Genomic DNA, 114,182 nt, shown 5'->3' on the forward strand with positions numbered 1-114,182 from the left:
TAAATAAACTTATGCACACTGGGTAACACCGTAGTTCTGGTCTATAGTCATTGGGCATCAAAATTTGCGCTCAGGACAGTCGGGCCGATTGTGGCACCGCAAGAGCGTATGATTCGCAGGAGATACAAGAATGAAAATTTTCCAACGCTACAACCCGCTTCAAGTGGCGAAGTACGTGAAGATCCTGTTCCGTGGACGGTTGTACATCAAGGATGTTGGCGCTTTTGAATTTGATAAGGGCAAGATCCTTATCCCAAAAGTGAAGGACAAACAGCACCTGTCTGTGATGTCCGAAGTCAACCGTCAGGTTATGCGTCTGCAAACTGAGATGGCTTAACCAACGTGCTATGCAGTAGTTAAAAAGACGGCTCCCAATGGGAGCCGTTGATGTATATGGGTCTTACGCCGACACTTTCTCTTCTGCGTCAGGCATCCGCGGCACCAGCACGGTCGGTTTGTTGTCGATGCGCGTCACCAGCAGCTGGTCGATGCGGTAGTTATCAATGTCCACCACCTCAAACTTGTAGCCGGAGAACTTCACCGAATCGGTACGTTTCGGGATTTTGCGCAGCATAAACATCATAAAGCCGCCGATGGTTTCGTAATTACCGGACTGCGGGAACTCGTCGATGTCCAGCACGCGCATGACGTCTTCAATCGGTGTACCGCCATCAATCAGCCACGAGTTATCGTCACGCTGAACAATCTGCTCCTCCAGCCCCTGGCCCACCAGGTCGCCCATCAGCGTGGTCATCACGTCGTTCAGCGTAATGATCCCCACCACCAGCGCGTATTCGTTCATGATGACGGCGAAGTCTTCCCCGGCGGTTTTGAAACTTTCCAGCGCTTCCGAGAGCGTCAGGGTGTCTGGCACGATCAGGGTGTTGCGGATCTGCACGCCGCTGTTGAGCGCCAGGCTCTGGTTTGCCAGCACGCGGTTGAGCAGGTCTTTGGAGTCGACGTAACCGATGATGTGGTCGATATCTTCATTACAGACCAGGAACTTAGAGTGCGGATGCTGTGCCACTTTGTTCTTCAGGCTCTGCTCATCCTCATGCAAATCGAACCAGATAATGCTTTCACGGCCCGTCATGGAAGAGGGCACGGTACGGGATTCCAGTTCGAATACGTTCTCAATGAGTTCGTGTTCCTGCTTACGCAGCACCCCGGCCAGCGCGCCAGCTTCCACCACCGCATAGATGTCGTCAGAGGTGATGTCGTCTTTACGCACCATGGGCAGCTTGAAGATGCGGAAAATCACGTTTGCCAGGCCGTTGAAGAACCATACCAGCGGACGGAACACGAACAGGCAGAAGCGCATCGGGTTGATGATACGCAAAGCCACAGCTTCTGGCGCAATCATACCGATGCGTTTCGGGGTCAGGTCAGCGAAGAGGATGAACATGCCGGTAACCAGCGTGAAGGAGAGAATAAAGCTCAACTGCTCGGCCAGTTCGGCGGACATGTACTGCACAAACAGGCTGTAAAACGCCGGCGAAAACGCTGCATCGCCCACGATACCGCCGAGAATGGCGACCGCGTTCAGGCCAATCTGCACCACGGTGAAGAAGGTGCCGGGGTTCTCCTGCATTTTGAGAATGCGGGAGGCGTTGATGTTGCCTTCATCAGCAAGCAGCTTCAGTTTGATTTTACGGGAGGCGGCCAGCGAAATCTCCGATATCGAGAAAAATGCACTGACGGCAATCAGAAAAAGTATTACTAAAATACTGTTTAACATAGTTTATCCGGCTTCTCGCCAGATCCTCAGAAGGGGAATTGATACCATTTGTGTGAAAACACGTAGAACGTCAGCCCGTAGCGTTGAGCTGATTATTTCAGCGGGTAGTATAGCGTAAAGAGATGTAAATCTGCCAGAGGTCACATTTTGGCATAAAAACAGACCGGACAGTGGAGTGCTGCCCGGTCTGCGCGGTTATTTCACGGGAGATAAATGGGCGCTTCCCACCGTCTGTCGTGTGGCGTCGCCTCCCCACACCTGGTCATACTCGTATCCGGTTAACTGCTTGATGATCACCCGAGTCCTGGCGTCGCAATCGCGGTAATCTCCGCCAAGTTTCCGCCGGGCAATCTCCTTGAGAAGCAACTTATGCGTCTCGCGGGTGAGCTTAAACTTATAGGTAGTGAAGAAACTCACCGCCAGAAGCACCGCGGTGGCGAAAATCATCAGGCCGATAATGGCCCCCAGCGCGCTTTCCGGTTGTGCGCCACTGCCTTTCACGAAACCGGACTCCTGCAGCACCAGACCAATAATCATGATGGCAATAGCCACGGTACTTTTGCGGGTCAGGACCATCACACCGGCAAAAATCCCTTCGCGGCGCTGCTGCGTCACCATCTCGTCGATATCCGGAATGAAGCTGTAGATATTCCACGGAATGTAGTAAAGGCCGGAGCGGGCGGCACCCAGCAAGATAAAGACCGCCGAGAACAGCAGCGTCGGCACCTGCGTTTCGGTAAGGTAGACCGTAAACAGGAATACCAGCACGCAGAAAATACAGCCGTAGGAGAGGCGGAGCGCGGCGGAAGGAGTCACATTCAGCCGGTTCAGCAACAGCATAAACCCGTACGTGCCCGGCACCGAGGCGAAGGCCGCAATGCTCAGCCAGCCAGATACCGCCGCCGCATCCTGGCTCAGGCAATACACGACATAATAGGTAAAGACCGAACCGAATACGTCCATCGCCGTAAACGAAAAGATATAAATAATGATATGCAGCCGGAACGCGCGAATGCGGAATGAAGAAAAGAGATCCAGAACCAGATATTTCAGGTGATTGAGTATCCCGCTGCTGCGCTGGTTATCCACTTTAAAATCGGACTCCTGCTGCACATCTTTGGCTTCCCAGGTGGTGTACCAGGTAATAAATACCGCAATGCAAAATACGCAGGAAAATATCAGCCCGGTAAGGGTATAGGTTAACGGATTATCTTTACCCGTGAACTGCATAATGACGCCAGGGACGGAAACCGCAAGAACCCCCCCGAGCTGAGAGCAGATCATGCGCACGCCGGAAAGGCGGCTACGCTCTTCATAGCGGTTTGTCATTTCCGCTGCCAGCGTTTCCCACGGGACCAGCACCATCGCCGACAGCAGTTCAATCGAGAGATAGGTGCCCAGATAGTACCAGTAGCCCATGTCCGTCATCCACAGCACGGCATACAAAAACATGAGCGGTGAGCTGAGTAATAAAAAGAAGCGGCGGCGGCCAAATTTACGTCCGAGCCAGGTATCACCGAAATTATCGGTGACGTATCCCATAATGGGGCTGAGGAGTGCGTCAATAACGCGGGCAATGGCGAATATTGAACCCGCTTCAATCACTGAAAGTCCGCAATAGGTGGTGTAAAAAAAGAGCAGCCAGGTGCCGATAATGGCAAAAGCGCCCCCGCCAAACAGATCGGTTACGCCGTAGCCAAGCGCTACGCCGTAACCAACTCTACGTTCAGTTGGTTTGACCATAATAATATCCAGTGTAGGGTAATGATTAACCTGTGTTTCAGGTCGTTTTTTTATTTACTGCTGGACGACACATTACGTTCTAATTATTGATATCTATCCATTTTCTTAATTGAGATGAGCGATAAAGGGCCTCCACAAGGGTGAGTGATTTCCCGGCAGCATGGATATCGGTGTAGTCCGTTTCCGGGTGATGAATGGCATGATAAAAACGGCGGATCGCCTGCTGGTGTCCCAGCCCCCAGTAGCTTTTGACCGAGCCGTCAGGAGAATCATCGGTTGCCAGCTTGCGACGTTCGCCCGGGGTAATGCGCCAGAGCACGTTGTCATTGAGCAGCAGCGAACCCCGTTCGCAATGGATCTCAAGCCAGAGGGGGGAATCCGTGGTATTGCAGTTGCTGGCATAAAACAGGCCACGCGCGCCGTTAGCAAAGTGCAGCGTCGCCATTGCGCTGTCCTCCCCTTCGGTTACGTCCGCCAGCTCACCGCTCTCCACCACGCCTTTCAGGCGCGTGACCCCGCCGGCGAACCACTGCATCAGGTCGAGGGTATGGATCGCCTGGTTGATCAGCAGACTGCCGCCTTCCGTTGCCAGCCGTCCACGCCACGGACTTTCGGTGTAATAGGCGCCCGACCGCGACCACGTCAGCACTGCTTTCATGCCGAGCATCTTCCCCAGCCCGCCCTCGCTTAACTCCTGTCGGATGCGCAGGCTGGTGGGATTGAGCCGGTTCTGATAGCAAACGCCGAGCAGGCCCGGCGCCTGCTCGACGGCCTGGACGATATCGCCGAATTCACTGCTGTTCATCCCCACCGGTTTTTCGCAGAACACATGCTTCCCGGCGGCGAGCGCCGCCAGAATCATACGTTTATGCTCGAAATGCGGCGTACAGATATGGACCACGTCGATGGCATCATCCAGCAGCATTTCCCGGTAATCCTGATAAAAACGGCACTGATAGGCCATCGCCAGCGTCAGTCCTTTAACGCTGTCGATGTCCACCAGCGCGCGCAGCGCGACGTTGGGGATCTGGCGTAATGCATTCACATGGCAGCGGTGAATCGCGCCGGCACCGATAACCGCTGTGTTCAGGATCGTCATCGTTGCCTCCCGTTATGCCGTCGCGTTGGCCAGCATCTGAGCCTTCACGCAAAGCTCCGCCGCCTTGAAGGCGTGCGCCTGCGTCATGGCGTTTTCGGTCCGGTGCAGGCAGTCGAGGATCAGTTCACCAAAGAACGGGAACCCGACCTGCCCGGCGACGGGATAACGGAATTCTCCCTCCTTGTTCACCAGGTAAACCACATCCTGCTCGCCGCGGGTTAAATCGACATATTTGCGGATTTCGATATAGCCTTCGGTGCCGAGCAGGGTCAGACGACCGTCGCCCCACGTTGAAAGCCCGTCCGGCGTAAACCAGTCGCAGCGGAAATAGCCGCTGGCACCGTTTTCCCCTTTCAGCATCGCGTCGCCGAAATCTTCGAAGGCGGGATACTGCGGGTGTTTAACGTTGCGAACCTGGCTTGCCACCACCGAGGCGTCGCTGTTGCCGGTATAAAAAAGGAACTGCTCAATCTGATGGCTCCCGATATCGCAGAGAATGCCGCCGAAGTCGCGACGATCGTAGAACCACTCCGGACGACCAGTCCCTTCCCGATGTGGACCGGTTCCCAGGGTTTGCACGACGCGGCCAATCGCGCCCTGCTGCACCAGTTGTCCGGCAAAGACCGCGCTCTCTACGTGCAGACGCTCGCTGTAATACACCGCGTATTTCTTCCCGGTTTGCGCCACCATTGCTTTGGCATCGGCCAGCTGTTCAAGGGTGGTGAGCGGCGCTTTATCCGTGAAATAGTCCTTACCCGCGGCCATCGCTTTCAGCCCCAGTGCACAGCGCCCGGACGGGATGGCGGCACCCGCCACCAGGCGCACCTCGTCGTCGTTGAGTATCACGTCCAGCGACGCCGCCACGTTGGCCTGCGGATATTGCTGGATGAATTTATCCACTTTCGCCGGGTCGGGGTCGTACACCCATTTCAGCGTGGCGCCGGCTTCAATCAGGCCGTTGCACATGCCGTAAATATGACCGTGGTCGAGTACGGCAGCGGCAAAAACAAATTCACCTTCCCGGACAACCGGCTGCGGTTTACCTACCGGGGCGTAGTTCATTCCGTCTTTCTTGTTCATGATGACATTCCTCAATCCAGATCTTTTCCCAGGGGGATGGCACCGACTTCGCTGAAGTTGGCCACGCTTGCGGACTTCTCATAAAAACGGGGGGCGAGGGCGTTCGTCCCGCCGGTACGGTAAAACGGGTCATCGCGCTGAATCGGCAGCGGGACGACGGTGCGGGTAATGGCTGATTTATAAATTGCGGTAATCAGTTCGAGGGAACGCTTGCCCTGCAGGCCATCCACTAACGGTGCCGTGCCGTGCTCAATGGCATAAAGCAGGTCGTTAATCTGCCCGTTGTGTAGCGTCCATTCGAGTTTGCGGGTGTCGTGAAAAACCGCGTTGAGTTGCGCTTCTCGCGGCAGATCGTGGCTTTCCTGTGGGAAGCCGTTATCGGCGCTGACGCTGGCAAAGGCCTGCCACGGCGCGGAGATACGCGCTTTATCGCCCTGAATGATGATTTTCTGATCTTCCCCATGGTGCACCACCGAGGCGGTCAGCTGCGTGAGCGCGCCGTTCGGGTATTTGAAGATCGCGGCGCTGAGGTCTTCCACCTCGGCATTGTCGTGCGCCACGTTGGTCATCATGGCCACGACCTCCGACGGGAAGCCGAGCATCCACTGGATGGCGTCGAGATGATGTACCGCGTGGTTAAGCGTGCAGCCACCTCCCTCTTTTTCCCAGGTGCCACGCCACCACAGGTCGTAATAGCAGTGTCCGCGCCACCAGAACGAATCCACCTGCGCATGGCAGATTTTCCCCGCGAGGCCGGAATCCAGCGCTGCTTTTAAGCGCCAGAAAGCATCGGTAAAGCGGTTCTGAGCGATGATTGAGAGCGTCTTACCGCTGGCCTGCTGTGCGGCGATCATCGCGTCGCACTCTTCCAGCGAGGCGGCCATCGGTTTTTCGCACAGCACATGGCACCCCGCGCGCAGGGCATCAATGCTGATCTCCGCGTGAACATAGGGCGGCGTACAGACATCGACGATGTCCACATCGGGCTCTGACGCCAGCATCTGCTGGTGGCTTGCGTACACGCGGGCATCCTTCAGGCCGTAGCGTGCTTTTTTCTCGTGGGCTTTTTCCGGGTAGATATCGACCAGCGCGACGATCCGGCAACGCTGACCAAACTGCAAATAACCCTGAATATGGTTATGCGAGATATTCCCTGTTCCCACGATAGCGACATTTAACATCGTGTTTCTCCGCTGTTACCAGGTGCCAGAGGCGTCCAGCGTGATGCTGGCGGTCTCTTTAGCCACTGAGGTGCTAATACGCTGCTGAAGCAGGCGCAGATACTGTTTCTCGTTGAGCGGCAGGTCGACCCAGTCGTCTGTCCAGGTGGAGAGGTGCATGGCGTTGGAAAGCGTAAGCCCGCGGATCCCTTCCAGACCCGGCGCAATCAGCGGCTCGCCGCGCAAAATGGCGGCAGAGAAATTGGCGGTAATAACGTGATGTTCGCTGCATTCCGGGGCGACGGGGATGGAGACCTCCCAGCATTCGGGTTCACCAAAACCGTTTTGCCAGCGGGCATTGAAGGCGGTTTCGGATTCACGTAACCGCCAGTAGCGCAGTTTCCCCTCTTCGACGACCACCTTGCCGCGGTCGCCAACGATTTCCAGGCGGTTGGTCCCCGGTGTTTCCGCGACGGTAGTGATAAACACGCCCGTCGCGCCATTGGCGTACTCCGCATAGGCGGTGACCTCGTCTTCCACTTCGATATCGCGATGTTTGCCGAACTGGCAAAACGCGCGCAGACGGACCGGCATTCCGACCAGCCACTGCCAGAGATCGAGCTGATGCGGATCCTGGTTGAGCAAGACGCCGCCGCCTTCCCCTTTCCAGGTGGCGCGCCAGCCGCCGGAGTTGTAGTAGCTCTGCGAGCGATACCAGTTGGTGATGATCCAGTTGGAGCGGCGGATCTCGCCCAGCTCGCCGCTGTCGATAAGGTCTTTTACCTTCTGATAAAGCGGGTTCGGGCGCTGGTTGTACATGATGCCAAACACCACGTCGCACTCCCGGGCGCAGGCGTTCATCTCCTGCACCTGCGCCGTGTATACCCCCGCCGGTTTTTCACACAGGGTGTGAATGCCGTTGCGCATCGCCAGCATCGACAGGCGCGGATGCTCGTAGTGCGGCGTCGCGACAATCACCGCGTCGATAAGCCCGCTCTGGATCATCTCCTGGGCGTCACTGAACACGGGGAGATTGCCGACCAGCTGGCGAATGGCCGGGTGCTTTTCCGGTGCATTATCGCAAACCGCCGTCAGGCACGCGTCGCTGACCGTACCCGCCAGTAAATAGCGCGCGTGGACCGTGCCGATATTACCTATTCCAATAATGCCAAAACGTACCTTATCCATGTCACACCTTAATTTCTGTTGAAAAGAAGTGATGACCGGAAAATAGGAAAGGCGAGCCGCAGCGACAATGTGTTTTTGTGAGAATACTCGCAAGGTGATTAAGTAATCTCCAGGCTTTCTGAAATTTGGTTTTAAAATCAAAAGGCTGTTTCTGCAAATATTTGCAAAAACTGAATGAGAGCGAGGTCACACTATGCCGGGCAGGTTAAAAATGGAGGAGATTGCGGCCCTGACGGGCTATTCCGTCAGTACGGTATCTCGGGTATTAAGCGGCAAATCGTATACCAGCGATAAAGCCCGGGAGGCGATCGTTCGTACTGCCAGAGAATTAGGCGTACTGGAGTCCATGGCGAGCGGCAGACTGTTAATTAACGGTATCGCTGTTTTTGCGCCAGAAAGAACCTTTCAGGGACGCGGCGATATTTTTTATCTGGAAGTCACAAAAGGGATTACTGAAGCCTGCGCGCGGCACAATGTGTGGGTGAGCTGCTGTGGATTAGAAGAACAGCACGCCGACGTGAAATTATTTATGGAAAAGGCCAGCCAGAAGAATATTAACGCGATAATTATTATTGGGACTGATGATTCCACCATATTTAAACTGGCGAGCACGTTAAATAAGCCCTGCGTGTTAATTAATTCCGTTGATCGGGATCGGGAGCTGGATGCCGTGTCACCCGATCACCGGGCGATTGGGTTTACCGCCATGCAGTATCTTTTTGAGCAGGGACATCGGCGTGTGCTCACGCTCACCTGCCTGCGGCGAGAAACGCTTTACGCGCGTCTGGACGGCATTAAAGAGGCGTACCGCCATTTTCACGTGGGCTTCGATCCCCAGCGTGATTTGCTCGTGACGGAGTGGTTTACCGCTGAAGAGGCTGAGCGGGCTCTGGATGCGTGGCTGATGAGCCATGATAGATCGCAGTGGCCGGAGGTGATTTTCCCGAACAGCACCAGCATGGTGGAAGGGGTGGTCAGGGCGTTAACCCGACACGGGCTGCGCGTTCCGGAAGATATTTCACTGATAACGACCGATTTTGCATGGAACCTGGCGCACCGTCTGGAAAAACCGGTCACGGGCGTGACGGTGCCCTGTCGGGAGCTGGGGATTGAAGCCGTTCACCTGCTGCAAACGCGGCTTAACCGACCGCAGGCGCCGGTCTTTAACCTGCTGTTGCAGGGAAAAGTGATGGATTACGGCTCGGTCTGTAATGCAACGCGCCACGCGGCTCGCGTGGCGCTGCAACGGTGATCAGGCCAGCTGAGGCGGCAGGCAGACGCCGATGCCTCCGATACCGCAGTAGCCGTACGGGTTTTTGTGCAGGTACTGCTGATGATCGTCCTCGGCATAGTAGAACGGTTTCGCGGTGGTGATTTCGGTTGTCACGTCACGCGTATCGCCCGCTTCCCGCATGGCCTGCTGGAAACGCTCAAGGCTGGCGCGGGCGGCAGCATCCTGCTCAGGCGTGAGCGGATAAATGGCCGAGCGGTACTGTGTGCCGTGGTCGTTGCCCTGACGCATACCCTGCGCCGGATCGTGGTTTTCCCAGAAAACCTGCAGAAGCTGCTCGTAGCGAATCACCGCAGGGTCGTACACCACGCGAACCGCTTCCGCATGGCCGGTCTCGCCGGAGCAGACTTCGCGGTAGGTTGGGTTAGGCGTGTAGCCGCCGGTGTAGCCAGCAGCGGTGCTGTATACGCCGGGCAGCTGCCAGAAGAGGCGCTCAACGCCCCAGAAGCAGCCCATGGCGAACAGGGCGATCTCCATTCCATCCGGCACGTTAGTCATCGAATGGCCATTCACGGCGTGTAAGGTCGCCACAGGCATAGGGGTATTGCGTCCCGGTAATGCATCAGCTTGTGAAACCAGATGCTTTTTGTCGAATAAACTCACGATGGGGCCTCCCGGGGTGCGATGTTTCGGTTAAGGTTGTCACGACGCGTTTAATTGAACACAATAAATACGCTGAATGAGTCTAGATTTAATCATAAGAAATATTTGGGTGTTACACCCATTTTCAACCCGTGATGTGGGTTTTTGGCTAACAGGCCGTATTTTGCCGCGGAGCGGCACTGCATTTGCTTCCAGGGTGGAAACAGGGATATTCAGGAGAAAACGTGACAAAAATCCGCCAGTTATGTTTGGTCAGTGTGTTGCTGACAAGCGGGGTTGCCAGCGCGGCGAATGTCCGTTTGCAGGTTGAGGGGCTTTCCGGGGCGCTGGAAAAAAACGTGCGTGCGCAGCTGTCGACCATCCAGAGTGATGAGGTGACGCCGGACCGGCGTTTTCGCGCGCGCGTGGATGACGCGATCCGTGAAGGGCTGAAAGCGCTGGGTTATTACGAACCCACCATTGATTTCGATCTCCGTCCGCCGCCAAAGAAGGGGCGTCAGGTGCTTATTGCCCGCGTCTCGGCGGGGGAGCCGGTACGGATTGGCGGCACGAACGTCGTCCTGCGCGGCGGGGCGCGTACCGACCGAGATTACCTGGATCTGCTCAGCACGCGGCCGAAAATCGGCACCGTGCTTAACCATGGCGATTACGACCATTTCAAAAAAGAGCTGACGAGCGTTTCCCTGCGTAAGGGCTACTTTGACAGCCAGTTCAACAAAAGCCAGCTGGGCATCGCGCTGGCGCGACGCCAGGCCTTCTGGGACATCGACTACGACAGCGGGGAGCGCTACCGCTTTGGCGACGTGACGTTTGAAGGTTCGCAAATTCGTGAAGAGTACCTGCAAAACCTCGTGCCGTTTAAAAAAGGCGATTACTACCAGTCGAGCGACCTGGCGGAGCTAAACCGTCGTCTCTCCGCCACCGGCTGGTTTAACTCGGTGGTTGTCGCGCCGGAATTTGATAAGTCTCGCAAAACCAAGGTGTTGCCGCTGCATGGCGTTGTCTCGCCGCGCACCGAGAACACCATTGAGACCGGTGTTGGCTATTCGACCGACGTCGGCCCGCGCGTGAAGGCCACCTGGAAAAAGCCGTGGATGAACTCATACGGCCACAGCCTGACGACCAGCGCCAGTATCTCTGCACCGGAGCAGCAGCTTGATTTCAGCTATAAAATGCCGCTGCTGAAAAATCCGCTTGAGCAGTACTATCTTGTCCAGGGGGGCTTTAAGCGCACCGACCTGAACGATACAGAGTCCGATTCCACCACGCTTGCGGTATCCCGCTACTGGGATCTCTCCAGCGGCTGGCAGCGCGCCATTAACCTGCGCTGGAGCCTGGACCACTTTACCCAGGCCAACGTCACCAACACCACTATGCTCCTCTATCCTGGGGTGATGATCAGCCGCACCCGCTCGCGCGGCGGCCTGATGCCAACCTGGGGGGATTCCCAGCGTTACTCCATCGATTACTCCAACACGATGTGGGGTTCTGACGTGGATTTCTCGGTGATTCAGGCGCAAAACGTCTGGATCCGCACGCTGTATGACAAACACCGCTTTGTCATGCGCGGGAACCTCGGCTGGATTGAAACCGGCGATTTCGACAAAGTCCCGCCGGACCTGCGTTTCTTCGCCGGGGGCGACCGCAGCATCCGCGGCTACAAATACAAATCTATCGCGCCTAAAGACGATGACGGCAAGCTGATCGGGGCCTCCAAGCTGGCCACTGGCTCGCTGGAGTACCAGTACAACGTCAGCGGAAAATGGTGGGGCGCCATGTTCGTTGATGGCGGCGAGGCGGTGAGCGATATCCGCCGCAGCGACTTTAAAACTGGCGCAGGTGTAGGCGTGCGCTGGCAGTCACCGGTCGGGCCCATCAAGCTTGATTTCGCCGTTCCGGTCGGCGACAAAGAAGAACATGGATTACAGTTTTACATCGGTCTGGGGCCTGAATTATGAGTTTATGGAAGAAAATAAGCCTCGGGGTGCTGATTTTTATCGTGCTGCTGCTCGGTACGGTGGCGTTTCTGGTGGGGACGACGACCGGGCTGCATCTGCTGTTTAACGCGGCGAACCGCTGGGTGCCGGGGCTGGAGATAGGTCAGGTGACCGGCGGCTGGCGCGACCTGCGTCTGAAGAATATCCGCTATGAGCAGCCGGGCGTGGCGGTAAATGCCGGGGAATTTCACCTCGCGGTGAAGCTGGGCTGTCTGCGTGACAGCAAGCTGTGCGTTAACGATCTGTCGCTAAAAGACGTTAACGTGGCGATAGATTCGAAGAAAATGCCGCCGTCTGCGCCGGTGGAAGAAGAGGATAGCGGCCCGCTGAATCTCTCCACGCCGTACCCGATTGCGCTCTATCGGGTGGCGCTCGATAACGTCAATATTAAAATCGACGACACCACCGTTTCCGTCATGGATTTCACCTCCGGCCTGCGCTGGCAGGAGAAAAACCTGACCCTGACGCCAACCTCACTGCAGGGCTTGCTGATCGCGCTGCCGAAAGTGGCCGAGGTGGCGCAGGAAGAGATCGTCGAGCCGAAGATCCAGAATCCGCAGCCGGAAGAAAAGCCGCTGGGTGAAACGCTGAAGGATCTCTTCTCGAAGCCTGTTCTGCCGGAAATGACTGACGTTCATCTGCCGCTGAACCTCAATATTGAGGAGTTCAAAGGTGAGCAGCTACGCCTGACCGGCGATACCGACCTGACCGTCTACAACATGCTGCTGAAAGTCAGCAGCATTGACGGCAACATGAAGCTCGACGCGCTGGATATCGACACCAACCAGGGGTCGGTGAATGCGTCTGGTAACGCCCTGCTGCGAGACAACTGGCCGGTGGATATCACGCTGAACAGCGCGCTCAACATCGACCCGCTGAAGGGCGAAAAAGTGAAGGTCAAAGTGGGTGGGGCGCTGCGCGATAAGCTGGACGTCGGGGTCAATCTCTCCGGCCCGGTGGACATGGTTCTGCGCGCGCAGACTCAGCTGGCTGAAGCCGGGCTGCCGCTCAATCTTGAGGTCGTCAGCAAGCAGCTTTACTGGCCGTTTACCGGCGAAAAACAGTTCCAGGCCGATGACCTGAAGCTGAAGCTGAGCGGCAAGATGACTGACTACACGCTCTCGTTCCACACGGCGGTGAAGGGGCAGGGCGTACCGCCCGCGAACATCACGCTGGATGCGAAGGGCAACGAACAACAGGTCAACCTCGACAAGCTGACCGTCGCGGCGCTGGAAGGGAAAACGGAGCTGACCGCGCTGCTCGACTGGCAGCAGGCGATCAGCTGGCGGGGCGAACTGAAGCTGACGGGTATCAACACCGCCAAAGAGGTGCCGGACTGGCCGTCGAAGCTGGACGGGCTGATCAAAACGCGCGGTAGCCTGTACGGCGGTACGTGGCAGATGGACGTGCCGGAGATCAAGCTCACCGGTAACGTGAAGCAGAACAAGGTGAATGTTGAAGGCTCGGTGAAAGGCAACAGCTACCTGCAGTGGGTGATCCCGGGCCTGCACGTCGCGCTGGGGCGCAACACGGCGGATATCAAAGGCGAGCTGGGGGTAAAAGATCTCAATCTTGACGCCACCATCGACGCGCCGAACCTGGATAACGCCCTGCCGGGCCTGGGCGGAACGGCGAAAGGGTTAGTGAAAGTGCGCGGTACGGTCGACGCGCCACAGCTCCTTGCGGATATCACCGCCAATAATCTGCGCTGGCAGGAACTGAGCGTTGCCCGCGTCCGCGTGGAAGGGGATGTGAAATCCACCGATCAGATCGGCGGTAACCTGAACCTGCGCGTGGAGCGCATTTCTCAGCCGGACGTGAACATTAACCTGGTCACCCTGGACGCCAAAGGGAACGAAAAACAGCATGACCTCCAGCTACGCGTGCAGGGTGAGCCGGTTTCCGGGCAGCTTCACCTGACCGGCAGCTTTGACCGCAAAGCGGAGCGCTGGAAAGGGACGCTGGACAATACCCGTTTCAACACGCCGGTGGGGCCGCTGGCGTTGTCACGCTCTCTCTCGCTGGACTACCGTAATGCGGAACAAAAGATCGCTATTGGGCCGCACTGCTGGATCAACCCGAATGCAGAACTGTGCGTGCCGCAGACCATCGATGCGGGCGCGGCAGGGCACGCGCAGGTAAACCTCAACCGCTTTGATCTGGCGATGCTGAAACCGTTTATGCCGGACACCACGCAGGCCAGCGGCGTCTTCAGCGGGAAAGCCGATGTCGCCTGGGATACGACCAAAGAGGGGCTGCCGCAGGGTAGCGTCACGCTTTCGGGCCGTAACGTGAAGGTGACGCAGGAGGTGAATGATGCGTCGCTCCCGGTGGCATTCGATACCCTCAACCTGAGCGCAGACCTGCATAACAACCGTGCTGAGCTGGGGTGGCTGATCCGTCTTACTAACAACGGTCAGCTTGACGGACAGGTACAAATTACCGATCCGCAAGGACGGCGTAATCTGGGCGGCAACGTCAATATCCGTAACTTCAACCTGGCGATGGTGAACCCGATATTCGCCCGCGGGGAGAAAGCCGAGGGCATGCTGAACGCCAACCTGCGTCTGGGCGGCAACGCGCAAAGCCCGCAGCTATTCGGTCAGATACGCCTCAGCGGCGTGGACATCGACGGCAACTTTATGCCGTTTGATATGCAGCCCAGCCAGATTGCGATGAACTTCAACGGCATGAGCTCGACCCTGAGCGGTTCGGTGTTAACGCAGCAGGGGCAAATCAACCTGAGCGGTGACGCGGACTGGAGCCAGCTCGATAACTGGCGTGCCCGCATCGCGGCCAAAGGCAGCAAGGTGCGCATTACCGTACCGCCAATGGTGCGCCTGGATGTCTCGCCGGATGTGGTCTTTGAGGCGACGCCAAGCCTCTTCACACTGGACGGGCGCGTCGACGTACCGTGGGCGCGTATTGTGGTTCACGAGGTTCCGGAAAGCGCCGTCGGTGTCTCAAGTGATGAAGTTATGCTCAATGAAAATCTGAAACCTGTCGAACAGAAGAGCGCTGGCATACCGATTAATAGTAACCTTATCGTACACGTGGGGAATAACGTGCGGTTGGATGCGTTTGGGCTGAAGGCGAGGCTCACGGGCGATCTGAAAGTGGCCCAGGATAAACAAGGGCTTGGCCTGAACGGGCAGATCAATATTCCTGAAGGGCGTTTCCATGCCTATGGTCAGGATCTGATTGTGCGTAAGGGCGAGCTGCTGTTCTCCGGTCCACCGGATCAGCCTCTGTTGAACATCGAAGCGATTCGTAACCCTGAAGCGACGGAAAACGACGTCATTGCAGGCGTACGCGTCACCGGCTCTGCCGACGAACCGAAGGCGGAGATCTTCTCTGACCCGGCGATGTCGCAGCAGGAAGCCCTCTCTTACCTGCTGCGTGGACAGGGTCTGGACAGCGGTCAGAGCGACAGTGCGGCGATGACCTCAATGTTAGTCGGCCTGGGGGTTGCACAAAGTGGGCAGGTTGTGGGTAAAATCGGCGAGACGTTCGGCGTAAGCAATCTGGCGCTGGACACCCAGGGCGTGGGTGACTCCTCGCAGGTGGTGGTCAGTGGCTATGTACTGCCGGGTCTGCAGGTAAAATACGGTGTGGGGATCTTTGACTCACTGGCAACACTCACGCTACGCTATCGCCTGATGCCTAAGCTATATCTGGAAGCAGTGTCCGGCGTAGACCAGGCACTTGATCTGCTCTATCAGTTTGAGTTTTAGCAATGCGAATATTTGTCTACGGCAGTTTACGAACCAAGCAAGGCAACAGTCACTGGATGACCAATGCCCTGCTGCTGGGGAATTACAATATCGAAAATTACCAGTTGTACAGCCTGGGCCACTATCCAGGCGCGGTTCCCGGCGAAGGAACAGTACAGGGTGAAGTTTATCGTATTGATAATGCTACACTTGCCGAACTTGATGCCTTGCGCACCAGGGGCGGTGAATACGCTCGCCAGTTGATCCAGACGCCGTACGGAAGTGCGTGGATGTATGTCTACCAGCGTCCGGTCGATGGGTTAACGCGGATTGTAAGCGGTAACTGGTTAGACAGAGACCAGTACTGAAAAACGACAACGCCACCGGAAGGTGGCGTTGTTTTTTTACTCTTTCAATTATCTTCTGTATTACGGCGTCTGGTTAAGAACAGAGGAACGAACAGCATGACGTACGGGGCAATAATCCATAAAAAACACAAGGCGCGTGAACGGCCATAGTAGTTTATGCACCGCGTATTGCTTGAAATGACGGGCAGGAAAAACAGTAAAAACAGCAGAATCGCATAATCGCTTCGATAAGGGATCCATAAGTAAAACAAAAACCAGGCAAGCTGGAATGTTATGATGCAGAGATACTGCCATTTGCTGTCTTTGCCGTAACAGTCAAACGCCTTTATGTAACCCATCTTTATGCTTTGAAGAAAGAAACTTAGCATGTATAACGCTCACGATCGCGACGGTCAGGAGTGTGCTCGTCAGCAACGCCCCTAAAAAATAGCTGTGGGTGATATCAGTAGCACCCGAGCCTAAAGTATGCAATTTACTATATCCTCTCTCTACTGCAACAAAAAGTGTATATAGCCCGATGTTGATACAGAACTGAAGTAGACAAGAAGCGACGATATTTTTGGGAATTCTTTTTAATAACATAAGTGATGCGTAGATAATACTTGCTGAAAGAGCAAAATAGAGTCCGTTAAATAAACTTGATAGTAAGGCGATATTAACTTCATTGAAGACTAAATTATCGCTTCCATAGTACCATGCCAGGTATTCAACATACGTGCTTCTGCCAAAGATAAAGGCAGCAATAATAAGGATGAATAGACTCAAGATATGGCTTTTCTTACTCATAATTTTGCTCCCTTAGAAAGCAGTTCCTTCATTGTTTTACCAGCTTCCAGCTGATCTTTGATTATGGCAAGGTCACGAGTATTGTGGTTATACTTTGCAATAGCGGTTGGCGTACCTTTACCACCATTGTCCATAAAGAAGACAATATCCTTACGACCATAAAGAAGTACCTGTGGGATGGGATCACGCCCATAACTCACTGCTTGCGGAAGGGAGTGAATAGACTCTGTCGTGAGGAAGCGAGGAATGCTTTCATGCTCAATATTGCCTAAAGGTGTAGTGGCAACAAGGGAGCCGATAAAATCGGTCGTATACACTAACGCATCGGTATCTTTAGTCGTGACTTTTGAACCCGTAAGATATTTTATCTGTTGCCAAAGGGTAATATCTTTTGGGATTACTTTTATACCATCCATAAACATATCTTGCTTACGTTTTAGCTGAATGACTGTACGATGCACCTGTGTCAAAGAGGGGCTTATTTCCCCAATAGAAGGCATAAGTCCATCGCGGGAATACAGTCTTTCAATGATAAAATAAATTCCAGTTGGGCGGGCAACATCAATGTTAATGGATGACATATGAATCCTGTTATGAATGGGGATTAATGATCATCATGACAGTATGTTATTAATTTCCATGCTATTCAACCACTCCCACCATAAATGATAGGGTGTCCTTTTTTTAAGAATATACAAGGTAAAAGAAATGGGATTTATCTTAAAAACTCATGTGGTGCTTTTAACTAATCCATAAAAAAGCCCCGACTCGCGGGGCCTTCATTATCAGCGTAAGAATTACTTCTTAGCCGCGCGCTCGAAAGAGGCAATGATTTCTGCTTTCGCCGCTTCTGCGTTGTCCCAGCCGTCAACTTTAACCCACTTGCCTTTTTCGAGGTCTTTGTAGTGCTCGAAGAAGTGAGTGATCTGCGCTTTCAGCAGTTCTGGCAGGTCGTTCACATCTTTAATGTGATCGTACTCTTTGCTCAGCTTGGTGTGCGGTACTGCAACCAGCTTCGCATCTTCACCGGATTCGTCGGTCATTTTCAGCACGCCAACTGGACGGCAGCGAATGACTGCGCCTGGCTGCAGCGGGTATGGCGTTGGGACCAGTACGTCAACCGGGTCACCGTCCAGAGACAGGGTGTGGTTGATGTAACCGTAGTTGCATGGATAGAACATCGCGGTAGACATGAAACGGTCTACGAACAGGGCGCCGCTCTCTTTGTCCACTTCGTATTTGATCGGATCTGCGTTTGCCGGGATTTCGATAACTACGTAGATGTCTTCTGGCAGTTCTTTACCCGCTGGGACGTTGAGTAAGCTCATGTCGGTGTCCTTTAAAATGGATGGTAAACAAGTGGCAGGTATTATAGCCAACTCACGCTGAATGTCTCCGCCTGTTTTCGCATTCTCTCCCCGTCAGCAACACTTTTCAGACCGATTCCATGACAGAAAAATCCATAAACTCAGCCGCATTTTTAATGGTGAAATGAAAGCGATTACAAACTTGTGATTAACGTTTTATTCACTTTTCCGAAGTGTGATGTAACGCAATTCGTTACATATTTCATTGGCTATAGTCATTTCGCAGAACATCTTTTAACCAACAATAAACACCCCTACGAGGACGCTCATATGTGGAAGCGCTTACTTCTTGTCACAGCAGTTTCGGCAGCCATGTCGTCTATGGCGATGGCCGCCCCTTTAACCGTAGGTTTTTCGCAAGTTGGCTCTGAATCCGGCTGGCGTGCGGCAGAAACCAACGTTGCGAAAAGCGAGGCTCAGAAACGCGGCATCACGCTGAAAATCGCCGATGGTCAGCAAAAGCAGGAAAACCAGATCAAAGCCGTGCGCTCATTTATTGCCCAGGGCGTGGATGCCATCTTTATCGCGCCAGTGGTGGCGACCGGTTGGGAACCGGTTCTGAAAGAAGCCAAAGATGCTGAGATTCCGGTCTTCCTGCTCGATCGTTCCATCGACGTTAAAGACAAATCTCTCTATATGACCACCGTGACGGCCAACAACGTGCTTGAAGGGCAATTAATTGGCGACTGGCTGGTAAAACAGGTCGACGGCAAGCCGTGTAACGTCGTTGAACTGCAGGGCACCGTGGGGGCGAGCGTGGCTATCGACCGTAAGAAGGGTTTTGCTGAGGCCATCGCGAAAGCGCCAAACATCAAGATTATCCGCTCTCAGTCCGGCGACTTTACCCGCAGTAAAGGTAAAGAGGTCATGGAGAGCTTCATTAAAGCGGAAAACAACGGCAAGAACATCTGCATGGTTTACGCCCATAACGATGACATGGTGATTGGTGCGATTCAGGCGATTAAAGAAGCGGGCCTGAAGCCGGGCAAAGATATCCTCACCGGCTCTATCGACGGTGTGCCGGATATCTACAAAGCGATGATCGACGGCGAAGCCAATGCCAGCGTAGAACTGACGCCAAATATGGCGGGTCCAGCATTTGATGCGCTGGAGAAATTCAAGAAAGACGGCACGATGCCTGAGAAGGTGACCGTCACCAAGTCCACGCTCTACCTGCCTGACACGGCGAAAGAAGAGTTAGAGAAGAAGAAAAACATGGGCTACTAAGCCAGTGAAATTGCCGGGTGGCACTGCGCTTGCCCGGCCTACGATACGCTCTTTTGTAGGCCGGATAAGCGTAGCGCCACCCGGCTTGATGTAGGGGGAACCATGACCACTGAACAGCACCAGGAAATCCTCCGCACAGAGGGCTTAAGCAAATTTTTCCCGGGTGTAAAAGCGCTGGATAACGTTGATTTCAGCCTGCGGCGCGGTGAAATTATGGCGCTGCTGGGCGAGAACGGCGCGGGAAAATCGACGCTGATTAAATCTCTGACCGGCGTTTATCACGCCGATCGCGGCACCATCTGGCTGGAAGGCAACGCCATTTCGCCAAAAAATACCGCCCATGCTCAACAGCTTGGGATTGGGACGGTCTACCAGGAAGTGAACCTGCTGCCAAATATGTCGGTGGCGGATAACCTGTTTATTGGTCGTGAACCAAGACGTTTTGGCCTGCTGCGGCGCAAAGAGATGGAAGCGCGGGCGACGAAACTGATGGAATCCTACGGCTTCTCCCTCGACGTTCGCGAGCCGCTGAACCGGTTTTCCGTCGCGATGCAGCAGATCGTCGCCATTTGCCGCGCGATCGATCTCTCCGCGAAGGTGCTGATCCTCGACGAACCTACCGCCAGCCTCGATACCCAGGAAGTCGAGATGCTCTTTACCCTGATGCGCCAGCTGCGCGATCAGGGCGTCAGCCTGATCTTCGTCACACACTTCCTCGATCAGGTGTATGAAGTGAGCGATCGCATTACCGTACTTCGTAACGGCAGCTTTGTTGGCTGCCGTGAAACCCGCGAGCTGCCGCAGATTGAGCTGGTCAAAATGATGCTGGGCCGTGAGCTGGAGACCAATGCGCTCCAGCGCGCAGGGCGCACGCTGCTGAGCGAAAAACCGGTGGCCGCGTTCAGCGATTACGGCAAAAAAGGGATCATCTCACCGTTTAACCTCGAAGTGCGCCCCGGCGAAATTGTCGGGCTGGCGGGGCTGCTAGGGTCAGGCCGGACCGAAACCGCCGAGGTGATCTTCGGCATCAAGCCTGCGGACAGCGGTACCGCGTTGATCAAAGGTAAACCGCAAACCCTGCGATCGCCGCATCAGGCCTCCTGTCTGGGGGTGGGGTTCTGCCCGGAAGACAGGAAAACGGACGGCATTATTGCCGCCGCCTCGGTGCGGGAAAATATCATTCTGGCGCTACAGGCGCAGCGCGGATGGCTGCGTCCAATTCCGCGTAAAGAGCAAAACGCCATTGCCGAGCGCTTTATTCGCCAGCTGGGTATTCGTACGCCGAGCGCGGAACAGCCGATCGAATTTCTCTCCGGCGGTAACCAGCAGAAAGTGCTGCTGTCGCGCTGGCTGCTGACCAAACCGCAGTTCCTGATCCTGGATGAACCCACGCGCGGCATTGACGTTGGCGCGCACGCCGAAATTATCCGGCTTATCGAAACGCTGTGTGCCGACGGGCTGGCGCTGCTGGTCATTTCGTCCGAGCTGGAAGAGCTGGTGGGGTATGCCGATCGCGTGATCATCATGCGCGATCGCAAACAGGTGGCTGAGATCCCGCTGGATAAGCTGTCCGTTCCGGCGATCATGAATGCCATCGCGGCATAAGGAGTGAATTGTGATGTCCCGTTCGCTTTCGCAAACCGGTGAGTCAAAGCGCCGCTTTAACTGGCCAACCGGCACGCCGCAAATCGCAGCGCTGCTGGTGGTGTTACTGGTGGATAGCCTTGTCGCACCGCATTTCTTCCAGATTATTGTTCAGGATGGTCGCCTGTTTGGCAGCCCGATCGATATTTTGAACCGTGCCGCGCCCGTCGCGCTGCTGGCGATTGGTATGACGCTGGTGATAGCCACCGGCGGGATTGACCTCTCCGTCGGCGCAGTGATGGCTATTGCCGGGGCCACCGCAGCCTCCATGACCGTGGCGGGCCATAGCCTGCCGGTGGTACTGCTGGCGGCATTGGGAACCGGCGTGCTGGCCGGACTGTGGAACGGCATTCTGGTGGCGGTGCTAAAAATTCAGCCTTTCGTCGCCACCCTTATTTTGATGGTGGCCGGGCGCGGGGTGGCGCAGCTGATCACCTCCGGACAGATAGTCACCTTTAACTCCCCGAGTCTGGCGTGGATCGGCAGCGGCAATTTCCTGTTCTTTCCAACACCGGTGATCGTGGCTCTGGTTACATTAGTGGTGTTCTGGCTTTTCACCCGCAAAACAGCGCTCGGCATGTTTATTGAAGCGGTGGGGATCAACATTCGTGCGGCACGAAATGCCGGGGTCAATACGCGGCTGATGGTGATGCTGACCTACGTGCTGAGCGGCGTTTGCGCCGCCATTGCCGGGGTGATTGTCGCGGCCGATATCCGCGGGGCCGATGCCAACAATGCCGGGCTCTGGCTGGAGCTGGATGCCATCCTCGCGGTGGTGATTGGCGGCGGATCGTTGATGGGCGGGCGCTTTAACCTGCTGCTCTCGGTCATTGGCGCGCTGATCATTCAGGGCATGAACACCGGGATCCTGCTCTCCGGTTTTCAGCCGGAACTCAACCAGGTGGTAAAAGCGGTGGTCGTACTCTGCGTGCTGATCGTCCAGTCACCGCGCTTTGTCAGCATCATTAAGGGGATCCGTGGCCATGATAAAACGTAATTTACCGTTAATGATCACGCTGGGCGTGTTTGTGCTGGGGTATCTCTACTGTCTGACCCAGTTCCCCGGTTTTGCCTCAACGCGCGTGATTTGCAACATCCTGACCGATAACGCCTTTTTAGGCATCATCGCCGTCGGGATGACCTTTGTGATCCTCTCCGGTGGGATCGATCTCTCCGTTGGCTCGGTGATCGCGTTTACCGGCGTGTTCCTCGCCAAGGCGATCGGTTTCTGGGGGCTCTCCCCTCTGGTAGCGTTTCCGCTGGTGCTGGCGATGGGCTGTGCGTTTGGCGCCTTTATGGGGCTACTGATCGACGCGCTAAAAATTCCCGCTTTTATTATTACCCTCGCCGGGATGTTCTTCCTGCGCGGCGTAAGTTACCTGGTATCGGAAGAGTCCATCCCGATTAACCACCCGGTGTACGACACGCTCTCCAGCCTGGCGTGGAAAATCCCCGGCGGTGGCCGTCTGAGCGCGATGGGGTTGTTGATGCTGGGCGTGGTAGTGGTAGGTATCTTCCTTGCCCACCGTACCCGGTTCGGTAATCAGGTTTACGCCATTGGCGGGAACGCCACGTCGGCAAACCTGATGGGGATCTCGACCCGCAGCACGACCATCCGCATCTATATGCTCTCAACCGGCCTGGCAACGCTGGCGGGTATTGTCTTCTCGGTGTATACCCAGGCGGGCTATGCCCTTGCAGGCGTAGGCGTGGAGCTGGACGCGATTGCCTCTGTGGTCATTGGCGGCACGCTGCTCAGCGGCGGAGTGGGGACGGTGCTGGGAACGCTGTTCGGCGTAGCGATCCAGGGGCTGATCCAGACCTATATCAACTTTGACGGCACGCTCAGTTCCTGGTGGACCAAGATCGCCATCGGCATTCTGCTGTTTATATTTATTGCCCTGCAGCGTGGTCTGACGGTGCTGTGGGAGAACCGTCAAAGCTCGCCTGTTACTCGCGTAAACACCTCGGTAACAGAGCGATAACACGCTGAATTTGCTTAAAGTCTAAACATTTTCCGGTAGCGGCCGATAACCTTTTTTTCTGTCCAGAAATATCTCGCTACCGGAAATAATATCATGCTTAAAACGCTATCGATTCGTACCGGCTTGCTCTCTTTACTGGCCGTTATGACCCTTCTGCTGCTGATTGTCAGCGGCATTGGCATTTATGCCCTCACACAGAGTTCTTCTTCACTGCAGCGCATTAATCACCTTCAGGGTGAGCAGATGGTGCAGCTAAATACCGGCTATACGCTGATTCTGCGCGCGCGCAATGAGGCGGGCCAGGCCGTCCGGATGATGGAAATCGGCATGCTCGATGATGCGGCCAAATCGGTCAAAAACATCAATCAGGAAATCGCCGTGGCTCAGAAAACGCTGAAAGGCGTGATCGACGGCGGCGTGGCTGACGAGCAGGGGCAAAAGTTGCTGGATAACGTGGCAACCAGTCTGGCGAAGTATAACCAGCAGGGCATCAACCCGATGCTAAAAACCCTGAATGACCAGAGCGCGGACAGTTATTACGACCTGCTGGAGAATACGCTGATCCCCGTGGCGAAGCAGTTTGATAACGATATGCAGGCGTTTCAGACATGGAGCGAAGCGCGAGGGAAGGCGGAAGTCACTGCCGTACAGGCGAGCAAAACCCGCGTGCTGATCCTGATTATTGTCGCCGCGCTGCTGACGGCTGGCATCATCGTGCTTGCCTGGCTGGTGCTGCGCCATATGCTGCTTAAGCCGCTCTCTGCTTCCATTGCTCAGCTGGAGAATGTGGCGGCGGGCGATTTAACCCACACGCTGAATGCCCCGGCGAGCCAGGAATTTAACCGCCTTAACGCGGCGATAGAGGTGATGCGTCAGTCGCTGATGCACTCGGTGATGCGGGTACGCGATGCCAGCTCGCAAATCGACACCGGCAGCCGTGAGCTGACGGCGGGCAACCGGGATCTTGCCGAGCGTACAGAATCCACCGCCACCTCGCTGGAGCAGACCGCTGCCAGTATGGAACAGATTACCGCCACGGTGAAACTCAACGCCGATAATGCCGAGCAGGCGCACCAGCTGGCGAAATCGGTTTCTGATACCGCCGATCACGGCAGCGAAATGGTCTGCTACGTGATTGAAAAAATGCGTGATATCTCCGGCAGTTCAGCGCGTATTGCTGACATCCTGAGCGTGATCGATGGCATTGCCTTCCAGACCAATATTCTGGCCCTTAACGCCTCCGTGGAAGCGGCGCGCGCGGGCGAGCAGGGGCGCGGGTTCGCCGTCGTGGCGGGTGAAGTGCGCAATCTTGCCAGCCGCAGCGCCGACGCGGCGAAAGAGATCCGATCCCTTATCAGCGATTCGCAGACCCACGTTAACGAGGGCAGCGAGCTGGCCCAGCAGGCGGGTGAAACGATGGATGAGATTGCCACCGAAGTGCTGCGCATGACCAAACTGATGCGCGAGATTGCGACCGCGTCTCAGGAGCAGAGCCGCGGCATTGAGCAGGTGAATATTGCTGTGAATCAGATGGACGAAACGGCGCAGCAGAATGCGGCGCTGGTGCAGCAATCCTCCGCCGCGACCCGCTCTCTGGAAGAGCAGTCGCGTCAGCTGATGGAGGCCATGTCATCATTTAAATTGACGGCTCAGACTGCGGCATAATATTTCCCAACCCCGGTACGTTCTGTGCCGGGGATTTATTTCGCCCTGAATTAATGGCCGCAATATTATCGTGAATATCGCCCATTAATATTTCCAGTGAGTGGGTTAACGCTAACGCTTTTTCAGTTGGCTCAAGGTATAAACCCTTGCGGAAAAATAATGGCTCATCAAACAGTTGATTAAAACGCTTCAGGGCCAGGCTCACCGCAGGACGTGACATCTCCAGGCGCACTGAGGCCTTTGCCATGCTGCCGCAGCGTACGACTTCAATAAATACAGGAATAAGGTTTAAATCAATGCCGGTATTCGCCCGGGAATAATTTTTCATTGCGATGCTGCTCCACGAAATATCTGTCAAACTGTTATGGAAATAATGCAGGAGCAATGGCGAATATAAAAGCGTGTTTTTTATAAACACTTATACGGTAAAAGATATAAATGTGTTGGGGAGCCAGACGGGCTCCCCGGGAGTGAGAGATTACGCGTCCGGATACTCGCGGATAAAGCGCTCAACGTCTTCAACCATGTGGTTGTTGCCGACGAAGAAGGAACGACGCTGGTGGAGGCTTTCCGGCACGATGTCCAGAATACGCTCTTTACCGTCGCTCGCCTTGCCGCCCGCCTGTTCGGCCAGGAACGCCATTGGGTTGCACTCGTACAGCAGGCGCAGCTTTCCGTCAGGGTGGCTGGCGGTACTTGGGTAGAGGTAGATACCGCCTTTCAGCAGGTTACGGTGGAAATCCGCGACCAGCGAGCCAATATAGCGGGAGGTGTACGGGCGCTGAGTCGCTTTATCTTCTTCCTGACAGAATTTGATGTACTTCTTCACGCCGTTCGGGAATCGGATGTAGTTGCCTTCGTTGATGGAGTAGGTGTTGCCCTTCTCCGGGAAGCGCATACGCTCCTGGCTCAGACAGAAGACGCCCAGCGATGGATCGTAGGTAAAGGCGTGAACGCCACACCCGGTGGTGTACACCAGCATGGTGGAGGAGCCATAGACGACGTAACCGGCAGCCACCTGATTACTGCCAGGCTGCAGGAAATCTTCCTCGGTCACCGGCGTGCCAACAGGCGTGACGCGGCGGTAGATGGAGAAAATGGTACCGACAGAAACGTTAACGTCGATGTTGGAGGAACCGTCGAGCGGATCCATCAGTACAACGTATTTCGCGTGTTCACACCCTTCGAAAACAACAATTTCATCTTCTTCTTCGGAGGCGATACCCGCAACGATGTCGCGCGCGCGCAGTGCAGCTTTCAGTTTTTCATTTGCGAACAGATCGAGTTTCTGTTGAACCTCGCCCTGAACGTTCTCGGCACCGCTGGCACCCAGGATATCGACCAGACCGGCCTTGTTGATATCACGATGGATGATCTTAGCGCCCAGCTTTATTGCCGACAGCAAAGCAGTGAGTTCACCCGTAGCATGAGAGAACTCGTGCTGCTTTTCGACAATAAATTCACCTAACGTTTTCATAACACTTTCCCTGCATCTTTGTGAGTAGAGCGATTGTATGTTCACTAAAACGACTAAAGCCCAACAATCTTAACAAATATTCAAATAGTAGCGCAGAGGTGAATCGCGCCAGCAACATACGGATTTACCTGAAATGCGTTTCACAGCCGCTAACATGTGAGTAAAATGTGCGCCACATTGAAGAAGGATAGTGACGTATGCGCATTCATATATTGGGGATTTGTGGCACTTTCATGGGTGGGCTGGCAATGCTGGCGCGCTCGCTGGGCCATGAAGTGACAGGTTCGGACGCCAATGTGTATCCGCCGATGAGCACGCTTCTGGAGAAGCAGGGTATCTCTCTGATTCAGGGCTACGATGCCAGCCAGCTGGATCCCGAGCCGGATCTGGTCATTATTGGCAACGCCATGACCCGCGGCAATCCGTGCGTTGAAGCGGTGCTGGAGCGCAATATTCCGTTCATGTCCGGCCCGCAGTGGCTGCATGATTTCGTCCTGCGTGACCGCTGGGTGGTTGCCGTTGCGGGTACCCACGGCAAAACCACCACCGCCGGCATGGCGACCTGGATCCTCGAAGCCTGTGGCTACAAGCCGGGCTTTGTGATCGGCGGCGTGCCGGGTAACTTCGACGTTTCTGCGCGTCTGGGCGATAGCCCATTCTTTGTCATTGAAGCGGATGAATACGACTGCGCGTTCTTCGACAAACGCTCCAAGTTTGTCCATTACTGCCCGCGAACGCTGATCCTCAACAACCTTGAGTTCGATCACGCGGATATTTTTGACGACCTGAAAGCGATTCAGAAGCAGTTCCACCACCTGGTGCGCATCGTGCCGGGGCAGGGCCGTATCATCCTTCCGGAGAATGACATTAACCTGAAGCAGACTCTGGCGATGGGCTGCTGGAGCGAGCAGGAGCTGGTGGGCGAGCAGGGTCACTGGCAGGCGAAGAAACTCAACGCGGATGCCTCCGAGTGGGAAGTGTTGCTCGACGGCGAAAAAGTGGGTGAGGTGAAGTGGGGCCTGGTGGGCGAACACAACATGCACAACGGCCTGATGGCGATTGCAGCAGCGCGTCATGTCGGCGTTCTGCCTGCGGATGCCGCCAATGCGCTGGGCACGTTTATCAATGCCCGCCGTCGTCTGGAACTGCGCGGTGAAGCGAATGGCGTGACGGTGTATGACGATTTTGCACACCACCCAACGGCTATTCTGGCGACGCTTGCCGCGTTGCGTGGCAAGGTCGGCGGCACCGCGCGCATTCTGGCCGTGCTGGAACCGCGCTCGAACACCATGAAAATGGGCATCTGCAAAGACGATCTGGCCCCGTCGTTAGGCCGTGCCGATGAAGTATTCCTGCTGCAGCCGCAGCATATTCCGTGGCAGGTGGCGGAAGTGGCCGATGCGTGCATTCAGCCTGCCCACTGGAGTGCGGATGTGGATGCGCTCGCGGATATGGTGGTCAAAGCCGCACAGCCTGGCGACCATATTCTGGTGATGAGCAACGGCGGGTTTGGTGGGATCCATCAGAAGCTGCTGGACGGTCTGGCGAAAAAGGCCGAGGCCGCAGAGTAAAAAAAAGCCCGGTGGCGCTAGCGCTTACCGGGCCTGGATTTTGCACGGCCTTGTAGGCCGGATAAGGCGTTTACGCCGCCATCCGGCGCAAAACCGCACAGACTACCCTTCGTTCTCAGACAGCTCGCGCAGATACTGGAAAATCAGACGCGCAGACTTCGGCGGTTTATTCCCTTCTTTCTCTTTCTTCGCGTTGCGGATCAAAGAGCGCAGCTGCTGACGGTCGGCATTCGGCCACAGGTTCAGCACTTCCGGTACCGCATCATCGCCCTGTTCAATCAGACGATCGCGGATCTGCTCCAGCTTATGGAACAGCGCAACCTGCTGGTTGTGGCGGTTTTTCAGTTTATCCAGCGCCTGGCGGATCGGATCTACGTCGCGCTGACGCAGCATTTTCCCGATAAGCTGAAGCTGGCGACGACGGCCTTCTTTTTTGATTTTCTGTGCCAGTTCAATGGCATCACGCAGATCCTGGTCGAGCGGGATTTTGTCCAGCGCGTTTTTACCCAGTTCTACCATTTCTGCGCCAAGCTGTTTTAACTCTTCGGCGTCGCGTTTAATTTCACTTTTACTGACCCAGATGATCTCATCATCTTCGTCTTCGATGTCATCACCGGGAACGTCGTCGAGCCAGTCTTCGGGCTGCTTAGTCATGTCAGGCTCCTTAAAAAAAGAGGCTAATGTTACCAGTTAAGACGCGCACTGAAAAACGGTTCTCTGTTAGACTTCATTTAACTCTCTCTTACAGTATGGCATTTGCGATGAAAGTAACCTCACAAGTTGAAGCGCAGCGTAAGATTCTGGAAGAAGCCGTCTCCACCGCGCTGATGCTTGCTTCAGAAAAATCAGATGGCGCCGAAGTGGCGGTCAGCAAAACCACCGGTATCAGCGTGAGCACCCGCTATGGCGAAGTGGAGAACGTAGAATTCAATAGCGATGGCGCGCTTGGGATCACGGTGTATCACCAGAATCGCAAAGGCAGCGCGTCGTCTACCGATCTCAGCCCGGATGCCATTGCCCGCACGGTGCAGGCGGCGCTGGATATCGCCCGATATACCTCGCCGGATCCTTACGCCGGCGTGGCCGATAAAGAGCTGCTGGCCTTTGACGCGCCGGATCTTGATCTCTTCCACCCGGCAGAAGTCACCCCGGATGAAGCCATCGAGCTGGCCGCGCGTGCCGAGCAGGCTTCCCTGCAGGCCGACAAGCGCATCACCAATACCGAAGGCGGCAGCTTCAACAGCCACTACGGCATCAAAGTTTTCGGCAACAGCCACGGCATGCTGCAGGGCTACTGCTCCACCCGTCACTCGCTCTCCAGCTGCGTCATCGCCGAAGAGAACGGTGACATGGAGCGTGACTACGCCTACACCATTGGCCGCGCGCTGGGGGATTTGCAATCGCCGGAGTGGGTGGGCAAAGAGTGTGCCGAACGCACGCTGTCTCGCCTGTCGCCGCGTAAACTCTCTACCATGAAAGCCCCGGTGATTTTTGCCAATGAAGTGGCAACCGGTCTGTTTGGTCATCTGGTGGGCGCTATCGCCGGTGGCTCCGTTTACCGTAAATCCACCTTCCTGCTCGACTCGCTGGGCAAGCAGATCCTGCCGGAATGGCTGACCATTGAAGAACACCCGCATCTGCTGAAAGGGCTGGCCTCTACGCCGTTCGACAGCGAAGGGGTGCGCACGGAACGCCGCGATATCGTTAAAGACGGCATTCTGACCCAGTGGCTGCTGACCAACTACTCCGCGCGCAAGCTGGGGCTGAAAAGTACTGGCCACGCGGGCGGTATCCATAACTGGCGTATTGCCGGGCAGGGCCTGAACTTTGAGCAGATGCTGAAAGAGATGGGCACCGGTCTGGTGGTAACCGAACTGATGGGCCAGGGCGTCAGCGGCATCACCGGAGACTATTCTCGCGGGGCGGCGGGCTTCTGGGTCGAAAACGGTGAAATTCAGTATCCGGTGAGCGAAATCACCATCGCCGGCAACCTGAAGGACATGTGGCGCAACATCGTTACGGTCGGTAACGATATTGAAACACGTAGCAATATACAGTGTGGTTCTGTACTGCTGCCCGAGATGAAAATTGCGGGTCAATAAAGATAGCGTTTTGTTAATAATAAAAAAGGAAGTGAGCAATGCGTAAACATCTGTTAGCGATCGTCGCGGCTTCAACGCTGGTTCTTGGCTCTTCTGCGTTTGCTGCCGATCTTGAAGAAGACATGGGCATCCTCGGGCAAAACCTGAAGGTGGTGCAAAAGACGGACAATGCGGCGGAAATGAAAGACGCCCTGACCAAAATGCGTGAAGCGGCGCTGGACGCCCAAAAAGCGACACCGCCGAAGCTGGAAAGCAAAGCGGCTGACAGCGCAGAGATGAAAGACTATCGCCACGGCTTTGACGTGCTGGTCGGCCAGATTGACGGCGCGCTGAAGCTGGCCAACGAAGGCAAAGTCAAAGAAGCCCAGGCGGCGGCCGAGCAGTTCGTGACGACCCGCAACACGTATCACAAGAAATACCGTTAACCGATCGCGCATTGGACCAACACCCAACGGGAGCTAGTGGCTCCCGTTTTTTTGCGTGGTGATAAGTAAACCCTATCGCCATCACATTTTTGCATTACCACGCCTGAACGTTTTCGTTGCCTCTGCCCGCCTTTGACCGCTGGAATCAGTGATATTCATCACGTAAATGCATTGATTTGACCACATTCACCGTATTTATGTGGCACAGATCACTGCCGCGGCTTGCCTTTCCACTTCGAAGTGGAAAACAACTCGCTACAAACCCTTCCTCCCCACCGTTAGTTTTATTCCAGAGCCATTAACGGGGTAAGACGAGTGATTAACGGAGCGGTAATGAACGACGTTGGGGAACAGGCGGTGCAAACAGAACAGCTCGCGAACACCATGCTACAGCAGGTCTATGCCCTGCTGGCCCGGCACAACATCATCCCCAACGCAGTACAGGAGCAGATGCTCACCTCCCACGTTCGCGCCATGGCGCACCGGTCCGTGACCGGCGAGCCGCTGCCGGAGGTTGAAGCAGAGCTGTTTGACGAAATTTCACCGGATTCAATGCGGCTTGCCCGTGAAGTGGTGGCGCAGTTTGGCAACCTTCCTGATGAAGAGGCCTGGCTGCTCTCCGTTCACTTTGAAGTCGCGAAAGACAACCTTTAAGGAGCAACACATGGAACAGATTACAGTCGTGATTGGCGATCGCCTGGGTAAAGGTCAGAAAGTGGCGGCCGGGGTGGAAAAAGCAGGTGGACGCGCGGTGGTTGTGCCGGGCATGGCAGCGGATATGAAGCTCGGCGACGTAATGAAAGCGGAAAACGCCACCTTCGGCATCTCCTTCTGCGGCAGCGGCGGCGCGGGCGCGATTACCGCGCAAACCAAGTATGGCTACAAAGCCAAATACGGCATGCGTTCGGTGGATGAAGGCGTCACCGCCATCAACGAAGGCTGCAACGTGCTGGGCTTTGGCTTTATGGACAAAGAAGAGCTGGGCGAGCGTCTGGTGCAGGCGTGGCAGAAGAAACACGGCGCATAAGCATGAAAGAACAGTTCACAACCACGGTGAGAGTGAAGGGGAAGGGCGACGCCAAAGCGCGCGCCTTTGCCGACGCGCTCAACCACGTTCAGGCCGCGGTGATGAAAGCCTCACCGCATATCTTACTGCGTATTGAGCCACAGGATGTGCAGGTCGTTCAGGCGCAAGAAGCGGTGCGTAAAGAAGCGTTTCTGTTCTTCTTTTTGCGCCGGGAAAGACGCACCTACAGCGTGGAGCTGGATGTGACCGTCAACGTGACCGCCATCAATCTCGATCGGGTGGACTTCGTCACGCAACGCTGATTATTCATAAAAGGGCAGACTGATGTTCTTAATTATATTAATAAAATCGCTCATCATCGGCGGCCTGGTAGGCGTCGGTGTTGGGGCCGGGGCTGCACGCATGTTTCATGCGCCTACCACTCAGGGTATGGGCGCGTTTCGTACGTTGGGGGAACTGAACTCCTGCGAAGGGGATCCCGCTTCTCACTTCTCCTTTGGGTTAGGTTTCTTCTTTAACGCCTGGGCCTCTTCCGTGGCCGCGGGTGCTTTCACACAGGACGTTGACCACCGCATCATCCCAAACTGGGGCGCGGCGGCACTGATGATCAAAAACCGTAACGTCGGCGAAACGCTGCACGATCCGCGCAAAATGGCGATTGCCTGTGGCGTGATCGGCATGATCGTCGTGACTTTCCTTAACCTGACGGCCTCCTCCGTACCGGCTGCGCTTCAGGTCACCGCCGTGAAGGTGCTGGTGCCCGCTGCGAACCTGCTGGTCAACACCGTGATGCCGGTGATCTTCTGGCTGGCGGCCATCGACGCCGGTAAAAAATCGGGCTTCTGGGCCACCATCTTTGGCGGCGCGGCACAGCTGATCATGGGTAACGCCGTACCGGGCCTGGTGCTGGGGATCCTGATCGGTAAAGGCGTTGAAGAGAGCGGCTGGAACCACGTCACTAAAGTGATGATGGCGGCGATCGTTCTGCTCTTCGTGCTGAGCGGCTTCTTCCGCGGCTTCGACATGAAGATGATCGAATCCTTCCATCTGACCGTGCCGAACTGGCTCGACATGATCCACAACTCGCTCAGCGGTAAATAACAGGAGCCTCGACATGGAACAGAATAAAGGTTTTTGGTATGCCGACTGGTCGTTCCCGATCTTCGTTGGCCTGCTCTCCTCCGGCGTGTTCGCCGGGACGCACATGTACTACCTCTACGGCATCGGCGCGTTTAACGAAGTGGCCTTCGTGGCGATGCTGAAAGCGGGGATTGATACCGGGGTCTACGGTGCGGTGGCGGCATTCGGCGCAAGCTTCCTGTTCGCCCGCATCATTGAAGGCTCACTGGTGGGTATTCTCGACATCGGCGGTGCGATTCAGACCGGCGTCGGGCTCGGCGTGCCGGCGCTGCTGTTGGGGGCGGGGATCATGTTCCCAGTGACCAACTTTATTGCCTCGCTGATTACCGGCCTGGTGATTGGCATGGCGATTGGCTACGTCATCATCCTGGCGCGTAAGTTCACCATCAACCAGAGCAACTCCACCTACGGGGCTGACGTGATGATGGGCGCGGGTAACGCCTCAGGCCGCTTCCTCGGGCCGTTGATTATCCTCAGCGCCATGACCGCCTCTATTCCTATCGGCGTCGGTTCGCTGGTGGGCGCGCTGCTGTTCTACATCTGGCAGAAGCCGATCACCGGTGGCGCCATCCTCGGTGCAATGATTTTGGGCTGGCTGTTCCCGGTCGCCCTTTAATACCCGCGGGCGCTCAGGCGCCCGCCTTATCAGGAGAACCCCATGTTTGATTTACTCCTGCGCCGCGCGCGCCTCGCCGACGATACCCTGACCGATATCGCCATTCAGGATGGGAAAATCGCCGCGCTGGGCGACATTGACGCTCCCGCCCGTAAAACGGTTGAGCTGAACGGTAATGTGTTCGTCAGCGCAGGCTGGATTGACTCTCACGTCCACTGCTACCCGAACTCGCCGATTTATCACGACGAGCCGGACAGCGTAGGTATTGCCACGGGCGTCACCACCGTGGTGGATGCCGGCAGTACCGGGGCAGATGACGTGGATGATTTCTATGAAATTACCCGCAAGGCCGCCACCGAGGTGTTTGCCCTGCTGAACATCTCCCGCGTCGGGCTGATTGCCCAGAACGAACTGGCCAATATGGCGAATATTGATGCCGATGCCGTGAAGCAGGCAGTAAAACGCCACCCTGATTTTATCGTCGGCCTGAAAGCGCGCATGAGCAGCAGCGTGGTCGGTGAAAACGGCATTACGCCGCTGGAGCGCGCGAAAGCCATCCAGAGCGAGAACGGCGATCTGCCGCTGATGGTGCACATCGGCAACAACCCGCCGAACCTCGACGAAATCGCCGAACTGCTCAGTTCCGGCGACATCATCACCCACTGCTACAACGGCAAACCCAACCGTATTTTGACGCCCTCCGGCGAGCTGCGCGCCTCCATCACCTCCGCACTGAAGCGCGGCGTGCTTCTGGACGTGGGGCACGGTACGGCGAGCTTCAGCTTTGAGGTGGCGAAACGCGCCATCGCGATGGGCATTTTGCCGCACACCATCAGCTCGGATATCTACTGCCGTAACCGGATTAACGGCCCGGTCGGGTCGCTTGCAAGCGTGATGTCGAAGTTTCTCGCCATCGGCATGTCTTTGCCGCAGGTCATTGACTGCGTCACCGCCAACGCCGCGGATGGCCTGCGCCTGACGCGTAAAGGCCGCATCCAGCCCGGCCTTGACGCCGACCTGACGCTGTTCACGATTAAACGCCAGCCAACGGTGCTGACGGATGCCGAAAACGACAGCCTGCAGGCTGAACATATTCTGGTGCCGCTTGCCGCGATCCGCGCGGGCAAGGGCTACATGACCGAACAAGGGAGCACGGAACATGCCTTCGATTTATGAGAAGTACCACTTAAAGCAAGTTATCAACACCTCGGGCCGCATGACGGCGCTGGGCGTTTCCACGCCGCGCCCGGAAGTGGTGCAGGCGGCAATGGACGGCATGAATCACTATTTTGAGATGAAGGACCTGGTCAACAAAACCGGGGAATACATCGCGAAGCTTCTTGATGTGGAGGGCGCGACGGTGGTCTCCTGCGCGTCGGCGGGCATTGCCCAGTCCGTAGCGGCAGTGCTGGTCAAAGACAGCGACTGGCTGCTGGAAAACCTGCACGTCACCCCGATTGCGAACAACGAGATTGTCCTGCCGAAAGGCCACAACGTTAACTTTGGCGCGCCGGTGGGCACCATGGTCGCGCTGGGCGGCGGAAAACTGGTCGAAGCGGGCTATGCCAATGAATGTTCCGCCGATCAGCTGGCGGCGGCGATCACCCCGCGCACGGCGGCGATCCTCTATATCAAATCTCACCACTGCGTGCAGAAAAGCATGCTCAGCGTCGAGCAGGCGGCAGTAGTCGCACGTAAACACGATCTGCCGCTGATCGTCGATGCCGCAGCGGAAGAAGATCTGCATGTTTACTACCGTTCCGGCGCGGATCTGGTGATCTACAGCGGTGCGAAGGCGATCGAAGGGCCAACCAGCGGGCTGGTGATCGGCAAAACCCAGTACGTTGAGTGGGTGAAACGCCAGACGGCAGGTATTGGCCGCGCGATGAAGGTGGGTAAAGAGGGCATTCTCGGCCTGACCTGCGCCATCGAACACTACCTCACGGCGACCAAAGAGAGCGGTGCCGAGATGGTGGCGAAGATGACGCCGTTTATCGACGCGCTTAACACCCTGAACGGCGTCACCGCGCGCGTAGTCTGGGACCGCGCCGGGCGCGATATCGCCCGCACTGAGATTAAGTTTGACGAAGCGACCACCGGCGTGGGCACCGGTGACCTGGTGAATAAGCTCAAGCAGGGTGAATACGCCATCTATTTCCGTGGCTACAAGGCCAACGAAGGGATTATCGAAGCGGACGTGCGCAGCGTAAATGCTGACCAGCTGAACATCGTGTACCGCCGCATTAGCGAAGTGTTAGGACAGGAGAAAAAGGCATGAAACTGACCCCCAATTTTTACCGTGACCGCGTCTGCCTGAACGTGCTGGCAGGTTCGAAGGCCAATGCCAGCGCCATTTACGAGGCGGCGGAAGGCCATGTGCTGGTGGGCGTGCTCTCCAAAAATTACCCGGACGTGGCAAGCGCGGTGGCGGATATGCGCGAGTACGCGGCGCTGATTGATAACGCGCTTTCCGTGGGACTGGGCGCGGGCGACCCGAACCAGTCGGCGATGGTCAGTGAAATCTCCCGTCAGGTACAGCCGCAGCACGTCAACCAGGTCTTTACCGGCGTGGCGACCAGCCGCGCGCTGCTGGGGCAGAACGACTCTGTGGTGAACGGTCTGGTCTCACCGACCGGCACCGTCGGTATGGTGAAAATTTCCACCGGTCCGCTGAGCAGCACGGCACCGGACGGTATCGTCCCGGTGGAAACCGCGATTGCCCTACTGAAAGATTTTGGCGGCAGCTCGATCAAATACTTCCCGATGGGCGGCCTTAAGTGCCGTGACGAATACCAGGCGGTAGCGGAAGCCTGCGCCCGTTACGACTTCTGGCTGGAACCGACCGGCGGGATCGATCTGGAAAACTTTGAGGCGATCCTGCAGATCGCCCTCGACGCGGGCGTGAGCAAGATCATCCCGCATATCTATAGCTCGATTATCGACAAGGCCAGCGGTGATACGCGTCCGGAAGATGTGCGTACGCTGCTTGAGATGACGAAGAAACTGGTTAAGTCATAACACCCAAAGGAGCCACCATGCACACCCGTAACCTGCTTGTTGCTTCACTCTCTTTGCTTGCTACCGCCGCCGTCGCGCAAACCCAGTATGCCTGGGTCGGCACCTACAACCCCAACGGCGAAGGGCTGTACCGTTTTATCGTTGACGCGCAAACCGGCGCGCTCGGCAACAAAACGCTGGTGAGCAAACTGCCGAACGCCGCGCAGTTGGCCGTCTCACACGACGGCAAAACGCTCTATCTGGCAAGCGAAGTGGAGCAGGGCGTGGTGCAGGCGCTGCGGGTGGAAGATAACGGCGAGCTGAGCGAGTTGAATCAGGTGGCCTCCGGCGGCGCGGGGCCGGTTTATCTTTCGCTGACGCCGAATGGCCAGCACCTGCTGGTGGCCAACTACGTCAGCGGATCGATTGCCGTTTTGCCGGTCAAAGCAGACGGCAGCCTGGGAGATGCCACGGATAAACATCAGGATCAGGGCGAACCTGGTGCAGCAAAACCAGAAGCCGCTGTAGAGGGCAGTTTTGCTATCAGCGATCACAACGGTCCTCATGCGCACATGATCGCCGCCGATCCGAGCGGGAAGTACGTGTTTTCGACCGATCTGGGGTTAGATCGCATCTATCAGTACCGTTTTGACGATCGAAGCGGAAAGCTGACCCCCAACGATCCGCCGTTTATCAGCGCCTCCTCGAAAGGGGCCGGACCTCGCCATTTCGTCTTTAGGCCGAAAGGGGATGCCCTGTGGCTGATTAACGAAGAGGCCTCAACGCTCACCCATTATGCCGTGAATGCCAACGGCACCTTGAAAGCGGGTAAAACACTCTCTGCCCTGCCAAAAGGGTACAAAGGCACCAGTTTTGCTGCCGGGCTGGCGTTAAGCGCCGACGGTAAACAGCTGTATGTGGCTAACCGTTTGCATAACAGCATCGGGCACTTTACCGTAACAGCAGAAGGCACGCTGAGGCATCAGGATGACGTGTGGACGCGTGGCGACTACCCGCGCACCCTGACGCTCGATAAACAAGGACGCTGGCTGTACGTTATGAACCAGCGCAGCGATAACATTACCCGTTTTCGCGTGGCGCAGGATGGGAAGTTGAGCTTCGAGCCAGACTATACGCCGGTTGGCAGCCCATCCCAGATGGTCATTTCACCCTAAGCCGTAAGAGGACAACGACGTGCGATTTCCGAACCAACGTTTAGCGCAACTTTTCGATCTGTTGCAAAACGAGACGCTGCCGCAGGACGAGCTGGCGCAGCGGCTGTCGGTCTCCACGCGAACCGTCCGTGCTGACATCACCGCCCTGAACGCGCTGCTGGCGAGCCACGGGGCGCAGTTTATTCTGAGCCGTGGAAATGGCTATCAGCTTAAAATTGACGACGCCGCGCGTTATCAGCAGCTCCAGGCCTCCCATCCGCGCGCACTGCGTATTCCCCGTACGGGCGCGGAGCGCGTGCATTATCTGGTGGTGCGTTTTCTGACGTCGGCGTTTTCGCTTAAGCTGGAGGACCTGGCGGACGAGTGGTTTGTCAGCCGCGCCACGCTACAAAGCGACATGGCGGAAGTGCGCGAGTGTTTTCATCGCTATAACCTGACGCTGGAAACCCGTCCACGCCATGGCATGAAGCTGTTTGGCAGCGAAATGTCGGTTCGCGCCTGCCTGACCGATCTGCTCTGGGAGCTGGCGCAGCAGGACAGCCTGAACCCGCTGGTGACGGATGTCGCGCTCAATGCGGGCGTGGCGGAAAAGATGGTGCCAGTGCTGCACGACGCGCTGACGCGTCACCACATTCGCCTGACGGACGAAGGGGAGTTGTTCCTGCGCCTGTACTGCGCGGTATCAGTGCGACGCATCAGCGAAGGCTATCCGCTACCGGAATTCCATGCGGAGGATGTGGAGGAGAACGTGCGGGAAGCGGCGAAAGATATTGCTGTGGCCATTCAGGAACTGGCGGGCAAAGCGCTTGCACCCTCGGAGGAGAACTGGCTCTGCGTGCACATCGCTGCGCGGCAGATCCAGGAGATCGCCCCAAGCGCCATTAACGCCGATGACGAAGAGGCGCTGGTGAACTACATCCTGCGCTACATCAACACCCACTACAACTACAACCTGCTCAGCGACGCGCAGCTGCACGCGGATCTGCTCACGCACATCAAGACGATGATCACCCGCGTGCGGTATCAAATCATGATCCCCAATCCGCTGCTGGATAACATCAAGCAGCACTACCCGATGGCCTGGGACATGACCCTGGCGGCGGTATCGAACTGGGGCAAATACACGCCGTATGCGATCAGCGAAAACGAAATTGGTTTCCTGGTGCTGCACATTGGCGTCGGGCTGGAGCGTCACTACAACATTGGCTACCAGCGCCAGCCGCGCGTGCTGCTGGTCTGTGACGCCGGTAATGCGATGGTGCGTATGATTGAGGCGGTACTCCAGCGTAAATACCCGCAGATTGAGGTCACGCGCACGCTCACGCTGCGCGAGTACGAGCAGGTGGAATCGCTTAGCGAGGACTTTGTTATCGCTACCGCGCGCGTCAGTGAAAAAGCAAAACCGGTAGTGATGATCGCACCGTTTCCGACTGATTATCAGCTGGAGCAGATTGGCAAGCTGGTGCTGGTAGACCGCACCCGCCCGTGGATGCTGGATAAATACTTCGACGCCGCCCATTTCCGCATCATCGACGCGCCGATTGACCAGCAAACGCTGTTCCGCGAGCTGTGCGAACAGCTTGAAGGGGAGGGGTTTGTGGGGACGGCGTTTCTGGAGTCGGTGGTTGAACGTGAAGCCATCGTCAGCACCATGCTCGGTGACGGCATTGCGCTTCCGCACTCCCTCGGTCTGCTTGCCCAGAAAACCGTGGTCTACACCGTACTCGCCCCGCAGGGGATTGCGTGGGGTGACGAAACCGCGCACGTGATTTTCCTGCTCGCCATCAGCAAAAGCGAGTATGAAGAGGCGATGGCGATCTACGATATCTTCGTCACCTTCCTGCGCGAGCGCGCCATGGCGCGGCTCTGTAGCTGCGGCGATTTTGCCGAGTTTAAAACGGTGGCGATGGAGAGTTTGAGTCGGTTTTGAGAAAAAGGCGGATAAATAATATCCGCTTTTAATTAACGCAAATGATGCACAACCTGGTTACTGCTGCCGCGCCAGATCAGCGCGGGATCTTTTAAATCCTGAACGAACTTGCCGTCGACCAGCACGTTAATCAACTCCACCACTTCCATCTGAGCCGCATTCAGTTCATCCAGCCTGTAACCCGTCCAGACCCAGATATCCTTTCCTGCGCACTCGCGGCGAATGCGTTTTACCAGATTCAGGATCTCCGGCACGTTTTGCGGGTGAAGAGGATCGCCGCCGGAGAGCGAAATTCCCTGTCGTTTGATGCGCGTATCGTTGAGATCGTTAATGATCCGGTCTGCCATTTCCGCGGTAAACGGCATACCGGAATTTAAGCGCCAGGTGCTTTTGTTATAGCAACCCGGGCACTCGTGGACGCAGCCTGACACGAACAGGGTGCAGCGGGTGCCGGGTCCGTTGACGATATCAACGGGGTAGTATTGATGGTAATTCATAGCGTTAACCTGATGCCCTCACCCCGGCCCTCTCCCACAGGGAGAGGGAGAAAACCGGAGCCGGGCTCAACAATATGCTCGATCGGTTCCCTCTCCCTTGAGGGAGAGGGGTAGGGTGAGGGGGAGAACCCAGCGCAGAACTTACCCGATCTGCCCATTCCCCAGATGCTTCACGCGGCGTTTTACCTCTTCCTGCTTACCGGCGTTAAACGGACGCGCATCCGGGCTACCGAGATAGCCGCACACGCGGCGGGTTACCGACACGCGTGCCGCGTCGTGGTTACCGCATTTCGGGCAGGTAAAGCCTTTGCTGGTACACTCGAACTCGCCGGTAAAGCCGCACTCGTAGCATTCGTCGATGGGCGTGTTGGTGCCGTAATACGGCACATGCTGATAGCTGTAATCCCACACGTCTTCCAGCGCCTTCAGGTTGTGCTGAATGTTCGGGTACTCGCCGTAGCAGATGAAGCCGCCGTTGGCGATCGGCGGATACGCCGCTTCAAAGTCGATCTTGTCGTACGGGTTTACCTTCTTCTCCACGTCGAGGTGGAAGCTGTTGGTGTAGTAACCTTTATCGGTCACGCCTTCCACGATGCCGAACTCGGCGGTGTCCAGACGGCAGAAGCGGTCGCACAGGTTCTCGCTTGGGGTACTGTACAGGCTGAAACCGTAGCCGGTTTCCTCTTTCCACTGGTCCACGGCATCGCGCAGGCGCTGAACAATCGCCACGCCTTTTTCACGCAGCGCGTCGCTGTCATACATATGCGTGCCGCCAGACAGGGCATTGATGGTTTCATGGATGCCGATATAGCCCAGCGAAATCGACGCGCGGCCGTTTTTGAAGATCTCAGACACGTCATCGTCCGCTTTCAGGCGCACGCCGCAGGCCCCTTCCATATAGAGGATAGGTGCCACGCGGGCTTTGACCCCTTCAAGGCGGGCGATACGGGTCATCAGCGCCTTGCGCGCCAGCTGCAGACGTTCATCCAGCAGCGTCCAGAATTCCGCTTCATTGCCTTTCGCCTCCAGCGCGATGCGCGGCAGGTTCAGGCTGATGACGCCGAGGTTGTTACGCCCGTCGTGGATCTGCTCGCCGTTTTCATCTTCGTATACGCCGAGGAAGCTGCGGCAACCCATTGGCGTTTTAAATGAACCGGTTACTTTTACGACCTGATCGTAGTTCAGAATATCCGGGTACATGCGCTTGCTCGCGCACTCCAGCGCCAGCTGTTTGATGTCGTAATTCGGATCGCCAACTTTGTGGTTCAGCCCGTCGCGGATGGCGAATACCAGTTTCGGGAACACCGCCGTTTTGCGGTTCTTACCGAGGCCGGAGATACGGTTGCGCAGGATGGACTGCTGGATCAAACGCGATTCCCAGCTGGTGCCCAGGCCAAAACCGAAGGTCACAAACGGCGTCTGGCCGTTGGCGGTATGCAGGGTATTCACCTCATACTCCAGCGACTGGAACGCGTCATAGCACTCTTTCTCGGTGCGCGAGTGTGCATAACCGTCGGCGTCCGGGATCTGCCACTCTTCGGCCGTTTTGCGGTGCTTGTTGAAGCTTGCGGTCACAAACGGGGCCAGCACTTCGTCAATGCGGTTAATGGTGGTGCCGCCGTAAATGTGGCTGGCGACCTGGGCGATAATCTGTGCCGTGACCGCAGTGGCGGTGGAGATGGATTTTGGCGGTTCAATCTCGGCGTTACCCATTTTAAACCCGTGGGTCAGCATGCCTTTCAGGTCGATCAGCATACAGTTGAACATCGGGAAGAACGGTGAATAGTCGAGATCGTGATAGTGGATCTCACCGCGCTCGTGCGCTGAGACCACATCGCGCGGCAGCAGGTGCTGACGGGCATAGTGTTTGGCGACGATACCGGCCAGCAGATCGCGCTGGGTGGGGATCACTTTACTGTCTTTGTTGGCGTTTTCATTGAGCAGGGCAGAGTTGGTCTGCTCTACCAGACCACGGATCTCCTGGTTCAGGCGACCGCGCTTTTCACGCTGCACGTCACGATCGTGGCGGTACTCAATGTAGGCGCGGGCCAGCTGCTTGTAGGGGCCCGCCATCAGCTGATTTTCAACCGCGGTCTGGATCTCGTTGATATCAACCTGGCTGCGTTCATTCATCTGGCTGCTAACGACTTCTGCGACGGTGGCGCAGTAATCTGCGTCATCGACTCCCGCTGCTTTAGCTGCACGCAGAATGGCTTCCTGGATGCGCTCTGATTTAAACGGCACTTTACAGCCATCACGTTTCATCACATGCGGTGTCATGATCACTCCATTTTTAAAAACAGTTTATCCACAGAGGTGGAGAAGTATTCACCGGGCGCATTCCTCGCCAGGCCAAAGACTTCCCGCGTTCCCGGCTCGTGTTATCCACAATTCCGGCCAGCGTAAGCGCCGTCTTGTTGTTGGAATAGTAGACGATTAATACAACATGTTGGGTTGGCGTGCATTTTAAGTGCTACATATAGTGATTTGCATCAAACTTGTTTGCGATTTATTTGATGCAGAACAAAGTAAAAAGACGAGAGTACAAACGGCGGGCGCTTCAGCGATTGTAAAGACCAGAAGGAAAAATCTGATTAATTATTCAACAAAAACAAGCGCTCAGCACGGTCTGTACTGAGCGCTACGTGATTAATGGATGCCGCGCACCCAGCTTAAACCTGCCTGTAAAAAGGCGGCGATAGCGACAGTGCCCAGCACCAGTGGGATGAGAAGGGAACGCGCGGGCACCGCATCCTCAATGTGCGGTTCTTCCGTACTCAGGGCAGACAGCGCCTCTTCCCGGGTGCGTGCCGCCAGAAGCTGCTCACGCACACGGTCTTCCGTCAACAGGCTGGTTAGCGTCGTCAGCAGCTGCATATGCGTGCTGCCTGCTTCAGCAGGGGGAATGGCGAGCAGGAAGACCATTCTGACCTCTTCATCCCCCTCCAGCCCCGGCCAGCGTATTGGGTCGTCAAAAAGCGCCAGACAAAACGCCGCCTGATGCACCGTCTCGGTTTTACCGTGTGGAACGGCAAGTGCTTCGCCCAGAGCCGTGGGACCTTCACTTTCACGCTGTAAAACGCTCTGGATAAATGTCTCTTGATCGCCGATGACGTTTCGCCTGACGAGCGGTTCGGCGAGCCAGCGGATCAGCGCTTCAGGGGTACGGTGCGGCGGGTTGATAAAAACCAAATCGGGGTGCGTCAATGCAAGCAAGTTCATATTAAGCCTCTAACAAAAAATCGCAGGTCGCGGAAGGTTGGATCGCCGTTACCGGCTGCACGGGCTCTTCCAGATAGTTGATCTGAGGAAGCCCCGCGAGATCTGCCGGAACGGGAACCGGCTGCGTGCCAGCGTTAAACACGCGGATGACCGTGCCATGTGACTGTTGGGCATGGGGCAGGGCAGACAGAATAAGCGGCTCCGGTAGGGTCAACAGCGAGAAGTGTGCCGGAAGCTGGCGTTCGGGCAGGCGCAACGAAAAGCGCTCAAGGCGATGATCGAGCGTGTGCAGCTTTTGCCGTTGATAGGTAAAGGGCTGTCCGGTCGCGAGATTTTCCAGCTGGCGTAGCGTCAGATGATCGGCACTGTCGGCCAGCGCGACGCTGAATGAAAAGTGCAACGGCTTCAGCAACTGGGCATCGGGGGTCTCAACCACCGTATTATTAATCCCGGATGCCCGACCCGGCCGCCAGTCCAGGTCGTTTCGTCCGAGCACACCCGTTGACTTAAACAGCGTCAGGGCAATCACTGCCGGTTCGTGCCCGAGGATCTGAAACTCCTTCATGCCGCGGCTATTCACCACCAGCGCTTTGCCTTCTTCTGCGACAGCGATAATGCCCTCGCTGGTTTCGATATCCACGGGCAGCTCGCGATAGCGTTCCTGCCAGTTTTCATCGTCATACCCCGTTTCGCGTTGGATGATCGCAAAGGGCTGTGAGGCGATAGCGTGATGCGTGTGAATATCGCTGTTGATCAGCAAGCGCAGCCGGTGATCGCAGTGGCTGTTTTCCAGCGCACCGTCGACATACAGGTTCGGATCGTCATGGCGCAATTCACACGCCAGACGCAGGCATAACGGTTTTCTGGCTGCATCCTGATGTCCGGCGAGATCCGGCGGCAGAAGCAGCGTCGCCTCAATAACCAGCTTTTCGACAAGCGGCGTTTTCAGGCAATCAATGAGTGCGAAATGGGAACAGCGCGTTGGCGTATCGCCCGCGAGCGGGGAGAAATCGTAGCTGTCGCCCGCATCCGCGCAGTCTTCGAGGGTAAAGAACGCGGGGATGCATCTGCCAGTGTGTTTGTCCTCAAGGGTAAGCGTTCCGGCGTCCAGCATCAGCCGATAATGCGCATTTTCTATTTCGCGGCCCTTTTCCTGTTCAGGCTGCCGTAGCGGCGCAGGGCTATTCTCAACGTTCACGGTGAGATAGCCAACCGACGGCAGAACCGGCGTCTGCACAGCAACGTGCCAGCGGAAATAGGGAGGAAGGGGCGTTTCACACTCGCCTTCGGCAGTGAGGGAGATCGCCGTTCCGCCGGGTAAAATGTCTCTTTTCAGGACGTCGAAGCGCACGGGCTGCCCCTGATACGTCAGCGCGATATGTTCAGCCCGGCTATACAGCGTGGTTTTAACCACGCGCCGCATTGGGGTGGTCAGCGGATTGAAGATCAGCAGGTCCCCTTCCTGAGCACAGGCGGCGGCCAGCGTTTTTACCACCAGATTCCACAGGCTGTGACACAGCTGCTCGGTTTGTTCCAGCCGATGCAGAATGTCGCGATTGGTCGCATCGCTATTACAGCCGCCGATAGAGTCGTGGGCGTGGCTTCGCAAAAGCGTCTTCCAGAGGGTATCGACTACAGAGAGATTGACCGGTAGCCCCTGATGCCGCGCCATGGCAATCGTCGGCTCCAGCTGTCGCAGGATAAACTGCTCGATCTCATCATTTTTCTTTTTAATGTCGTAGCGCACAGAGCCGATCGTTTTATGGATGCGGGTGTAGCGTGGCGATTTCAGCTCGCCTTCCCAGCTTTCAAACTGCTCACGCTGCGCGCGCAGGATGTCCACGTAACGCTCCAGCGAACTGATGGTGTACCAGTCCTGGTTGGGAGAGTGTTTGCTGGCGACCTGCAGGATAGTCGGCAGCGCCGGGTCGATGCTGACCTGATCGCCGCCGCAGGGTAGGAGCAGGTCATCGATACCGGCCCGTGAACGCAGCAAATCGACCATCGGGTAGATTTTCCCCTGCAGATGGCTGGCTTGCGAAGCGATATTTTTAGCCGCGCCATACCCGAGCGCCATCGCGCAGGCGATGACGCTCGCCCCTGACGGCGCGCGCCAGATAAACTGGCTGCGTTTGGCATGCCGGTCGTGATCGATACCGCGCCAGAAGACGATGTTATCGATATTGCAGCCCTGCAAAATCGTCGGCATCTGCGCATTGTGGCCGAAGGTATCCGGCAGATAACCGACCTGCATCGCATGTCCCAGCGTTCGGGCGGCGAAGATGCCGTACTTCAGGTTGCGGATAATGGATTCGCCATGCACGTTGTAGGTGTCCGTCTGGGTATACCACGGCCCGACGAAAATCCTTTTTTCTCTGACCAGCTTTTCCAGCCTGGCGCGATAATCGGGATTGATCGCAAGAAAGTCCTCCACGACCGCCATCTGCCCGTCAAGGTGATAGCAGGCATAAGCCGGGTTCTGCTCCAGCGTGTTGATAACATCCGCAAAGTTGTATGACGCCAGCACCATGCTGTCCTGACGGGTGAAATACCACTCCTGATCCCAGTGCGTGTGGGCAATAACGTGGATCTGACTCATGATGTTTCCCTCACCTGACGTTCTTTGGGCTGACATAAAGCACGCCCAGGGCGCAAATCAGTGCGCCAATAAAGACGCTCGCCAGATAGCCCGCCACATTGGTCGCCAGCGGCCAGCCCCAGATGGCGGGCAGAGGCAGCGTCTGCTTCACGCCGAGTGCAATCGCCACCAGTGCACCGGCGACGGCACCGGTCATGAACACCGGGATCAGGCGTGGGTTTTTCAGGATGAACGGGATAGCGCCTTCTGAGATCCCGATTACGCCCAGCAATAACGAGGTGCTGCCAACGGTTTTTTCTTCCCGGCTGAAGACATCCGGCAGACCAAAGCGGCCGTTGAGGAATGCGGCAAAACCGACGCCAATGGAGGGGATCACGATAGAGAGTTCGCGGGCGGTTAAATCAAACGTCTCGCTCATGCCATTCAGGCCGAGCGCGACCGAGCCTGCCGCCTTATTGACCGGACCACCAAGGTCGAAAGCGGTGCCCGCGGCGATCATTGCGGAATAGAACCCGCGACCGGTGTCGCCTGCCGAGGTAAAAAAGACCACCATCAGCTGATTAAGCGAGCCAAAAATCGGGTTAATCAGATATTCCATGACCATCACCAGCGTAATGCCGGTGATCAGCGGGACGATTAGCATGGTTTTAATGGTGGTGAGCTGCTGGCGGACATGAATCGAATCGTTGAGCCAGCGCACCAGATAGCCCACAAAGAAGCCAATCCCAATCGCGCCAAAAAAGCCGGAGGGCATAAAGCCCTCGATATCAAAGAAGCGCTTGTAGACTTCGTCTGACATGATGCCGCCGATAAGCCCGGGGATCAGCGCCGGTTTTCCGGCAATGGCAAACGCCAGATACATGGCGAAGACCGGATACATGAACTTGATTGTCATAAAGCCCACTTTATCCAGCACGCTGAACGGCGAATGTTCAATGTTAATAAACTGGCCGGTAATTTTGGCCGTCGCCATCATCAGCCCACCCATGACCACGACCGGTAACATATAGCTGATGGCCGCCATGATATGGCCAATAAATATCTGGTAAGCCGAACGCCGGAGATCGTCTTCGTCTTCATCTGCTACAGCGGTAGCATTTTTTTCCATTGCCAGCGCCTGACGCAGATAGCGATCGGTGTGCTTGATCAGCTCTTGTGTTCGTGTCTGAAGGTGAGGAATGTCATCAAAACGTTCGGCATCCTGAATGGGGACGTCGGTTGCCAGAATAATGGCGGTGGCAGAGGCAATTTCCTGTTTTGTTAAGCGATTTTTAACACCGTCGCTACCCTGCGTTTCGACCTTTACCTCAATGTTATGAGCTTTAGCCCATGCGATAATTTTATTCGCGGCCATAAACGTGTGTGCAATGCCTGTCGGGCAGGCCGTTACCGCGACAACTTTTTGTTTCGTCATTGTCATAATTCCCTGGATGTGAAAACAGGGAAAGTATAAAGAGAAGCCAAAACAGTTTTTAATGTTTGCTAATACTTATTACGTATCGTCATACGCGGGCTTGCAATATGTGAAGCGCCTTCCAGAGGATATTTTTCGGCTGTGGTAAAATCATGTCAGGATTAAACAGGGTGTAATATATGAATTCATTTCAGGGAAGTGAGCGTTTGATATTTGAATACATTCAGCATCACGCTACTCATATTTCTACTATATCGGCAAAAGAGATTGCCCGTGATACTTTTACCACGACAACCTCCGTTAATCGCGTGTGTAAGAAAATGGGCTATAAGAGCTATACAGAGCTTCGGTATCGTTTTTTACGCGATCATTTTACCCCTGCGCCTGTAAACCCTGACGTGGGGCCGCAGGCGGAGGAGATTGTGGTGGAGATGTCCAGGTTGCTGACCCATTCCAGCCATATTTTTCTCTATGCACGGGGCGCATCACTCACCAGCCTCAACTACCTGTCGCGTTTTTTATCTCTGGCGAGCCTGCCGCACCTTATTCTCAACGATATGCACCAGCTGACGCGGGTATCGAAGGGAACGCTGGTGTTGATCAGTAAATCCGGAGAGACGCAGTCGTTAATTGAAATGGCGCGTAACGCGCTGCGCAAAGGATTAAAGATTATTGCGATCACGCGCGAGGGGTCTACGCTGGCCGCGCTCTCTTCTCTATGCTGGCCGTTGTTGATTGATATCAACGCGGTATCGTTATATCAGCGGGAAGGGCAGCTGGAACTGTTAAGTGCGGTAGACCGTATCGGCTGCAGGCTGCTGCAGCACGATACGGTGTAGTCAGGTCGTCAGAGCTGCTTCACTATCCCCAGACGGACGGCATAATCATTTTCATGGTTGCCGTCATCGTTGATATAGGTTTTATCCAGTGAAACCAGTTCGACGTAAGGCGTCCAGCCATCGTCGAGCTTGTAGTTGAAGGCGACGGTATGTTCCCAGTAGGTATCATCCCCGGTTCCCTGATCGACACCATCCTGCCAGCGGAAGCGTGGGTTGTAGGACATCCCGAATTTGCCAATGTTATACGCGAACCAGATGTCGAACTGGTGTGACTGGCGGCGGGTATACCCGCTGCCGTCGAGTTCTTTGTCGCTGTGCGCGTCATTGACGGTGTTATAGCGATAACGGGCGGCGAGATTCAGACCGTTATCGAACGCTTTCCAGCCCTGAATGAAGGGGTGGTAATGGGTATTGCTGGCGGTGAAAACCGTCACCATACCCGGCGCTACGGCAAAGCCGTTTCCAAGATCGAAGCGCCAGCGTGTTTCAATCTCTTGTGCCGCCTCCGTTAAGCCTTTTTCGTCTGGGTTATATCGGTCGGTATCGCCAAAAAAGGTATCATTGTGGTTTTGTGCGGCTTCAACGGAGAAGTAAAAACCATTCTCCGCCTGATGCATGACCTTAATACGGGAATCATTGACGTCTGAGTTTGTGTTGTGACCAAAACGAAGGTCGACGGATGTATTTCCGCACCATCCCTGTGTGCTTAATAATAGTGCGCTAATACACGTTGCTTTAATAATTCTCTTTTTCATAATGTCCTGCCGAGATTATTTGATTGGCAGGGCTATTTTTATTTTCGGCACGCCACGATGTAAAAGTTATCGTCGTACATTTAGCGTATCGCTAAACATAAAAAAAAGAGATACAGCATGCTGTATCTCCTGATAGTTATTCCTGCACCCACCAGATAGCTTCAAACGGGCGCAAGAGCAGCGTGTCGGGACGGGTGGGGACATCATCATAGTTGCTGAGTGCGACCCGCCATGCGCCCTGTACCGGCTCCGGTTGCCACTGCTGACGCTCGCGGCTCAGGTTCGCCACCACCCTCAGCGTCTGCCCCTGCCACTGACGGCGATAACACCACAGGGAAGGATGGTCCGGGAGCAGATCCTCGTAGTCGCCCCACGTGAGCAGCGGCAGCGTTTTGCGCAGGCGAATCAGCGACTGGTAGGTGTAAAACACCGAGTCCTGGTCGTCCAGCGCCGCGCGGGCGTTCACGGTTTCGTAGTTATCGCAGACGCCAATCCACGGCTCGCCCTCGCTAAAGCCCGCATTGTGCGAGGCGTCCCACTGCATTGGCGTGCGGCCGTTATCGCGGGATTTGCTTGCCAGAATCGCCAGCAGTTCCTCAGGATCGCGACCGTTTGCCCGCATTTCGGCGAACATATTCAGGCTTTCCACATCGCGATAATCGGTGATGCGGCTGAAGTGCGGGTTGGTCATCCCCAGCTCCTCGCCCTGATAAATGTACGGCGTGCCCTGCATACCGTGCAGCACCATGCCCAGCATTTTCGCTGCGGCTACGCGGTGTTCCCCTTCGTCGCCAAAGCGTGAAACGATGCGCGGCTGATCGTGGTTACACCAGAACAGCGCGTTCCAGGCTTTGTTGTGCATCCCCTGCTGCCAGTGGCGGAAGAGGGTTTTCAGCGCGACAAAGTCCGGTTTCGCCTTCGTCCATTTTTCACCGCCCGGGTAATCCACCTTCAGGTGATGGAAGTTAAAGGTCATCGACAGCTCGCGCCCGTCGAGCGAGGCATACTGCTGGCAATTCTCCAGCGAGGTCGAGGACATTTCGCCCACCGTCATCAGGTTGCGCGGGGTAAAGACGTCGCGGCTCATCTCCTGAAGATATTCGTGGATGCGCGGCCCGTCCGTGTAGAAGCGGCGACCGTCGCCCGTTTCGTCATTCGGGAAATCCTGATCTTTTGAAATCAGGTTAATGACGTCCAGACGTAAGCCGTCCACGCCGCGATCGGCCCAGAACTCGCATACCTTTTTCAGCTCGGCGCGCACCTCCGGGTTTTCCCAGTTGAGATCCGCCTGCTCCGGCGCGAAGAGGTGAAGGTAATACTGCTCGCTCTCGGCGTGCCAGCGCCAGGCGTTGCCGCCAAACTTGGAGCGCCAGTTGTTAGGCAGTTGCTCCGGCGTACCGTCGCGCCAGATGTAGAACTGGCGGTACGGGCTTTCCTTATTCAGTGATTCCCGGAACCAGGCGTGCTGGGTTGACGTGTGGTTGAACACCATGTCCAGCACGATGCGAATACCGCGTTGATGCGCCCCGGCGACCAGTTCGTCAAAATCATCCAGCGTACCGTACGTCGGGTCGATGGCGATGTAATTCGCCACGTCATAGCCGTTATCCACCTGCGGCGAGATATAAAACGGCGTCAGCCAGATGGCGTCAATGCCGAGGGTTTTCAGGTAGTCCAGCCGCGCGGTCACGCCGCGTAAATCGCCGGTGCCACTGCCGGTCGTGTCCTGAAAACTCTTTGGATAGATCTGATAGATGACGCCGTTCTGCCACCAGTGAGGAAGGGTATTCATAATGCGTTCCTGCAAATGCGAAGGGGCGCAACTGCGCCCCGAAAGATGAAGTTAAACAATCTGCAGCGCGCCCTGACGGAACTTACGCTGATAAACCACGGTGGTGAGCGCCATTGGGACGATAATCGCAATCGCCATTGCCAGGGCAAACACCTGCCAGTAAGCGGGCTGGATGGAGAGAATGCCCGGCAGACCGCCCACGCCAATCCCGTTCGCCATCACGCCGTTCAGACCACACACCAGGCCTGCCAGACCGGAACCGATCATCGCGCAGAGCATCGGGAAGCGGTATTTCAGGTTGATACCGTACATCGCCGGTTCGGTGACGCCGAGGTAGGCGGAGATCGCGGCCGGAACGGAGATTTCGCGCTCGTTGTGCTTACGGCTGACGATGATGATGCCGGTCACCGCAGACGCCTGCGCAATGTTAGACAGGGCGATAATCGGCCAGACCGGCGTGCCGCCGAGGCTCTGGATCATCTGCATATCAATGGCCAGCGTGGTCTGGTGTACACCGGTGATCACCAGCGGGGCGTACAGGAAGCCAAACAGCGCGGCGCCAATCGGTGCGAAGCTGCCGGTCATCAGGTGGCGCACCGCGAAGGCCACGCCGTCGCCGATCATGCGGCCAAACGGACCGATAAACGCATGTGCCAGGAAGACGGCCAGAATCAGCGAGCAGACCGGAACGACCACCAGATAGAGATAATCCGGCACGATGCGCTTCAGGCGTGTCTCAATAAAGCCCAGCATCAGCCCCGCCAGCAGGGCCGGGATAACCTGCGCCTGATAGCCCACTTTGGCGATGGTGAACAGACCGAAGTTCCACACTTCAGGCACCTGCTGACCAAGTAAGTAAGCGTTCATTAACTGCGGAGAGACCAGCGTGACGCCCAGCACGATACCGAGAATCGGCGTACCGCCCATTTTGCGCACCGCGGACCAGCAAATCCCGACCGGCAGATAGAAGAAGATCGCTTCACCAATCAGCCACAGGAAGTCGTAAACGGTTTTCAGCGCCGGATACATCTGCGCCAGCGTTTTGCCGTCGCTCATCGGCACATCACCGATGACGTTACGGAAACCAAGAATTAAGCCGCCGCTGATCAGCGCCGGCAGCAGCGGGAAGAAGATCTCCGCGAAGTGGGAAATCAGCTGCTCGTGCCACTTCATATTCTGGCGTGCAGCCTTCTTGGCCTGCTCTTTATCCGCCGAGCTGTGCCCGGTGGTTGCCAGCAGAGCCTGATAGTAATCGCCCACTTCGGTACCAATGACCACCTGGAACTGCCCGGCGTTGGTGAAGCAGCCTTTAACCATTTTGAGTTCTTCAATGGCCTTCGGGTTCGCTTTTGCCGGATCGTTCAGCACGAAGCGCAGGCGGGTAATGCAATGGCTAACGGTTGCGATGTTTTCGCGGCCGCCGACCAGGACGATCAGCTGATCAATATCTGCTTGTTTGACTTTACTCATCATGAAACCTCATGACAGATGGTGAGGGGTGTAATGACCTGAGCGCAAGCCTACTCTTTCAGCGTGACGGCGAAAATGGGAACGTTCCCGAAATCGGGCGAAGATCACAATAAACGCTTCAGGGGGGCTATGAAAGATGAGCGGGAATCACGATCTGCCGCGGCTCACTCCGCCCGTTGATCTGCTCGATCAGCTGCGCGGCGGCCTGTCTGCCGGACTCGGCATAACCCGGATCGACGGTGATGATCTCCGGGTGCAGAAACTTCATCAGCGGCGTGCTGCCGACGCTCGCCACCTGCAGGCTGTCGATGCGCTGCTCCTGAAGGTATTTGCTGGCTCCCAGCGCCAGCGTATCCGTGGCGCACACCAGCGCGGTTGTCTGCGGGGTCAGGACACTGGCAACCTGCTCGTAGCCTTGCTTCATGCCCAGACCCGGCAGGGAGGCGACGGCCGGGAGGTTGTGCTTTTTGCAAAACGCCAGATAGGCCTCATGGCGACGCTTGCCGGTGGTGACGTCGGTGTGGGGTACGCCGAGGAAGCTGATATGGCGATGGCCTTTATCGTACAGACGCTGCATCAGGGTGATAATCGCCCCCTCGTCGTCATAACAGACAGAGGCAAAACCGTGGGCGTCGCGCGCCATCATGACCAGTGAGGGCTGCCAGGGTTTTAGCATCTCGTCTTTAATGCCGGTAAAGCCGAACAGCACCACGCCGTCAATGTTGCGTCGCTGGAGCATGCCCAGATGCTCTTCAACCAGCTGCGGCGAGAACTGGCTCTCCATCATGATGGGGTCATATCCCTGCTCGTAAAAGGCGGGCAACATGGTCTGCACGGCAAGGTTCTCCGAGAGCGAATCCAGACGAGAGACAATAATCGCGACCACTTTGTCACTCTGCCCGCGCATAGCGCGCGCGGAGCGGGAAGGGGAAAAGCCGTGCTGATTCATCACCGCCTCGACGCGCTCGCGGGTGCGTTCGCTGACACCGCTTTCGTTATTCAGCACCCGTGAGACGGTCGATTTCCCCACGCCGCTTAAACGCGCGATGTCTTTAATGGTAAGGCGGTTCTGCATGCTGTTTTCCCTGTAACAACGACAAAATGATCAATTGAGCCTAATGCTATAGCGCGATTTCGCTATGGGCAAAGTCTGGTTTACGTTCGGTTTATTTGCAGGGGGGTATAATACCGCCCGAATCGTCACAAAGGGTACGCTTAAATCCTTATACTGCGCGGCGACACCCTGTTTTTACTTACCGGAGGCTCCATGGATCCCGATCCCACACCTCTCCTGAACGGGAGAACACGTTCTTTCCGGTAAGCCAGCTTTTGCTGTCTCACCGGTGATGTGAGGCAGCAACGTCCCAAACGTTCCTGCTTGAAAAATTGAGTGCCTGACAGGTACGGCTTTGCCACGCCTGAAGGGAATGCTGCGTCCGCCGTTGCGGATGCGGAGGAATGACTATGTTTAAAAATATCACTCGGCAGCTGCAGGCCCTGCTGAGCCGCCACCTGCCACATCGTCTTATTCAGCGCGACCCGCTGCCCAATGCAAAAAACATCGCGGGTGCAGCGATTCCCTCTTCCCTGACCGAACGCTGCCTGAACGTGGCGGCAATGGATGAGAACGAAGTCTGGCGCGCCTTTGGCGGCCACCCGGAAGGGCTGAACGCGACGGAAGTGGACAAAATCCGCGCCGTGCACGGCGATAACCAAATTCCGGCGCAAAAACCGTCTCCGTGGTGGGTGCACCTGTGGCTCTGCTACCGCAACCCCTTCAACCTGCTGCTGACCGTGCTCGGCATCATCTCCTACGCGACGGAAGATCTCTTTGCCGCAGGGGTGATTGCCCTGATGGTGGAGATTTCCACGCTGCTGAACTTTATTCAGGAAGCCCGCTCCACCAAAGCGGCGGACGCCCTGAAAGCGATGGTCAGCAACACCGCGACCGTCTCGCGCGTGATTAACGACCTCGGCGAAAACGCCTGGGTGGAGCTGCCCATTGACCAGCTGGTGCCGGGTGACCTGGTGAAGCTGGCCGCGGGGGACATGATCCCGGCGGATTTACGCATCATTCAGGCGCGGGATCTGTTTGTCGCCCAGGCCTCCCTGACCGGGGAATCCCTGCCCGTTGAAAAGGTGGCGCGCAGCCGTGATCCGCAGCAGATGAACCCGCTTGAGTGCGACACCCTGTGCTTTATGGGAACCACGGTCGTCAGCGGTACGGCGCAGGCGATTGTCACCGCGACCGGGGGCAACACCTGGTTTGGTCAGCTTGCCGGACGCGTCAGCGAGCAGGAGAGCGAGCCGAATGCCTTCCAGAAAGGGATTGGCCGCGTCAGCATGCTGCTGATCCGCTTTATGATGGTGATGACGCCGATTGTGCTGTTGATCAACGGCTACACCAAGGGCGACTGGTGGGAGGCGGCGCTGTTTGCCCTCTCCGTGGCCGTTGGCTTAACGCCGGAAATGCTGCCGATGATTGTCACCTCCACGCTGGCGCGTGGGGCGGTGAAGCTCTCGAAACAGAAAGTGATCGTCAAGCACCTCGACGCTATCCAGAACTTTGGCGCGATGGACATTCTCTGCACCGACAAAACCGGCACCCTGACGCAGGATAAAATCGTGCTGGAGAACCACACCGATATCGCCGGTAAAACCAGCGAACGCGTGCTGCACAGCGCGTGGCTGAACAGCCATTACCAGACCGGGCTGAAGAACCTGCTCGACGTGGCGGTGCTGGAAGGGGTCGATGAGGAAGCCGCCCGCACGCTCTCCGGTCGCTGGCAGAAGGTGGATGAGATCCCGTTTGATTTCGAGCGCCGCCGCATGTCGGTGGTGGTGAGCGAGCAGCCGGACGTGCACCAGCTGATCTGCAAAGGCGCGCTGCAGGAGATCCTGAATGTGTCGACGCAGGTGCGCCATAACGGTGAGATCGTGCCGCTGGACGACACCATGCTGCGCCGCATCAAGCGCGTTACCGACAACCTGAACCGTCAGGGGCTGCGCGTGGTGGCGGTGGCGAGCAAGTTTCTGCCCGCGCGCGAGGGGGACTATCAGCGTATCGACGAATCCGATTTGATCCTCGAGGGTTACATCGCATTCCTCGATCCGCCGAAAGAGACCACCGCGCCTGCGCTGAAGGCGCTGAAGGCGAGCGGTATCACCGTTAAAATCCTCACCGGCGACAGCGAGCTGGTGACCGCGAAAGTGTGTCACGAAGTCGGGCTGGATGCGGGCGAGGTGGTCGTGGGCAGCGACATTGAGCCCCTGTCCGACGACGAGCTGGCGAAACTGGCGCAGCACACCACGCTGTTTGCCCGCCTGACACCGATGCATAAAGAGCGCATTGTTACCCTGCTGCGTCGTGAAGGGCACGTTGTGGGCTTTATGGGCGACGGCATCAACGATGCGCCCGCCCTGCGTGCCGCGGATATTGGCATCTCCGTGGACGGCGCGGTGGATATCGCCCGCGAAGCGGCGGATATTATCCTGCTGGAAAAAAGCCTGATGGTGCTGGAGGAGGGCGTTATCGAAGGGCGTCGCACCTTCGCCAACATGCTCAAGTACATCAAAATGACCGCCAGCTCCAACTTCGGTAACGTGTTCAGCGTCCTGGTGGCCAGCGCGTTTCTGCCGTTCCTGCCGATGCTGCCGTTGCACCTGCTGATCCAGAACCTGATGTACGACGTGTCCCAGGTGGCGATCCCGTTTGATAACGTCGACGACGAGCAGATCCAGAAGCCGCAGCGCTGGAACCCGTCCGATCTGGGGCGCTTTATGCTGTTCTTTGGGCCGATCAGCTCCATCTTCGACATCCTGACCTTCTGCCTGATGTGGTTTGTGTTCCATGCCAACACGCCGGAACATCAGACCTTGTTCCAGTCCGGCTGGTTCGTGGTGGGTCTGCTGTCGCAAACGCTGATTGTGCATATGATCCGCACGCGCCGCATTCCGTTCATCCAGAGCCGTGCCGCATGGCCGCTGATTGTGATGACGGGCATTGTGATGGCGCTCGGCATCGCGCTGCCGTTCTCGCCGCTGGCAAGTTACCTGCAGCTTCAGGCGCTGCCGCTGAGCTACTTCCCTTGGCTGGTGGCGATCCTCGCGGGCTACATGGTGCTGACGCAGATGGTGAAAGGGTTTTATGCGCGTCGGTATGGATGGCAGTGATTTTTTGCCGGGTGGCGGCTTCGCCTTACCCGGCCTACTCCCGTCACGTAGGCCCGGTAAGCGCAGCGCCACCGGGCAATAGCTTTCTTCCCAAATTCAACAACCTGTGATCGCCGTCGGCGCATTCGCTTGACGACAATTTGTACGCATGTTAACAGAATGTTTTGCCTTTATTTGGCCCGTCAGATAAGGAACATTCATGTTACGGTACAGTCTCTTAACCGCCGGGCTGCTGCTCGGCGCCTCTGCCTTTGCCGCCCCGGCAGGGGATCTCCCGTTAATGCCCTGGCCTGCGAAGGTGGAACGCCCGACCACGCAGGGCGCACTGGTGCTCACCAGCCAACTTTCCGTGACCGTCAGCGGCGACGATCTCGGCGACGCGGTCAACCGCCTGCGTCAGCGTATCGCCCTGCAAACCGGCTGGACGCTACAGCCGCAGGCTGAGCAACCGGACAAACCGACCATTCGCATCGCCATCGCCAAAAAGGTGAAGCAACAGCCGCTGCCGGACAGCGATGAAAGCTATAAGCTAACGGTGGATGCCAACGGTGTGAACATCTCCGCCAACACCCGCTTCGGCGCGCTGCGGGCGATGGAAACGCTGCTTCAGCTGGTGCAAAACGGCGCGGAAAACACGTCGCTGCCGTGGGTGACCATTGAAGACGCGCCGCGCTTCCCGTGGCGAGGGCTGCTGCTCGACTCGGCGCGCCATTTCATTCCCGTCGCGGATATCAAACGCCAGATTGACGGCATGGCGGCCGCAAAGCTTAACGTCCTGCACTGGCACTTAACCGACGATCAGGGCTGGCGCTTCAGCTCGAAGCGTTACCCGAAGCTGACGCAGCTTGCCAGCGACGGGCTGTTCTATACCCCTGAGCAGATGCGCGAGATTGTTCGCTATGCCACCGAGCGCGGCATCCGCGTGGTGCCGGAGATCGACATGCCGGGCCACGCCTCGGCGATTGCTGTAGCCTACCCGGAGCTGATGAGCGCGCCGGGGCCCTACAAAATGGAGCGCAACTGGGGCGTGCTGAAGCCGGTGCTTGATCCGACCAAAGAGGCCACATACGCCTTTGCTGACGCGATGGTCAGCGAACTGGCAGCGATCTTCCCGGATCCGTATCTGCACATCGGCGGGGATGAGGTGGACGACAGCCAGTGGAAAGCGAATCCTGCCATTCAGCAGTTTATGCGTGACCACACGCTGGCGGACAGCCACGCGCTGCAGGCCTATTTCAACCGCAAGCTGGAGACGCTCCTCGAGAAACATCATCGGCAGATGGTCGGCTGGGATGAGATCTATCACCCTGACTTACCGAAAAGCATTCTGATCCAGTCCTGGCAGGGGCAGGACGCGCTGGGTAAGGTGGCGCAAACCGGCTACAAGGGCATTCTTTCGACCGGTTTCTACCTCGATCAACCCCAGTCCACCGCCTATCACTACCGCAATGAAATCGTTCCCCAGGGGCTGAATGGCGTGGACGTGATAGCAGACACCGACAGCGCCCAGAGCTGGGCCTTCTCCATGCCGCGTCTGAAAGGCAAGCCGGTCGAGGGGAGTTTTACCCTGGTGAAAGGGGACGCCGGCTGGCGCGGTTTTATTGATTTTGCCGGGAAATCCCGCCGCGCGGTGCAGGATATTGCATGGCGCGACGACAATCAGGTGACGTTTACCGTTGACACCTGGATGGGTGAAACGCGCCCGGTCGTCTCGGTCGATAACGACAAGCTCACCGGTTACTTCCTGGTGGGCAATACCCGCTATCCGATTAGCGGTACCCGTCTGGACGAGGTGCCGAAAGGGATCCCACCGGTAGTGCCGGACGTGGCGAATCAGGCTAATTTGCTCGGCGGAGAAGCCGCGCTGTGGGCGGAAAACGTGGTCGCACCGGTGCTGGATATCCGCCTGTGGCCGCGGACGTTTGCGGTGGCGGAGCGGTTATGGTCCGCGCAGGACGTCAATGATGTCGACAACATGTATACCCGCCTGCAGGCGATGGACAGCTGGACGACGGTGTCGGTTGGCCTGCAGCAGCATACCCAGCAGCAGGTGCAATTCACGCGGCTCGCGAATAATGCCGACACGTTGCCGCTGCAAATCCTCGCGCAGGCGCTTGAACCGGCCCAGTATTACACCCGTCAGCACCTCAAGTTCCAGGCGGGAAACTATCACCAGTTTGAGCCGCTTAACCGCCTCGCGGATGCGCTGAATGCGGAAAGCATCACCGTGCGTCAGATGAACAAATGGGCGGACTGTCTGGTGAGCGATGCGGAAGACACGGAAAGCGCCGACGCGCTGCGCCACGTCTTTAATCGCTGGCAGAGCAACACCAGCGACGCGCTGGCGCTGAGCGAAAACAGCTATCAGCTGAAGGCGATTAAACCGGTGATCCTGGAGGTGGATAAGCTTGCCGCAATTGGCCTGAGGCTGACGGATCTGGTGGCGCGACAGGGCACGCTGGATGACAAAGAAATCGCCTCGATTCAACGCGAGCTGGATAACGCGGCGAAGGTGCAGGACGAAGTGGTGATTGCTGCGGTGTATCCGCTGGAGACGCTGCTCAGGGCGACGCGAAACCAGTAACATAAGCGCCCGGTGGCGCTACTGTATGACCGGATACATAGGTGACAGATCAGACCGGGAACATAGGTAACACTTTTAGTCTATCCGGAGCACACTCTGGGTTTTTCGGTCGTAGTACGCAAGCGTTATCCCATTAAAGATGATGGCCTCAAGGCCATCATCTTGTTCTTCCAGCATGATGTACTCCCCAGTCAGTGCTTCACTCAGGAACACCGTACCCTTTTTTCCCATATAGAGGGTCCCCCTCGATTTCACCCTGTAGACTGTACCTCCTTCCGGATAAGCATATTCAGGAACACGGCCATCCCAGTGTCGGTTTGAGGGTTGCCATACCGTTCCGGGCGTTGCTCCCGCCAGTGCTTCATGCGGCCTTTCGTAGTTAAATTCTTTCCGGTAGTCACTGAACCACCGCTGTTGTTCTTCCATCGTCATGAAGGTGTTGCCCTGTTTCACCGCACTTTTCAGGGAGCGGTGCATTCGCTCATGGCGGCCATTTTCTTCCGGATGCCCCTTTCTGATACGCTCCGGCCTGATGCCCAGCTTGATTAGCCAGACGGCAAGACGACTTAATCCGGCTATTCCTGTTCCCGCGAAGGGCTGGCCGTTATCGGTTCTAAGCACTTCCGGCAGACCATATTCCAGGAACGCATCCGTCAGGCACTCTCTGACAAAGGGTTCACTCTCACGGTGTGTTCCCCGGCAGCTGAGCAGATACCGGCTGTGATTATCGGTCAGGGTGAAAGGATGGCAGTACTCTCTGCTGAGCAGCCTGAACTTGCCTTTAAAATCAGCGCTCCAGACCTGATTGTTCTCACTGATGATGGTCAGGGGCTGGCGATTGCCTGGTGTTCTGCGTTTTCGTTTTTTATCCGGAACCAGGCCTTCGCGCTTGAGGATATCGCCGATAGTGCTGGCGGCAGGTACGGTAAAATCGACGTGATGATTGAGCAACCACATCCGCAGTTTTTTTGGCCCCCAGTCAGGGTGTTTTTGACGCAGGGCAGTCAGGTGTCCGGCGATATCATCAGGAACCGTCCGGGAGTGGGAGCGTGGCGCACGCGACCGGTCCGAGAGAGATGACAGGTCAGAAGGGTCAAAACGCTGAAGCCATTTATAGCCGGTTTTACGGCTGATGCCAAAAAGACGGCAAAGCGCGGAGAAGGAGTCCGTACCTGCATGGCAGGCACGGATAAAATCAAGGCGTTGCATAGGTCGGGTCTCAGTCCAGGGCATAGCGAGTCTCCTCTTCTATGCCAGTTATAACTGTTACCCATGTATCCGGTCTAAAGTGTTACCCATGTTTCCGGTTCATACCCTACGCTTACCGGGCCTACGTGACGTGTAGGCCCGGCAAACGAAGTGCCGCCGGGCGTAAAGGCAACTCAGTTCTTCAACATCCACGCCTCTTTCCAGTCTGAACCCACGCCGGGCTCGAACTGAGTCGAGGTCGAACTGTACTGCTTGCAGTACCCACTGTACGGGAATGGCTTGCACTCGTAGGTCTTACCGTCTTTGGGCTGCAACACCACGGTGCCCGCCTTATAAGAGGCAAGGTTATCCGGGAAGATAAAATCAGATTTACCGGTATCGCCGGAGGTTGCTTCACCTTCGAGCATCATATCCAGCACGTCCTGCGCGAACAGGGTGCCGGCTTTATTGGTGGCGTAGTATTTCAGCATGTGGTGCCCTGGCGTGACGTTTGTCAGGTTCATGGTCACATCCTGGTTGCTGTTATTCATATCCTGCTTCAGATAACCTTTTTCCGCTCCGGGATGGTTCAATACGTGTGCTTCAAGGTTCACGTCACCCTGCGTATTGACGTGGAATGTCACCGTCGCGGCACCGTGAGTCACTTTGCTGTAATGCAGGTCAGTCACGGCAATGGATTCATTAACCACCGCTTTTTGCTCTTCATAAGAGATAGCCACTGACTTTAGCGTACTGTCTTCTTTTACGAAGACGCTGTTTGCGCCGTGAACCGGGCTAACGTCTCCGCTTTCATCCTTCACGCCGACGCGCACGTCGTGATGAGCGCTGTTAATTTTTTGCGCCAGATCGTAGGCCCACTGGTTGGCATCTCCCTGTTGAGCCGAGGCGATAGTCAGCTCGGTCGCCATGGAGGCGATTTCGCCGTTGGCATCGAAGAAGCGAGCAATTACTTTATCGCCCACGTTGAGGTTGTTACCCGCAACCTGGCCGCTCAGCGTTTTGCTCCACACGGAGGCGGCGACCGGGGTTTCATCCGGCGTGACGTTGCCGCCGTTACCGAAGTCCACGTCGATGGCCTGATAGAAACTGTTGGGCGTATCGGCAATTTCCCACACGCCGTAAATCACCTGATAACCGGTACGTTCCGGCACGTTACAGTTCATCGACTGGGTCATTGCGGGCGCCTGGCCGTTGCCGTTTACCGTACAAAACGGCGTTAAGTCGAACTGGTCGCGGGTCAGCGGCTTATTCGGGTTCCAGTTTTGTTTGGTGATGTAATAGCGCCAGTTGGTGGTTTTGTGCGGCGCGGTGTGGTGCCAGACAAACTGATGTACCCCGGCGGTCATCGGCGTTTTGGTCCAGGCATTCTGGCTTTGCTTATCAAGCTGCGAGTAGTTGGCAATCCCGGCGCTGGCGAGTTCGCCATCCGGCGGCAGGCTCCCTGACGGGAAACCGGAGGCACGTTCTACGCTCTGGGGTTCATATTCCACCAGACCGCAGTCAATGTTTTGTCCCTGTTTACACATATAAGCGCGGCTGGCAGGGGATTCGATATAGCCATGTGCCAGCGCAGAAGAGGCTACCGTAAGAGTGGCCATAGCCAACGCAATTCTGGAGATTTTCATTTTTGTCCGAAGCGGGAATTTATAAAGGTGTGCGAGTGTATTTATTCCCGGACCGCGTCGTCATCGTATTACGAAGGTAAAAATAGCCAAATAAAAAAGGCAGCCGAAGCTGCCCTGGTTTGCCTGAAATTGATTAGCGGCGCACGGCGATCGCTTCGATTTCAATTTTCACGTCTTTTGGCAGACGCGCCACTTCAACGCAGGAGCGCGCCGGGAAGGTCGCGTTGTGTTCGGTAAAGAATGCTTCGTAAGTGGCGTTAACGGTCGCGAAATCGTTCAGATCTTTCACGAACACGGTCGTTTTCACGATGTCGCCCACTTTCAGACCGGCAGATTCAACGATAGCCTGCACGTTTTCCAGCGACTGACGCGCCTGTGCCGCTACGTCGGCTGGCACTTCACCGGTTTTTGGGTTCACCGGGATCTGGCCCGAGGTGATGATCATGCTGCCCAGATCAACGCCCTGAACGTACGGGCCGATAGCCGCGGGTGCATTTTCCGTCGCGAGTACTTTGGTCATGATTTCTCCAGAATAACAGCTGATTAAATGTTCCCGGCCATTATAGGGAGGCCGGGATCCTTTACCAACCTCAATTAGTTGGCCAGCACCACATAATGAGAAAACTCTTTTTCGCAGTATTTGCATTTGAGTGCGATGTCATCAGCGCGTTTTTTCACTGCAAAACTGGATGAAACCGGCTCAGCATGACTGATGCAGTTGCTGTTCGGACAGACCAGCACGCTCTCGATGCGATCCGGCAGGCCAGGATGGGATTTGCCGACCACTTCATACTCGTCGATGCGGTTGACGGTGGCATCCGGTGCGTACAGCGACAGCTGGTTGACCTGCTCGTCGGTCAGGAAGGTATTCTCGATTTTGATCAAGTCCTTGCGGCCCATCTCGCCCGACGGCAGGTTCAGGCCAATGGTGATGCGCTGATCGGTCTCGGTCAGTTTGAACAGCGTCAGCAGCTTAAAGCCCACCTGCGCAGGGATGTGGTCAATCACGGTGCCACGTTTGATGGCTTCAACCTGGAGTTTGTTATCGTGTGTCATGGTCGTCTCCCCTTACAGTGCTAAATCGCGATTCAGAACCAGTGCCAGTAACGCCTGGCGGGCGAAGATACCGTTCCCGGCCTGCTGGAAATACCAGGCGTGCGGCGTTTTATCCACGTCTGTGGTGATCTCATCGATGCGCGGCAGCGGGTGCAGCACCTTCATGTTGTCGCGCGCGCCGTCGAGGTCGCTGGCGCGCAGCACAAACTGCGCCTTCACGTTGGCGTACTCGGAAGGATCCAGACGCTCTTTCTGCACGCGGGTCATGTAGAGAATATCCACGTGGCTCATCACCTCTTCGATGCTGGCGTGCAGGCTCCACGCAATGCCTTTTTCGTCCAGCATATCGAGAATGTACTGCGGCATCGCCAGCGCGTCTGGGGCGATGAAGAAGAAGCGGTTGCCGTTAAATTTCGCCAGCGCCTGGGTCAGGGAGTGGACGGTGCGGCCATATTTCAGGTCGCCGACCATGGCGATGTTCAGGTTCTCCAGCGTGCCCTGCGTCTCCTGAATGGTGAACAGATCCAGCAGGGTCTGCGTCGGATGCTGGTTAGCACCGTCCCCGGCGTTCAGTACCGGGATGCCACCGGAAAACTCGGTCGCCAGGCGCGCCGCGCCCTCCTGCGGGTGGCGCATCACAATCGCGTCTACGTAGGTGCTGATCACTGAAATGGTATCCGCCAGGGTCTCGCCTTTTTTACCCAGCGACGTGTTGCTGCTGTCTGAGAAGCCCACCACGCTCGCGCCCAGGCGGTGCATGGAGGTTTCAAAGGAGAGGCGGGTGCGGGTCGAGGCTTCAAAGAAGCAGCTCGCAATCACCTTGTGCTTCAGCAGCTCCGGTTGCGGATTGGCCTTCAGTTTTGCCGCGGTTTCCAGAACCAGTTCCAGCTCTTCGCGGCTGAGGTCGTTTATGGAAATGATGTGTTTTTGATAAAGCGGATTCATGTTTATCTCCTGACGCCGGGCAAAAAAAAGCCCCTCAAATGAGGGGCTCTGGGAATAGATTAAGCAACGGGAAGAAAAACGGCAGGCCAGCGTCTGATTTCAGACGCGGTAAGACGTTATGTCGTACACGCTTGACCATGCTTCCTCCCGGCAAATTGTCGGGCATTATACGCAGCTCGCTTTGCGGATCAAGCGATTTAATGCACGCTTTACTCAATGCAAACGGTTCTTTATGAATATTAATGCGTTCTGAGTAAATAATTAATTTGCTTATGCACCAGCGCGGTGCGCTTCACCACCCGAGGGGCGACCCAGACGATACTGCTTCCGGCCACCACGCCTAAAATTTCCGGTAACTGGTGATAATCCAGGATACGCGCCACCGCGCGGCCATATCCGGCAACGGTATGGATAAGGATAAATTCGCTATTGTGCTCAACGCTCACCACCATTTCGGACACGGTGCGCGCGGCATCAGGAGCCGGGCGCAGCTGGGGATTGAGCGAATAAATCTTTAGCCCTTTGGCATTTCGAATTTTTATGACACCGAGCAACTTGAGCAGACGTGAAACGGTGGACTGGCTGATGGTCTCAAAACCCCGCTCCTGTAAGTCGCGGCGGATCTCCTCCTGAGAGAGATAGCCCTTTTCCGCGATCAGACGCTGGCAGACCGTTAGCTGTAGTTGCTCTTTGGGAGAGTACTCTTCGTAATCCATCATAGTTCCCATATCAGTTCCCGAAATAACCGGTGACACCGCACCGATCCACAGGCCGGATAAGCGCAGCGCCATCCGGCAAATTACAACAACGCCCCCAGACTTAACGCCACCATAATCACCACCGTTAAAATCCCCAGCAGCGGCGCGACCCATTTCAGATAGCGCACGTAAGGCACGCGGGCGATAGCCAGCCCGCCCATTACGACGGCAGAGGTGGGAGTGATCAGGTTAACGATACCGGACGCCGACTGGTAAGCCGTAACCACCAGGTCGCGGTTGACGTTAGCGAAATCGGCAAGAGGCGCCATGATCGGCATCGTCAGAACGGCCAGGCCGGACGAAGAAGGCACAAGAAACGACAGCACCACCTCCAGCCAGTACATCACGTTGATGAACGCCACCGTCGATAAGCCGGTAACCATTCCCTCGGCGCTGTGCAAAATGGTGTGGGTAATCATGCCCTTATCCATGATCACTACGATACCGCGCGCGATACCGATAATCAGCGCGACGCCCAGCAAATCTCGCGCGCCGTTGATAAAGGTTGAGGTCAGTTCCTCTTCGCTCATGCGGGCGATCAGGCCGACGATTATTGCACTGGCGAGAAACACCGCTGAGATCTCCGCCATCCACCAGCCGAGCACCGCCACCCCGTAGATCATGACCGCGAAGGCAAGAGCGAAAATCACCAGGATGATTTTGCGCACCGGGGTGAATTCCAGCGACTGTTCGCCCTTGTTGCCGAGGAAGTGGGCGAGGTTCTCCTCCTGTTTGTCCGCAACGATGGAGAGAGAGGGATCCTTGCGCACTTTACGGGCATAGCGCATCACCCACGCCACACAGATGATCCACCCGATGACCAGCAGCGCGACGCGCAGGGCGATACCGTTGGTGAAGGGGATCCCGGCGGCGTTGGCGGCGATCACCGTCGCGAACGGGTTAATGGTGGAGCCAAGCGTGCCGATCCCGGCGCCGAGCAGCACGGTGGAGGCGGCTACCACCGGGTCGAAACGTGCGGCCAGCATCACCGGAACCAGCAGGGTATAGAACGGCAGGGACTCTTCGGCCATGCCGTAAATGGTGCCGCCTGCGGCAAACAGCGCCATCAGGATCGGGATCATCCACTCTTCGCGACCGCGCAACCGGGTGGTGACGCGTTCGATCCCGGCGTCAATGGCCCCGGTTTTGGTGACGATCCCGAGGAATCCCCCGATGATCAGTATAAACAGCGCAACGTCGATCGCCCCGGCCTGGCCGGACTCGGGATCGTACAACCCGGCAATCGGGGCCATCAGCACGGAAACCAGTCCCTGCGGATGGGCCGCTACGTGCGCATAGGTTCCGGCAACCGGCACGTCCTTGCCGAGCGCCTCGTTCATGGCCATGTGATACTGCCCGGCCGGAACAATCCACGTCAGGACGGCAACGATGGCAATCAGAAAAAAGAGAATGGTGTATGCGGAGGGAAATTTGAACTTGCCCATGATGTTCTCCTGAAACCCGGCGCACCCCGCGGCACGCCGGGCGGTGATTAGTCGCCGAGTGTCGCCACCATGACCGCTTTAATGGTATGCATGCGGTTTTCTGCTTCATCAAAGACGATAGAGTTCGGGGATTCGAAGACCTCTTCCGTCACCTCCAGCCCTTTCAGGCCATAGGCCATTTCGATTTCGCGGCCCACTTTGGTGTGCTCGTTGTGAAACGCCGGCAGGCAGTGCATGAACTTGACGTTCGGGTTGCCGGTGGCTTTCATGACGTCCGCGTTAATTTGATACGGCTTCATCAGGCTGACGCGTTCGGCCCACGCCTCTTTCGGCTCGCCCATGGAGACCCACACGTCGGTGTAGAGGAAATCCGTCCCGCGCACGCCTTCTTCCACGTCGTCGGTCAGGGTGATGCGCGCGCCCGTTTCTTTCGCGATGGCACGGCACTGCTCAACCAGACCCGCTTCCGGCCAGAAGGATTTCGGTGCCACCAGGCGGATGTCCATCCCCATTTTGGCCGCGCCGACCATCAGGGAGTTGCCCATGTTGTTGCGTGCGTCGCCGAGATAAGCAAAGCTTAGCTCCGGCAGGGTTTTGCCCGGCGCGTGCTCCAGCATGGTCATCAGATCGGCGAGGATCTGCGTCGGATGGAATTCGTCGGTCAGGCCGTTCCACACCGGTACGCCCGCGTATTCACCCAGCTCTTCAACAATCGCCTGGCCGTAGCCGCGGTATTCGATACCGTCATACATACGCCCCAACACGCGGGCGGTGTCTTTCATCGACTCTTTATGGCCGATCTGCGATCCGCTTGGGCCGAGGTAGGTCACCTGCGCACCCTGGTCAAACGCGCCCACTTCGAAGGCGCAGCGGGTGCGGGTGGAGGTTTTTTCAAAGATCAGGGCGATGTTTTTGCCGACCAGGGTTTGCTTTTCGCGTCCGGCTTTTTTGGCCGCTTTCAGCTCGATGGCGAGGTCGATCAGGTACTGGATCTCCGCCGGGGTGTAGTCCAGCAGTTTCAGGAAGTTGCGGTTTTTCAGGTTGATGGTCATATGGGAAATCCTTTTTAAATGTATGTTCAGTTACGAATCAACGTGCCTTTCTCGCCCGCCAGAATCTCTGCCCCATCGGCCAGCGCGCCGATCCCGGCAATGCCGTTGCAGGCTTCAACAAACTCGCGGCAGGCGGCCACTTTCGGCCCCATCGATCCGGCGTCAAACTGCATGCCTCTGAGCAGTCCTGGCGTCACCTGCGCCAGCGGGCGCTGGGTCGGTTTTCCCCAGTCGAGGTACACCGCGTCGGCATCGGTGAGGATCAGCAGGGCGTCGGCCTCAATCTGGCGCGCCAGCAGGGCGGCGGAGAGGTCTTTGTCGATCACCGCCTCAATGCCGTGATAGCCGTTGGCGTTTTCCACCACCGGCACGCCGCCGCCGCCGTTGCAGATCACCAGGTGGTCGCGCTGGATCAGCGCCGTGATGGCGTCGCTCTCGACGATGCGTTTCGGCTGCGGTGACGGCACCACGCGACGGAAGTAGCTGCCGTCGGCCTTAAACACCCAGCCTTTTTCCGCGGCCAGCGTTTTTGCCTGGGCTTCGCTGTACACCGGGCCGATGTATTTGGTCGGGGTGCTGAACGCCGGGTCGGCGGCGTCCACTTCCACCTGCGTGAGCAGGACGCTCACCTCACGCTGCGGCAGGCTGTTTTTCAGCGCCTGCTGGAGCATGTAGCCGATCATCCCCTGGCTTTCGGCACCAAGAACGTCCAGTGGGTAAGGGGTCACTTTGTCGTAGGCGCTGTTCTGCAGCGCCAGCAGCCCGACCTGTGGACCGTTGCCGTGAACCAGCACCACGCGCCACTGCGCCGTGAGCCCGGCGATGGTGCGGGCGGCCTGCTCAATGTTCTGGCGCTGGATCTCGGCTTCCAGCGGCTCGCCGCGCTTCAGCAGTGCGTTGCCGCCAAGGGCCACAACCAGAGTGGGTTTTCGTTCCATGATGGCTCCTTTAAATTCCGTCGCGTTCCAGTGGGCAGCTCATGCAGCGTGCGCCGCCGCGGCCGCGTCCCAGCTCATCGCCCGGGATAGGCAGCACGGTGATGCCGGCTTTGTCGTACTTCTCGTTAGTCCAGACGTTGCGCTCGTAGCCAATCACCACGCCGGGACGGATGGTCAGAACGTTGTTGGCGTCGTTCCACTGTTCGCGTTCGGCTTCAAAGGCGTCGCCGCCGGTGGTGATCAGGCGCACCTGGTTAATGCCGAGCGCTTTCTCGATGGCGTGCAGCAGGTCGGTTTCCTGGGTACGTTGCAGGCCGCCGCGCCCGTCAGGGGTGAGCGTCCAGCACTGGGCGTCTTTGCGCACTACTTCCGGGTAGACGGAGAAAGTGTCCACGTCGATGTGGGTCATCACGGTGTCGAGGTGCATGCAGGAGCGGTGTTTTGGCAGCTCAACGGCGATCACGCGCTCGGCCTGGCGGTGTTTGAACAGGCTGTTGGCGAGGAACTCCACGCCCTGCGGCGTCGTGCGTTCGGACATGCCGATCAATACCGCCCCGCGACCAATCACTAATACGTCGCCGCCTTCCAGGGTAGCGTGGTCGTAATTAATATTTTCGTCGCCGAAATACTTAATAAAATCGCCGTCGGCAAATGCCGGATGCCAGCGATATATTGCCCGAAGGTTATTGGTTTCACGCTGACGGGCGGGTTTAGCCATCGGGTTAATGGAGACGCCGTTATAAATCCAACAGGAAGTGTCACGGGTAAATAAATGGTTGGGCAGCGGCTTCATAATAAAGTCATTGGCCGTGTGGGTATCTACCACCATATTTTTGATGGCCGCCGGAATTTCGCCGTAGGTTAATCCGCCGCTTAATCTGCGCGCCAGTTCACGGTGCGGCATGTCCGCCAGCCAGCCGCGCACGTCGCCCGCAAAGGTAGGCCCGAGGCGATAGTCCGAGATTTGCGTCTCCAGCAGCCAGGCTTTCGCTTCTGTAATATCAAGCGTTTGTGTCAGGAGGTCGGTTAACAGCAGGACTTCCACACCCTGCTCGCGCAGCGTGTTTGCGAAGATATCATGCTCTTCACCCGCCCGTTCAACCGAGAGCACATCATCGAAAAGCAGTTCCTGACAATTCGATGGCGTTAAACGTCTCAGACTTAAATTTGGGCGGTGCAGCATAACGCTACGCAATTGACCAATTTCAGAACCGACGTAATGCTTTTCCATAATTATTCCTTTAACTGTTTTTCAGAATAAAAAGGTCATGCGCCATGTGATGTGTTTAATTTCATGGCGGCTAAGCTCAATTGATTTCGAGGTTCATACTAGGCGGTTAAATAATCATTATTGTGATGCGGTTCACGCGAAAATGGATATTAAGGTGTTTGTTTTCATTTGCATGATTCGCATCAGATAGTGATTAATTTCATATTATTGGCACGTGAATAGCTAAGCAGCATTCGGTGGCAATATTTGTGTTTGTTATTATTTTGTAGAATTTAATGTTTCGAAATAATTAGTTATGTCATTGATTTTAAAAGTTAAAATTTGGTGTCGGGAATAGCTATGCAATAATGGCAGTTAACTATTTTTGACTTAAGAAAAATCCATAAATAATTATGGGTTTATAAAGGAAATTATTAAAGTGATAAAATGTGATACGGCAGCAGGTTTTGTGATTTACGCTTTCGATTCAGGAGGTTATGTTGGCGCTATCGCGCGCGCGAAATGAGGTTATGCATAACCGCTGCATAATTGCCTGTGTGTGATTAACAGTGAATTAACACCTTTCCCGATAAACATGCGCTCGCGCAAAGGTCACAGAAAAAGGACTGGTATGGCAGCGCGAACTCTCGTATAAAAGACAAAAATGAAACGTCGTTTTACATTGAGAGGTTTTTCATGATCATCGGCAACATCCACCATCTCCAGCCCTGGCTGCCTGACGCGCTGCGCCAGGCCATTGAGTATATAAAGCGCCACGTCACCGACGCTACGCCGCCCGGCAAGCATGATATCGATGGCAACACACTGTTTTATCTGGTCTCGGAAGACATGACTCAGCCGTTTGCTGAACGCCGCGCCGAGTTTCATGCGCGCTATCTGGACATCCAGATCGTGATGAAGGGTCAGGAAGGGATGACCTTCAGCACCCTGCCGCACGGTACGCCGGATACCGACTGGCTGGCGGACAAAGACATCGCGTTCCTGCCGGAAGGCGAGCAGGAGAAAACCGTGGTGCTGAGCGAAGGGGATTTTGTGGTGTTCTGGCCTGGCGAAGTCCATAAGCCGCTGTGCGCGGTGGGGGCGCCTGCCAGGGTGCGAAAAGTCGTGGTGAAAATGCTGATTGAATAACTCCATTAACCCCGGCAGGGAGTAAAAGTCCCCTCTCCCTGTGGGAGAGGGTTAGGGTGAGGGCAACAGACCGCACCCTTTAATCTGTGATCCAGCTTAAATTTCCCGCACTCCCTACTCATCTCCCATTTACCTGCGCTTTTTCTGCGTCATAGTATGATCGTTAAATTAATGAACGCTGTTCTATAATGTAGAACAAAATGATTCTGCAAGGAGATCTCATGCCGCAGCCTGTGTTGTTTACGGGAATCATTCCCCCTGTCTCCACCATTTTTACCGCCGATGGGCAGCTCGATAAGCAGGGCACCGCCGCGCTGATCGACGATCTGATCGCCGCAGGCGTTGATGGCCTGTTCTTCCTCGGCAGCGGCGGCGAATTCTCCCAGCTCAACGCCGAAGAGCGTAAAACCATTGCCCGCTTTGCTATCGATCATGTCGATCGTCGCGTACCGGTTCTGATCGGCACCGGCGGCACCAACGCCCGGGAAACCATTGAACTGAGCCAGCACGCGCAGCAGGCGGGCGCGGACGGCATCGTGGTCATCAACCCCTACTACTGGAAAGTGTCGGAAGCGAGCCTGATTCGCTATTTCGAACAGGTGGCCGACAGCGTCACGCTGCCGGTGATGCTCTATAACTTCCCGGCGCTGACCGGGCAGGATCTCACGCCAGCGCTGGTGAAAACCCTCGCCGACTCGCGCAGCAACATCGTAGGCATTAAAGACACCATCGACTCCGTCGCCCATCTGCGCAGCATGATCCACACCGTCAAAGCGGCCCACCCACACTTCACCGTGCTGTGTGGCTACGACGACCATCTGTTTAATACCCTGCTGCTCGGTGGCGACGGGGCGATTTCGGCGAGCGGCAACTTTGCGCCGCAGGTGTCGGTAAATCTTCTGAAAGCCTGGCGCGATAAGGATGTGGCGAAAGCGGCTGAGTATCATCAGACCTTGCTGCAAATCCCGCAGCTGTATCAGCTGGATACGCCGTTCGTGAACGTCATTAAAGAGGCGATTGTACTTTGCGGCCGCCCGATCTCCACGCACGTGCTGCCGCCCGCTTCACCGCTGGACGAGCCGCGCAAAGCGCAGCTGAAATCCCTGCTGCAACAGCTCAAGCTCTGCTGAGCCGGAAGATAACCATGACCATCGAGAAAATTTTCACCCCACAGGACGATGCGTTTTACGCGGTGATCACCCACGCGGCGGGGCCGCAGGGCGCGCTGCCGCTGACCCCGCAGATGCTGATGGAATCCCCCAGTGGCAACCTGTTCGGCATGACGCAAAACGCCGGGATGGGCTGGGACGCCAACAGGCTGACCGGCAAAGAGGTGCTGATCATCGGTACCCAGGGCGGCATCCGCGCCGGGGACGGACGCCCGGTTGCGCTGGGCTACCACACCGGGCACTGGGAAATTGGCATGCAGATGCAGGCGGCAGCGAAGGAGATCACCCGCAACGGTGGGATCCCGTTCGCGGCCTTCGTCAGCGACCCGTGCGACGGGCGCTCTCAGGGCACGCACGGCATGTTCGACTCCCTGCCGTACCGCAACGACGCGGCGATCGTGTTTCGTCGTCTGATCCGCTCCCTGCCGACGCGCCGGGCGGTGATCGGCGTGGCAACCTGCGATAAAGGGCTGCCTGCGACCATGATCGCGCTGGCCGCCATGCACGATCTGCCGACCATTCTGGTGCCGGGCGGCGCGACGCTGCCGCCGACCGTGGGTGAAGATGCGGGCAAGGTGCAGACCATTGGCGCGCGCTTTGCCAACCACGAGCTGTCGTTGCAGGAGGCCGCCGAGCTGGGCTGTCGCGCCTGCGCGTCGCCGGGCGGCGGGTGTCAGTTTCTCGGCACGGCGGGCACTTCTCAGGTGGTTGCGGAAGCGCTGGGTCTGGCACTGCCGCACTCCGCGCTGGCACCGTCCGGGCAGGCGGTGTGGCTGGAGATCGCCCGCCAGTCGGCGCGGGCGGTGAGCGAGCTGGATAACCGCGGCATCACCACGCGCGATATCCTCACCGATAAGGCCATCGAAAACGCCATGGTGCTCCACGCGGCGTTCGGCGGTTCCACCAATTTACTGCTGCACATACCGGCCATCGCCCACGCGGCGGGCTGCACCCTTCCTGACGTCGCGCACTGGACGCGCATCAACCGTAAAGTTCCGCGCCTGGTGAGCGTTCTGCCCAACGGTCCGGACTATCATCCGACCGTGCGCGCGTTCCTGGCAGGCGGCGTGCCGGAGGTGATGCTCCACCTGCGCGATCTCGGCCTGCTGCATCTGGATGCCATGACCGTGACCGGCCAGACGGTGGGAGAGAACCTCGACTGGTGGCAGGCTTCGGAACGTCGGGCGCGCTTCCGTCAGTGCCTGCGCGAGCAGGACGGCGTCGATCCGGATGACGTGATCCTGCCGCCCGAGAAGGCCAAAGCGAAAGGGCTGACCTCAACGGTCTGCTTCCCGACGGGCAACATTGCGCCGGAAGGATCGGTGATCAAGGCCACGGCGATCGACCCGTCGGTGGTCGGTGACGATGGCGTTTACCGCCACACCGGTCGGGCGCGGGTGTTTGTCTCAGAAGCGCAGGCGATTAAGGCCATCAAGCGGGAAGAGATTCAGCAGGGCGATATCATGGTGGTGATCGGCGGCGGACCGTCCGGCACCGGCATGGAAGAGACCTACCAGCTCACCTCCGCGCTGAAGCATATCTCGTGGGGCAAAACGGTGTCGCTGATTACCGATGCGCGCTTCTCGGGCGTGTCGACGGGCGCCTGCTTCGGGCACGTGTCGCCGGAGGCGCTGGCGGGCGGGCCGATCGGCAAATTGCGCGATAACGACATCATTGAGATTGCCGTGGATCGTATGACCCTGACGGGCAGCGTGAACTTTATCGGCACGGCGGACACCCCGCTGACGCCGGAAGAGGGCGCGCGCGAGCTGGCACGGCGGCAGACGCATCCGGACCTGCACGCCCACGACTTTTTGCCGGACGATACGCGGCTATGGGCAGCATTGCAGTCGGTGAGCGGTGGCACCTGGAAAGGCTGTATTTATGACACCGATAAAATTATTGAGGTAATTAACGCCGGTAAAAAAGCGCTCGGCATTTAATTATTTCCAGGAAAAAACGTCTGCGGAAAATATTCCGCGGACGGCTTTCGCGTTTCTGTAATTTATTAATTTAAACAATCATTTGCGATATATCGTTGGCGTCACAAAAGCAAAATAACATAATTCAGAAATAAGATATGACCATTGCTGGTTAATTGAACAGCTCATTACACTCCATTAACACGATGTTGTTATTCAGCACACGACATAAGGGTGTAAATCTGATGACGCAATTAACCATGAAAGACAAAATTGGCTACGGGCTGGGTGACACCGCCTGCGGCTTCGTCTGGCAGGCCACGATGTTTCTGCTGGCCTATTTCTATACCGACGTCTTCGGCCTCTCGGCGGGCATTATGGGCACGCTGTTTTTGGTCTCCCGCGTGCTCGACGCCGTCACTGACCCGCTGATGGGGCTGCTGGTTGACCGCACCCGCACGCGGCACGGCCAGTTCCGCCCGTTCCTGCTGTGGGGCGCGATCCCGTTCGGCATCGTCTGCGTACTGACCTTCTACACGCCGGACTTCTCGGCGCAGGGCAAAATCATCTACGCCTGCGTGACCTACATTCTCCTGACCCTGGTCTACACCTTCGTTAACGTGCCGTACTGTGCCATGCCGGGCGTCATCACCGCTGACCCGAAAGAGCGTCACGCCCTGCAATCCTGGCGTTTCTTCCTGGCGGCGGCGGGGTCGCTCGCCATCAGCGGCATTGCCCTGCCGCTGGTGAGCATCATCGGCAAAGGGGACGAGCAGGTGGGCTATTTCGGCGCCATGTGCGTGCTGGGGCTGAGCGGCGTGGTGCTGCTCTACGTCTGCTTCTTTACCACCAAAGAGCGTTACACCTTTGAGGTGCAGCCGGGCTCGTCGGTGGCAAAAGATCTCAGGCTGCTGTTCGGTAACGGCCAGTGGCGCATTATGTGTGCCTTTAAGATGATGGCGACCTGTTCCAACGTGGTGCGCGGCGGGGCGACCCTCTACTTCGTCAAATACGTGATGGATCACCCGGAGCTGGCGACCCAGTTTTTACTCTACGGCAGCCTCGCCACCATGTTCGGCTCGCTCTGCTCCTCCCGCCTGCTGGGCCGCTTTGACCGCGTCACCGCCTTCAAGTGGATCATCGTCGCCTACTCGCTGATCAGCCTGCTGATTTTCGTCACTCCGGCCGAGCATATCGCCCTGATTTTCGCCCTCAACATTCTGTTCCTGTTCGTCTTTAACACCACCACGCCGCTCCAGTGGCTCATGGCCTCTGACGTGGTGGATTACGAGGAGAGCCGCAGCGGGCGCCGCCTCGACGGGCTGGTGTTCTCCACCTACCTGTTCAGCCTGAAGATTGGCCTGGCGATTGGCGGGGCGGTAGTGGGCTGGATCCTCGCGTACGTGAACTACTCCGCCAGCAGCAGCGTGCAGCCGGTTGAGGTGCTGACCACCATCAAAATTCTGTTCTGCGTGGTGCCGGTAGTGCTCTACGCGGGCATGTTCATCATGCTGTCGTTCTATAAGCTCACCGACGCCCGCGTGGAGGCCATCAGCCAGCAGCTGATCAAGCACCGCGCGGCCCAGGGGGAAGCCGTTCCCGACGCCGCGACAGCCGCATCCCATTAACCGGAGGCACTATGGAAATCACTAACCCGATACTCACCGGCTTCAACCCGGACCCGTCCCTCTGCCGCCAGGGCGAGGACTACTACATCGCCACCTCGACCTTCGAGTGGTTCCCGGGCGTGCGCATCTACCACTCCCGCGACTTAAAAAACTGGTCGCTGGTCAGCACCCCGCTGGACCGCGTGTCGATGCTGGACATGAAGGGCAACCCGGACTCCGGCGGCATCTGGGCGCCGTGCCTGAGCTATGCCGACGGCAAATTCTGGCTGCTCTACACCGACGTGAAGATTGTCGACTCGCCGTGGAAAAACGGCCGCAACTACCTCGTCACCGCGCCGTCCATTGAGGGGCCGTGGAGCGAGCCGATCCCGATGGGCAACGGCGGGTTCGACCCGTCCCTGTTTCACGACGACGATGGCCGCAAATATTACCTTTACCGCCCGTGGGGGCCGCGCCACCACAGCAACCCGCACAACACCATCGTGATGCAGGCGTTCGATCCGCAGACCGGTACCCTCTCGCCGGAGCGTAAGACCCTGTTTACCGGCACGCCGCTCTGCTACACCGAAGGCGCGCACCTGTATCGCCACGCAGGATGGTACTACCTGATGGTTGCCGAAGGCGGCACCAGCTACGAACACGCCGTTGTGGTGCTGCGTTCAAAAACGATCGACGGGCCGTACGAGCTGCACCCGGAGGTGACGATGATGACCAGCTGGCACCTGCCGGAGAACCCGCTGCAGAAGAGCGGCCACGGTTCGCTGCTGCAGACCCACACGGGGGAATGGTATATGGCCTACCTCACCAGCCGCCCGCTGCGCCTGCCCGGCGTGCCGCTGTTGGCCTCCGGCGGGCGCGGCTACTGCCCGCTGGGGCGCGAGACCGGCATCGCCCGCATTGAGTGGCGCGACGGCTGGCCGTATGTCGAAGGTGGTAAGCACGCGCAGCTGACCGTGAAAGGCCCGCAGGTGGCCGAGCAGCCTGCAGCCGTTCAGGCCACCTGGCGGGACGACTTCGACGCCAGTTCGCTTGACCCGGAGCTGCAAACCCTGCGCATTCCGTTCGACGACACCCTCGGCTCGCTCACCGCGCGCCCCGGCTATTTACGGCTCTACGGCAACGACTCGCTTAACTCGACCTTCACCCAGTCGACCGTGGCGCGCCGCTGGCAGCACTTCACCTTCCGGGCGGAGACGCGGATGCAGTTCTCGCCGGTCCACTTCCAGCAGAGCGCCGGGCTGACCTGCTACTACAACAGTAAAAACTGGAGCTACTGCTTTGTGGACTACGAGGAGGGGCAGGGGAGAACAATAAAGGTGCTCCAGCTCGACCACAACGTGCCGTCATGGCCGCTGCACGAGCAGCCGATTCCGGTACCGGAGAGTGCGCAGAGCGTCTGGCTGCGCGTCGATGTGGATACGCTGGTCTATCGCTACAGCTACTCGTTCGACGGCGAGACGTGGCACACCGTGCCGGTAACCTATGAGGCGTGGAAACTGTCGGACGACTACATCGGCGGGCGCGGCTTCTTCACCGGCGCATTTGTGGGGCTGCACTGCGAGGACATCAGCGGTGACGGCTGCCACGCGGACTTCGACTACTTGACCTACGAGCCGCTATAGCGGCTCAGGCCGGGTAGCCCAGCGCGCGTGAGAGCTGGAGCCCGGCCTGCTGAAGCTGCTCGCGGAAATTAGCCAGCTCGGCGTCGTCCACGCGCGAGGTCAGCGTCGACAGGCTCAGGGCGGCAATCACGCGTGACTCGTGGTTCCACACCGGCACCGCCACGCAGCGCACGCCCTGCTCGTTCTCTTCGCTGTCCAGGGCGTAGCCTTGTTCGCGGGTTTTTTTCAGCGCATCCACCAACGCTTCGCGGGTGGCAAGAGTGGAAGGGGTAAAGGTAGTGTACTGATAGCCCTCCAGCAGGGCGTTCAGCTCGGCCTCGCTCAGCCAGGCAATCAACACCTTGCCGATGGCGGTGGCATGAACCGGCAGGCGACGGCCAATGCGCGAATAGGCGATGGCGGCCAGCTTGCCTTCAATCTTCTCGATATAGACCCCTTCACGCCCGTCCAGGATCCCCAGATGGGTGGTCTGCCCGGTCCGCCGGGATAGATCCGTCAGCCAGCCTTTTGCCTTCTGACGAATATCCATTGAGCCCACGACGAAATGGCCGCGCTCGACCAGCTTCATGCCGAGGCGATATTTACCATTCTCTGGGTTCTGATCGATATAGCCGTGAAGCTGCAGGGTTTTCAGCAGCGAATGGAGGGTACTCTTGCTCAGCCCCATCAGTTTGCTGATGTCGGTGATCTTAAGCTCGGTGGCCTGTTCGTTGAACAGGTCGAGGATCTGCAACGCACGTTCAACAGACTGAATAATCGGCATAATGCTGGCATGTCCACGCTGGAATTAAGGCGAAAACGTACCTTTTTTGGGGTGAAAAATCAATTGAGCAGGCCTGGTTTTCCCGGCGGCGCTTCGCTTGCACGGGCCAACGGGTTTTGTAGGCCGGGTAAGCGCAGCGTCACCCGGCAAGAAGAGCGCACCGAATCAATAACGTGGAGAGAGGATCACTCCCCAAGCGTCGCCACCATCACCGCCTTAATCGTATGCATCCGGTTTTCCGCCTGGTCGAACACGATGCTCGCCGCCGACTCAAACACCTCGTCCGTCACCTCCATCCCGCCGTGCAGATCAAACTCTTTCGCCATCTGCTTGCCGAGCGTAGTCTGGTCGTCATGGAACGCCGGCAGACAGTGCAGGAACTTGACGTTCGGGTTGCCGGTCAGCGCCATCATCTGCGCGTTCACCTGATACCCACGCAGCAGCGCAATCCGCTCCGCCCACTTCTCTTTGGCTTCGCCCATCGACACCCACACGTCGGTATAGATAAAGTCCGCGCCCTTCACGCCGGCCGCCACGTCTTCCGTCAGGGTGATTTTGCCGCCGTGCTTCTCTGCCAGCGCGCTGCACTCCGCTACCAGGCTCTCTTCCGGCCAGCAGGCTTTCGGGGCCACCAGACGTAGATCCAGCCCGGTCAGCGCCGCCGCTTCCAGCATCGAGTTGCCCATGTTGTTGCGCGCATCGCCCGCGTAGACCAGCGTCATCTCGTTAAACGCTTTGCCCGGCAGGTGCTCCTGCATGGTCAGCAGGTCCGCCAGCAGTTGCGTCGGGTGAAACTCGTTGGTCAGGCCGTTCCACACCGGCACGCCCGCATATTGTGCCAGCGTTTCGACCACGTCCTGGCCGTGGCCGCGATACTGAATGCCGTCGTACATCCGCCCGAGCACCCGTGCGGTATCCTTAATTGACTCTTTATGCCCAATCTGGCTGCCGCTCGGCCCTAAATAAGTGACGCGTGCGCCCTGGTCAAATGCGGCAACTTCGAAAGAGCATCGTGTACGGGTCGAGTCTTTTTCGAAGATGAGCGCGATGTTTTTACCGGTAAGCTTTTGTACTTCCTTGCCCTTTTTTTTATCGGCTTTGAGCTGTGCGGCAAGAGTCAGCAGAGAAGTGAACTGTGCAGGGGTAAAGTCGAGCAATTTCAGAAAGTGTTTCTTGTACAAATCGGACATTTTATCCTCGCCTGGCGAACGCCACTTATTGAATTAAAATTCACTTTATATGTGTAATTATTCATTTGCAACCCCGTTTCACAATTCTTTCTTACAAAGGTGGAGGCAAACCCGTCCGTGTGTGAAAATAGAAGTATCTGCCGCACTTTAAAGAGGATTGAGCCATGGCAAACCCGGAACACCTGGAAGAGCAACGCGAAGAGACGCGTCTGATTATTGAAGAGCTGCTGGAAGACGGTAGCGATCCGGACGCGCTGTACACCATCGAGCACCATTTCTCTGCGGATGATTTCGACGCGCTGGAAAAACTGGCCGTGGAAGCCTTCAAGCTGGGTTACGAAGTGACCGAGCCGGAAGAGCTGGAAGTGGAAGAGGGCGACACCGTCATCTGCTGCGACATCCTGAGCGAAGGCGCGCTGAAGGCAGAGCTGATCGACGCGCAGGTAGAACAGCTGATGAACCTGGCCGAGAAGTTTGAGGTGGAGTACGACGGCTGGGGAACCTACTTCGAAGATCCGAACGGTGAAGACGGCGAAGAAGGCGACGACGAAGATTACGTCGACGAAGACGACGACGGCGTGCGTCACTAAGCGTTTCAGGCGGTGGCCCTCGCCACCGCTTTTTCAAGGCAGAACCATGGATTACACGCAGATACTCGCCCCCGTACTCAACTTTCTCCAGTGCCCGACCCCGCAAGCATGGATTGATAAAGCCCGCGACCCGGCGAACCTGCCGCTGCTGCTCACCGACCACATGGTGTGCGAGCTCAAGGCCGCCCAGACCGCGCTATTACTGGTTCGTAAATACGTCGCCGACGAAAGCGGTGCCGACGCGCTGCTCGACTGGCTCAAACCCTACGAACTGTTCACCTTCCGCGACGGCCCGGAGCCGGACTTTATTGCCCTGCACAAGCAGATTGGCAAAAGCGTGATGCCCAAAACCGACGACCCGTGGGGCCAGGCGCTCATCGACAGCATGGTGCTGCTGATTAAAGAGGAGCTCCACCACTTCTGGCAGGTGCGGGAGGCGATGCTGGCCCGCGACATTCCGTACGTCAAAATCACCGCCAGCCGCTACGCCAAAGGGATGCTTAAAGAAGTGCGCACCCACGAACCGCTGACGCTGATCGACAAGCTCATCTGCGGCGCCTACATCGAAGCCCGCTCCTGCGAACGCTTCGCCGCGCTGGCCCCGTTCCTCGAGGACGACCTGCAAAAGTTTTATCTCTCGCTGCTGCGCTCGGAAGCGCGCCACTATCAGGACTACCTGACGCTGGCCCAACAGGTGAGCGACGACGATATCTCACCGCGCATACAGCATTTTGGCGAAATTGAAGCCACACTTATCTCGACACCGGACCACGAGTTTCGCTTCCACAGCGGCGTGCCGGTGTAAACCGGCATAACGCAAGGATAAGGATGCGAGATGAATAAAACGTGGACCCGTATTGTGATTGTCGTCGTCGCGGCCGCCGCCGTGGCGTTCTGGGTGTTCTTCGACAGGCAGCGCGCGCCGGAACAGCAGATGGATGCTGCCCTTAACGCGATGCCCGCCTGGCAGGTTATTAAGGAGCAGGAGCCTGCGCTGCATCAGCGTATCCTCGACCAGATGGCCGCCCTGCAAAAAGCGGGCGAGCCGGAGCAGCAGATTATCGACACCATCCAGCCGCAGATCCTGCATCTGCAGATGTCGCGCCTGCAAAACGCCCCGGACGCCAACGTGGTGAACTACATGACCATCAACATGGAGCAGACCGCCGCCATTCAGAAGGTGAGCGACGACGCCTGCTTCCGCTTCCTCTACCCGATGGTGAAGGGCGGCGTGAACCCAATGCGCATGCTGGATAAAGACCTGATGGCGCGGCGCATGCAGGCCGACGCCGACATGATGCGCGCGGCCTACGGCAAAAAACGCCACACCGTGACACCGGCTGAACGCGAGGCGGCTGTCGAAGATGTGCGGCCGATTATGAAGGCGCTTGCCGATAAGTACGGCGAGGACATCCAGCTGCTGCAGATGCCGGAGAAGGCGGCGGGTAAAGAGAAGCTCTCCTGCGATATGGTGCAGGAGATGTGGGCGAAGGTGCTGGCGCTGCCGGAGCAGAAGGCGGCAGGGGTGATTCGGTTGGCGGTGTCAGAGCTGGAGTGACGAAGGGCGCTGGTTTTTTGGGCACTTAGCGCGGGTTTCGCGCATCGTCGCTTGCATGGCGGCGCGCGACAGGTATAATCCACAACGTTTCCGCATCCCCTTCAGTGCCGAAGTGGCGAAATCGGTAGACGCAGTTGATTCAAAATCAACCGTAGAAATACGTGCCGGTTCGAGTCCGGCCTTCGGCACCAAGTCACTAAATTCCTTACAATACAGCTAGTTAGACAATAAAATCTATCTTTTTTGCCTGTAAGAAATGCTCTGTTATGTCCCTTGAAAAAGCCGCTGTGGTTGATAGTGGTAATTGGGATGTTAACTCATAGCGGCGTGTAGTTCCAAGCGTCAAACACGTACTGACTCAACTTGAAAGCTATGACGTAGCCACCGTCTCTAAACAATCCCAAAAACTTTTAGTGAAGCGCATTTTAGCCCGATGCCCCCGTTCTGTCGCCGTCGCGAGACGCCGCAGGGGATAAACAGGTTTATGGTGGTTACGGTACTTGCAGACCATATGCAAGCTCTGCCAGCGGTTCGGCCTCGCTCCCTTTGGGTACATGGTCATCCTGATAAGCCTCACTAACTGACATAACCCTGATGAAGTCGCCAGAGGCTCCGCTTGTTGTCTTACCACCAACGGGGCTAATGGTTGGTATTGCCAGATTACTTAGCAGAGGGGCATAAAGGCACTTCGGAGATCCCATCCCAAGCGGCTCTCAGGGACTTGTGCGCATGAAGTAATGCGGTTGTACTGGGTATGTGCGCACAACCCTCTACAAGCCGCATTCTACCGTTAGCCTATAGCTGAATCCCCGGCTTGAAAAATTGCACGCTTATGGTTGCCCCTCCCTCAACTCTATAGCTCGCCCGCGCCCCCGTGCGCATGTGCGTGCCCGCGCGTCAGGGGTCGCTGAGAAAACCCTAAGATTTTGCTCATCCGAGGCAACCGTTGCAGGCGCGTGTTGCCGAGGGCACACTGCCAGCGTTTGATGGCGTCATCAATCGTTCGATTCTTGCTACCTGCCTGAGTGATTACTATCTGGTGTCATCAATTTAGGGTTTGACTAAATGCTACCACTAATGCAATGATGCTACCGTTTTGTGATACCAGACGGGTGAGGTGAACCATGAGGACTTTTATCTACTGCCGCGTTTCAACACGCGAGCAGGATACGCAGAATCAGGTGCTGGCTATTGAGCGTGCCGGGTACACGGTGCCTGAGAGCAGGGTAATCAGCGAGGACATTTCCGGCAGCGTTCAGGCTATGCAGCGCCCTAAGTTTCGGGCGATGGTTGAGCACAAGCTGGAAGCGGGAGATCAGCTTGTCGTGTTGAAACTGGACAGGCTGGGGCGTGACAACATCGACGTACAGCAGACCATCGACATGCTGTTAGAACGTGGCGTGAAGGTGGTGTCTCTTGACCTGCCAGCGCACGACCTGACTACACCCGAAGGCACGTTAATCAGACACATGTTCGGAGCCTTTGCGGAGTTCGAGCGGAACCGTATCCGTGAGAGGACACTGGACGGGCTGGAGAAAGCGAAAGCCAATGGCGTTAAGCTGGGACGCAAGGAAGCCACCGACACCACTCAAAAGGTGCAGGAGCTGCGGAGTGAGGGGCTGTCTCAATCGAAGGTAGCGAAGCGTCTTAGCATTAGCGTGAGCACCGTTAAACGTCATTGGAACAAGGGCGAGGGATGATGGCCTACAGCCAAATGAGGTGTCAGCACTGGCCGTTACTGGGCTGTGGGTGATGGATGACCTACAGCTTTTGTATTGATATCAGATAGTTATGTTATGCGTGATGTCGTAATGCTATGATTTGTAACGTGTTTTCGTTTTACTCGCGGCTCTCGATGTGAAGAGGTGGCGGGGCTTTAGCCGTGCCAGACGATGAGCATCGAGATCAGATTGTGAAAGTGATTTATCACTGAACAATTCCCGGTTGGGGGCGGGGAAGGGATTCAACGCTAATTTATTCAAGATGCGGTTAGGTTGACTAAGATTTATACAGACTCATCATTATTAGGTTTACTTATCCAGATCAACTTTATTAAGTACCACTTATAATTCTTGAATAAATTATCTATGAAGGTTCTTATCTGGTGTCATCTCCTAGATGGCAAGTGCTGCGCCTCAGTGACGCCGCTTTGCCTAAACGCGGAGACGTTCCGCCGTCTCCACACCTCTCAACGGTGCAGTGCTTACGCCTGCTTGCACTCACCTGTTCGGCTCATTTATCAGTCGCCGCCTGCTGCTGTGCTTCTCTTTCGCTTTGCTCTATGCGATGCTCGGTACTCATCGCTTACCCGCTCGCCGTACTGGCTACAGGTCGGGAGTTATGTAGTGGGATGGTAATTTAAAGCGGTATTACTTAAACAGCTAATTGCTGAGATAGTAATGATTATTGAAATAGAAGAAAGGATTGAATTATTACATGGAGAATAAATAGAAAATACTAATCCAGATAAATATTAAATGTATTATTCATATTCAGCTAGGTAACTGTTCTAACTGTTATACAGCGTATCTTCGTTCGTAGCGCTCAATCACTCATCGTATTCGATGACAAGTCATCTCATACTCTTCGTTCTTCGCCGACTGGCTTACCGTTCGCTACGCTCACTGCCAGTCGCTCACTCCGATACAACTTCTTAAAACCATTATACAAATAGCTGTCAAGAAATTTAAAGCTGATAATTCCGATCAATTTTAATCTATTGATCTGTGAAAGTTATAGGTAATAAAGATAACCGTTTAACTGACTGCATTTATGGTAATGACTCCAACTTATTGATAGTGTTTTATGTTCAGATAATGCCCGATGACTTTGTCATGCAGCTCCACCGATTTTGAGAACGACAGCGACTTCCGTCCCAGCCGTGCCAGGTGCTGCCTCAGATTCAGGTTATGCCGCTCAATTCGCTGCGTATATCGCTTGCTGATTACGTGCAGCTTTCCCTTCAGGCGGGATTCATACAGCGGCCAGCCATCCGTCATCCATATCACCACGTCAAAGGGTGACAGCAGGCTCATAAGACGCCCCAGCGTCGCCATAGTGCGTTCACCGAATACGTGCGCAACAACCGTCTTCCGGAGCCTGTCATACGCGTAAAACAGCCAGCGCTGGCGCGATTTAGCCCCGACGTATCCCCACTGTTCGTCCATTTCCGCGCAGACGATGACGTCACTGCCCGGCTGTATGCGCGAGGTTACCGACTGCGGCCTGAGTTTTTTAAATGGCGGAAAATCGTGTTGAGGCCAACGCCCATAATGCGGGCGGTTGCCCGGCATCCAACGCCATTCATGGCCATATCAATGATTTTCTGGTGCGTACCGGGTTGAGAAGCGGTGTAAGTGAACTGCAGTTGCCATGTTTTACGGCAGTGAGAGCAGAGATAGCGCTGATGTCCGGCAGTGCTTTTGCCGTTACGCACCACCCCGTCAGTAGCTGAACAGGAGGGACAGCTGATAGAAACAGAAGCCACTGGAGCACCTCAAAAACACCATCATACACTAAATCAGTAAGTTGGCAGCATCACCTGCATTTATTAATAAATTTAAAAGTGTCTATATTGTAGGAAAGAGCTACGCCAAGAACCAATTTCACATCCCTAATACACCTACCTGAAATTGCCTGTCGCACCAGACGCCACAAGGGCTGTCCGGGGTATGCGTGGATGAAAGTGACTACAAAGGGAAGGCAAGCCCCGGATAGCATTCTTGACTTGAAAGCTACTATATTGGGAAGGCTACCGACCGATAAGGGTTACTAGTGTGGGAAGATGAGACCACAAGCCCGCCCTCGCGCTATCCCGCTGCATTGCCTGTTGCGCCTGAGTTAAATCCAAATCACTGGATGAAGATCACTACTAAAGAGGGACGGAACACCGACGCCGCCTCAACCGCCACCGCCACACTTCCGGCGCTTCCGTCCTGCGCCCCGTTCTAAACTCACCTTAATTTCTGGAGCTTACATCATGGTTGATTTACGCCACATGAATTCACGCCTGCAACTGGAGCTGGCAACTGCTGCCGCCGAAGCGTTAAGCACGATTAGCGCCACGCCGCAACAACTGGTCTGGAGTGAAACTGTTATCCCGCATTACGTGCGCTGCGCTGTCACGGACAAGACGGTACAGGGAGCATTCCACAAACGTCTGCGTGTGTATTACTACAATCCCGATGGTTCCGTTATGACCTTCCGCGCATGGCGAAAGCTGCACGGCGTGACCAAAAAGAGAGGTGTCCACCGCCGATACATCTGGCGGAAAGCTGCTTGATTATTTGACTGGAGATTTCAAACATGCCCACGAGATTGAACCGCCTGCTTGCGCTGGCCGCTGACGCCGAACCGCTGAACACTGCGCCTGCGGATGCTCAGCAACTGGTTGCGGATAAGATAGTTGTATCGCGTAACAAGCAATGTCCTGTAAAGCGTAAACCCATACAGGCTGCGTTTAATACGGAGTCACAAGAGTTTTACTTTAACGCTGACGATTCTGTTATGTCGTTCCGAGAATGGAAAGAGGCTAACGGAATCGGACGCAAGACACACGCCCGCCGCGCTGATGCAGGGTTGCGCCAGATTATCCAGCCGGGCGATGCAATCCACTGCCGCCGCGCTGAGCTGGTGATGTGGCTAAACAAAAAGCCTGCCCGGTACGCCGAGCCGCTGCCACCAGATTTCCCCGGTGTTCGCGTAGACGATGCCGCATTGAAACCGCGTGAGCACGCCATCCCGGAAGCGACCACGGGGCAAAACGCCTTTCTTAAAGCCTGTCGCGAGTTTCTGATTTGTGATGAGAAGACCATCCGCCGCATCAATCGTGGCATGAGCAAGCTGGAGGCGATGCGCCACGCTGACTTTGACACCCTCGGGGATAGCCCGGAGTTTCACCAGCTATGGGGCAGTGAGCTGAAATCCACTAAGGACAATTTCAACACGAAGAACCAACACTGTGACGTTGGCGGCGCTGACCTGCCGCCGTCCATCCCGCCGCTGGTTACAGCGCCGTACAGGTTCCGTGAGCTGGAGCAATGCGACCGCCCGGCGTTTGTGCCATTACCGCCGCCAGATGGTGGCGACTGGCGACCCGGCCAGCAGGACGTAGCCGCCGCTGTGTTTGCCCGTGACCGCGATATGCTGGCGGTGCTGCCGACTGGGTACGGCAAGACGGCTGCGTTCACCTATGCCCTTCAATTCGAGTCTGGTACTGGTGACGGTCTGACCGTTATTGTTGTGCCTACGAATACTATCAAGCAGCAGGTGCTACAGCAGTTAAGGGAGACTGGCGTTCACGCGGTGGCCTTTGGCGATAAGCTACCGAAGCGGCGTAATGCGCAGCAACTTGCGGGGCTGGCTGCTGGGGCGTTTCGGGTGGTTGTCGTTTCGCCTGAGCATCTGGTGCCGGGTAGTCAGGTGCTGGCGGCACTGATGGCCGCTGGTGTGGACAGATTTATCATCGACGAAGTTCACACCGTGGACGACTGGGAGTTCCGCGCCGCTTTCCCCGCGATGAAGCACACCTTGCAAAATGCCTTCCCTGATGCGCAGCGTTGCGCGTTTACCGCGACCCTGCGAAGAGGTGATGAGTTTGAGCTGATGAAAGAGCTGGGCTGTCGTGGCGAGTTCCTGACCTTCCGCGCCAGCGCTGCCAGAGAAAACATCCAGCTTGTTCCTGTTCGGCAATGTGAAGCGCAGCGCCGGGCTGCTGTTGGTCTGGTCGATGCCCTCCCGGTGGATGAAAAGACGCTGGTGATGGTGGACAGTATCAAAATGCTTTACGCGTACCTCGACGAGCTGGGAAGCCGCGCCCGGCCTTATCATTCCGACACCCGCCGTCTGAGCCGTGACCAGCGACACGCTAACGCTGAGTGGTTTGCCACTACGCCCGGTGCGGTTCTGATTGCTACTAAAGCCTTCGGGCTGGGGGCTGATATCCCTGACGTGCATAACGTAATCATCACTTATACCCCCGAAGACCTGCCCGATTTAGTGCAGATGGTTGGCCGTGCTGGACGCGACGGACAACCTGCCCGCGCGTTTCTGCTGTGGTCATCACTGGCGCTCGGTGCAGCACCTGATGAGCTGGCGGCGTTGTACCGCCCTGAAAACTGCAATTGGGGCTACATCTCCCGCTTCCTCTGAGCTGACCAGCTCGCCTGTTTAAATTCCCTTCTGGAGAAATCCTTATGCCTGATGAAACCGTGCTGCATCGCGCGGGGCGTTCTGACGCCCTGCTTAATGCCCAACTTGCGTTTGCCTTGAACGGCTATTCCTTTGATGGATTGGCCGAACGTCATATTCAGACCCTTAATCGTGAAGCCATCATGCGCCGGGCAAGCACGCCACTACAGCGATATTGCCTGCTCAATAACTGTGAGCCTTGGGAATGTATCGCTGCGGTATTGAACCGATTTCGACGCCGGGAGGATGGCTTTCGTATTTGGCCGACCTACCGCATGGCTCGCGAGATCTTTAATGGGACTGTTCACCCTGCCGACAAGACGCGCGACGAGATATTTCAATCCGTGCAGCGTCGCCTGTTTTTACCAAAGCCAGTACATGCCGAGGTCATTCAATACCTGCGTGCAATGGGACTAACTGGAGACAACCACCAATGACGAAATCTGAATTTGAAAATGAAACGTGGCGAATGAAAGGCTTGCTTCTTGGGGCGCTGATTCGCCGCCTTGAGGAAGACAAGGCTGGTGAGTCGCGCATGGCCGCAGCGGAGTTATCCAGTGCGGTCAACTTCCTTAAGGCCAATGCCGTAGAAGCGCCGGACACATCATTCAACAACGTGTTCCCGGAGGATGACGATTAATGAGTCCCGATGAATTTAGAGCATGGTTCGCCTCGCTGCCTGAAAAATTTCAGCGTCAGGCCAAAGCTATGTACGACAACGCCCGGCGCGGCGGTGGTGTCCACACCGCTTCCAGCCTCGCCTTGATTAAAAACCTTATAGAAGGTTCGATTAACTTTGAAGGAAAGTTCCCGAATGACAACCACCAATAACGCAACCCTGACCATCGCCGATATCCAGCGCATCAATAAGCTGAGCATTGTCGAGCACATGAACAACGAAGCGATTGCCGCCGCCACTGGCTTCGACCTGCGTGACATTGACCGCGTAGTCCGTGGCGTTTACGTAGACGACCTCGCCGACCAGTGGAAGCCAGACGAAGAAATCACGCTGGCCGACTACAACGCCATTCGTAAGCGCTGGAAACCGGGCAAACTGCACCGGGATACCGAGTACGCCATTGCACGCGATATGTTAATTCGTCCGGCCACTGTGCTGGCCATCGCGCATTCCCGATTCCAGAACGCGCACACACACCCGGCAGAGAAAACCGTGAAGGTGAAGCCAGCTAAGCAGAAAGCAGTGCGCAAGCTAGTGCCTGCGGACATTGACGAAATCCACAAGTTAGAGCGCTTTGGCTGGCCTGCCGCCGAGATCGCCGAAAAGCTGGGCGTCCCTGTTGAAGTCGTCGCGCATGTGCAACGCTGTCTGAGAAATCGTTGGTCGTACCCGGATACTCTGGAGTCTGTTAACTCCAAATTCAGCGAGGCTGAATGATGGCAGAGAACGAACCGCTGCACCCCGCCGTTAACCCTGATCTCTATGTGAATCTTGATGAACAACGCGAGGGATACGCGCCGATTGAATCACGGGGCTGGGGCGTGCTGACGCAGAACCTGACCGGGGAAGGGCGAACAGATCCCGGCCAAGCACCAAACCAGAATCCAAGGCAGCGACCGCGTGGCTCCGTTGGCGAGCGACGTTGGTTGCGTCGTCATGGCCTTATCTAACTGAGGATTATTTCATGAGCACCATCATTTTAATGGAGCCGCGCCGCGCGGCTGATTGCGGGCAACAACTGAAATTCATTGCCGAAGCCTTGAATCTTCGCCAAATCGATTTGGCTCATGTGTACCAGATCGACAGACAAGATCTCGGCAAAGCGTACCACGGACAGAAGATGATTCCTGCCCGATGCGTACACGCGCACATGCTTTTACTTGAACTGGCGCACCGCCGAGTTACATCACAAGAGGTTGCATAATTATGGCTGACAATCAAAACCCTTATCTCGCTGCTGGCGCTGATGCTGTACCGCAGCAATCGCCATACATGGCTGCACCTGTTGGAGCTGACAATGGGGCATCCCGCTTTAGCTCTGCGCCTGCTGATGCTGATTTCCTCCGTACCCAACCCGTTAACGGCAATGATGGCGGACAATGGAATAATGGCAATATCGCAAATCAGCAAGACCAGAACGCTAACAGCGCTGGGGCGCAAGTGGGCGACACGCTGCAATTACAGGATGGCACTATTGTTGAGTTGACTCCTGAACTTCATGGGCTGATGGGGCAGTTTCACCAGTCTGTCGAAAGCCAGCTAGGGCAGGGGACAGTTGACGCCATGTTGCAGTACGCTGGCACACTCGACGCCGGGACGCAATCAACCCTTGAACGGATGGTCATGTCTGGCGACCCCGCGCAGATGTCGCGTGCGGTTCAGTATCTGCAAGAGCGTATGGCTGGCGGTTCCATTACCGGTTACGTCCCAAACGGCCAGTCTACCGCGCAACCTGTCGGAATGTCTCATGCTGAGTTTATAGCAGCGTATGACCAACTTACGCAGTGGGCGCAGCAATCAGGTTATGGCCCCGGCCATCGCCAGTACGATGAACAATACCGCGCTCTGGTTGCGCAGCGCTCCGCTGGCAAACGTGCTGGTCGCTAACGCCCAACGGTGGAATGCGCCCTGCAAGACTGAGTGCGCACCAACCCGGTACTACCACACCAATCTATGCGCATGAGTCCCCGCAAGCCGCATTCTGCGCGGCATCTGAAAGCCTATTTTTAATTAACCGAGGTTCGTAATGAGCACCTGTAATTTCCATGCCGTGGAGCGTGTCGCTGACGTGCGCCCGGATTTCGCCTTGCCGCTGGGTAGATGCGACCACATTTACCCTGAGCGTGTGCAGCACGCTTTTAACCCAGACGAAGCGGTTTATATCGTTGCCCGTTCTGCCACATCCGGCACCCGCACATCTGGCGTTAGCCGTGGGCTTTCCCCTGTACTACCGCCGAAGATGGCCGAGCGGATGCGCGAACGTGAACGGCACGAGAAGAATCGAGCCAGACCCCGCAAGGTGATCACTGAGGCGATACGCGCTGACATTATCGATCGCTCTGCAAAAGGCCAGAAGAATCGTTACATCGCAAGCAAGGTTGGCGTGTCTGAAACCTCTGTGCGGAAGGTGTTGAACATGGCGCGTATGAGTGCGCACTAATGCAAGGTAATACGTTCGCCTTACTTCACGCGCACTAACCCCTGAGAACCGCGCCAGCTCTGGCCTCAAAACGCCCATTTCGGGGCACCTCATCCCTTTAATCGATACCGTTCTGAATCCTGCCTCGGCGGGAGGATTACGCACGTCTGTGCCATGACGATGGCGCGGGCTTCATCAACCTACGTAGGAGTTTTGTTATGGCTGATACTTCGTACAGTCCCGATCTGTTTCGCCCACATTATGGCGGGGTGGAATCCGACAATGATATTCACATCGAGGCTTATGACCGGGATGTCCAGACCCGTTTAGAGTCCAAATCCGTATTTCTGGCCGAGGGGCTGTCTACATACAGGCCGCTGAAAGGCAGCAACCAATACCGCATTGATCGCCTGAGTGGTGATCTTGAGGTGAAGGGCAGAACCGCAGGGCAATCGCTGGAGCCTACCGCCGTTAAGTCGGACAAGCTGATCATCTCTGTGGATACTCTGAGCTATATCCGCATCCCGATTGATTATCAAGATGACTGGACTGCACCCACCTTTCGCGCCGAGCTGAGCCGCAACATGGGGACAGCCCATGCGAAGTTTTACGACGAAGCGCACACCATCCAGTTAATCAAAGCGACTGACTTTGTACCGCCGCCGACACTGCAACCAACGTTTAACCCGCTTACGGATAACGTTGTCTCGCTCGACCTGACAACGGGGAGCGAAGAGGATGCGGCTAACGAACTGGTTCACGCTATCAAAGCTGCTGTTAATCGGTTCCTTACCGAGAAAGATATTCCGGTGGCTGAGCTGGTGCTTCTCATCGACCCGGCTTGGTTCAGCATTCTGATGGAACATAAGAAGCTGATGAACGTCCGTTACAGCCGGGATAGTGGCAACGATTACGCATGGCGTCGTGTTGGCTATGTCGCTGGGGTGCGAGTTATCGAGCTGAATAGTTACCCGCAGGAAGCCATTACCGGGCATGAACTGGGCGCTGATTATGACGTTACCGCAGAGGAAGCGATGACGAGAGCGACGCTGTTTAAACCTTCCTCTGTGCTGCTGACGGTCGAAGCGCAGAGCGTCATCAATCGTCAGTGGGATGATGAGCGCGAAATGACGATGGTGATGGACTCATATCGTCTGTTCAATGTTGGGCTGCGCCGCCCGGACTGCGTTATCAATTTCCGACAAGCTGTGTAACTGGAGGGGCTGAGTCATGGTTAATGATGCTTACGCCCCTGAGTTATTGCGATCCCTTTTCCTGTATGACCCGGTGACAGGTCGCCTGCACCATATAGCTAACCGACGCCGGGTTAAGGCTGGCTCCTATGCTGACTCCACCCGGCGAGCTGATGGTTATCGTCAAGTTGCCCTGCGACTTGATGGCAAGCAGTACCAGCTAAAAGCCCATCGCGTGGCGTGGATTCTTGCGCATGGCGCTATTCCTGATGGTCTGCAAGTTGACCACATCAACGGTATCCGTGACGACAACCGCCTATGCAATCTGCGCTTGGTTACGCAGCGGGAAAACGACCAGAACCGACGCAAGGCAAGGGGGTATAGCTGGAATAAGGGCTGTAGCAAATGGGAGGCTTACATTCGCGTTAATGGTGTACGCCATCACCTTGGCTTATTTACTACCGAAGCGGCGGCGCGTGATGCCTATCTAAAAGCTAAAGCCAGATACCATCCCTCAACGCCAGCCGATTTGTTGCAGGCTGCCTAATCCTCGGAGGTTCCATATATGGCTGATGAAAAGCCGATTAGAGCGCTGGCAGATGATGACCCACGCCGCCAGCGGTACGCTGAACTGTTGGCGCAGGCTGGCCGCATGACTATTCCCCGACTGCATCCGGGCGATGCTAATAGTGTTATGAGCCAGCTTGCGACGATGCTCGGCGCACCAGTCCCGATAGTCGGTGCTATGACTGAGCACGCCGCTGCATGGCGTGCCTGTATGCTGGAGCAAGGGCTTGGCGATCTTCTGGATGGCTTGAGTAAACAGGTGCTGACCATCTTCTTTCTGCTCTGCTGGAGAGACAGCGCCTTGCGATTGGCGGGTAAGCAAAAGGAACGGCTTACAGCGGCCAGCGAGGGTTTGACCATTGAGCAATACCGGGCAATGCACCCGGCTTACAGAGAGAATAAAGAAGATGATAACCACGATTAAATTAAGGTGGCGGTACATCGAGCCGCCGCCAATGAATGGCGCACTCGCTGACCTGAAACAGTGGGTAATGGATACCGGAGAGCCTGAGCTGGAAGCTGAATTTCGTAAGCTGCTGGGGCTAATGCGCCGCAACGGTATCAGTGACGAACGCGTTAATGCGATGGCTGATGAGCTTTATGTTCTGGTTTACCAACGCCAGTGCGAAGAATACGAAGCCTGCAAGCGGGCTGCCTCTGACAATGGAGACTTTGAATCATGGTTACACGGACAGACCAACTACTAAGAAAAGCGATGCGGAGCTATCTGGAACACCTCGGCAATATGCCGCTGGCGGAACGGATTACAAATGCTGCTGCATTCGAAGATGTGTATCGCTTCCTATTGAATGGTTCCGGGCGGCTGGAGTTGCGCCGCGCTGATGTGGCCGCTGTCCGTGTCTTCCTGTGGAATTATCAATACCGACGCTGTGCGGTGACAGGTAAGCCGCTGCGCCTTGCGTCTGCCGTGCTGGATCACTGCCACCGAACCGGGCGCGTGCGTGCTGTGGTGCATCGCTCTGCTAACGCTGCTGAGGGTGGGCGATATGTTGGGCGTACTTGTGGCGTGAATATTATAAATTTGAAAGCTATGTTGGATATCTATCGTAAGAATTATTTAGGAATAAATCTTACGTATCCAACATAGAGTAAGAATAAAAGGGTAGGCCATGAAACCTACCCTGTATGGTTATCTTTTATTTATTTTTTCTAAAAGATGTACAACTGATTTGCCAACGGCAAATGACAGATTAACAGGAACCGCATTCCCTATTTGTTTATATTTCGCTGACATTGGGCCTTCAAATACCCAGTCATCGGGGAAGGTCTGTATTCTTGCGTACTCACGCACTGTTAATGGTCGTGTTTCTTCCGGGTGGCAACGCTCTGTTTGTTTCTGGGCTGGGGCACATGTTAAAGTTAGGCTTGGCTCATCCCACGATAAGCGACGAGCCATACCAGTTTTGCCACCGCCTAAGTAAAAACTCTTGAGCATGTATTCTTTTTGAATATCCTCTGGAAGATCTCTCCAGTAGCCACCAGGAGGAACCATGCTTAGAATCTCGGCTTTTCTTTTAGGATACTTTTGTCCCTCTGACTCTGGTACGTCGCTATCGTACAGCTCTCCCTTTTTTAAAGCATCTTTAAGTGTTAATATTTTATTGTAAGAAGAAGGCCATTCATAATCGATGCCATTAGCAAGATCATTCCTTACAGCCACTATAATCAAACGCTCGCGTTTTTGTGGTACTTTGTAGAAAATAGCCTTAAGTACCCTTGGCTCAAATAAAGTGTAGCCCAAGTCAGTGATAATACTTTTTATTGTATCTAAAGTCCGCCCATCATCATGATTAAGCAATCCTCGTACGTTCTCGGCTAAAAGAACCTTCGGATTAATTTCTTTAACTGCTCTGGCAAACTCAAAGAAAAGGGTACCTCGTGTATCTTCAAAGCCAAGTTTTTTGCCAGCATAAGAGAATGCTTGGCAAGGGAAACCGCCAGCCAGTACGTCAACGGTATTCCTATAAGGGGTGAAGTCAACTTTGCTCACATCGCCTTCAACCACATTCCATTCAGGTCTATTTTTTCGTAACGTCTTACAAGCATGGGAATCAATTTCATTTAGTAAAACAGATTTCAAACCTGCTTTTTCCAAACCTAAAGCCATACCCCCTGCGCCAGCAAATAATTCTAATACAGTATAAATGTTATTACAGGTTTTAGACTCGTCAGACCACTGGCTTTTGAATAAAAACTGAGCCTGTTCAAAATGTTTAAGTTGATCTTTTCTATAAAAACGATAGTTGTTCTCGTCATTTCGTTGAGAAACTAATTTTCCAGCAGTGTCCCAACGCCTTAAAGTTTCTTTTGACACACCCAAAATGTCTGCAACTTCTGAAAGTGAAAACTCTTCCTTTAACATACTTAGTAACCATGCCAACATTAGTCATGGTTACTACTGTATGGGTTTACATGGGCGTTGTCAAACATTGATCATGGTTATCAGCCGTAAGCGAGACCAAAATACTTAATAAAGCTATCTTTATCAGGGATGGAGAAGCCTTTCTGTCCGAGACGCTCGTTCAAAACATACTCAATTGCGTGAGGAAGAGCACTATAAAGTTCTTGCAGAGCATCCGGTCTGCCCGTGACAAGCTCATAGAAGCTCGCGCCATCAATGATTCGGATGTTAGGATTCGAAAGGCACAGAGTACCGCTGCCTTTATCAGAGGGGGTAAAAGGGATATCAAACCTAACAGGCTTGCGAGGGATTATATTAACAAAGTAAGCGCAGTAATCCTTAAATCGGCTATATTTAGGTGATACCAGTTCATCTAAACCTTTATACTTATCAGCTAAGTCCCCGCCAGTAACCGTTGAGTATTTATTCTTCACCTCTGCAATGATTTTTCTCTCTTCGTTGAGGAGATCAACGATACCCCCGATTCCCATGTCCTGCCATCCATCAACATGGCCGAGGATTTTTTGGTGAAACGTACCAACATGATTCTGAATGGTCTTCTGACGTTGCCGTGCAAGTTCGGAGTTTCGCCACTCTTCATGGGATGAGAAACCCGGAGCTTCAAAAAGCGCACCAAAAGGGTCAATCACATTGCTGTTAAAAGTCTTCTCAGCGGCGTCTTTTTTCTTTTTAGCTTTAATTAATAAGGTTTCAACTTCGTTAAAAAGGTCTTCATCACTGATATATTCAAGTAATGCCATGGCTTTCTCTCCATCATTCTTTATAATTCAATGACTTGTTTGCGTAGTAACCTTTGGGAACTATTGCTGTTATGGCTAATTACGCAGCAGCTCTCAAAAACATCATTGGAGCAAGTCTCCCCATCATAACGACTACGGACATAGATGAGAACGATCAATAAGCATTTAAATGATAGAAAGGGCGGATGTTTGCTGCGGCGGGCTTTGAATGGCTTGCGCTAAGGATTCGATCAATATCAATATGTTACAAGGATAGGGGAGTTACCCCCTAAATTTCGAGATAAGCCACTTGTTCTATATACCGAGCCAATTCAATTGGAGATGCAGAATTTTTGGAATAAGTTTTGAAGCTCTCCGTGTTACCTCGCTCATGGCCGACGAGTAAGGCAATGCGATCCTCTGGTACTTGAGCACGGTCGAGCTGTTGCACAAACGCATGTCGGAGTGAATGAAACACTTTTCTCTCTGCGGCAGGTTCGCCAAGAACTTTGCGCTTCGCCCGTGTGAACTGCTGGGTGTGCCACGTTGAACGCTTTCCGTCTGCCCGGTCTGTGATTGAGGCGTGATAGAACAGAAAACCGCTATGTGTGGTCTTGAGCAACGACTTCACGAGAGGGATTATCTTGCTGTGTACAGGGACGATTCGCGCCGCGCTCTTGGTCTTCCCCTCGGTGATCTCAAAGCACAAAACGCCCTCGATAGTTTTAATACTGCTCTCACGCAACGTACATATTTCATTGATCCGCATACCGCTGTATGCCCCAATAGCCGTTACCGCTTTCATCTCATCATCGAGCAAATCATAGACCTTTGCTAGCTCGCCCGGCGCGAAGACTTCATAGCTGACCTTGCTGCTTTTTGCTTCGAGCGCATGGCCGCGCCAAGGATTATCCTGCGGCGCATCGTGATAGCGATTGCGTGCCAGATCCCATATCTGCGCCAGTGCGCTTATATAGTTCTGGATGGTTTGGGGCGCTCGCTCAGTTTTGAGTTTATCTAACCAGCCTGTAACTATGGTTCGGTTAATATCTCGCAACTGAACATCTTTCTTTTTCAGGTGGGTTAACAGCACCTCTACGGCTTTATTGGTCTTGGATAGGGTGGTTAGCTTTCGCTTCTCGCTGTATTGAAGCAGGTACAAATCACGCATTTTTAGCAAGGAAGGGCAAGCCTGAATCGATGCTCCAAATGATGCGGGTGCCTCCTTGGCATACACACTGACACGGCGTAGCTCATCAATGATTTGATCGACGGATGAGCCTCCTTGTGGCTTTAGCAGATTCCGTAAGCGAGTCCATTCCAGAGCAATAGCATCGCGAAACAAACGCGCTTGCCGTATGTCTCGTGTCCCTGTGCTTTTCATAAAGTAGCGCTTCCCTTGGAACAGGTGGCGCATGTAGCTGGGAATAGCTATCCGCACGAGGTAATTCCCGCAGGGATCTAAAACTAGATAACGATCTCTCTTGAAACTCATACAAACCCCGGTTATGTTGTCGGGGCTTTTTCATGGCTAAACAGTCTGTGAAATGTGCCGGGGTTATGAGCTTTAGCCTCGCTACTTCAATGAGTTAACAATGATTCTTGAAGCAAGCTAAGCCGCTATAACCCGTGCCGGTTCGAGTCCGGCCTTCGGCACCAAGTGATGCAATAATTAGCTACCTAAGTGTGGCTTTTTTTGTGTCTGAATCCATGCAAATTTTTTCTTTCAGCAGAAGACAATCTGATTCAACCAACATCAAATTTCTTGCGTGTATAGAAACGAATATATTTTAATTCGATAACTTTTATATCTATGCATCAGCATTTCGGTGATTTTAAATGAATATTTTTCTTAATTTGCACGCTTTCCGCTTTATCCTGGAAAAGGAATGTATGCTGTCCCGCATGGTTTAAACATCTCACATCTGCTGTACCGAACCTCAAACTTTCTCCATCATTGATTAACTTGCTGTGATTTTGGTCATTGCTCGGGAAGCTTCAGAAAGTTAAAGTAAAAATTATGTTCCTAAAATGTATGTGCAGGCCTGCATAACAATGATGAATAAATCCAATTTTGAGTTCCTGAAGGGCGTGAACGATTTCACCTATGCCATCGCATGCGCGGCGGAAAATAACTACCCGGATGATCCCAATACTGCACTGGTAAAAATGCGTATGTTTGGCGAAGCGACGGCAAAACATCTTGGCCTGCTGCTGGATATTCCTCCCTGTGAAAATCAGCACGAACTTCTGCGTGAGCTTGGCAAAATTGCCTTCGTTGACGACAGCATTCTTTCCGTGTTCCATAAATTACGTCGTATTGGTAACCAGGCTGTCCACGAATACCATAACGATCTTGATGATGCTCAGATGTGCTTAAGGGAAGGTGCGAATAAGCAGGTCATTTCTTCCCAAGCTGACTCGCTGATTAAAATTTCGCGGATCTGGGCCGATTTTTTTCCCGCAAACACATCGAATCAGCCTATTTAGGCTATTTTTTCCACCATTTCTGGCGTTATTTCCGGTTTTTACTGAGATCTCTCCCACTGACGTATCATTTGGTCCACCCGAAACAGGTTGGCCAGGGTGAATAACATCGCCAGTTGGTTATCGTTTTTCAGCAGCCCTTTGTATCTGGCTTTCACGAAGCCGAACTGCCGCTTGATGATGCGAAACGGGTGCTCCACCCTGGCACGGATGCTGGCTTTCATGTATTCGATGTTGATGGCCGTTTTGTTCTTGCGCGGATGCTGCTTCAAGGTTTTTACCTTGCCGGGACGCTCGGCGATCAGCCAGTCCACATCCACCTCGGCCAGCTCCTCGCGCTGTGGCGCTCCTTGGTAGCCGGCATCGGCTGAGACAAATTGCTCCTCTCCATGAAGCAGATTACCCAGCTGATTGAGGTCATGCTCGTTGGCCGCGGTGGTGACCAGGCTGTGGGTCAGGCCACTCTTGGCATCGACACCAATGTGGGCCTTCATGCCAAAGTGCCACTGATTGCCTTTCTTGGTCTGATGCATCTCCGGATCGCGTTGCTGCTCTTTGTTCTTGGTAGAGCTGGGTGCCTCAATGATGGTGGCATCCACCAAAGTGCCTTGGGTCATCATGACGCCTGCTTCGGCCAGCCAGCGATTGATGGTCTTGAACAATTGACGGGCCAGTTGATGCTGCTCGAGCAGGTGGCGGAAATTCATGATGGTGGTGCGATCCGGCAGGGCGCTATCCAGGGATAATCGGGCAAACAGGCGCATGGAGGCGATTTCGTACAGGGCATCTTCCATGGCACCGTCGCTCAGGTTGTACCAATGCTGCATGCAGTGAATACGCAGCATGGTCTCCAGCGGATAGGGCCGTCGGCCATTGCCCGCCTTGGGATAAAACGGCTCGATGACAGCGGTCATATTCTGCCATGGCAGAATCTGCTCCATGCGGGAGAGGAAAATCTCTTTTCGGGTCTGACGGCGCTTAGTGCTGAATTCACTATCGGCGAAGGTGAGTTGATGGCTCATGATGTCCCTCTGGGATGCGCTCCGGATGAATATGATGATCTCATATCAGGAACTTGTTCGCACCTTCCTTAGTTCCGTCGCCGTTAACGATGTACCTAGCTTTTTATAAATGGGCTCCCAAGTCCACCCACAATTCCGCTCATAGTCTCTGCGGTACCATTCAGAGCAAAAAAACACAAAACAGGAAGCATAGCCTTTATCATCAACAATATTTGTAGTTTGGCTAACCGCTCGAAGTAACTGCGTTAAGTCCACATATTCTTCATTCGTCGCTTGATATTCATAAAGCGGGCGGCCATCGGGTTGTCTCAATCCTCTACGACTAAGAAAGTTTGTTAGCCATGAAGTGCATTTTGTCCATGAAATGCATTCTGATTGAACCAAAGCATTCTCCTTATAGTCAAGCGAGACAAGACTTAATGAATGTTTAATTTAAAAAACCGATTAGCGTACCCTCGAAGCGTTTGTATGGCAATACCTAATTTTTGTAGGTGGCCAGGAGGGACACTACTGATATATGACATATCAAATATTGATTAATTGCTTGATTATCATTGCTTTCATTTATGATTTCTAAGTAAAAGCAAATTTCACTTTAGTGACGAGCAAATATAATATCTAAAAAATCACCTGTTACGCTATATAACAATTATGGTGATGGTTCAATAGTAAAATACGAAATTTGTATAACTTGTCAAAAAAAGAGAACGAGCTAACTGTTTGGACTATGAATTTCTAAGTTCATTAGAGCTGTGATAACATCTTTGTTGAGGATAGAGTGATATAGCCATTTATGTCGGTATGAAGATGAGATGTGTGCAACTCAACATATCAATATGAGTCCTTCACCGATAAGTAAAAGCCACTCTAAAAAATAGTGTTTTTTTTATGTAATATCCCATTTAACCATCTCTCACTTCTTTCCTGCCGATAATCCTTCGTAACCCAAAGCGAAGTTATCGCTACATCTGTTATATTACTTATTCCCATCCGCAGCCCCTCTTCATCCAGGTCCGTAAATCGTCTTTCACCCTGTACCCGCTCACCGTTGCCATACTTAAAGGACACGTACCAGACGCCGCCAGGCTTAAGCGCATCCGCAAGCTTCTGCATCACGGCAGGCAGCTCAGAAGAGGAGACATGCAGCAAAGAGGCACAGCACCAAATCCCATCGTACTGCGCTTTACCCTCAATCTCTGAAAACGTCATCAGCTGCACGGGTAACCCGGAATGTTGCTTTGCCAGCTCCACCATCGCGGAAGAGGCATCAAAAGCATCCACCTGATAACCCATCTCATGAAAGGCTTTTGCGTCCCGACCAGAACCGCAGCCCGCATCCAGAACACGAGCACCGTGAGGCAGATGTTGGGTGAAGGCCTCGTATAGCGGGGTCATATCGACATTGACCGTGCCATCGAAGAAATCCTGCGCGTGGTTCTGATAATAGTGAAGAGTCATTAAAACGTTGCCTCGCCTTCTGCGTTGGGTTTCCAGGTATGGATAAGTTTTTCCAGCGCGGCCTGCCAGTTACGCTGAAGAAAGCTTTTCCGTGCTTCAGGACGTTGCCCTGTCTGTTGAACAATCGTCTCATGTAACGGCAGTTTGCTCTGAATAAAATACTCATTGCGAGTGTGTAACCGCTGCAGGAGCCTGAGGTCGGGAATGCGTGCAGATTTGCCTTCAACGCCACGGTTACAACACCGGCAGGCCAGCACTAAGTTCCATACGCCGTTAATATTGCTCACTTCTTTGCGGGCAGCCCATGGAATAAAGTGGTCGACGTCCGCCAGTTCTGCGTCTTCCGGTACCAGACTGATGGGTTTGAAGCAGTAAAAACACCGTCCTTTCTGGTAACCATTCAGGCTGTCGCGGCAGCTGGTGATGTCTACGCGACGCGCGTTTACCCTCGTGAACAGCAGCTGATTATCTTCGTCGAACTCCACGCCCACAAGGTTTCGTGAAATCCCCATCGACCATGCCTGTTCCACCAGGTTCCAGCGGGCATTGGTTTCAAAGGCGAGGTTTTTATACTGCAGGCGTTCACCCAGTAAAAAGAAGTTATCCGTCAGGCGGATCCCGTTGTGGGTTTTGCGCTCATCAAGGAAAAAACGTTTATCGATCTCGCCCTGGTTCACGTAGTGAAAGGCATCAATCACGTTGTTAAAGCCAAGGCGCACCGTCGTTTCAATGAGCTGAGCGTGGGTGATTTCACCCCTGTTGAACTTCAGACAGGTTTCCAGAAATTGGCTGCTGCGGGAGGTGATCTGTTTTGGCGCATGCTTCAGGTGCTCGCAAAGATAGCGGCTGAACGGCACGGCAAGCTGGTCGAGCGTAATCAAATCGCTGCCCGTCTTATCCACTTCATACAACGCTGACGCCAGCGCAAATTTGTAAGATGCGACGTTCCTTCCAAAGAGGATCACACCACGCCAGTAGTTCTCAAGCGTCGGATCGGCCTGATAAAATTCCATCGATGAAGTCCTGTTACGGTTGGCTGGGCAGGGCGTTACTAAAGCCTGTAACAGGATCACATAACAAAATCAGGGTGATGTAAATCGTTAATCTATAGGTTTGATGAATTTTGAGGGATCTGAGAACAAGGGCTGGATGCGACGGATTTGCCGTCTAAGGCAATTTAGCGAATAAATAGATTTCTGGATGAGGAAAATAAGACTGATTTTCAAGCCATCGATTTACCAGTATCCCCCAAATCCATTCCCTGAATCCTCCTCGTATTTCCCAATTTTACCTGTCGCAAAACCGCTGCATTTATATTCAGTTCTGTTTAATAGGCAGCAGTAATTACGCCAGTCGGAAAAACGCCTCTTCATGGGGATGTCCTCATGTGGCTTATGAAGACATTACTAACATCAGGGAGCAGGTCACTCTGCCAGCTGTTCGGTCTCGCCCCTGAGGGTGCATGTTCAACTTGATAAACGTCGCTTCCTGACACACCTCTGATGTTACCGCTTAACGGCCTTACACGTTGTCTTAACACCAGCGGGCTATTGTCTGAAAATCAGAGGTCTCTCGGACGAAAACCTTCTTATGTCCGATTGCGTAGGAGTACGATAATCCAAAAAATCATTATAGATAAAAGGGTTATCTATGGCTCTACATGGAAAGTTCGTAATTAATGATGCGTACTACTCCCCGTTATCGTTTCCTGGTATAGGCACGTTTTTAGCTTTCTCTGGTAATGGTGCTTACCGTAATCGTGGGGCATGTGGAATGATCCCCAAAGAGGGGCCTGTACCAGCGGGTAAATACTGGATTGTTGACCGCCCTCAAGGTGGACTCAAGTCACAGCTAAACACAGTGGGAAGAGACATTTATAATCACTTCGCCAATGGTGCAACATTCAAACATTCTGAATGGTTCGCATTATGGCGTGATGATTGGGGGATCGACGATTACACATGGATTGAGAGCGTTCAGCGTGGCAATTTCCGTTTGCATCTAGGCGTACTATCAGAAGGTTGTATCACTCTCCCACATGATTCTGATTTTGCCATGTTGCGTAATGCTCTGTTGAGAAGCCAAAGAATAGATGTTCCTTGCATGAGAAAGCTACAGGCATACGGCACGATTGAGGTGATCTCCAATGGCAAAACATGCCCGTAGTTTATTTATCAAGATAGTGTTGTTCGCTGTTGTTGTGCTGATCGTTGCTGAAATAGTTCCGTATGATGGATTAGTTAATTCTATTACGGGGCTTTTCGATTTCCAAAGCGCCGACAAGTTTACCCGCTTCATTTTGGGTGAACCTGATTCAGAAGTTTGGGAATCGTTAGACGACTATTTTAGCATCTTAATCAATACATTAATCAGCGTACCTGTCATGAGCGCCATTACCACGGCGTACAGTGGCGCGACACATAAAGTTAGTCCAGCAGGCATCCCCAGAGAGTGGTTCAGTTCCACATTGCGACGGTTAGCTAAAATCTTCGGGTTTACCTTCCTGTTTTGGTCGTTGTTTCGCTTGCTGCCTTATCAGTCTTTATTCCCGGATCAAACGTATTCAAATTTCACAATGGCGGCGATTGTGGGCTTTCAGTTGCTCTTAACGATTATTTGCTACTGGTTCATCACGAAGAAAATCACAACTAAAAGGAGTTTGTAAAATGCCTATTCCGGCTTACATGTGGCTTAAGGACGATGGCGGCGCAGACATTAAAGGAGCTGTAGACGTTCAGGATCGTGAGGGGAGTATAGAGATTGTTGGCTTTAGTCATGGTCTGAACATTCCAGTAGACAGTGCCAACGGGAAGATTACTGGCAAGCGTTCACATTCTCCGATGATGATTGAAAAGGAGTTTGATAGCTCCAGCCCGTATCTATACAAAGCCGTTGCCACCGGTCAAACGTTGAAAAGTGCGGAGATTCGCTGGTATCGCATTAACCATGCAGGACAAGAAGAGTGCTACTTCGTCATGACCATTGAGGGCGTGAAAGTGACGGGCATTAACCCAGGGATGCCAAACGCTAAAATGGCAGGAAACTCGCAGATCAACCACATGGAATCTGTTTCCCTTATGTATGACAAAATCACCCGGCGTTATGTTGATGGTAATGTCCAGTATACGGACGATTGGAACGTAAGAGCGTAACAAATAGAAAGGAGGCATTGAGTGCCTCCTCTTTATTAACGCTTATCCTCTCAAAGGAGCCTGTCCGTAATTCTGTGTAACTGCCATCGTATTAAAGGTTATCGCTCAGTCGGTCACCGAACTTGATAATAAAACGACTCATTGCCAGCCCGCAGATCGGCGAATGGTTGCTCTGAGGTTCATGCGGGCGCTCACCTTATATTCTGATAGTCCTCGCTGCGTAATTTCCCTGACCCAACCCTTTTCCTGAATCTCCCTCGAAAATTCCAAATTTACTCAACGCCAAACCGCTGTATTTATATTCAGCCTTGTATAATGGTCACCAGAAATTACGCCAACCGGCGAAAGGAAGTATCAAAGAAATCTAAACGAGGAATTCGCGATATGAAGGTGCTGCAACACCCCCATACCGCTAACCACAAACAACTACTGAGGAGTTGAAAATGGCTGCGACGAATTTTAAGCCAGAGTTTACTGTTTGCAAAACAGAATCAGACGCTTTCACCGGCGTGATTGAAAACCGCGAGCTGGTACGCAAAAACAGTGCCCGCCGTCTGCACGGCAACCAGCCTAACGTGGCACCCGTCCATCCCCGCGCGGAAACGCCACAGGACAGTGCCGCCTGCTGCGAATTGTATGCGCGCATCGACATGAAATACCTTCTGCTGGGCGGCGACTGGTTGAACCGTGCAGGTTTTATCAACGGTATGCCCGTAAAAATCCGCGCCATGAAAGACTGCATTGTGATTACGCCGCAGCATACAAGAGAATTATGGGGATGCCTGGAAGGTATGAGTGTGGTGAATATAAATAAGCAGAAAGTCGCGCAGTGGCTGAAAACATTTCCGGGTGCATTAAATGACACCGGCGATATTCCGGTGATTAAGCGCAACGCCTGATAAATATCCCGGCCCTGCGCCGGGGTTATTATTTATATCGCCCTCAAAACACCGGCACCCCCAACCCAACCTTCACCTCCCTCAACGTCTCCTGCGTCACCCCCTGCGCCCGTTCCGTCCCGCGCTTCAGCATCGCCATCAGTTCACCCTTGTCCTGCATATACATCGCCCTCCGCTCCCGCATCGGCGCAATCAGCTCCTGCAAACACCCCTCCAGCTCGTTCTTGCACGCCCGGTCACCCAGCCCGCCCGCCTGATAGTGCGCCTTCATCGCCGCCACTTTCGCCTTGTCCGGATGAAACGCGTCGAGGTACGTAAACACCACGTTCCCCTCAATTTGCCCCGGATCGCTCACCTTCAGGTGGTTCGGGTCGGTGTACATGGCGCTGACCGCACGATGAATGGTCTCTTCGCTGGCCGAAAGGTGCAGCGTGTTGCCCAGCGATTTCGACATCTTGGCGCTGCCGTCGATGCCGGGCAGGCGGCTGGTGTCGCTCAGCATCGCCTTGCAGTGGCGCAGCACCGGGGCGGGCAGCAGGCTGTTCATCTTGTGCACAATCTCGTTGGTCTGCTCAATCATCGGCAGCTGGTCGTCGCCGACGGGCACGCACTCGGCCTTAAACGCCGTGATGTCCGCCGCCTGGCTGATGGGGTAGGCCATAAACCCGACCGGCAGCGAGCGGGCAAAGCCCTTCTGCACAATCTCGTTTTTCACCGTCGGGTTACGCTCCACGCGGGCGACGGTGACGATGTTCATATACAGCATCGTCAGCTCGGCGAGGGCGGGCAGGGCGGACTGCAGGCAGATCGTGGTCAGGTTCGGGTCGATGCCGGCGGCGAGGTAGTCGGCCAGCACTTCGGGGATGTTGTCGCGGATTTTTTGCGGGTTGCTGCCGTTGTCGGTCAGCCCCTGCAGGTCGGCAATCAGCACAAACTGATTGTGCGTCTGCTGGAGCGCTACGCGCTGGCGCAGCGATCCGACGAAGTGGCCGAGGTGCAGCGGGCCGGTTGGGCGGTCGCCGGTGAGGATGGTTGGTGTGTTCATAAAGACTCCTTAACGTTGTAATGCCGAAAGGGGTCTTAGATGTGAGAAAGCCGCCTTTCGGCGGCTATCTGAAAATGGGGAAAACATCTCCGAGCCGCCTTTAAGAAGGCAGCCACCAGCGGTTTACGGTGAGCACGGCGTGGTTTATGTTCATCTCTTTACCGTATCACGTCCGGCGCGAAAAACAAAAGGGCTCATTATGCTGCAATCACTTAACCACCTGACCCTCGCGGTCAGCGACCTGCAAAAAAGCATCACCTTCTGGCACGAGCTGCTGGGGCTGACGCTCCACGCCCGCTGGAATACCGGGGCCTATCTCACCTGCGGCGATCTGTGGGTCTGCCTGTCGTACGACGAGGCGCGCCAGTATGTGCCGCCGCAGGAGAGCGACTACACCCACTACGCGTTTACCGTCGCAGAAGCGGATTTTGAACCGTTCTCGAACAAGCTGGAGCAGGCGGGCGTCACCGTCTGGAAGCAGAACAAAAGCGAGGGGGCGTCGTTCTATTTTCTCGACCCGGACGGACACAAGCTGGAGCTGCACGTGGGCAGCCTCGCCGCGCGGCTGGCGGCGTGTCGCGAGAAGCCCTATGCGGGCATGGTGTTTACCTCAGACGAGGCTTGAGGCTCGCACCTTCAGCCTGCCCGCCAGCGTCACGTGCGTGGCGGCATCTTCCTGATTGCACAGGTACTCCACCGCCAGCCGTCCCAGCTCGCTGTAGGGCAGCTGGATACTGGTCAGCGGCGGGGTGAGCTGCTCGGAGATCTTCTGGTCGTCGTAGCCCGCCAGCAGCATGTCCTGCGGGATGCGCACGCCGTTCACCGCCAGCGCCTGATAGCAGCCAATCGCCAGCCAGTCGCTGGCGCAGAAGATGGCGTCCGGGCGCTCGGCCAGTTCCAGCAGGGACGTGGTGGCGGTAAAGGACTCGCTGAACTGCCAGTTGGTCTGGCGCACCAGGCCCTCGTCGCACGCGAGTCCGGCCTGTTCCAGCGCCGCATGGTAGCCCGCGAGACGCTGGCGGGAGGCCTCCATCCAGCTCTCCCCGGTAATGTGGGCGATGCGCGTCGCACCGCAGGCAATCAGGTGTTTAGTGACCTGAAAAGCATTGGCGTAGTCATCCGGAATAAATGACGGCAGCAGCGGCGAGCCGGGGTCGCGCTGGTTGAGCAGCACCAGCGGGATGCGGGTGCAGTCCTGGAAAGCCGTCATGTCCACCAGCGTGGTGACCGGGGAGGCGAGAATAATCCCGATGCAGTTGCGCTTCTCCAGCTGGCGGATGATGTTCAGCGCCAGCTCGATGTCGTCGCCGTAGTCGTAGACGGTGAGCAGGGTCTCGTTGCGCCACGCCGCTTCCCGCGCCTGGCTGATGGCGTCGATAAACGGGTCGAAGCTCTGAACGGAGCTGACCAGCAGGGCGATCTCTTCCTGGTTGCGCGGGGCGTGAACGGCGGGGAGGCGGTCGTAGCCGAGCTCGGTGGCGACGTTGATCACCCGCTGGCGGGTGTCGTCGCTGAGCTTGATGTTGCGGGACTGGTTAAGCACCAGCGATACCGTCGCCTGCGACACCCCTGCCGCCCGCGCAATATCGTTCATCGTCACTTTCGGTTTTCGCTTCATCCGTCCTCTCCCTTTCGCGAATTCGCATCATACCCTAACCGCGCGCTTACGCGCCGTCGATCACGTTTCTCATTCATCGAAGCGCGAACTTTGTGAAGGCCGTCGCTTTTCGGCGTGCCGCGATTTGCGCATTTATCCTGTAGCTAATATTTATTAGCTAAATATTATCAGTAAGAGGACGCGTAATGAAAGATCAGTGGAGCAGGGAGCAGGCACAGGCGTGGTATGAGCAAAAAGGCTGGCTGTGCGGGTTTAACTATTTGCCGTCGACGGCGGTGAACTGGACTGATATCTGGCAGGAAGAGACCTTCGATGCCGATACCATCGACCGCGAACTGGGCTGGGCGGCGGAGGCGGGCTACAACACCCTGCGCATCAACCTGCCGTTTATCGTCTGGGAGCATGACCGCGACGGCCTGATGGCGCGCATCGACCGGTTTTTGACCATTGCCGACGGCCGCGGGTTCAGCACCATGCTGACCCTGATGGACGACTGCGGTTTCTCCGGCGACGAGCCGTACCTCGGCCCGCAAAAGCCGCCCGTACCGGGCAAGCACAACAGCCAGGCGGCGGCGAGCCCGGGGCGGGATAAGGTGTGCGATCCCGACTGCTGGCCGCAGATTGAGCGCTATATCCGCGACGTTGTCCGCCAGTTCCGCGCGGACAAGCGCGTGCTGCTGTGGGATCTCTACAACGAGCCGGGTAACCGCGGCATTTTCGCGACGGGCACGCAGGAGGTGCAGTACGACGCGAAGCTGGAGACCTGCGCCCATGAACTGATGAAGCTAGCGTTCCGGTGGGTGCGTGAAGAGAACCCGACCCAGCCGCTCACCGTCTGCGCCTGGCGTCTGCCGCCGGAAGAGGAGGGCGAGACGTTCTTCCAGCATCCGCTGGACCAAACCGCGCTCGCGCTCTCTGACGTGGTGAGCTTCCACGCCTACACCCACACCGGGCGCATGACGGCGATAATCCAGCAACTGCAAACGCTTGGTCGTCCGCTGTTCTGCACCGAATGGCTGGCGCGCCACGTGGGCAGCACCATCGAAGAGCAGCTCCCGCTGATGTATGCGGCGAAGGTCGCGCCCTACCAGTGGGGGCTGGTGCGCGGCAAAACCCAGACGTGGCTGCCGTGGCCGGTGGTGATGAAGGAGTCCACGGACTACTGCCGTCTCTGGTTCCACGACGTGTTTGAGGAGAACGGCATTCCGTTCTCACGCCGTGAAATCGCCCTGATGCAGCAGCTGCGCAAGATCGCCCCGCAGGCGCAGGACTAATAATATCGACCCGGCGGTCCACCGCCGGGCAACCAGGCAGGCATATAACAATGGCAATGACAATGAAAATACCGTCTCGCGAGTTGTGGTCTTATTTTGGTTATGGTTTAGGTCAGTGTTTTAGCTTTGGTTTAGTGGGTTCGTTTATTAACTATTTTTACACCGACGTGCTGGGCATTTCGGCGCTGGCGGCGAGCACCATTTTCCTGATTGCCCGCGCGTGGGACGCGGTTCACGATCCGCTGTTTGCCAGCATTATGGACACCATTAACAGCCGGTTCGGCAAGTTTCGCCACTTTTTGCTGATCGCCCCTTTGTTGATCACCGGCGTCACGCTGCTGTCGTTCTATAAAATTGAAGCGGACATGACCACCAAAATCCTCTACGCCGGGGTGACCTACATCCTGTGGGGGACGCTGTATGCCATCTCCGATATTCCGTTCTGGTCGATGTCGTCGGTGATGACCAACGACTCCGCCCAGCGCACCCGCGCGGTGACGGCGGCGATGCTCGGGGTGAACGCCGGGATTGCCTGCGCTAATATCTTCTTCCCGAAGCTGGCGGCGTTTTTCGCCCAGTACAGTAACGACAAAGGTTACTTTATGGCGGCGCTGGTGATGATGCTGGTGGGGCTGCCGCTGATGCTTAACGGCTTTATGCAGATCAAAGAGCGCGTGCCGCCGAGCCCGGAAAAGGTGACCATCCGCGATACCTTCCACAACCTGCGTCAGAACAAGCCGCTGTTTATCGTCCTGCTGTCGTTCTTCTTCTGCGTGTTCCATAACGTGGCGGGCGGGCTGTATATCTACTTCTTTATCAACAACCTGGGCGACGGCAGCCTGCAGATGGCGATTGGCGTGATGGGGATTGTCGCGGCAGTGCTGTGCCTGGTCGGCCCGATGCTGACGCGCCGGATGCAGAAGCGGAAGTTATTTATGATCCTCTGCGGGCTGGACGTGGCGGTGCGCGTGGTGATGTGGTTTGTCGGGTATCAGCAGGTGACGATGCTGTTTATCCTGCTCGGCCTGAGCACCCTGTTTGTGATGATGACCAACATCCTCACCTCGTCGATGATTGCCGACACCATCGAGTACGCGGAGTACCACACCCACAAGCGCTGCGCGGCGATCACCTTCTCCGGGCAAACCTTTACCGGCAAGATGTCGGTGGCGGTGGGCGGCGGGTTGATCGGCGTGTTTCTGACGATGATAGGCTACGTGCCGCAGGCGCAGATCCAGAGTGAAGGCGTGCTGGAGGGGCTGTTCTTTGGGATTTGCCTGCTGCCGGCGATGGGGTCAGCGATCCGAATGGGCTTTATGTCGCGCTTTACCTTTACCGAGGAGAAGCATGCGGAGATTTGTCGGCTGCTGGCAGAGCGTCGGCATCATTTAAAAAATAGCCGTGCGGAAAATGAGCGGCTGGAGCGCCCGGCACCTGCGAACTAATCCAGGTGGGCGCCTGTCATGCAGGCGTCCACTTTAGAACTTAATTCACGTCAGCTATCCCACAGCAATCATGGGCTAATTTCAATAATTGCTGAGTCATTGTGACGGCATCTGCTGCTAAATCAACGGTGGCAAAGTGGATTTTATGCCCCTGTACCTCAACGAATTCGGAGAGCATTACGTCGACGGCTGGATGAAGTAATAATCCAGCCGAACGGAGAGATAGCGGGTCTGTTCGATTCTCCTGCGTGCGCAGATAGGTATACATCTGGTAGATATAACCGCTGCGCAAGCTCCGATCACGATACCAGCCTTTAATCAGAATGTTATTGAATTTAGTGTCGATGATGATGCGCTGTGCAGGTTGCCTGTGCTCAAGAATGATGTCTGAGTTCATGGTTGGGAAAATACTTTCGCTCCCTGCACTTTGAGACGTTAATCTCCATTTCAACTCTTTTCCGGCAGCGACTGTCCAGTCTTTTTTGGGAAGATGGACGTGATAGAAACCCGCCATACTTTTCTCGAACAGCTTACGCATCCAGTAAGGGTCATCAGACGGCGTTGGCAACAGTTTTTGCCCCGCAGTTTGGGTTGGTAGCCATAATTCAAATGCCAGCTGCGCGGCATCTACCATGGCTTTATCCGCCGCATCATGGCGACCAAAGCGCGCGATTGATGGCAGTTCACCTTTGCTCGGCATACCGCCTTCGATACCTCGACGACGCAAATTGATTGCCATTGCGCGACATTGCGCAGCCAGCGCGCCGTCGCTGAGTAGCGGGACAAGGTGCTCTAACGCAGAACGAACATAGCGATTACGGGGAGTATCCAGCGTCATTTCCTGAAACTGACAGGCTACCTGTGCCCGCTCAAGCAATTGTCGACTGGTTGTGCGCAGAACATCAATGCGTCCCCTTACCCTGTTTAGCGTGGCGCGGCGAGTTTGGTATCCCATACTTAAATGCCTTAACAGCCGCTGCTCTACTTCGTGAAGCAGGATCCTGGCCACCAGCGCCGGGATTTCCTCCGGGTTGTTTTCAGCGGCAACCATGCTGCGCCCGTGATGGCGAAACAGACTAGAGGCATACAGCATCAATAGCCAGATATTGCGCAAAGGAATGCGCAATACGGCTGCCCGAGCCTGCGTATCGCTACGTTCATCAAGATCGGTCATACGCTGAGGAGTTCCTTTCTGGCATCCAGGACTTTCTCCGGCGCATCGAACCAGTATTCGGCAAGCAAAGGACAGATTTCGGTTTCGACAACCTGCTTGTACCAGGCCATACCGTCGTCAATCTTCAACCCCGCTGGTGGGGTAACGTAGCTATGCCCGATACAAAACTGTGGTCCCAGGGCCGCATCCCTGGACAATTTTTCATTTAACGCAGTTATTTGGGATTCGATTAGGGCTAATGTTTCCACGCTCACATTAAACCGTTGGTTAACCCATTTTTTCCACGCGTCGTTAAACTCGGGCTTAAGATCAATAAACGCAAAGCGGCGCCGTAATGCCAGGTCGAGCAGGGCAAGCGAGCGGTCAGCGATATTCATCGTCCCGATGATGTACAGATTCTCAGGAATGTAGGTTTTTTCATCCATATCAGATCGGTATGAGAGCTCAAGCGCCTCATTCGGCGTGCGTTTATCCGCCTCCATCAGCGTCAGCGTCTCGCCAAAAATTTGCGCAGGATTACCCCGGTTAATTTCCTCAATAATGACCACGTACTTAGTTGTCGGATCGTTTACTGCTTTGTCGATCGCATGGAGAAAAGGCCCGTCTACCAATGCCAAACGTCCTTCATTGTTAGGACGCCAGCCGCGAATAAAGTCTTCGTAGGAGAGGGTGGGGTGGAACTGCACCGCGCTGATGCGCTTAGAGGTTTCCTCGCCCATAAGGCAATACGCCAGGCGGCGGGCAAGCCAGGTTTTACCGGTTCCCGGCGGGCCCTGCAGGATAAGGTTTTTTTTGGCCTGTAACCGCTGAAGGATGAGTTGGATTTTTTCCTCTCCTAAAAAGCAGCCCTCATCGATCAAATTGCTTATCGCGTAAGGCTTATGGGGGATTTCCGCTGGCACGTTCTCTTCAACCGTTTCCTCGGTGATGCTCTGGAATTCACCTTTATCGAAGTTGAGGTATTCATAGTTGCCGGGGGTCTGAAACTCCAGTTCATCATCATCACGTAGTTTTTGCAGATAATATGAAATGGACGATTCAACCGTATTGTTATTGGGATAATCCGCCTTAATCTCATCCAGATAAGCCTCTTTTAACTCCCTCAAGGAGAAATATGGGCTGTCTTTTTTCAGGCACAGTAGTTTGATTTTATTAAGCAAATACGCTTTCCATGTCAGCCGCTCGACTTCATCATTTGACTGATGTAAATCGATATTCCATGCCGCCAGGGAGAGTTCAGGGAAGGAGTGAACCGGATAGTTTGGCTGGGTAAAGGCCTTTTTGAGCGCCAGCGCTACGGTCTGATAGTTGTGTCCGCTGCAGCGCCCTTTGGCACCTTTTTTAATGATTTTAATATTCAGGACTTTCTGGATGTAGTACTGAGACTGGCTATCCAGCGTAGGGTAGAACCAGGGGCGTAGCCAGTACAATCCCATCGTCAGGTTCCAGCCAACATTGCGCACGTTAGATGCGGCGTCATAAGAAAACAGGAAGTCCGTGGGATCGGCGTTTGGGGTGTCGGCGAAGGAGATTGCCTGAGAAAACATTTCCCACAGCGTATCGATGTCTTCAGGCTTACGTGATTTCTCATAGCCAAAGAACCATGACTTCTGATTGTTCAGAAGCGGAATACCGTCGAACGACTCAGGAACCGGTTCGCGAACGCCTATCAGTTTTGCCAGGCTGGCTGCGATATTTCTTCGGTTGGTAACGGTAAGCGAGCGATTAAATAAACCCATAGTGGTGAAAGGACAAATGTCTTTCAAAGGATGGGGAGCGCCATTAGCGGGCTTGTCCTGCAGGTGTGACATACTGCCAATCTCAGCAGCAATGCGGTGAATACCCGCCGCCAGCTCCTCTCTTCGATTTCGCCAGGTCAGTAGCTGAGAGGCAAATGCCTGATAGAAGTCTGCCCATGCGAATCTGACGTCTTGCTCAACTGCGTCCATATGCTCTCCAGTAAAATTTCAGGCTTCAGTAACCTGGCGACTGAATTTTACGGGATTGTAAGCCTTAGTGAATAACTACCTAAAACAGTGATCTATAAGGGCATGCCGGAACGACATGCCCTCATATGACATTACAGCGACTTCACAAACGCCAGCAGATCTTCGTTGAGCTGGTCCTGGTGGGTCAGCGCAAAGCCGTGCGGCGCGTTGTCGTACACCTTCAGCGTGGCGTTTTTGATCATCTCTGCCGCCAGCTTGCCGGTGCTTTCAAACGGCACGATCTGGTCGTTACTGCCGTGAATCACCAGCGTCGGCACGTCGATTTTCGCCATATCCGGGCGGAAGTCGGTTTCGCCGAACGCGGTCACGCAGTCGATGGTGCCTTTCAGCGATGCCAGCAGGGCAATGTTCAGCGTCTGGGTCAGGGCACCGGCAGAAACGGTTTGTCCGGCGTTGGTACCGTAGAACGGGGTGGCGAAGTCGCTGATGAACTGGGCGCGATCTTTACGCAGTCCGTCGCGAATGCCGTCGAATACGCTTTGATCCACACCCTGCGGGAAGGAGTCGGATTTACCGAAGATCGGCGTGACCGCGCCCAGCAGCGCCAGACCGGCGACGCGCGCGCTGCCGTAGTTATTGATGTAACGGGTCACGTCGCCGCCGCCCATGGAGAAGCCCACCAGCGTCACGTCGCGCAGATCCAGGGTGGTGATCAGGTCATTGATGTCGGACGCAAAGGTGTCGTAGTCGTAACCGTTCCACGGCTGATCCGAGCGGCCAAACCCGCGACGGTCAAAGGCGATGGCACGGAAGCCGCGCTCGGCCAGGTAGTTCAGTTGGCTGTCCCACATGTCGCCGTCCAGCGGCCAGCCGTGGCTGAAGAGAACCGGTTTACCCGCGCCACAGTCTTTGTAGTAAATCTGCGTGCCGTCTTTTGCCTTAAACGTTGCCATAGTGTGTTCCTGTACAGGTGATGGTTATGGTTATACCGGCGCGACCAGGTAGCGAATAGCCGGTGAGGTTGTGCCCTGATGAAAAGCCAGAACGCGGCTCTGCAGCAGGAGGTCATTCATGGTGTGGCGCTCCTGCTGCCGCAGATGCTCAATCCACGAGCCCATCAGGAAGGTCTCGATAAACAGACCGGGGCGCTCGATATCTTCATATACCGCCCAGCTCATCGCCCCGGCGCGGCGGCGCACCCGACGCAGCTCGTGGACCGTCTCCAGGAAGGCTTTGGCGTGTTGCGGGTCGATGAGGTACTCGTGCGAGACCAGCACCGGGCCGCGTTCGTTCGGCAGGTCAATCTCCACGCCGTCCAGCGGCTGACCGCTCAGGTCGAGGTTCAGGTCCGGATCTTTCTCCAGCTTCCAGCGGAACACCGTCGCGCTCGCCAGCACCATCCCCAGCGTGGCGACAAGCAGCGAGGTTGGGGTACCGAACCGGGAGGCGATCTGCCCCCAGAGGGCGCTGCCCGCGGTCATCGAGCCGAAGAACACCGTCAGATACACCGCCAGCGCGCGGGCCTTCACCCAGCGGGCGGCGCTGCGCTGTGCGCCGAGATTGAGGGTGGAGAGCACCGCAATCCACGCGAAGCCGGTGAAAAACTCAAACAGGTTAAGCAGCCAGACGTGGCGCACAAACGCCAGCGCCAGCATGGTAAGGGCAAAGGTCAGGCTGGCGGCCACCATCAGGCGGTCGGCATTCAGCCGCTGGCGCAGGCGCGGCAGCAGAATCGCACCGGCAATCGCCCCCAGGCCAATGCACGCCAGCATTACGCCGTAACCCGCCGGGCCTAAGCCCAGCTCGCGGCGCGCCACCAGCGGCAGTAACGCCCAGCCCGCGCTGCCGAAAACGAAGAAGGCCACGGTGCGCACCAGCACGTTGCGCAGCACCGGCGCGGCGTGCACGTAGCGAATGCCGGATCGCACCGCCGAGAAGAAATGCTCCGGCGGCAGACGCTGCATGGTCGGGGCCTGACGCCAGCGCCACAGCACCCACGCCACACCGACCACGGACAGCGCGTTCAGGGCAAACACCATCCACGGCCCGGCGAGCGACAGCAGAAAACCACCCAGCGCGGGACCAATCGCCCGGCTGATGTTTACCCCGAGCGAGTTCAGCGCCACGGCGGCACCCAGCTCGGGCTTGCTCACCAGGTCCGG

At 55.6% G+C, this 114,182-nt stretch carries 106 protein-coding genes, 1 tRNA gene and 2 pseudogenes (1 of these 109 running past the window's edge); 60 read left to right on the forward strand and 49 right to left on the reverse strand.

Annotated features, from left to right (window positions below; translation table 11 throughout):
* The first annotated feature begins 130 nt into the window (after positions 1–130).
* Positions 131–337, forward strand: coding sequence for a DUF1107 domain-containing protein (locus BFV64_RS01950; protein WP_003856054.1), 207 nt, complete (start codon positions 131–133; stop codon positions 335–337).
* Between the two features lie 63 nt (positions 338–400).
* On the opposite strand, the gene paeA is transcribed toward BFV64_RS01950, so the two are convergent.
* The 6 genes from paeA to BFV64_RS01980 form a co-directional block, all read right to left on the reverse strand.
* Positions 401–1,738 carry a polyamine export protein PaeA gene (gene paeA / locus BFV64_RS01955; RefSeq protein ID WP_069601632.1) on the reverse strand — a complete coding sequence of 446 codons (1,338 nt, stop codon included), beginning with the start codon at positions 1,736–1,738 and terminating at the stop codon, positions 401–403.
* Between the two features lie 195 nt (positions 1,739–1,933).
* Positions 1,934–3,481 (reverse strand): MFS transporter, encoded by a 1,548-nt coding sequence (locus BFV64_RS01960; RefSeq protein WP_069601633.1) that lies wholly within the window; start codon positions 3,479–3,481, stop codon positions 1,934–1,936.
* Between the two features lie 79 nt (positions 3,482–3,560).
* A complete protein-coding gene (locus tag BFV64_RS01965) occupies positions 3,561–4,580 on the reverse strand; it encodes a Gfo/Idh/MocA family protein (RefSeq protein WP_069601634.1) in 1,020 nt (339 codons plus the stop codon).
* A gap of 12 nt (positions 4,581–4,592) precedes the next feature.
* Entirely contained in the window at positions 4,593–5,660 is a 1,068-nt protein-coding gene (locus BFV64_RS01970; protein WP_069601635.1) for a Gfo/Idh/MocA family protein, read from the reverse strand.
* Between the two features lie 11 nt (positions 5,661–5,671).
* Entirely contained in the window at positions 5,672–6,841 is a 1,170-nt protein-coding gene (locus BFV64_RS01975; protein ID WP_069601636.1) for a Gfo/Idh/MocA family protein, read from the reverse strand.
* A gap of 15 nt (positions 6,842–6,856) precedes the next feature.
* Positions 6,857–8,008, reverse strand: a complete 1,152-nt coding sequence (locus tag BFV64_RS01980) for a Gfo/Idh/MocA family protein (RefSeq protein ID WP_047624567.1) — start codon at positions 8,006–8,008, stop codon at positions 6,857–6,859.
* Positions 8,009–8,201: 193 nt separating this feature from the next.
* On the opposite strand from BFV64_RS01980, the gene BFV64_RS01985 reads away from it, so the two are divergent.
* Positions 8,202–9,260: a LacI family DNA-binding transcriptional regulator gene (locus BFV64_RS01985; protein ID WP_059372258.1), complete on the forward strand. Its 1,059-nt coding sequence runs from the start codon at positions 8,202–8,204 to the stop codon at positions 9,258–9,260.
* Here BFV64_RS01985 and msrA read toward each other — a convergent pair whose 3' ends face one another.
* Positions 9,261–9,902 (reverse strand): peptide-methionine (S)-S-oxide reductase MsrA, encoded by a 642-nt coding sequence (gene msrA, locus BFV64_RS01990; protein WP_023336688.1) that lies wholly within the window; start codon positions 9,900–9,902, stop codon positions 9,261–9,263.
* 224 nt (positions 9,903–10,126) lie between these two features.
* On the opposite strand from msrA, the gene tamA reads away from it, so the two are divergent.
* The 3 genes from tamA to BFV64_RS02005 are packed head-to-tail and all read left to right on the forward strand — an operon-like array spanning position 10,127 to position 15,980.
* Complete coding sequence (tamA, locus tag BFV64_RS01995; RefSeq protein ID WP_045268860.1) at positions 10,127–11,860, forward strand: autotransporter assembly complex protein TamA; 1,734 nt, start codon at positions 10,127–10,129, stop codon at positions 11,858–11,860.
* Complete coding sequence (gene tamB, locus BFV64_RS02000; protein ID WP_069601637.1) at positions 11,857–15,633, forward strand: autotransporter assembly complex protein TamB; 3,777 nt, start codon at positions 11,857–11,859, stop codon at positions 15,631–15,633. Before tamA ends, tamB begins: the two co-directional genes overlap by 4 nt.
* A gap of 2 nt (positions 15,634–15,635) precedes the next feature.
* Positions 15,636–15,980, forward strand: a complete 345-nt coding sequence (locus BFV64_RS02005) for a gamma-glutamylcyclotransferase family protein (protein ID WP_014882267.1) — start codon at positions 15,636–15,638, stop codon at positions 15,978–15,980.
* Between the two features lie 315 nt (positions 15,981–16,295).
* On the opposite strand, the gene BFV64_RS02015 is transcribed toward BFV64_RS02005, so the two are convergent.
* The 3 genes from BFV64_RS02015 to ppa form a co-directional block, all read right to left on the reverse strand.
* Complete coding sequence (locus BFV64_RS02015; RefSeq protein WP_023336692.1) at positions 16,296–16,766, reverse strand: hypothetical protein; 471 nt, start codon at positions 16,764–16,766, stop codon at positions 16,296–16,298.
* Positions 16,763–17,347 carry a hypothetical protein gene (locus BFV64_RS02020; protein ID WP_014882270.1) on the reverse strand — a complete coding sequence of 195 codons (585 nt, stop codon included), beginning with the start codon at positions 17,345–17,347 and terminating at the stop codon, positions 16,763–16,765. Before BFV64_RS02020 ends, BFV64_RS02015 begins: the two co-directional genes overlap by 4 nt.
* Before the next feature lie 216 nt (positions 17,348–17,563).
* On the reverse strand, positions 17,564–18,094 hold the full coding sequence (gene ppa, locus BFV64_RS02025; RefSeq protein WP_008501423.1) for an inorganic diphosphatase: 531 nt from the start codon (positions 18,092–18,094) through the stop codon (positions 17,564–17,566).
* Positions 18,095–18,403: 309 nt separating this feature from the next.
* Between ppa and ytfQ the strand changes: the two genes are divergently transcribed.
* From ytfQ to BFV64_RS02050, 5 genes are all read left to right on the forward strand, one after another.
* The gene (gene ytfQ / locus BFV64_RS02030) at positions 18,404–19,360 is read left to right on the forward strand and encodes a galactofuranose ABC transporter substrate-binding protein YtfQ (protein ID WP_014882271.1); all 957 of its coding nucleotides are present in this window, start codon (positions 18,404–18,406) and stop codon (positions 19,358–19,360) included.
* 102 nt (positions 19,361–19,462) lie between these two features.
* On the forward strand, positions 19,463–20,965 hold the full coding sequence (gene ytfR / locus BFV64_RS02035) for a galactofuranose ABC transporter, ATP-binding protein YtfR (RefSeq protein ID WP_045134407.1): 1,503 nt from the start codon (positions 19,463–19,465) through the stop codon (positions 20,963–20,965).
* A gap of 10 nt (positions 20,966–20,975) precedes the next feature.
* A complete protein-coding gene (ytfT, locus tag BFV64_RS02040; protein ID WP_014882273.1) occupies positions 20,976–22,001 on the forward strand; it encodes a galactofuranose ABC transporter, ATP-binding protein YtfT in 1,026 nt (341 codons plus the stop codon).
* Positions 21,988–22,989 carry a galactofuranose ABC transporter, permease protein YjfF gene (yjfF, locus tag BFV64_RS02045; protein ID WP_045281977.1) on the forward strand — a complete coding sequence of 334 codons (1,002 nt, stop codon included), beginning with the start codon at positions 21,988–21,990 and terminating at the stop codon, positions 22,987–22,989. The genes ytfT and yjfF overlap by 14 nt, the downstream gene beginning before the upstream one ends.
* Positions 22,990–23,082: 93 nt before the next feature.
* On the forward strand, positions 23,083–24,654 hold the full coding sequence (locus BFV64_RS02050; protein ID WP_069601638.1) for a methyl-accepting chemotaxis protein: 1,572 nt from the start codon (positions 23,083–23,085) through the stop codon (positions 24,652–24,654).
* Here BFV64_RS02050 and BFV64_RS02055 read toward each other — a convergent pair.
* Positions 24,626–25,072 (reverse strand): helix-turn-helix domain-containing protein, encoded by a 447-nt coding sequence (locus BFV64_RS02055; protein ID WP_224955188.1) that lies wholly within the window; start codon positions 25,070–25,072, stop codon positions 24,626–24,628. The genes BFV64_RS02050 and BFV64_RS02055 overlap by 29 nt on opposite strands.
* 60 nt (positions 25,073–25,132) lie before the next feature.
* Positions 25,133–26,131, reverse strand: coding sequence for a class 1 fructose-bisphosphatase (gene fbp / locus BFV64_RS02060; RefSeq protein WP_014882277.1), 999 nt, complete (start codon positions 26,129–26,131; stop codon positions 25,133–25,135).
* 197 nt (positions 26,132–26,328) lie between these two features.
* Here fbp and mpl point away from each other — a divergent pair, with 197 nt between their 5' ends.
* Positions 26,329–27,702: a UDP-N-acetylmuramate:L-alanyl-gamma-D-glutamyl-meso-diaminopimelate ligase gene (mpl, locus tag BFV64_RS02065; RefSeq protein ID WP_014882278.1), complete on the forward strand. Its 1,374-nt coding sequence runs from the start codon at positions 26,329–26,331 to the stop codon at positions 27,700–27,702.
* Positions 27,703–27,804: 102 nt separating this feature from the next.
* Here the strand turns inward: mpl and yjgA are convergent, their stop codons facing one another.
* A complete protein-coding gene (gene yjgA, locus BFV64_RS02070) occupies positions 27,805–28,356 on the reverse strand; it encodes a ribosome biogenesis factor YjgA (protein WP_014882279.1) in 552 nt (183 codons plus the stop codon).
* A gap of 95 nt (positions 28,357–28,451) precedes the next feature.
* On the opposite strand from yjgA, the gene pmbA reads away from it, so the two are divergent.
* From pmbA to BFV64_RS02130, 12 genes are all read left to right on the forward strand, one after another.
* A complete protein-coding gene (pmbA, locus tag BFV64_RS02075; protein ID WP_023336694.1) occupies positions 28,452–29,804 on the forward strand; it encodes a metalloprotease PmbA in 1,353 nt (450 codons plus the stop codon).
* Between the two features lie 38 nt (positions 29,805–29,842).
* Positions 29,843–30,229 carry a cytochrome b562 gene (gene cybC, locus BFV64_RS02080; RefSeq protein ID WP_014882281.1) on the forward strand — a complete coding sequence of 129 codons (387 nt, stop codon included), beginning with the start codon at positions 29,843–29,845 and terminating at the stop codon, positions 30,227–30,229.
* Positions 30,230–30,544: 315 nt separating this feature from the next.
* Positions 30,545–30,883: a glycine dehydrogenase gene (locus BFV64_RS02085; RefSeq protein ID WP_086527803.1), complete on the forward strand. Its 339-nt coding sequence runs from the start codon at positions 30,545–30,547 to the stop codon at positions 30,881–30,883.
* 10 nt (positions 30,884–30,893) lie between these two features.
* Positions 30,894–31,256 carry an SFCGS family glycine-rich protein gene (locus tag BFV64_RS02090; protein ID WP_006179053.1) on the forward strand — a complete coding sequence of 121 codons (363 nt, stop codon included), beginning with the start codon at positions 30,894–30,896 and terminating at the stop codon, positions 31,254–31,256.
* A gap of 2 nt (positions 31,257–31,258) precedes the next feature.
* A complete protein-coding gene (locus BFV64_RS02095) occupies positions 31,259–31,558 on the forward strand; it encodes a DUF4312 family protein (protein WP_008501409.1) in 300 nt (99 codons plus the stop codon).
* A 22-nt stretch (positions 31,559–31,580) separates the two neighbouring features.
* Positions 31,581–32,357 carry a DUF4311 domain-containing protein gene (locus tag BFV64_RS02100; protein ID WP_008501408.1) on the forward strand — a complete coding sequence of 259 codons (777 nt, stop codon included), beginning with the start codon at positions 31,581–31,583 and terminating at the stop codon, positions 32,355–32,357.
* Positions 32,358–32,370: 13 nt separating this feature from the next.
* Positions 32,371–33,012: a DUF4310 family protein gene (locus BFV64_RS02105; RefSeq protein ID WP_069601639.1), complete on the forward strand. Its 642-nt coding sequence runs from the start codon at positions 32,371–32,373 to the stop codon at positions 33,010–33,012.
* A 42-nt stretch (positions 33,013–33,054) separates the two neighbouring features.
* Positions 33,055–34,188: an amidohydrolase/deacetylase family metallohydrolase gene (locus BFV64_RS02110; RefSeq protein ID WP_069601640.1), complete on the forward strand. Its 1,134-nt coding sequence runs from the start codon at positions 33,055–33,057 to the stop codon at positions 34,186–34,188.
* On the forward strand, positions 34,172–35,290 hold the full coding sequence (locus BFV64_RS02115; protein WP_069601641.1) for a DgaE family pyridoxal phosphate-dependent ammonia lyase: 1,119 nt from the start codon (positions 34,172–34,174) through the stop codon (positions 35,288–35,290). The genes BFV64_RS02110 and BFV64_RS02115 overlap by 17 nt, the downstream gene beginning before the upstream one ends.
* Positions 35,287–36,030: a 2-dehydro-3-deoxy-phosphogluconate aldolase gene (dagF, locus tag BFV64_RS02120; RefSeq protein ID WP_023338953.1), complete on the forward strand. Its 744-nt coding sequence runs from the start codon at positions 35,287–35,289 to the stop codon at positions 36,028–36,030. The genes BFV64_RS02115 and dagF overlap by 4 nt, the downstream gene beginning before the upstream one ends.
* 17 nt (positions 36,031–36,047) lie before the next feature.
* Positions 36,048–37,184 (forward strand): lactonase family protein, encoded by a 1,137-nt coding sequence (locus BFV64_RS02125; RefSeq protein WP_069601642.1) that lies wholly within the window; start codon positions 36,048–36,050, stop codon positions 37,182–37,184.
* 19 nt (positions 37,185–37,203) lie between these two features.
* On the forward strand, positions 37,204–39,114 hold the full coding sequence (locus BFV64_RS02130; protein ID WP_023338955.1) for a BglG family transcription antiterminator: 1,911 nt from the start codon (positions 37,204–37,206) through the stop codon (positions 39,112–39,114).
* Positions 39,115–39,146: 32 nt separating this feature from the next.
* Here the strand turns inward: BFV64_RS02130 and nrdG are convergent, their stop codons facing one another.
* The 5 genes from nrdG to BFV64_RS02155 all read right to left on the reverse strand — a co-directional run bounded on the left by nrdG (position 39,147) and on the right by BFV64_RS02155 (position 46,846).
* Complete coding sequence (gene nrdG / locus BFV64_RS02135; protein WP_023338956.1) at positions 39,147–39,611, reverse strand: anaerobic ribonucleoside-triphosphate reductase-activating protein; 465 nt, start codon at positions 39,609–39,611, stop codon at positions 39,147–39,149.
* Positions 39,612–39,752: 141 nt separating this feature from the next.
* Positions 39,753–41,891 (reverse strand): anaerobic ribonucleoside-triphosphate reductase, encoded by a 2,139-nt coding sequence (gene nrdD / locus BFV64_RS02140; RefSeq protein ID WP_014882293.1) that lies wholly within the window; start codon positions 41,889–41,891, stop codon positions 39,753–39,755.
* A 369-nt stretch (positions 41,892–42,260) separates the two neighbouring features.
* Positions 42,261–42,833, reverse strand: a complete 573-nt coding sequence (locus BFV64_RS02145) for a PTS sugar transporter subunit IIA (protein ID WP_014882294.1) — start codon at positions 42,831–42,833, stop codon at positions 42,261–42,263.
* Between the two features lies 1 nt (position 42,834).
* The gene (locus BFV64_RS02150; protein WP_045134405.1) at positions 42,835–45,432 is read right to left on the reverse strand and encodes a glycoside hydrolase family 38 N-terminal domain-containing protein; all 2,598 of its coding nucleotides are present in this window, start codon (positions 45,430–45,432) and stop codon (positions 42,835–42,837) included.
* Positions 45,433–45,442: 10 nt separating this feature from the next.
* Positions 45,443–46,846: a PTS fructose transporter subunit IIC gene (locus BFV64_RS02155; RefSeq protein WP_071978045.1), complete on the reverse strand. Its 1,404-nt coding sequence runs from the start codon at positions 46,844–46,846 to the stop codon at positions 45,443–45,445.
* A gap of 179 nt (positions 46,847–47,025) precedes the next feature.
* Between BFV64_RS02155 and BFV64_RS02160 the strand changes: the two genes are divergently transcribed.
* Positions 47,026–47,685: a MurR/RpiR family transcriptional regulator gene (locus tag BFV64_RS02160; protein WP_014882297.1), complete on the forward strand. Its 660-nt coding sequence runs from the start codon at positions 47,026–47,028 to the stop codon at positions 47,683–47,685.
* Between the two features lie 8 nt (positions 47,686–47,693).
* On the opposite strand, the gene BFV64_RS02165 is transcribed toward BFV64_RS02160, so the two are convergent.
* The 4 genes from BFV64_RS02165 to treR form a co-directional block, all read right to left on the reverse strand.
* Complete coding sequence (locus BFV64_RS02165; protein ID WP_069601643.1) at positions 47,694–48,440, reverse strand: oligogalacturonate-specific porin KdgM family protein; 747 nt, start codon at positions 48,438–48,440, stop codon at positions 47,694–47,696.
* Between the two features lie 136 nt (positions 48,441–48,576).
* Positions 48,577–50,232 carry an alpha,alpha-phosphotrehalase gene (gene treC, locus BFV64_RS02170; protein ID WP_069601644.1) on the reverse strand — a complete coding sequence of 552 codons (1,656 nt, stop codon included), beginning with the start codon at positions 50,230–50,232 and terminating at the stop codon, positions 48,577–48,579.
* 51 nt (positions 50,233–50,283) lie between these two features.
* Positions 50,284–51,702 carry a PTS trehalose transporter subunit IIBC gene (treB, locus tag BFV64_RS02175; protein WP_014882300.1) on the reverse strand — a complete coding sequence of 473 codons (1,419 nt, stop codon included), beginning with the start codon at positions 51,700–51,702 and terminating at the stop codon, positions 50,284–50,286.
* Between the two features lie 127 nt (positions 51,703–51,829).
* Complete coding sequence (treR, locus tag BFV64_RS02180; RefSeq protein WP_014882301.1) at positions 51,830–52,777, reverse strand: trehalose operon repressor TreR; 948 nt, start codon at positions 52,775–52,777, stop codon at positions 51,830–51,832.
* Positions 52,778–53,166: 389 nt separating this feature from the next.
* Between treR and mgtA the strand changes: the two genes are divergently transcribed.
* A complete protein-coding gene (gene mgtA / locus BFV64_RS02185; RefSeq protein ID WP_069601645.1) occupies positions 53,167–55,875 on the forward strand; it encodes a magnesium-translocating P-type ATPase in 2,709 nt (902 codons plus the stop codon).
* A gap of 199 nt (positions 55,876–56,074) precedes the next feature.
* A complete protein-coding gene (locus tag BFV64_RS02190; protein WP_069601646.1) occupies positions 56,075–58,459 on the forward strand; it encodes a beta-N-acetylhexosaminidase in 2,385 nt (794 codons plus the stop codon).
* 75 nt (positions 58,460–58,534) lie between these two features.
* Here the strand turns inward: BFV64_RS02190 and BFV64_RS02195 are convergent, their stop codons facing one another.
* The 6 genes from BFV64_RS02195 to BFV64_RS23930 all read right to left on the reverse strand — a co-directional run bounded on the left by BFV64_RS02195 (position 58,535) and on the right by BFV64_RS23930 (position 63,433).
* Positions 58,535–59,692, reverse strand: coding sequence for a DDE-type integrase/transposase/recombinase (locus BFV64_RS02195; RefSeq protein ID WP_045282386.1), 1,158 nt, complete (start codon positions 59,690–59,692; stop codon positions 58,535–58,537).
* 149 nt (positions 59,693–59,841) lie between these two features.
* Positions 59,842–61,293, reverse strand: coding sequence for an N-acetylglucosamine-binding protein GbpA (gene gbpA, locus BFV64_RS02200; RefSeq protein WP_063308438.1), 1,452 nt, complete (start codon positions 61,291–61,293; stop codon positions 59,842–59,844).
* Positions 61,294–61,426: 133 nt separating this feature from the next.
* Positions 61,427–61,813 (reverse strand): 2-iminobutanoate/2-iminopropanoate deaminase, encoded by a 387-nt coding sequence (ridA, locus tag BFV64_RS02205; RefSeq protein WP_014882305.1) that lies wholly within the window; start codon positions 61,811–61,813, stop codon positions 61,427–61,429.
* A gap of 74 nt (positions 61,814–61,887) precedes the next feature.
* Positions 61,888–62,349, reverse strand: coding sequence for an aspartate carbamoyltransferase regulatory subunit (gene pyrI, locus BFV64_RS02210; RefSeq protein WP_014882306.1), 462 nt, complete (start codon positions 62,347–62,349; stop codon positions 61,888–61,890).
* Between the two features lie 12 nt (positions 62,350–62,361).
* Positions 62,362–63,294: an aspartate carbamoyltransferase gene (pyrB, locus tag BFV64_RS02215; protein WP_014882307.1), complete on the reverse strand. Its 933-nt coding sequence runs from the start codon at positions 63,292–63,294 to the stop codon at positions 62,362–62,364.
* Between the two features lie 34 nt (positions 63,295–63,328).
* Positions 63,329–63,433 carry a pyrBI operon leader peptide gene (locus BFV64_RS23930; RefSeq protein ID WP_022646880.1) on the reverse strand — a complete coding sequence of 35 codons (105 nt, stop codon included), beginning with the start codon at positions 63,431–63,433 and terminating at the stop codon, positions 63,329–63,331.
* Here BFV64_RS23930 and BFV64_RS25195 point away from each other — a divergent pair.
* A pseudogene (locus BFV64_RS25195) lies at positions 63,413–63,530 on the forward strand (hypothetical protein). The gene BFV64_RS23930 and the pseudogene BFV64_RS25195 sit on opposite strands and share 21 nt — an antisense overlap.
* Positions 63,531–63,533: 3 nt before the next feature.
* Here the strand turns inward: BFV64_RS25195 and BFV64_RS02220 are convergent.
* From BFV64_RS02220 to arcA, 5 genes are all read right to left on the reverse strand, one after another.
* The gene (locus tag BFV64_RS02220) at positions 63,534–64,013 is read right to left on the reverse strand and encodes an arginine repressor (RefSeq protein WP_014882308.1); all 480 of its coding nucleotides are present in this window, start codon (positions 64,011–64,013) and stop codon (positions 63,534–63,536) included.
* Between the two features lie 80 nt (positions 64,014–64,093).
* Positions 64,094–65,497, reverse strand: a complete 1,404-nt coding sequence (locus tag BFV64_RS02225) for a YfcC family protein (RefSeq protein ID WP_069601647.1) — start codon at positions 65,495–65,497, stop codon at positions 64,094–64,096.
* A gap of 47 nt (positions 65,498–65,544) precedes the next feature.
* Positions 65,545–66,549 carry an ornithine carbamoyltransferase gene (gene argF, locus BFV64_RS02230; protein ID WP_023310201.1) on the reverse strand — a complete coding sequence of 335 codons (1,005 nt, stop codon included), beginning with the start codon at positions 66,547–66,549 and terminating at the stop codon, positions 65,545–65,547.
* A 26-nt stretch (positions 66,550–66,575) separates the two neighbouring features.
* Entirely contained in the window at positions 66,576–67,487 is a 912-nt protein-coding gene (gene arcC, locus BFV64_RS02235; RefSeq protein WP_047027151.1) for a carbamate kinase, read from the reverse strand.
* A 10-nt stretch (positions 67,488–67,497) separates the two neighbouring features.
* Positions 67,498–68,718 (reverse strand): arginine deiminase, encoded by a 1,221-nt coding sequence (gene arcA / locus BFV64_RS02240; protein WP_069601648.1) that lies wholly within the window; start codon positions 68,716–68,718, stop codon positions 67,498–67,500.
* A gap of 675 nt (positions 68,719–69,393) precedes the next feature.
* Here arcA and BFV64_RS02245 point away from each other — a divergent pair.
* The 5 genes from BFV64_RS02245 (at position 69,394) to BFV64_RS02265 (ending at position 76,187) form a co-directional block, all read left to right on the forward strand.
* Positions 69,394–69,846 (forward strand): YhcH/YjgK/YiaL family protein, encoded by a 453-nt coding sequence (locus BFV64_RS02245; protein ID WP_069601649.1) that lies wholly within the window; start codon positions 69,394–69,396, stop codon positions 69,844–69,846.
* Between the two features lie 221 nt (positions 69,847–70,067).
* Complete coding sequence (yagE, locus tag BFV64_RS02250) at positions 70,068–70,976, forward strand: 2-keto-3-deoxygluconate aldolase (protein WP_045281930.1); 909 nt, start codon at positions 70,068–70,070, stop codon at positions 70,974–70,976.
* A gap of 14 nt (positions 70,977–70,990) precedes the next feature.
* Positions 70,991–72,958, forward strand: coding sequence for a xylonate dehydratase YagF (gene yagF, locus BFV64_RS02255; RefSeq protein WP_014882315.1), 1,968 nt, complete (start codon positions 70,991–70,993; stop codon positions 72,956–72,958).
* A gap of 224 nt (positions 72,959–73,182) precedes the next feature.
* Positions 73,183–74,565 (forward strand): MFS transporter, encoded by a 1,383-nt coding sequence (locus BFV64_RS02260; protein WP_014882316.1) that lies wholly within the window; start codon positions 73,183–73,185, stop codon positions 74,563–74,565.
* Between the two features lie 11 nt (positions 74,566–74,576).
* Positions 74,577–76,187, forward strand: coding sequence for a glycoside hydrolase family 43 protein (locus BFV64_RS02265; RefSeq protein ID WP_069601650.1), 1,611 nt, complete (start codon positions 74,577–74,579; stop codon positions 76,185–76,187).
* A 4-nt stretch (positions 76,188–76,191) separates the two neighbouring features.
* Here the strand turns inward: BFV64_RS02265 and xynR are convergent, their stop codons facing one another.
* The 3 genes from xynR to argL form a co-directional block, all read right to left on the reverse strand.
* Complete coding sequence (gene xynR / locus BFV64_RS02270; RefSeq protein ID WP_069601651.1) at positions 76,192–76,950, reverse strand: DNA-binding transcriptional repressor XynR; 759 nt, start codon at positions 76,948–76,950, stop codon at positions 76,192–76,194.
* A 185-nt stretch (positions 76,951–77,135) separates the two neighbouring features.
* Positions 77,136–78,140, reverse strand: a complete 1,005-nt coding sequence (gene argF, locus BFV64_RS02275; protein ID WP_023331910.1) for an ornithine carbamoyltransferase — start codon at positions 78,138–78,140, stop codon at positions 77,136–77,138.
* Positions 78,110–78,205 carry a putative translational regulatory protein ArgL gene (gene argL / locus BFV64_RS25810; RefSeq protein ID WP_213014371.1) on the reverse strand — a complete coding sequence of 32 codons (96 nt, stop codon included), beginning with the start codon at positions 78,203–78,205 and terminating at the stop codon, positions 78,110–78,112. The genes argF (BFV64_RS02275) and argL overlap by 31 nt, the downstream gene beginning before the upstream one ends.
* Before the next feature lie 99 nt (positions 78,206–78,304).
* Between argL and rraB the strand changes: the two genes are divergently transcribed.
* The 5 genes from rraB to BFV64_RS02300 all read left to right on the forward strand — a co-directional run bounded on the left by rraB (position 78,305) and on the right by BFV64_RS02300 (position 81,988).
* Entirely contained in the window at positions 78,305–78,730 is a 426-nt protein-coding gene (gene rraB / locus BFV64_RS02280) for a ribonuclease E inhibitor RraB (protein ID WP_029739283.1), read from the forward strand.
* A gap of 46 nt (positions 78,731–78,776) precedes the next feature.
* A complete protein-coding gene (gene miaE, locus BFV64_RS02285; RefSeq protein ID WP_069601652.1) occupies positions 78,777–79,535 on the forward strand; it encodes a tRNA isopentenyl-2-thiomethyl-A-37 hydroxylase MiaE in 759 nt (252 codons plus the stop codon).
* Positions 79,536–79,565: 30 nt separating this feature from the next.
* The gene (locus BFV64_RS02290; protein ID WP_069601653.1) at positions 79,566–80,288 is read left to right on the forward strand and encodes a topoisomerase II; all 723 of its coding nucleotides are present in this window, start codon (positions 79,566–79,568) and stop codon (positions 80,286–80,288) included.
* Between the two features lie 106 nt (positions 80,289–80,394).
* Positions 80,395–80,479, forward strand: a tRNA-Leu gene (locus tag BFV64_RS02295).
* Between the two features lie 933 nt (positions 80,480–81,412).
* Complete coding sequence (locus BFV64_RS02300; RefSeq protein ID WP_069601654.1) at positions 81,413–81,988, forward strand: recombinase family protein; 576 nt, start codon at positions 81,413–81,415, stop codon at positions 81,986–81,988.
* Positions 81,989–83,077: 1,089 nt separating this feature from the next.
* On the opposite strand, the gene BFV64_RS02305 is transcribed toward BFV64_RS02300, so the two are convergent.
* A protein-coding gene (locus tag BFV64_RS02305) for an IS1-like element IS1B family transposase (RefSeq protein WP_095033700.1) occupies positions 83,078–83,775 on the reverse strand; the annotation gives its coding sequence in 2 pieces (ribosomal slippage) (positions 83,078–83,526 and positions 83,526–83,775; 699 coding nt in all).
* 492 nt (positions 83,776–84,267) lie between these two features.
* Here BFV64_RS02305 and BFV64_RS02310 point away from each other — a divergent pair.
* From BFV64_RS02310 to BFV64_RS23945, 15 genes are all read left to right on the forward strand, one after another.
* Complete coding sequence (locus BFV64_RS02310; RefSeq protein WP_032174593.1) at positions 84,268–84,570, forward strand: hypothetical protein; 303 nt, start codon at positions 84,268–84,270, stop codon at positions 84,568–84,570.
* 23 nt (positions 84,571–84,593) lie between these two features.
* Positions 84,594–86,438: a DEAD/DEAH box helicase gene (locus BFV64_RS02315; protein ID WP_069601655.1), complete on the forward strand. Its 1,845-nt coding sequence runs from the start codon at positions 84,594–84,596 to the stop codon at positions 86,436–86,438.
* Positions 86,439–86,482: 44 nt separating this feature from the next.
* Positions 86,483–86,914, forward strand: a complete 432-nt coding sequence (locus tag BFV64_RS02320) for a hypothetical protein (RefSeq protein ID WP_069601656.1) — start codon at positions 86,483–86,485, stop codon at positions 86,912–86,914.
* Positions 86,911–87,117, forward strand: a complete 207-nt coding sequence (locus BFV64_RS02325) for a hypothetical protein (RefSeq protein ID WP_069601657.1) — start codon at positions 86,911–86,913, stop codon at positions 87,115–87,117. Before BFV64_RS02320 ends, BFV64_RS02325 begins: the two co-directional genes overlap by 4 nt.
* Positions 87,117–87,308: a hypothetical protein gene (locus BFV64_RS02330; protein WP_069601658.1), complete on the forward strand. Its 192-nt coding sequence runs from the start codon at positions 87,117–87,119 to the stop codon at positions 87,306–87,308. The genes BFV64_RS02325 and BFV64_RS02330 overlap by 1 nt, the downstream gene beginning before the upstream one ends.
* Positions 87,292–87,873, forward strand: a complete 582-nt coding sequence (locus BFV64_RS02335; protein ID WP_069601659.1) for a hypothetical protein — start codon at positions 87,292–87,294, stop codon at positions 87,871–87,873. Before BFV64_RS02330 ends, BFV64_RS02335 begins: the two co-directional genes overlap by 17 nt.
* On the forward strand, positions 87,873–88,106 hold the full coding sequence (locus BFV64_RS02340; RefSeq protein WP_069602462.1) for a hypothetical protein: 234 nt from the start codon (positions 87,873–87,875) through the stop codon (positions 88,104–88,106). The genes BFV64_RS02335 and BFV64_RS02340 overlap by 1 nt, the downstream gene beginning before the upstream one ends.
* 14 nt (positions 88,107–88,120) lie before the next feature.
* On the forward strand, positions 88,121–88,360 hold the full coding sequence (locus BFV64_RS02345; RefSeq protein WP_000103969.1) for a hypothetical protein: 240 nt from the start codon (positions 88,121–88,123) through the stop codon (positions 88,358–88,360).
* Positions 88,361–88,362: 2 nt separating this feature from the next.
* Positions 88,363–89,043 (forward strand): hypothetical protein, encoded by a 681-nt coding sequence (locus BFV64_RS02350; protein ID WP_069601660.1) that lies wholly within the window; start codon positions 88,363–88,365, stop codon positions 89,041–89,043.
* Positions 89,044–89,182: 139 nt separating this feature from the next.
* A complete protein-coding gene (locus BFV64_RS02355) occupies positions 89,183–89,596 on the forward strand; it encodes a hypothetical protein (RefSeq protein WP_069601661.1) in 414 nt (137 codons plus the stop codon).
* Positions 89,597–89,793: 197 nt separating this feature from the next.
* Positions 89,794–90,789 carry a capsid protein gene (locus BFV64_RS02360; RefSeq protein WP_048241710.1) on the forward strand — a complete coding sequence of 332 codons (996 nt, stop codon included), beginning with the start codon at positions 89,794–89,796 and terminating at the stop codon, positions 90,787–90,789.
* A 16-nt stretch (positions 90,790–90,805) separates the two neighbouring features.
* Positions 90,806–91,315: an HNH endonuclease signature motif containing protein gene (locus tag BFV64_RS02365; RefSeq protein ID WP_048241709.1), complete on the forward strand. Its 510-nt coding sequence runs from the start codon at positions 90,806–90,808 to the stop codon at positions 91,313–91,315.
* 18 nt (positions 91,316–91,333) lie between these two features.
* On the forward strand, positions 91,334–91,759 hold the full coding sequence (locus tag BFV64_RS02370; RefSeq protein ID WP_065101986.1) for a hypothetical protein: 426 nt from the start codon (positions 91,334–91,336) through the stop codon (positions 91,757–91,759).
* Positions 91,743–92,042, forward strand: a complete 300-nt coding sequence (locus tag BFV64_RS02375) for a hypothetical protein (protein ID WP_069601662.1) — start codon at positions 91,743–91,745, stop codon at positions 92,040–92,042. The genes BFV64_RS02370 and BFV64_RS02375 overlap by 17 nt, the downstream gene beginning before the upstream one ends.
* A complete protein-coding gene (locus tag BFV64_RS23945; protein WP_071978047.1) occupies positions 92,015–92,443 on the forward strand; it encodes an endonuclease domain-containing protein in 429 nt (142 codons plus the stop codon). The genes BFV64_RS02375 and BFV64_RS23945 overlap by 28 nt, the downstream gene beginning before the upstream one ends.
* A 42-nt stretch (positions 92,444–92,485) precedes the next feature.
* Here BFV64_RS23945 and dcm read toward each other — a convergent pair whose 3' ends face one another.
* The 3 genes from dcm to BFV64_RS02390 all read right to left on the reverse strand — a co-directional run bounded on the left by dcm (position 92,486) and on the right by BFV64_RS02390 (position 95,992).
* On the reverse strand, positions 92,486–93,718 hold the full coding sequence (gene dcm, locus BFV64_RS02380; RefSeq protein ID WP_032994197.1) for a DNA (cytosine-5-)-methyltransferase: 1,233 nt from the start codon (positions 93,716–93,718) through the stop codon (positions 92,486–92,488).
* Between the two features lie 80 nt (positions 93,719–93,798).
* On the reverse strand, positions 93,799–94,518 hold the full coding sequence (locus BFV64_RS02385; protein WP_058685589.1) for an Eco47II family restriction endonuclease: 720 nt from the start codon (positions 94,516–94,518) through the stop codon (positions 93,799–93,801).
* 268 nt (positions 94,519–94,786) lie between these two features.
* Positions 94,787–95,992: a site-specific integrase gene (locus BFV64_RS02390; protein WP_069601663.1), complete on the reverse strand. Its 1,206-nt coding sequence runs from the start codon at positions 95,990–95,992 to the stop codon at positions 94,787–94,789.
* Between the two features lie 560 nt (positions 95,993–96,552).
* On the opposite strand from BFV64_RS02390, the pseudogene BFV64_RS02395 reads away from it, so the two are divergent.
* Positions 96,553–96,885: pseudogene (locus BFV64_RS02395) on the forward strand (DUF4145 domain-containing protein); the annotation flags it as partial.
* Between the two features lie 140 nt (positions 96,886–97,025).
* Here BFV64_RS02395 and BFV64_RS02400 read toward each other — a convergent pair.
* The 3 genes from BFV64_RS02400 to BFV64_RS02410 form a co-directional block, all read right to left on the reverse strand.
* On the reverse strand, positions 97,026–98,006 hold the full coding sequence (locus BFV64_RS02400) for an IS5-like element ISKpn26 family transposase (protein ID WP_000019445.1): 981 nt from the start codon (positions 98,004–98,006) through the stop codon (positions 97,026–97,028).
* An 867-nt stretch (positions 98,007–98,873) separates the two neighbouring features.
* Positions 98,874–99,464, reverse strand: coding sequence for a class I SAM-dependent methyltransferase (locus BFV64_RS02405; RefSeq protein ID WP_059372175.1), 591 nt, complete (start codon positions 99,462–99,464; stop codon positions 98,874–98,876).
* Entirely contained in the window at positions 99,464–100,477 is a 1,014-nt protein-coding gene (locus tag BFV64_RS02410; RefSeq protein WP_059372176.1) for an HNH endonuclease family protein, read from the reverse strand. The genes BFV64_RS02405 and BFV64_RS02410 overlap by 1 nt, the downstream gene beginning before the upstream one ends.
* 637 nt (positions 100,478–101,114) lie before the next feature.
* Between BFV64_RS02410 and BFV64_RS23955 the strand changes: the two genes are divergently transcribed.
* The 4 genes from BFV64_RS23955 to BFV64_RS24880 all read left to right on the forward strand — a co-directional run bounded on the left by BFV64_RS23955 (position 101,115) and on the right by BFV64_RS24880 (position 103,515).
* Positions 101,115–101,630, forward strand: a complete 516-nt coding sequence (locus tag BFV64_RS23955) for a DUF2778 domain-containing protein (protein ID WP_071978048.1) — start codon at positions 101,115–101,117, stop codon at positions 101,628–101,630.
* Positions 101,611–102,129, forward strand: a complete 519-nt coding sequence (locus BFV64_RS02415; RefSeq protein ID WP_059372177.1) for a hypothetical protein — start codon at positions 101,611–101,613, stop codon at positions 102,127–102,129. The genes BFV64_RS23955 and BFV64_RS02415 overlap by 20 nt, the downstream gene beginning before the upstream one ends.
* A 1-nt stretch (position 102,130) precedes the next feature.
* Positions 102,131–102,616, forward strand: a complete 486-nt coding sequence (locus BFV64_RS02420; protein ID WP_059372181.1) for an Hcp family type VI secretion system effector — start codon at positions 102,131–102,133, stop codon at positions 102,614–102,616.
* 443 nt (positions 102,617–103,059) lie between these two features.
* A complete protein-coding gene (locus BFV64_RS24880; protein ID WP_072253182.1) occupies positions 103,060–103,515 on the forward strand; it encodes a SymE family type I addiction module toxin in 456 nt (151 codons plus the stop codon).
* A gap of 43 nt (positions 103,516–103,558) precedes the next feature.
* Here the strand turns inward: BFV64_RS24880 and trpS are convergent, their stop codons facing one another.
* Positions 103,559–104,560, reverse strand: a complete 1,002-nt coding sequence (trpS, locus tag BFV64_RS02430; RefSeq protein ID WP_059372183.1) for a tryptophan--tRNA ligase — start codon at positions 104,558–104,560, stop codon at positions 103,559–103,561.
* 199 nt (positions 104,561–104,759) lie between these two features.
* On the opposite strand from trpS, the gene fosA reads away from it, so the two are divergent.
* Positions 104,760–105,185, forward strand: coding sequence for a FosA/FosA2 family fosfomycin resistance glutathione transferase (gene fosA, locus BFV64_RS02435; protein WP_032637598.1), 426 nt, complete (start codon positions 104,760–104,762; stop codon positions 105,183–105,185).
* Here the strand turns inward: fosA and BFV64_RS02440 are convergent.
* A complete protein-coding gene (locus tag BFV64_RS02440) occupies positions 105,171–106,178 on the reverse strand; it encodes a LacI family DNA-binding transcriptional regulator (protein ID WP_059372185.1) in 1,008 nt (335 codons plus the stop codon). The two genes, fosA and BFV64_RS02440, sit on opposite strands and share 15 nt — an antisense overlap.
* Before the next feature lie 185 nt (positions 106,179–106,363).
* On the opposite strand from BFV64_RS02440, the gene BFV64_RS02445 reads away from it, so the two are divergent.
* A complete protein-coding gene (locus BFV64_RS02445) occupies positions 106,364–107,452 on the forward strand; it encodes a cellulase family glycosylhydrolase (protein ID WP_059372187.1) in 1,089 nt (362 codons plus the stop codon).
* Positions 107,453–107,502: 50 nt separating this feature from the next.
* Positions 107,503–108,897, forward strand: coding sequence for an MFS transporter (locus BFV64_RS02450; protein WP_059372190.1), 1,395 nt, complete (start codon positions 107,503–107,505; stop codon positions 108,895–108,897).
* Between the two features lie 40 nt (positions 108,898–108,937).
* On the opposite strand, the gene mcrC is transcribed toward BFV64_RS02450, so the two are convergent.
* The 4 genes from mcrC to BFV64_RS02470 all read right to left on the reverse strand — a co-directional run.
* Complete coding sequence (gene mcrC / locus BFV64_RS02455) at positions 108,938–110,071, reverse strand: 5-methylcytosine-specific restriction endonuclease system specificity protein McrC (protein WP_059372192.1); 1,134 nt, start codon at positions 110,069–110,071, stop codon at positions 108,938–108,940.
* Positions 110,068–112,020, reverse strand: a complete 1,953-nt coding sequence (locus tag BFV64_RS02460; RefSeq protein WP_069601665.1) for an AAA family ATPase — start codon at positions 112,018–112,020, stop codon at positions 110,068–110,070. The genes mcrC and BFV64_RS02460 overlap by 4 nt, the downstream gene beginning before the upstream one ends.
* A gap of 131 nt (positions 112,021–112,151) precedes the next feature.
* Positions 112,152–112,973 (reverse strand): alpha/beta fold hydrolase, encoded by an 822-nt coding sequence (locus BFV64_RS02465; RefSeq protein WP_069601666.1) that lies wholly within the window; start codon positions 112,971–112,973, stop codon positions 112,152–112,154.
* A 30-nt stretch (positions 112,974–113,003) separates the two neighbouring features.
* A protein-coding gene (locus BFV64_RS02470) for an MFS transporter (RefSeq protein WP_069601667.1) crosses the window boundary here: on the reverse strand, positions 113,004–114,182 show its 3' portion. The gene runs 441 nt beyond the window's last position; the window shows 1,179 of its 1,620 coding nt (coding positions 442–1,620); its start codon lies beyond the right edge, outside the window — the gene reads right to left on this strand; the stop codon is at positions 113,004–113,006.

Origin of the sequence: Enterobacter kobei, assembly GCF_001729765.1 — a bacterium.
Lineage (GTDB): Bacteria > Pseudomonadota > Gammaproteobacteria > Enterobacterales > Enterobacteriaceae > Enterobacter > Enterobacter kobei.

What these genes read in the sequence shown, in the direction of transcription:
- BFV64_RS01950 (WP_003856054.1), top strand. Translation starts at nt 131, where the DNA reads ATGAAAATTTTCCAACGCTACAACCCGCTTCAAGTGGCGAAGTACGTG.
- paeA (WP_069601632.1), bottom strand. Translation starts at nt 1,738, where the DNA reads ATGTTAAACAGTATTTTAGTAATACTTTTTCTGATTGCCGTCAGTGCA.
- BFV64_RS01960 (WP_069601633.1), bottom strand. Translation starts at nt 3,481, where the DNA reads ATGGTCAAACCAACTGAACGTAGAGTTGGTTACGGCGTAGCGCTTGGC.
- BFV64_RS01965 (WP_069601634.1), bottom strand. Translation starts at nt 4,580, where the DNA reads ATGACGATCCTGAACACAGCGGTTATCGGTGCCGGCGCGATTCACCGC.
- BFV64_RS01970 (WP_069601635.1), bottom strand. Translation starts at nt 5,660, where the DNA reads ATGAACAAGAAAGACGGAATGAACTACGCCCCGGTAGGTAAACCGCAG.
- BFV64_RS01975 (WP_069601636.1), bottom strand. Translation starts at nt 6,841, where the DNA reads ATGTTAAATGTCGCTATCGTGGGAACAGGGAATATCTCGCATAACCAT.
- BFV64_RS01980 (WP_047624567.1), bottom strand. Translation starts at nt 8,008, where the DNA reads ATGGATAAGGTACGTTTTGGCATTATTGGAATAGGTAATATCGGCACG.
- BFV64_RS01985 (WP_059372258.1), top strand. Translation starts at nt 8,202, where the DNA reads ATGCCGGGCAGGTTAAAAATGGAGGAGATTGCGGCCCTGACGGGCTAT.
- tamB (WP_069601637.1), top strand. Translation starts at nt 11,857, where the DNA reads ATGAGTTTATGGAAGAAAATAAGCCTCGGGGTGCTGATTTTTATCGTG.
- BFV64_RS02005 (WP_014882267.1), top strand. Translation starts at nt 15,636, where the DNA reads ATGCGAATATTTGTCTACGGCAGTTTACGAACCAAGCAAGGCAACAGT.
- BFV64_RS02015 (WP_023336692.1), bottom strand. Translation starts at nt 16,766, where the DNA reads ATGAGTAAGAAAAGCCATATCTTGAGTCTATTCATCCTTATTATTGCT.
- BFV64_RS02020 (WP_014882270.1), bottom strand. Translation starts at nt 17,347, where the DNA reads ATGTCATCCATTAACATTGATGTTGCCCGCCCAACTGGAATTTATTTT.
- ppa (WP_008501423.1), bottom strand. Translation starts at nt 18,094, where the DNA reads ATGAGCTTACTCAACGTCCCAGCGGGTAAAGAACTGCCAGAAGACATC.
- ytfQ (WP_014882271.1), top strand. Translation starts at nt 18,404, where the DNA reads ATGTGGAAGCGCTTACTTCTTGTCACAGCAGTTTCGGCAGCCATGTCG.
- ytfR (WP_045134407.1), top strand. Translation starts at nt 19,463, where the DNA reads ATGACCACTGAACAGCACCAGGAAATCCTCCGCACAGAGGGCTTAAGC.
- yjfF (WP_045281977.1), top strand. Translation starts at nt 21,988, where the DNA reads ATGATAAAACGTAATTTACCGTTAATGATCACGCTGGGCGTGTTTGTG.
- BFV64_RS02050 (WP_069601638.1), top strand. Translation starts at nt 23,083, where the DNA reads ATGCTTAAAACGCTATCGATTCGTACCGGCTTGCTCTCTTTACTGGCC.
- fbp (WP_014882277.1), bottom strand. Translation starts at nt 26,131, where the DNA reads ATGAAAACGTTAGGTGAATTTATTGTCGAAAAGCAGCACGAGTTCTCT.
- mpl (WP_014882278.1), top strand. Translation starts at nt 26,329, where the DNA reads ATGCGCATTCATATATTGGGGATTTGTGGCACTTTCATGGGTGGGCTG.
- yjgA (WP_014882279.1), bottom strand. Translation starts at nt 28,356, where the DNA reads ATGACTAAGCAGCCCGAAGACTGGCTCGACGACGTTCCCGGTGATGAC.
- pmbA (WP_023336694.1), top strand. Translation starts at nt 28,452, where the DNA reads ATGGCATTTGCGATGAAAGTAACCTCACAAGTTGAAGCGCAGCGTAAG.
- cybC (WP_014882281.1), top strand. Translation starts at nt 29,843, where the DNA reads ATGCGTAAACATCTGTTAGCGATCGTCGCGGCTTCAACGCTGGTTCTT.
- BFV64_RS02090 (WP_006179053.1), top strand. Translation starts at nt 30,894, where the DNA reads ATGGAACAGATTACAGTCGTGATTGGCGATCGCCTGGGTAAAGGTCAG.
- BFV64_RS02095 (WP_008501409.1), top strand. Translation starts at nt 31,259, where the DNA reads ATGAAAGAACAGTTCACAACCACGGTGAGAGTGAAGGGGAAGGGCGAC.
- BFV64_RS02100 (WP_008501408.1), top strand. Translation starts at nt 31,581, where the DNA reads ATGTTCTTAATTATATTAATAAAATCGCTCATCATCGGCGGCCTGGTA.
- BFV64_RS02105 (WP_069601639.1), top strand. Translation starts at nt 32,371, where the DNA reads ATGGAACAGAATAAAGGTTTTTGGTATGCCGACTGGTCGTTCCCGATC.
- BFV64_RS02110 (WP_069601640.1), top strand. Translation starts at nt 33,055, where the DNA reads ATGTTTGATTTACTCCTGCGCCGCGCGCGCCTCGCCGACGATACCCTG.
- BFV64_RS02115 (WP_069601641.1), top strand. Translation starts at nt 34,172, where the DNA reads ATGCCTTCGATTTATGAGAAGTACCACTTAAAGCAAGTTATCAACACC.
- dagF (WP_023338953.1), top strand. Translation starts at nt 35,287, where the DNA reads ATGAAACTGACCCCCAATTTTTACCGTGACCGCGTCTGCCTGAACGTG.
- BFV64_RS02125 (WP_069601642.1), top strand. Translation starts at nt 36,048, where the DNA reads ATGCACACCCGTAACCTGCTTGTTGCTTCACTCTCTTTGCTTGCTACC.
- nrdG (WP_023338956.1), bottom strand. Translation starts at nt 39,611, where the DNA reads ATGAATTACCATCAATACTACCCCGTTGATATCGTCAACGGACCCGGC.
- nrdD (WP_014882293.1), bottom strand. Translation starts at nt 41,891, where the DNA reads ATGACACCGCATGTGATGAAACGTGATGGCTGTAAAGTGCCGTTTAAA.
- BFV64_RS02145 (WP_014882294.1), bottom strand. Translation starts at nt 42,833, where the DNA reads ATGAACTTGCTTGCATTGACGCACCCCGATTTGGTTTTTATCAACCCG.
- BFV64_RS02150 (WP_045134405.1), bottom strand. Translation starts at nt 45,432, where the DNA reads ATGAGTCAGATCCACGTTATTGCCCACACGCACTGGGATCAGGAGTGG.
- BFV64_RS02155 (WP_071978045.1), bottom strand. Translation starts at nt 46,846, where the DNA reads ATGACGAAACAAAAAGTTGTCGCGGTAACGGCCTGCCCGACAGGCATT.
- BFV64_RS02160 (WP_014882297.1), top strand. Translation starts at nt 47,026, where the DNA reads ATGAATTCATTTCAGGGAAGTGAGCGTTTGATATTTGAATACATTCAG.
- BFV64_RS02165 (WP_069601643.1), bottom strand. Translation starts at nt 48,440, where the DNA reads ATGAAAAAGAGAATTATTAAAGCAACGTGTATTAGCGCACTATTATTA.
- treC (WP_069601644.1), bottom strand. Translation starts at nt 50,232, where the DNA reads ATGAATACCCTTCCTCACTGGTGGCAGAACGGCGTCATCTATCAGATC.
- treB (WP_014882300.1), bottom strand. Translation starts at nt 51,702, where the DNA reads ATGAGTAAAGTCAAACAAGCAGATATTGATCAGCTGATCGTCCTGGTC.
- treR (WP_014882301.1), bottom strand. Translation starts at nt 52,777, where the DNA reads ATGCAGAACCGCCTTACCATTAAAGACATCGCGCGTTTAAGCGGCGTG.
- mgtA (WP_069601645.1), top strand. Translation starts at nt 53,167, where the DNA reads ATGTTTAAAAATATCACTCGGCAGCTGCAGGCCCTGCTGAGCCGCCAC.
- BFV64_RS02190 (WP_069601646.1), top strand. Translation starts at nt 56,075, where the DNA reads ATGTTACGGTACAGTCTCTTAACCGCCGGGCTGCTGCTCGGCGCCTCT.
- BFV64_RS02195 (WP_045282386.1), bottom strand. Translation starts at nt 59,692, where the DNA reads ATGCCCTGGACTGAGACCCGACCTATGCAACGCCTTGATTTTATCCGT.
- gbpA (WP_063308438.1), bottom strand. Translation starts at nt 61,293, where the DNA reads ATGAAAATCTCCAGAATTGCGTTGGCTATGGCCACTCTTACGGTAGCC.
- ridA (WP_014882305.1), bottom strand. Translation starts at nt 61,813, where the DNA reads ATGACCAAAGTACTCGCGACGGAAAATGCACCCGCGGCTATCGGCCCG.
- pyrI (WP_014882306.1), bottom strand. Translation starts at nt 62,349, where the DNA reads ATGACACACGATAACAAACTCCAGGTTGAAGCCATCAAACGTGGCACC.
- pyrB (WP_014882307.1), bottom strand. Translation starts at nt 63,294, where the DNA reads ATGAATCCGCTTTATCAAAAACACATCATTTCCATAAACGACCTCAGC.
- BFV64_RS23930 (WP_022646880.1), bottom strand. Translation starts at nt 63,433, where the DNA reads ATGGTCAAGCGTGTACGACATAACGTCTTACCGCGTCTGAAATCAGAC.
- BFV64_RS02220 (WP_014882308.1), bottom strand. Translation starts at nt 64,013, where the DNA reads ATGATGGATTACGAAGAGTACTCTCCCAAAGAGCAACTACAGCTAACG.
- BFV64_RS02225 (WP_069601647.1), bottom strand. Translation starts at nt 65,497, where the DNA reads ATGGGCAAGTTCAAATTTCCCTCCGCATACACCATTCTCTTTTTTCTG.
- argF (WP_023310201.1), bottom strand. Translation starts at nt 66,549, where the DNA reads ATGACCATCAACCTGAAAAACCGCAACTTCCTGAAACTGCTGGACTAC.
- arcC (WP_047027151.1), bottom strand. Translation starts at nt 67,487, where the DNA reads ATGGAACGAAAACCCACTCTGGTTGTGGCCCTTGGCGGCAACGCACTG.
- arcA (WP_069601648.1), bottom strand. Translation starts at nt 68,718, where the DNA reads ATGGAAAAGCATTACGTCGGTTCTGAAATTGGTCAATTGCGTAGCGTT.
- BFV64_RS02245 (WP_069601649.1), top strand. Translation starts at nt 69,394, where the DNA reads ATGATCATCGGCAACATCCACCATCTCCAGCCCTGGCTGCCTGACGCG.
- yagE (WP_045281930.1), top strand. Translation starts at nt 70,068, where the DNA reads ATGCCGCAGCCTGTGTTGTTTACGGGAATCATTCCCCCTGTCTCCACC.
- yagF (WP_014882315.1), top strand. Translation starts at nt 70,991, where the DNA reads ATGACCATCGAGAAAATTTTCACCCCACAGGACGATGCGTTTTACGCG.
- BFV64_RS02260 (WP_014882316.1), top strand. Translation starts at nt 73,183, where the DNA reads ATGACGCAATTAACCATGAAAGACAAAATTGGCTACGGGCTGGGTGAC.
- BFV64_RS02265 (WP_069601650.1), top strand. Translation starts at nt 74,577, where the DNA reads ATGGAAATCACTAACCCGATACTCACCGGCTTCAACCCGGACCCGTCC.
- xynR (WP_069601651.1), bottom strand. Translation starts at nt 76,950, where the DNA reads ATGCCGATTATTCAGTCTGTTGAACGTGCGTTGCAGATCCTCGACCTG.
- argF (WP_023331910.1), bottom strand. Translation starts at nt 78,140, where the DNA reads ATGTCCGATTTGTACAAGAAACACTTTCTGAAATTGCTCGACTTTACC.
- argL (WP_213014371.1), bottom strand. Translation starts at nt 78,205, where the DNA reads ATGAATAATTACACATATAAAGTGAATTTTAATTCAATAAGTGGCGTT.
- rraB (WP_029739283.1), top strand. Translation starts at nt 78,305, where the DNA reads ATGGCAAACCCGGAACACCTGGAAGAGCAACGCGAAGAGACGCGTCTG.
- miaE (WP_069601652.1), top strand. Translation starts at nt 78,777, where the DNA reads ATGGATTACACGCAGATACTCGCCCCCGTACTCAACTTTCTCCAGTGC.
- BFV64_RS02290 (WP_069601653.1), top strand. Translation starts at nt 79,566, where the DNA reads ATGAATAAAACGTGGACCCGTATTGTGATTGTCGTCGTCGCGGCCGCC.
- BFV64_RS02300 (WP_069601654.1), top strand. Translation starts at nt 81,413, where the DNA reads ATGAGGACTTTTATCTACTGCCGCGTTTCAACACGCGAGCAGGATACG.
- BFV64_RS02310 (WP_032174593.1), top strand. Translation starts at nt 84,268, where the DNA reads ATGGTTGATTTACGCCACATGAATTCACGCCTGCAACTGGAGCTGGCA.
- BFV64_RS02315 (WP_069601655.1), top strand. Translation starts at nt 84,594, where the DNA reads ATGCCCACGAGATTGAACCGCCTGCTTGCGCTGGCCGCTGACGCCGAA.
- BFV64_RS02320 (WP_069601656.1), top strand. Translation starts at nt 86,483, where the DNA reads ATGCCTGATGAAACCGTGCTGCATCGCGCGGGGCGTTCTGACGCCCTG.
- BFV64_RS02325 (WP_069601657.1), top strand. Translation starts at nt 86,911, where the DNA reads ATGACGAAATCTGAATTTGAAAATGAAACGTGGCGAATGAAAGGCTTG.
- BFV64_RS02330 (WP_069601658.1), top strand. Translation starts at nt 87,117, where the DNA reads ATGAGTCCCGATGAATTTAGAGCATGGTTCGCCTCGCTGCCTGAAAAA.
- BFV64_RS02335 (WP_069601659.1), top strand. Translation starts at nt 87,292, where the DNA reads ATGACAACCACCAATAACGCAACCCTGACCATCGCCGATATCCAGCGC.
- BFV64_RS02340 (WP_069602462.1), top strand. Translation starts at nt 87,873, where the DNA reads ATGGCAGAGAACGAACCGCTGCACCCCGCCGTTAACCCTGATCTCTAT.
- BFV64_RS02345 (WP_000103969.1), top strand. Translation starts at nt 88,121, where the DNA reads ATGAGCACCATCATTTTAATGGAGCCGCGCCGCGCGGCTGATTGCGGG.
- BFV64_RS02350 (WP_069601660.1), top strand. Translation starts at nt 88,363, where the DNA reads ATGGCTGACAATCAAAACCCTTATCTCGCTGCTGGCGCTGATGCTGTA.
- BFV64_RS02355 (WP_069601661.1), top strand. Translation starts at nt 89,183, where the DNA reads ATGAGCACCTGTAATTTCCATGCCGTGGAGCGTGTCGCTGACGTGCGC.
- BFV64_RS02360 (WP_048241710.1), top strand. Translation starts at nt 89,794, where the DNA reads ATGGCTGATACTTCGTACAGTCCCGATCTGTTTCGCCCACATTATGGC.
- BFV64_RS02365 (WP_048241709.1), top strand. Translation starts at nt 90,806, where the DNA reads ATGGTTAATGATGCTTACGCCCCTGAGTTATTGCGATCCCTTTTCCTG.
- BFV64_RS02370 (WP_065101986.1), top strand. Translation starts at nt 91,334, where the DNA reads ATGGCTGATGAAAAGCCGATTAGAGCGCTGGCAGATGATGACCCACGC.
- BFV64_RS02375 (WP_069601662.1), top strand. Translation starts at nt 91,743, where the DNA reads ATGATAACCACGATTAAATTAAGGTGGCGGTACATCGAGCCGCCGCCA.
- BFV64_RS23945 (WP_071978047.1), top strand. Translation starts at nt 92,015, where the DNA reads ATGGTTACACGGACAGACCAACTACTAAGAAAAGCGATGCGGAGCTAT.
- dcm (WP_032994197.1), bottom strand. Translation starts at nt 93,718, where the DNA reads ATGTTAAAGGAAGAGTTTTCACTTTCAGAAGTTGCAGACATTTTGGGT.
- BFV64_RS02385 (WP_058685589.1), bottom strand. Translation starts at nt 94,518, where the DNA reads ATGGCATTACTTGAATATATCAGTGATGAAGACCTTTTTAACGAAGTT.
- BFV64_RS02390 (WP_069601663.1), bottom strand. Translation starts at nt 95,992, where the DNA reads ATGAGTTTCAAGAGAGATCGTTATCTAGTTTTAGATCCCTGCGGGAAT.
- BFV64_RS02400 (WP_000019445.1), bottom strand. Translation starts at nt 98,006, where the DNA reads ATGAGCCATCAACTCACCTTCGCCGATAGTGAATTCAGCACTAAGCGC.
- BFV64_RS02405 (WP_059372175.1), bottom strand. Translation starts at nt 99,464, where the DNA reads ATGACTCTTCACTATTATCAGAACCACGCGCAGGATTTCTTCGATGGC.
- BFV64_RS02410 (WP_059372176.1), bottom strand. Translation starts at nt 100,477, where the DNA reads ATGGAATTTTATCAGGCCGATCCGACGCTTGAGAACTACTGGCGTGGT.
- BFV64_RS23955 (WP_071978048.1), top strand. Translation starts at nt 101,115, where the DNA reads ATGGCTCTACATGGAAAGTTCGTAATTAATGATGCGTACTACTCCCCG.
- BFV64_RS02415 (WP_059372177.1), top strand. Translation starts at nt 101,611, where the DNA reads ATGGCAAAACATGCCCGTAGTTTATTTATCAAGATAGTGTTGTTCGCT.
- BFV64_RS02420 (WP_059372181.1), top strand. Translation starts at nt 102,131, where the DNA reads ATGCCTATTCCGGCTTACATGTGGCTTAAGGACGATGGCGGCGCAGAC.
- BFV64_RS24880 (WP_072253182.1), top strand. Translation starts at nt 103,060, where the DNA reads ATGGCTGCGACGAATTTTAAGCCAGAGTTTACTGTTTGCAAAACAGAA.
- trpS (WP_059372183.1), bottom strand. Translation starts at nt 104,560, where the DNA reads ATGAACACACCAACCATCCTCACCGGCGACCGCCCAACCGGCCCGCTG.
- fosA (WP_032637598.1), top strand. Translation starts at nt 104,760, where the DNA reads ATGCTGCAATCACTTAACCACCTGACCCTCGCGGTCAGCGACCTGCAA.
- BFV64_RS02440 (WP_059372185.1), bottom strand. Translation starts at nt 106,178, where the DNA reads ATGAAGCGAAAACCGAAAGTGACGATGAACGATATTGCGCGGGCGGCA.
- BFV64_RS02445 (WP_059372187.1), top strand. Translation starts at nt 106,364, where the DNA reads ATGAAAGATCAGTGGAGCAGGGAGCAGGCACAGGCGTGGTATGAGCAA.
- BFV64_RS02450 (WP_059372190.1), top strand. Translation starts at nt 107,503, where the DNA reads ATGGCAATGACAATGAAAATACCGTCTCGCGAGTTGTGGTCTTATTTT.
- mcrC (WP_059372192.1), bottom strand. Translation starts at nt 110,071, where the DNA reads ATGACCGATCTTGATGAACGTAGCGATACGCAGGCTCGGGCAGCCGTA.
- BFV64_RS02460 (WP_069601665.1), bottom strand. Translation starts at nt 112,020, where the DNA reads ATGGACGCAGTTGAGCAAGACGTCAGATTCGCATGGGCAGACTTCTAT.
- BFV64_RS02465 (WP_069601666.1), bottom strand. Translation starts at nt 112,973, where the DNA reads ATGGCAACGTTTAAGGCAAAAGACGGCACGCAGATTTACTACAAAGAC.